At 29.1% G+C, this 92,292-nt stretch carries 89 protein-coding genes, 5 tRNA genes, 1 pseudogene and 1 riboswitch; of the genes and pseudogenes, 71 read left to right on the top strand and 24 right to left on the bottom strand.

Annotated elements, in window-relative coordinates:
* Positions 1 to 510: 510 nt before the first annotated feature.
* The 7 genes from gyrA to dnaA all read right to left on the bottom strand — a co-directional run bounded on the left by gyrA (position 511) and on the right by dnaA (position 9,450).
* Positions 511 to 3,054 carry a DNA gyrase subunit A gene (gyrA, locus tag QK892_RS08315; RefSeq protein WP_317273075.1) on the bottom strand — a complete coding sequence of 848 codons (2,544 nt, stop codon included), beginning with the start codon at positions 3,052 to 3,054 and terminating at the stop codon, positions 511 to 513.
* 21 nt (positions 3,055 to 3,075) lie between these two features.
* Entirely contained in the window at positions 3,076 to 4,989 is a 1,914-nt protein-coding gene (gyrB, locus tag QK892_RS08310; protein ID WP_317273074.1) for a DNA topoisomerase (ATP-hydrolyzing) subunit B, read from the bottom strand.
* Positions 4,990 to 5,044: 55 nt separating this feature from the next.
* Positions 5,045 to 5,305, bottom strand: coding sequence for an extracellular matrix regulator RemB (remB, locus tag QK892_RS08305; RefSeq protein WP_195266386.1), 261 nt, complete (start codon positions 5,303 to 5,305; stop codon positions 5,045 to 5,047).
* A 13-nt stretch (positions 5,306 to 5,318) separates the two neighbouring features.
* Positions 5,319 to 6,404 (bottom strand): DNA replication/repair protein RecF, encoded by a 1,086-nt coding sequence (gene recF, locus QK892_RS08300; RefSeq protein WP_317273073.1) that lies wholly within the window; start codon positions 6,402 to 6,404, stop codon positions 5,319 to 5,321.
* A gap of 63 nt (positions 6,405 to 6,467) precedes the next feature.
* A complete protein-coding gene (gene yaaA / locus QK892_RS08295) occupies positions 6,468 to 6,674 on the bottom strand; it encodes a S4 domain-containing protein YaaA (protein WP_317273078.1) in 207 nt (68 codons plus the stop codon).
* A gap of 47 nt (positions 6,675 to 6,721) precedes the next feature.
* Positions 6,722 to 7,822: a DNA polymerase III subunit beta gene (gene dnaN / locus QK892_RS08290; RefSeq protein WP_317273072.1), complete on the bottom strand. Its 1,101-nt coding sequence runs from the start codon at positions 7,820 to 7,822 to the stop codon at positions 6,722 to 6,724.
* 272 nt (positions 7,823 to 8,094) lie between these two features.
* Positions 8,095 to 9,450 carry a chromosomal replication initiator protein DnaA gene (gene dnaA, locus QK892_RS08285; protein ID WP_317273071.1) on the bottom strand — a complete coding sequence of 452 codons (1,356 nt, stop codon included), beginning with the start codon at positions 9,448 to 9,450 and terminating at the stop codon, positions 8,095 to 8,097.
* Between the two features lie 534 nt (positions 9,451 to 9,984).
* Here dnaA and rpmH point away from each other — a divergent pair.
* The 12 genes from rpmH (at position 9,985) to QK892_RS08220 (ending at position 19,749) form a co-directional block, all read left to right on the top strand.
* On the top strand, positions 9,985 to 10,119 hold the full coding sequence (gene rpmH, locus QK892_RS18420) for a 50S ribosomal protein L34 (RefSeq protein ID WP_035151755.1): 135 nt from the start codon (positions 9,985 to 9,987) through the stop codon (positions 10,117 to 10,119).
* 61 nt (positions 10,120 to 10,180) lie between these two features.
* Complete coding sequence (gene rnpA / locus QK892_RS08270; RefSeq protein WP_317273070.1) at positions 10,181 to 10,531, top strand: ribonuclease P protein component; 351 nt, start codon at positions 10,181 to 10,183, stop codon at positions 10,529 to 10,531.
* Complete coding sequence (yidD, locus tag QK892_RS08265) at positions 10,531 to 10,740, top strand: membrane protein insertion efficiency factor YidD (protein ID WP_317273069.1); 210 nt, start codon at positions 10,531 to 10,533, stop codon at positions 10,738 to 10,740. The genes rnpA and yidD overlap by 1 nt, the downstream gene beginning before the upstream one ends.
* Before the next feature lie 18 nt (positions 10,741 to 10,758).
* The gene (yidC, locus tag QK892_RS08260; RefSeq protein ID WP_317273068.1) at positions 10,759 to 11,526 is read left to right on the top strand and encodes a membrane protein insertase YidC; all 768 of its coding nucleotides are present in this window, start codon (positions 10,759 to 10,761) and stop codon (positions 11,524 to 11,526) included.
* A 32-nt stretch (positions 11,527 to 11,558) separates the two neighbouring features.
* The gene (jag, locus tag QK892_RS08255) at positions 11,559 to 12,182 is read left to right on the top strand and encodes an RNA-binding cell elongation regulator Jag/EloR (RefSeq protein ID WP_317273067.1); all 624 of its coding nucleotides are present in this window, start codon (positions 11,559 to 11,561) and stop codon (positions 12,180 to 12,182) included.
* 161 nt (positions 12,183 to 12,343) lie between these two features.
* Positions 12,344 to 13,723, top strand: coding sequence for a tRNA uridine-5-carboxymethylaminomethyl(34) synthesis GTPase MnmE (gene mnmE, locus QK892_RS08250; protein WP_317273066.1), 1,380 nt, complete (start codon positions 12,344 to 12,346; stop codon positions 13,721 to 13,723).
* Between the two features lie 13 nt (positions 13,724 to 13,736).
* Positions 13,737 to 15,611: a tRNA uridine-5-carboxymethylaminomethyl(34) synthesis enzyme MnmG gene (mnmG, locus tag QK892_RS08245; protein ID WP_317273065.1), complete on the top strand. Its 1,875-nt coding sequence runs from the start codon at positions 13,737 to 13,739 to the stop codon at positions 15,609 to 15,611.
* Positions 15,612 to 15,628: 17 nt separating this feature from the next.
* Entirely contained in the window at positions 15,629 to 16,348 is a 720-nt protein-coding gene (rsmG, locus tag QK892_RS08240) for a 16S rRNA (guanine(527)-N(7))-methyltransferase RsmG (protein ID WP_317273064.1), read from the top strand.
* A 207-nt stretch (positions 16,349 to 16,555) separates the two neighbouring features.
* Positions 16,556 to 17,332, top strand: a complete 777-nt coding sequence (noc, locus tag QK892_RS08235) for a nucleoid occlusion protein (RefSeq protein ID WP_317273063.1) — start codon at positions 16,556 to 16,558, stop codon at positions 17,330 to 17,332.
* Between the two features lie 197 nt (positions 17,333 to 17,529).
* Positions 17,530 to 18,291 (top strand): ParA family protein, encoded by a 762-nt coding sequence (locus QK892_RS08230; protein ID WP_317273062.1) that lies wholly within the window; start codon positions 17,530 to 17,532, stop codon positions 18,289 to 18,291.
* 12 nt (positions 18,292 to 18,303) lie between these two features.
* Positions 18,304 to 19,149 carry a ParB/RepB/Spo0J family partition protein gene (locus QK892_RS08225; RefSeq protein WP_317273061.1) on the top strand — a complete coding sequence of 282 codons (846 nt, stop codon included), beginning with the start codon at positions 18,304 to 18,306 and terminating at the stop codon, positions 19,147 to 19,149.
* A gap of 99 nt (positions 19,150 to 19,248) precedes the next feature.
* Entirely contained in the window at positions 19,249 to 19,749 is a 501-nt protein-coding gene (locus tag QK892_RS08220; RefSeq protein WP_317273060.1) for a DUF4446 family protein, read from the top strand.
* A gap of 47 nt (positions 19,750 to 19,796) precedes the next feature.
* Here the strand turns inward: QK892_RS08220 and yyaC are convergent, their stop codons facing one another.
* On the bottom strand, positions 19,797 to 20,384 hold the full coding sequence (gene yyaC, locus QK892_RS08215) for a spore protease YyaC (protein ID WP_317273059.1): 588 nt from the start codon (positions 20,382 to 20,384) through the stop codon (positions 19,797 to 19,799).
* 48 nt (positions 20,385 to 20,432) lie between these two features.
* The gene (locus tag QK892_RS08210) at positions 20,433 to 21,581 is read right to left on the bottom strand and encodes an aminotransferase class V-fold PLP-dependent enzyme (RefSeq protein ID WP_317273058.1); all 1,149 of its coding nucleotides are present in this window, start codon (positions 21,579 to 21,581) and stop codon (positions 20,433 to 20,435) included.
* Positions 21,582 to 21,699: 118 nt separating this feature from the next.
* On the opposite strand from QK892_RS08210, the gene QK892_RS08205 reads away from it, so the two are divergent.
* From QK892_RS08205 to QK892_RS08155, 11 genes are all read left to right on the top strand, one after another.
* Complete coding sequence (locus QK892_RS08205; RefSeq protein WP_317273057.1) at positions 21,700 to 21,939, top strand: DUF3343 domain-containing protein; 240 nt, start codon at positions 21,700 to 21,702, stop codon at positions 21,937 to 21,939.
* Positions 21,940 to 21,951: 12 nt separating this feature from the next.
* Positions 21,952 to 22,854 (top strand): mechanosensitive ion channel family protein, encoded by a 903-nt coding sequence (locus QK892_RS08200; protein WP_317273056.1) that lies wholly within the window; start codon positions 21,952 to 21,954, stop codon positions 22,852 to 22,854.
* A 16-nt stretch (positions 22,855 to 22,870) separates the two neighbouring features.
* On the top strand, positions 22,871 to 23,056 hold the full coding sequence (locus QK892_RS08195; protein WP_317273055.1) for a DUF951 domain-containing protein: 186 nt from the start codon (positions 22,871 to 22,873) through the stop codon (positions 23,054 to 23,056).
* A 108-nt stretch (positions 23,057 to 23,164) separates the two neighbouring features.
* Positions 23,165 to 23,452: a 30S ribosomal protein S6 gene (rpsF, locus tag QK892_RS08190; protein ID WP_317273076.1), complete on the top strand. Its 288-nt coding sequence runs from the start codon at positions 23,165 to 23,167 to the stop codon at positions 23,450 to 23,452.
* Between the two features lie 14 nt (positions 23,453 to 23,466).
* Positions 23,467 to 23,928, top strand: a complete 462-nt coding sequence (locus tag QK892_RS08185) for a single-stranded DNA-binding protein (protein ID WP_317273054.1) — start codon at positions 23,467 to 23,469, stop codon at positions 23,926 to 23,928.
* Positions 23,929 to 23,954: 26 nt separating this feature from the next.
* Complete coding sequence (gene rpsR, locus QK892_RS08180; protein WP_291628887.1) at positions 23,955 to 24,197, top strand: 30S ribosomal protein S18; 243 nt, start codon at positions 23,955 to 23,957, stop codon at positions 24,195 to 24,197.
* A 149-nt stretch (positions 24,198 to 24,346) separates the two neighbouring features.
* Complete coding sequence (locus QK892_RS08175; protein ID WP_317273053.1) at positions 24,347 to 24,664, top strand: MazG-like family protein; 318 nt, start codon at positions 24,347 to 24,349, stop codon at positions 24,662 to 24,664.
* Between the two features lie 4 nt (positions 24,665 to 24,668).
* On the top strand, positions 24,669 to 26,636 hold the full coding sequence (locus tag QK892_RS08170; protein WP_317273052.1) for a DHH family phosphoesterase: 1,968 nt from the start codon (positions 24,669 to 24,671) through the stop codon (positions 26,634 to 26,636).
* 1 nt (position 26,637) lies between these two features.
* Positions 26,638 to 27,081, top strand: a complete 444-nt coding sequence (gene rplI / locus QK892_RS08165; protein WP_317273051.1) for a 50S ribosomal protein L9 — start codon at positions 26,638 to 26,640, stop codon at positions 27,079 to 27,081.
* A gap of 12 nt (positions 27,082 to 27,093) precedes the next feature.
* Positions 27,094 to 28,983 carry a Lon family ATP-dependent protease gene (gene lonC, locus QK892_RS08160; RefSeq protein ID WP_317273050.1) on the top strand — a complete coding sequence of 630 codons (1,890 nt, stop codon included), beginning with the start codon at positions 27,094 to 27,096 and terminating at the stop codon, positions 28,981 to 28,983.
* A 145-nt stretch (positions 28,984 to 29,128) separates the two neighbouring features.
* Positions 29,129 to 30,466, top strand: coding sequence for a replicative DNA helicase (locus tag QK892_RS08155; RefSeq protein WP_317273049.1), 1,338 nt, complete (start codon positions 29,129 to 29,131; stop codon positions 30,464 to 30,466).
* A 47-nt stretch (positions 30,467 to 30,513) separates the two neighbouring features.
* On the opposite strand, the gene QK892_RS08150 is transcribed toward QK892_RS08155, so the two are convergent.
* Positions 30,514 to 30,807 carry a hypothetical protein gene (locus QK892_RS08150; RefSeq protein ID WP_317273048.1) on the bottom strand — a complete coding sequence of 98 codons (294 nt, stop codon included), beginning with the start codon at positions 30,805 to 30,807 and terminating at the stop codon, positions 30,514 to 30,516.
* Positions 30,808 to 30,937: 130 nt separating this feature from the next.
* Here QK892_RS08150 and proC point away from each other — a divergent pair, with 130 nt between their 5' ends.
* On the top strand, positions 30,938 to 31,738 hold the full coding sequence (gene proC, locus QK892_RS08145; RefSeq protein ID WP_317273047.1) for a pyrroline-5-carboxylate reductase: 801 nt from the start codon (positions 30,938 to 30,940) through the stop codon (positions 31,736 to 31,738).
* 175 nt (positions 31,739 to 31,913) lie between these two features.
* Here the strand turns inward: proC and QK892_RS08140 are convergent, their stop codons facing one another.
* Positions 31,914 to 33,086, bottom strand: a complete 1,173-nt coding sequence (locus QK892_RS08140; protein ID WP_317273046.1) for an NAD(P)-dependent malic enzyme — start codon at positions 33,084 to 33,086, stop codon at positions 31,914 to 31,916.
* Positions 33,087 to 33,269: 183 nt separating this feature from the next.
* Between QK892_RS08140 and QK892_RS08135 the strand changes: the two genes are divergently transcribed.
* From QK892_RS08135 to QK892_RS08115, 5 genes are all read left to right on the top strand, one after another.
* Positions 33,270 to 34,559, top strand: a complete 1,290-nt coding sequence (locus QK892_RS08135) for an adenylosuccinate synthase (RefSeq protein WP_317273045.1) — start codon at positions 33,270 to 33,272, stop codon at positions 34,557 to 34,559.
* Positions 34,560 to 34,760: 201 nt separating this feature from the next.
* Positions 34,761 to 34,994 carry a hypothetical protein gene (locus tag QK892_RS08130; protein WP_317273044.1) on the top strand — a complete coding sequence of 78 codons (234 nt, stop codon included), beginning with the start codon at positions 34,761 to 34,763 and terminating at the stop codon, positions 34,992 to 34,994.
* Positions 34,995 to 35,056: 62 nt separating this feature from the next.
* Positions 35,057 to 35,206: a lmo0937 family membrane protein gene (locus QK892_RS08125; protein ID WP_317273043.1), complete on the top strand. Its 150-nt coding sequence runs from the start codon at positions 35,057 to 35,059 to the stop codon at positions 35,204 to 35,206.
* Between the two features lie 188 nt (positions 35,207 to 35,394).
* On the top strand, positions 35,395 to 36,279 hold the full coding sequence (locus tag QK892_RS08120) for a hypothetical protein (protein WP_317273042.1): 885 nt from the start codon (positions 35,395 to 35,397) through the stop codon (positions 36,277 to 36,279).
* An 85-nt stretch (positions 36,280 to 36,364) separates the two neighbouring features.
* Positions 36,365 to 37,117 carry an acyl-[acyl-carrier-protein] thioesterase gene (locus tag QK892_RS08115; RefSeq protein WP_317273041.1) on the top strand — a complete coding sequence of 251 codons (753 nt, stop codon included), beginning with the start codon at positions 36,365 to 36,367 and terminating at the stop codon, positions 37,115 to 37,117.
* A gap of 86 nt (positions 37,118 to 37,203) precedes the next feature.
* Here the strand turns inward: QK892_RS08115 and QK892_RS08110 are convergent, their stop codons facing one another.
* The gene (locus QK892_RS08110; RefSeq protein ID WP_317273040.1) at positions 37,204 to 38,463 is read right to left on the bottom strand and encodes a BaiN/RdsA family NAD(P)/FAD-dependent oxidoreductase; all 1,260 of its coding nucleotides are present in this window, start codon (positions 38,461 to 38,463) and stop codon (positions 37,204 to 37,206) included.
* A gap of 254 nt (positions 38,464 to 38,717) precedes the next feature.
* Between QK892_RS08110 and QK892_RS08105 the strand changes: the two genes are divergently transcribed.
* The 4 genes from QK892_RS08105 to QK892_RS08090 all read left to right on the top strand — a co-directional run bounded on the left by QK892_RS08105 (position 38,718) and on the right by QK892_RS08090 (position 39,051).
* Positions 38,718 to 38,792: transfer RNA gene (locus tag QK892_RS08105), tRNA-Glu, on the top strand.
* 4 nt (positions 38,793 to 38,796) lie between these two features.
* Positions 38,797 to 38,872: transfer RNA gene (locus tag QK892_RS08100), tRNA-Val, on the top strand.
* Between the two features lie 7 nt (positions 38,873 to 38,879).
* Positions 38,880 to 38,956: transfer RNA gene (locus QK892_RS08095), tRNA-Asp, on the top strand.
* Positions 38,957 to 38,976: 20 nt separating this feature from the next.
* A tRNA-Thr gene (locus tag QK892_RS08090) sits at positions 38,977 to 39,051 on the top strand.
* A gap of 598 nt (positions 39,052 to 39,649) precedes the next feature.
* Here the strand turns inward: QK892_RS08090 and QK892_RS08085 are convergent.
* Complete coding sequence (locus tag QK892_RS08085; protein WP_317273039.1) at positions 39,650 to 40,627, bottom strand: ATP-binding protein; 978 nt, start codon at positions 40,625 to 40,627, stop codon at positions 39,650 to 39,652.
* Positions 40,620 to 41,615 carry a DnaD domain protein gene (locus QK892_RS08080; protein WP_317273038.1) on the bottom strand — a complete coding sequence of 332 codons (996 nt, stop codon included), beginning with the start codon at positions 41,613 to 41,615 and terminating at the stop codon, positions 40,620 to 40,622. Before QK892_RS08080 ends, QK892_RS08085 begins: the two co-directional genes overlap by 8 nt.
* Positions 41,616 to 41,768: 153 nt before the next feature.
* Between QK892_RS08080 and QK892_RS08075 the strand changes: the two genes are divergently transcribed.
* The gene (locus QK892_RS08075; protein ID WP_317273037.1) at positions 41,769 to 42,875 is read left to right on the top strand and encodes a M23 family metallopeptidase; all 1,107 of its coding nucleotides are present in this window, start codon (positions 41,769 to 41,771) and stop codon (positions 42,873 to 42,875) included.
* 45 nt (positions 42,876 to 42,920) lie between these two features.
* Here QK892_RS08075 and QK892_RS08070 read toward each other — a convergent pair whose 3' ends face one another.
* From QK892_RS08070 to QK892_RS08055, 4 genes are all read right to left on the bottom strand, one after another.
* Positions 42,921 to 44,117: a S8 family serine peptidase gene (locus QK892_RS08070; protein WP_317273036.1), complete on the bottom strand. Its 1,197-nt coding sequence runs from the start codon at positions 44,115 to 44,117 to the stop codon at positions 42,921 to 42,923.
* A 225-nt stretch (positions 44,118 to 44,342) separates the two neighbouring features.
* Positions 44,343 to 44,774, bottom strand: coding sequence for a DMT family transporter (locus QK892_RS08065; protein WP_317273035.1), 432 nt, complete (start codon positions 44,772 to 44,774; stop codon positions 44,343 to 44,345).
* 79 nt (positions 44,775 to 44,853) lie between these two features.
* Positions 44,854 to 45,309, bottom strand: coding sequence for a dUTP diphosphatase (locus QK892_RS08060; protein WP_317273034.1), 456 nt, complete (start codon positions 45,307 to 45,309; stop codon positions 44,854 to 44,856).
* Between the two features lie 179 nt (positions 45,310 to 45,488).
* Positions 45,489 to 46,031 (bottom strand): hypothetical protein, encoded by a 543-nt coding sequence (locus QK892_RS08055; protein ID WP_317273033.1) that lies wholly within the window; start codon positions 46,029 to 46,031, stop codon positions 45,489 to 45,491.
* Positions 46,032 to 46,327: 296 nt separating this feature from the next.
* Here QK892_RS08055 and QK892_RS08050 point away from each other — a divergent pair, with 296 nt between their 5' ends.
* The 10 genes from QK892_RS08050 to QK892_RS08005 all read left to right on the top strand — a co-directional run bounded on the left by QK892_RS08050 (position 46,328) and on the right by QK892_RS08005 (position 54,515).
* A complete protein-coding gene (locus QK892_RS08050; protein WP_317273032.1) occupies positions 46,328 to 47,590 on the top strand; it encodes a UDP-N-acetylglucosamine 1-carboxyvinyltransferase in 1,263 nt (420 codons plus the stop codon).
* 19 nt (positions 47,591 to 47,609) lie between these two features.
* Positions 47,610 to 48,401, top strand: a complete 792-nt coding sequence (locus QK892_RS08045; protein ID WP_317273031.1) for an MBL fold metallo-hydrolase — start codon at positions 47,610 to 47,612, stop codon at positions 48,399 to 48,401.
* Positions 48,402 to 48,440: 39 nt separating this feature from the next.
* Positions 48,441 to 48,938, top strand: a complete 498-nt coding sequence (locus QK892_RS08040; protein WP_317273030.1) for an SEC-C metal-binding domain-containing protein — start codon at positions 48,441 to 48,443, stop codon at positions 48,936 to 48,938.
* A 98-nt stretch (positions 48,939 to 49,036) separates the two neighbouring features.
* The gene (locus tag QK892_RS08035; protein ID WP_317273029.1) at positions 49,037 to 49,678 is read left to right on the top strand and encodes a lactate utilization protein; all 642 of its coding nucleotides are present in this window, start codon (positions 49,037 to 49,039) and stop codon (positions 49,676 to 49,678) included.
* Positions 49,679 to 50,063: 385 nt separating this feature from the next.
* On the top strand, positions 50,064 to 50,720 hold the full coding sequence (locus tag QK892_RS08030) for an Hsp20 family protein (protein WP_317273028.1): 657 nt from the start codon (positions 50,064 to 50,066) through the stop codon (positions 50,718 to 50,720).
* A gap of 44 nt (positions 50,721 to 50,764) precedes the next feature.
* Positions 50,765 to 51,244 carry a 23S rRNA (pseudouridine(1915)-N(3))-methyltransferase RlmH gene (gene rlmH / locus QK892_RS08025; RefSeq protein ID WP_317273027.1) on the top strand — a complete coding sequence of 160 codons (480 nt, stop codon included), beginning with the start codon at positions 50,765 to 50,767 and terminating at the stop codon, positions 51,242 to 51,244.
* Positions 51,245 to 51,705: 461 nt separating this feature from the next.
* Positions 51,706 to 51,951: a hypothetical protein gene (locus QK892_RS08020; protein ID WP_317273026.1), complete on the top strand. Its 246-nt coding sequence runs from the start codon at positions 51,706 to 51,708 to the stop codon at positions 51,949 to 51,951.
* Positions 51,952 to 52,233: 282 nt separating this feature from the next.
* The gene (locus QK892_RS08015; protein ID WP_317273025.1) at positions 52,234 to 52,701 is read left to right on the top strand and encodes a MarR family winged helix-turn-helix transcriptional regulator; all 468 of its coding nucleotides are present in this window, start codon (positions 52,234 to 52,236) and stop codon (positions 52,699 to 52,701) included.
* Positions 52,702 to 52,882: 181 nt separating this feature from the next.
* Positions 52,883 to 53,362, top strand: coding sequence for a GNAT family N-acetyltransferase (locus QK892_RS08010; RefSeq protein ID WP_317273024.1), 480 nt, complete (start codon positions 52,883 to 52,885; stop codon positions 53,360 to 53,362).
* A gap of 667 nt (positions 53,363 to 54,029) precedes the next feature.
* Positions 54,030 to 54,515: a DUF3795 domain-containing protein gene (locus QK892_RS08005; RefSeq protein ID WP_317273023.1), complete on the top strand. Its 486-nt coding sequence runs from the start codon at positions 54,030 to 54,032 to the stop codon at positions 54,513 to 54,515.
* 85 nt (positions 54,516 to 54,600) lie between these two features.
* Here the strand turns inward: QK892_RS08005 and QK892_RS08000 are convergent, their stop codons facing one another.
* A complete protein-coding gene (locus QK892_RS08000) occupies positions 54,601 to 55,326 on the bottom strand; it encodes a MerR family DNA-binding transcriptional regulator (RefSeq protein WP_317273022.1) in 726 nt (241 codons plus the stop codon).
* Positions 55,327 to 55,495: 169 nt separating this feature from the next.
* Between QK892_RS08000 and QK892_RS07995 the strand changes: the two genes are divergently transcribed.
* Positions 55,496 to 55,852 (top strand): hypothetical protein, encoded by a 357-nt coding sequence (locus QK892_RS07995; RefSeq protein ID WP_317273021.1) that lies wholly within the window; start codon positions 55,496 to 55,498, stop codon positions 55,850 to 55,852.
* 123 nt (positions 55,853 to 55,975) lie between these two features.
* Positions 55,976 to 56,539, top strand: coding sequence for an HD domain-containing protein (locus QK892_RS07990; RefSeq protein ID WP_317273020.1), 564 nt, complete (start codon positions 55,976 to 55,978; stop codon positions 56,537 to 56,539).
* A 166-nt stretch (positions 56,540 to 56,705) separates the two neighbouring features.
* Here QK892_RS07990 and QK892_RS07985 read toward each other — a convergent pair whose 3' ends face one another.
* Positions 56,706 to 57,059: a winged helix-turn-helix transcriptional regulator gene (locus tag QK892_RS07985; RefSeq protein WP_317273019.1), complete on the bottom strand. Its 354-nt coding sequence runs from the start codon at positions 57,057 to 57,059 to the stop codon at positions 56,706 to 56,708.
* A gap of 233 nt (positions 57,060 to 57,292) precedes the next feature.
* Here QK892_RS07985 and QK892_RS07980 point away from each other — a divergent pair, with 233 nt between their 5' ends.
* From QK892_RS07980 to QK892_RS07935, 10 genes and pseudogenes are all read left to right on the top strand, one after another.
* A complete protein-coding gene (locus QK892_RS07980) occupies positions 57,293 to 57,835 on the top strand; it encodes a nitroreductase family protein (RefSeq protein WP_317273018.1) in 543 nt (180 codons plus the stop codon).
* Positions 57,836 to 57,992: 157 nt separating this feature from the next.
* Positions 57,993 to 58,106, top strand: a riboswitch (SAM riboswitch).
* A gap of 145 nt (positions 58,107 to 58,251) precedes the next feature.
* Complete coding sequence (locus QK892_RS07975) at positions 58,252 to 59,538, top strand: O-acetylhomoserine aminocarboxypropyltransferase/cysteine synthase family protein (protein ID WP_317273017.1); 1,287 nt, start codon at positions 58,252 to 58,254, stop codon at positions 59,536 to 59,538.
* Between the two features lie 5 nt (positions 59,539 to 59,543).
* Positions 59,544 to 60,407: a homoserine O-acetyltransferase/O-succinyltransferase family protein gene (locus QK892_RS07970; protein WP_317273016.1), complete on the top strand. Its 864-nt coding sequence runs from the start codon at positions 59,544 to 59,546 to the stop codon at positions 60,405 to 60,407.
* A gap of 296 nt (positions 60,408 to 60,703) precedes the next feature.
* A complete protein-coding gene (locus QK892_RS07965; protein ID WP_317273015.1) occupies positions 60,704 to 61,255 on the top strand; it encodes a VanZ family protein in 552 nt (183 codons plus the stop codon).
* Between the two features lie 336 nt (positions 61,256 to 61,591).
* Positions 61,592 to 62,512: an AraC family transcriptional regulator gene (locus QK892_RS07960; RefSeq protein ID WP_317273014.1), complete on the top strand. Its 921-nt coding sequence runs from the start codon at positions 61,592 to 61,594 to the stop codon at positions 62,510 to 62,512.
* Between the two features lie 122 nt (positions 62,513 to 62,634).
* Positions 62,635 to 63,462, top strand: a complete 828-nt coding sequence (locus tag QK892_RS07955; RefSeq protein ID WP_317273013.1) for a transglutaminase domain-containing protein — start codon at positions 62,635 to 62,637, stop codon at positions 63,460 to 63,462.
* A gap of 275 nt (positions 63,463 to 63,737) precedes the next feature.
* Positions 63,738 to 63,812: transfer RNA gene (locus QK892_RS07950), tRNA-Glu, on the top strand.
* Positions 63,813 to 64,180: 368 nt separating this feature from the next.
* Positions 64,181 to 64,780 (top strand): annotated as a pseudogene (locus QK892_RS07945) (lysoplasmalogenase).
* Between the two features lie 121 nt (positions 64,781 to 64,901).
* Positions 64,902 to 65,135, top strand: coding sequence for a MarR family transcriptional regulator (locus QK892_RS07940; RefSeq protein WP_317273012.1), 234 nt, complete (start codon positions 64,902 to 64,904; stop codon positions 65,133 to 65,135).
* Positions 65,136 to 65,368: 233 nt separating this feature from the next.
* Entirely contained in the window at positions 65,369 to 66,748 is a 1,380-nt protein-coding gene (locus tag QK892_RS07935; protein WP_317273011.1) for an aldehyde dehydrogenase, read from the top strand.
* A 127-nt stretch (positions 66,749 to 66,875) separates the two neighbouring features.
* Here the strand turns inward: QK892_RS07935 and gltS are convergent, their stop codons facing one another.
* Entirely contained in the window at positions 66,876 to 68,099 is a 1,224-nt protein-coding gene (gene gltS, locus QK892_RS07930) for a sodium/glutamate symporter (RefSeq protein WP_317273010.1), read from the bottom strand.
* 350 nt (positions 68,100 to 68,449) lie between these two features.
* Positions 68,450 to 70,258, bottom strand: a complete 1,809-nt coding sequence (locus QK892_RS07925; protein ID WP_317273009.1) for a multicopper oxidase family protein — start codon at positions 70,256 to 70,258, stop codon at positions 68,450 to 68,452.
* Positions 70,259 to 70,584: 326 nt separating this feature from the next.
* Here QK892_RS07925 and QK892_RS07920 point away from each other — a divergent pair, with 326 nt between their 5' ends.
* The 6 genes from QK892_RS07920 to QK892_RS07895 all read left to right on the top strand — a co-directional run bounded on the left by QK892_RS07920 (position 70,585) and on the right by QK892_RS07895 (position 74,523).
* The gene (locus QK892_RS07920; protein WP_317273008.1) at positions 70,585 to 70,932 is read left to right on the top strand and encodes a winged helix-turn-helix transcriptional regulator; all 348 of its coding nucleotides are present in this window, start codon (positions 70,585 to 70,587) and stop codon (positions 70,930 to 70,932) included.
* Positions 70,933 to 71,100: 168 nt separating this feature from the next.
* Positions 71,101 to 71,607 carry an isochorismatase family protein gene (locus QK892_RS07915; RefSeq protein WP_317273007.1) on the top strand — a complete coding sequence of 169 codons (507 nt, stop codon included), beginning with the start codon at positions 71,101 to 71,103 and terminating at the stop codon, positions 71,605 to 71,607.
* Between the two features lie 101 nt (positions 71,608 to 71,708).
* The gene (locus QK892_RS07910) at positions 71,709 to 71,900 is read left to right on the top strand and encodes a hypothetical protein (RefSeq protein ID WP_317273006.1); all 192 of its coding nucleotides are present in this window, start codon (positions 71,709 to 71,711) and stop codon (positions 71,898 to 71,900) included.
* A 647-nt stretch (positions 71,901 to 72,547) separates the two neighbouring features.
* Positions 72,548 to 72,826, top strand: a complete 279-nt coding sequence (locus tag QK892_RS07905; RefSeq protein WP_394855012.1) for a CD3324 family protein — start codon at positions 72,548 to 72,550, stop codon at positions 72,824 to 72,826.
* A 147-nt stretch (positions 72,827 to 72,973) separates the two neighbouring features.
* Positions 72,974 to 73,705, top strand: coding sequence for a class I SAM-dependent methyltransferase (locus tag QK892_RS07900; RefSeq protein ID WP_317273004.1), 732 nt, complete (start codon positions 72,974 to 72,976; stop codon positions 73,703 to 73,705).
* Between the two features lie 104 nt (positions 73,706 to 73,809).
* On the top strand, positions 73,810 to 74,523 hold the full coding sequence (locus tag QK892_RS07895) for an aminoglycoside phosphotransferase family protein (protein ID WP_317273003.1): 714 nt from the start codon (positions 73,810 to 73,812) through the stop codon (positions 74,521 to 74,523).
* A 252-nt stretch (positions 74,524 to 74,775) separates the two neighbouring features.
* Here the strand turns inward: QK892_RS07895 and QK892_RS07890 are convergent, their stop codons facing one another.
* A complete protein-coding gene (locus QK892_RS07890) occupies positions 74,776 to 75,183 on the bottom strand; it encodes a VOC family protein (protein WP_317273002.1) in 408 nt (135 codons plus the stop codon).
* Between the two features lie 307 nt (positions 75,184 to 75,490).
* On the opposite strand from QK892_RS07890, the gene QK892_RS07885 reads away from it, so the two are divergent.
* The 5 genes from QK892_RS07885 to QK892_RS07865 all read left to right on the top strand — a co-directional run bounded on the left by QK892_RS07885 (position 75,491) and on the right by QK892_RS07865 (position 86,200).
* The gene (locus QK892_RS07885; RefSeq protein ID WP_317273001.1) at positions 75,491 to 78,475 is read left to right on the top strand and encodes an MFS transporter; all 2,985 of its coding nucleotides are present in this window, start codon (positions 75,491 to 75,493) and stop codon (positions 78,473 to 78,475) included.
* Positions 78,476 to 78,688: 213 nt separating this feature from the next.
* The gene (locus tag QK892_RS07880) at positions 78,689 to 79,357 is read left to right on the top strand and encodes a response regulator transcription factor (protein ID WP_317273000.1); all 669 of its coding nucleotides are present in this window, start codon (positions 78,689 to 78,691) and stop codon (positions 79,355 to 79,357) included.
* Positions 79,358 to 79,360: 3 nt separating this feature from the next.
* Positions 79,361 to 80,746 carry a sensor histidine kinase gene (locus QK892_RS07875; protein WP_317272999.1) on the top strand — a complete coding sequence of 462 codons (1,386 nt, stop codon included), beginning with the start codon at positions 79,361 to 79,363 and terminating at the stop codon, positions 80,744 to 80,746.
* Between the two features lie 36 nt (positions 80,747 to 80,782).
* Positions 80,783 to 81,430 carry a PepSY domain-containing protein gene (locus QK892_RS07870; protein ID WP_317272998.1) on the top strand — a complete coding sequence of 216 codons (648 nt, stop codon included), beginning with the start codon at positions 80,783 to 80,785 and terminating at the stop codon, positions 81,428 to 81,430.
* Between the two features lie 231 nt (positions 81,431 to 81,661).
* Complete coding sequence (locus tag QK892_RS07865; protein WP_317272997.1) at positions 81,662 to 86,200, top strand: right-handed parallel beta-helix repeat-containing protein; 4,539 nt, start codon at positions 81,662 to 81,664, stop codon at positions 86,198 to 86,200.
* Positions 86,201 to 86,358: 158 nt separating this feature from the next.
* Here QK892_RS07865 and QK892_RS07860 read toward each other — a convergent pair whose 3' ends face one another.
* Positions 86,359 to 87,240, bottom strand: coding sequence for a LysR family transcriptional regulator (locus tag QK892_RS07860; protein WP_317272996.1), 882 nt, complete (start codon positions 87,238 to 87,240; stop codon positions 86,359 to 86,361).
* A gap of 183 nt (positions 87,241 to 87,423) precedes the next feature.
* Here QK892_RS07860 and QK892_RS07855 point away from each other — a divergent pair, with 183 nt between their 5' ends.
* From QK892_RS07855 to QK892_RS07840, 4 genes are read left to right on the top strand one after another with little or no spacing between them, the layout of a single operon-like run.
* Positions 87,424 to 88,896, top strand: a complete 1,473-nt coding sequence (locus QK892_RS07855; protein ID WP_317272995.1) for an SLC13 family permease — start codon at positions 87,424 to 87,426, stop codon at positions 88,894 to 88,896.
* A gap of 33 nt (positions 88,897 to 88,929) precedes the next feature.
* Positions 88,930 to 89,655, top strand: a complete 726-nt coding sequence (locus QK892_RS07850; protein WP_317272994.1) for a hypothetical protein — start codon at positions 88,930 to 88,932, stop codon at positions 89,653 to 89,655.
* The gene (gene apgM / locus QK892_RS07845) at positions 89,655 to 90,899 is read left to right on the top strand and encodes a 2,3-bisphosphoglycerate-independent phosphoglycerate mutase (RefSeq protein WP_317272993.1); all 1,245 of its coding nucleotides are present in this window, start codon (positions 89,655 to 89,657) and stop codon (positions 90,897 to 90,899) included. The genes QK892_RS07850 and apgM overlap by 1 nt, the downstream gene beginning before the upstream one ends.
* A 21-nt stretch (positions 90,900 to 90,920) precedes the next feature.
* Entirely contained in the window at positions 90,921 to 92,174 is a 1,254-nt protein-coding gene (locus tag QK892_RS07840; protein WP_317272992.1) for an MBL fold metallo-hydrolase, read from the top strand.
* Positions 92,175 to 92,292: the final 118 nt, after the last annotated feature.

Here is a 92,292-nt window from a genome sequence, read left to right as displayed (position 1 = left end):
TAGGCACGCCGCCAGCGTTCGTCCTGAGCCAGGATCAAACTCTCAATAAAAAGTTTAATCTGTTGCTCAAATTACTTTGAGTCTTAATTTTAAGACTTAAAAGAATTGCTGGTTTACTTTATACTTAACTTATATTCTGTTCAATTTTCAAAGACCATTTTCTTCATCGCTCTCAAGCGACTTCCTTATATTATCATTTGTCTTACTGTTTGTCAACAACTTTTTTCATTCATTTTTAAGTTGTTTTAATTTCCTTGTCGCATCTCTCAGCGACGAGATTTATCTTACCATTTTAAATCCTAAGTGTTTAATATAAATCATATTGTTTATGTAATTTATCTTTTAATTTCTTTAATTTTCTATTATTATTTAACTTATTCTAATATTGATACGCCTGGATTAGATTATGTAGCATTTATAGATTTAAATCAAAAATAATAAAAAAATCGCAATTAAATCATACTCATATGTATTATTAATTGCGATTTATATTGTTTTATTTAATTATTATTATTCATCTATATTATCTGAATCTTCAACAATAGCTATTTCATCTTCTATATCAATACTTAAAGATTTATCATTTTCATCTTCGCTTCCCTCTTTTAAAGTTAGCTGTTCCTCTTTACTATCATTTCCTCCAGATATTTTTGCAATAGCAACAATTCTTTCATCATCTGATGTTCTCATTAATCTTACTCCCATTGCAGATCTACTTGTTACTGATATATCTGAAACATTAATTCTTATTGCCACTCCACTTGTATTTATTAGCATAAGTTCATCATCTACTTTACATACAGTTGCACCAACAACTTTACCTGTCTTTTCAGATATTTTATATGTTATTAGTCCTGTTCCACCTCTTCTTTGTAACTTGTACTTACTAACAGGAGTTCTCTTACCAAATCCATTTTCACTTATAACTAATAAATCTTCTCCTTCAACAGCTATATCCATGGAAACCGCAATATCATCATTCTTTAGATTTATAGATCTTACCCCTGAGGCAGTTCTTCCCATTGCTCTTACATCAGTTTCATTAAATCTAATAGCATTACCATCTTGAGTTGCAATTATTATATCTGAATCTCCATTAGTTACTTTAACTCTAAGTAATTCATCTCCATCTCTTAGGTTAATAGCTATTAATCCATGCTTTCTAAGATTTTTAAATTCAGATAAAGGAGTCTTCTTCACTATTCCCTGTTTAGTCGCCATAAATAAGAATCCTTCGTTAACATCATCACCTATTGTTAAAACTGTCTCTATTCTTTCATCCTGCTCTATTGCAATAAGATTTATTATGTTAGTACCTTTAGCAGTTCTTCCTGCATCAGGTATTTCGTATGCTCTTAATTTATATACTCTACCTCTATTTGTAAAGAATAATACATCTGAATGAGTTGAAGTTATTAATACATGCTCTACAAAATCATCTTCTTTAGTAGACATTGCTTGTATTCCTCTTCCCCCTCTTCTTTGAGATGAGTAAGTATCAGCTGATATTCTCTTTATATATCCTGAATGAGTTAACGTAATTACTACATCTTCCTCTTGGATTAGATCCTCTATATCAATTTCATTCATAACTTTTTCTATAGAAGTTCTTCTATCATCACTATATCTTCTCTTGATTTCAATTAACTCTTCTTTGATTACTGATAATAATTTTTCTTCACTTGCTAATATTGAATTTAAGTATTCTATTTGTTTCATAAGTTCAGCATATTCTTCTTCAATCTTATCTCTTTCTAATCCTGTTAATCTTCTTAGTCTCATCTCTAAGATTGCTTGTGCTTGTTTATCACTTAGATTGAATCTTTCAATTAATGTATTTCTAGCTATTTCTGAAGTTTTTGATGATCTAATAATATTTATTACTTCATCGATATTATCAAGAGCAATTCTTAACCCCTCAAGAATATGAGCTCTCGCCTCAGCCCTATTTAATTCAAATGCTGTTCTTCTAGTTAATACCTCTTTTTGGAATTCAATATAATGTCCTAGAACTTGTTTTAAGTTTAATACCTTTGGCTCATTATTTACTAAAGCTAACATTATAACTCCAAAAGTATCTTGCATTTTAGTATGCTTATATAATAGATTTAAAATAACATTTGGATTTGCATCCTTTTTCAATTCTATTACTATTCTCATACCATCTCTATCTGATTCGTCTCTTAAATCAGATATTCCAACGATTTTCTTATCTTTAACCAAATCTGCTATATTTTCGATAAGTTTAGCCTTATTTACTTGATATGGTATTTCAGTAACTATTATTTTATGCCTATTATTCTCCTCTTCAATTTCTGCTTTTGCTCTAACTATTATTCTACCCTTACCAGTTTCATATGCCGCTCTTATACCTGCTTTTCCCATAATTATGGCACCTGTTGGAAAATCTGGCCCCTTAACTGCAGTCATTAGTTCTAAGATAGTTGCTTCTGGATTATCTATAAGCATTATAGTAGCATCTATAACTTCTCCTAAGTTGTGAGGTGGAATATTAGTAGCCATCCCAACAGCTATACCTGATGATCCATTAACTAAAAGATTTGGATATCTTGATGGTAATACTACTGGTTCTTTTTCCTCTCCATCAAAGTTAGGGATAAAATCAACTGTATCTTTATTTATATCTCTTAACATTTCTGCAGCTATTTTATTCATTTTAGCTTCTGTGTACCTCATAGCGGCAGCACTATCTCCATCTACAGAACCAAAGTTACCATGACCATCTACAAGCATATATCTCATAGAAAAGTCTTGTGCCATTCTTACAAGTGCATCATATACAGAAGTATCACCATGTGGATGATACTTACCTAAAACTTCCCCTACAATTCTTGCACATTTTCTATAACCTCTGTCTGGAGCTAGCCCAAGATCATTCATAGAATGTAGTATTCTTCTATGAACTGGCTTTAGTCCATCTCTAACATCTGGAAGTGCACGACCAACTATTACACTCATAGCATAGTCGATATAGCACCTCTTCATCTCTTTATTAATATCTATATCTATAACTTTTCCTTCATTCAAGCTCATGTACCTCACCTCGCTTTAGTACTAAATATCTAAGTTACTTACCTTCTTAGCGTTTTTGTGTATAAATTCTCTTCTAGGCTCAACTTTATCTCCCATTAATATAGTGAATATTTCATCTGCTGCTATAGCATCATCAATACTAACTTTTAATAATATTCTCTTATCAGGATCCATAGTAGTATCCCATAATTGATTTGCATTCATTTCTCCTAGACCTTTATATCTTTGAATATTTGTTGAATTATCCTTACCACCAATTTGTTGAAGCATTGATTCAAGCTCTTGGTCTGAATATGCATAATACTCCTTTTTATTCTTCTTAACTTGATAAAGTGGTGGTTGAGCTATATAAACGTGCCCCCCATCTATTAAACCTCTCATATATCTATAAAAGAATGTCAGTAATAGAGTTCTAATATGAGCACCATCTACATCAGCATCTGTCATAATTATTATTCTATTATACCTTAATTTATTTTCATCAAAATCATCACCAATTCCTGCTCCAAAAGCAGTTATCATAGATTTTATTGTATCAGACGTTAATATTCTATCTAATCTTTGCTTTTCAACATTCAATATTTTACCTCTTAAAGGTAAAATTGCCTGGAATCTTCTATTTCTTCCTTGTTTAGCTGATCCACCCGCAGAATCTCCCTCAACTATATAAATTTCACACTCTAGCGGATCCTTAGATGAACAATCTGCTAACTTACCCGGAAGTGTTGATCTTTCTAAAACTGATTTTCTAGTAAGCTCTCTAGCTTTTCTTGCAGCATCTCTTGCTCTAGCTGCCATAAGTGCCTTCTCTATAATTATCTTACCTACATTAGGATTCTCCTCAAGGAATATAGAAACGCCCTCACCAACTATTGAATCGACAACACTTCTTACTTCCGAATTACCTAATTTAGTTTTTGTTTGACCTTCAAATTGTGGATCTGTTATTTTAACAGATACTACAGCAGTCAATCCTTCTCTTATATCATCTCCTGATAGATTCTTATCATTTTCTTTTAAATGATTGAACCTTTTAGCATAATCATTAATAACCCTGGTTAATGCTGTTTTAAATCCTACTAAGTGAGTTCCTCCCTCAATAGTATCTATATTATTCGCAAATGAATATAAATTCTCATTATATCCATCATTATACTGAAGTGATACTTCTGCAATTATTCCATCTCTTTCGCCTTCTACATATATAGCTTCTTCATGTAATACTTCTTTATTTCTATTTAAGTATGATACAAATTCTTTTATACCACCCTCATAGTAATATATATCTTGCTTATTTTCTTCTCTCTTATCTGATAGTATTATCTTTATGCCTTTATTTAAGAAAGCTAGTTCTCTTAGTCTATTTGATAATATTTCAAAATCATACTCAGTCTCTTCGAATATATCAGCATCAGGCTTAAATGAAACCTTAGTTCCATGTTCTTCTGTTTCACCAATTTTCAATAAATCAGATAGCACAGCCCCCCTAGAGTATTTTTGTTGCCATACTCCACCTTCTCTTGATACTGTAACTTCGCACCATTCAGATAAAGCATTAACTACTGAAGCACCAACTCCATGAAGACCTCCTGATACTTTATATCCACCACCTCCGAACTTACCACCGGCATGTAGAATAGTCATAATAACTTCAACAGTAGATTTTCCCATCTTAGGATGTATTCCTGTAGGCATACCTCTTCCGTTATCTATTACTGTTATGGAATTATCCTCATTTATTGAAACTGATATCTCATCACAAAACCCAGCTAATGCTTCATCTATACTGTTATCGACTATTTCATAAACAAGATGATGCAATCCCCTTGAACTAGTACTCCCTATATACATTCCTGGTCTCTTTCTGACCGCTTCTAAGCCTTCAAGAACCTGAATTTGACTTTCATCATAACTCTGTTTGTTATTTTCCAACATAATCTCCTCCTTCAATTAACTTTCATTTTAACTCCATGAAGATTTAAAATTGGAACTATGGATTATAATCTATATTAGTTCTCTTTGTTAAAGTTGAAGATGATATAGGAGATAAATAAACTTTACTCATTTTATTAACTTCAGCTATAACAAAAGATTTAGGTTTCTCTTTAGAAATCCTCTCTACAAACCCATCTTCCTCTGCCATTCTTAAAAACGCACTTGTATCTGAACTATACATGGTAGTCTGTAAATCAAAAATCCCAATTATATCCTTAATCGGAACAACGACATTTTCGCCTAAATGTAAAAACATAAGAATTCCTCCCTTAATTTAGGATTTCACCATCCTTAACCTTAAAGACCTTGGAACTATCATCTAAATAATTTGTAAGATCCTCTATTCCTGTGCATGTTATTATTGTTTGAATTTCACCTATAGTACTTAAAATATATCTTTTTCTATTAAAATCTAATTCTGATAAAACATCATCTAGCAATAATACTGGATACTCTGATGTCAACTCCTTTATAATTTTTAAAGATGAAAACTTCATAGTAAGGACAGCACTCCTTTGCTGCCCTTGTGATCCATAACTTTTAGTATCTATCTCGTTAATAAGTACAGTAAAATCATCTCTGTGAGGCCCAACACTAGTTGATCCCTTTTCAATATCTCTAGTTCTATTTTTTTTAAGTTGCTCATAAAAACTATCTTCTATATTTTCTAATTCTTTTATCGTACTTACATACCTAAACTCTATATCTTCCTTCCCTGAAGATATATCCCTATGTATATTATTTCCATAAAAATTTAACTTATTAATATAATTTAATCTTTCCGTAATTATGTTTTGACCAAAGTTTGCTAGCTGAATATCATATATATCTAAAATGTCCTTATCAACTTTTCTACTCTTTAAAATTATATTACGTTCATTCAAAACCTTATTATATTGTACCAAATTATAATAATACTTAGAATTTAATTGACACAATTCCATATCTATGAATTTTCTTCTTACACCAGGAGAATCTTTAATTATTCTTAAATCTTCAGGTGAAAACATAACAACATTAAAGTTTCCAAACAATTCTCCAATTTTTGAAACTTTAACCTTATTTATTCTTATAGCCTTTTTTCCATCCTTAAGTATATTAATATCAATAGTTTTATCTAATCTATCCCTACCAACCAAAATACTCACATAAGCACTTTCATTATTCCAATTAATTAGTTCCCTATCCTTTGAAGTTCTATGGGATCTAGCAAATGCACAATAATAAATAGCTTCAAGAATATTAGTTTTCCCTTGAGCATTATCCCCCATAAATACATTTACATTTTTCCCCAGTGTTATATTTAAAGATTTATAATTTCTATAATTTAATATTTGCATTTTCTTTATATACATTTACTTACACCTATTTATTATAACATATTAGAGGAATAAAAGTAATTATTAGGTTAATAGCACTTAGATTACTCTATACTTCTCTCCATTAAATTCTACCACATCTCCTGGTCTAATTTTCTTTCCTCTTTGAGTACATACTTCACCATTAACCTTCACCATCTCATCTAAGATATAAATTTTTGCTTCTGATCCCAATGAAGCAGCTCCACACCATTTTAAGAAAGAGTCTAATTTAATAAACTCAGTATTTATTTTAACTTCATTCATTTTCCAATTTAATGCATATAAATACAAATTTTATGCATTACTCCTTTCTATCTCAATAATCGTACTGGTAATACTAAGTACTTAGAATTATCAGTATTCTTGCATTTTATAATACAAGGACTAACACTTGAAGTCATTTCTAATATTACATCATCACTTTCTATATTTTTTAGAACATCTAATAAATATCTTGAATTAAATGCAATTTGAATAGACTCTCCTTGCAGATTTATGTTAACTTCTTCTCTTACTTTTCCCAATTGAGAATTGGATGTTATTATAAGCGTCTCTTCTTGAACATCTAATTTGATTAGATTGCTATTGCTATCTTTAGCCATTAAAGATGCTCTCTCTATACAATTTTGTAGTTGTTGTTTTTTAACCTCAATGGACATCTTGTGTTCTTGAGGAAGTAAAGATATATAGTTGACAAATTTTCCATCTAATAATCTTGAAATAACTTTAGTATCATTTAAATTAAATAAAATATGATTGTTTGTAAATGTTATTTTAACAATATCAGATGTATCTTCAAGTATTCTTGAAACTTCATTTAAAGTTTTTCCTGGTATTACAACTTCTATATTGCTATCGCTATCTAAGAATTCTGATCTTATTGCTAATCTATATCCATCAAGTGCAACTAGATTTAGACTTCTATTTTTCACTTCGAAGAAGATTCCTTGTAGTATTGGTCTAGTTTCATCTTGAGCAATAGCAAAAGATGTTCCTTTTATCATACTTTTTAATATATTTTGAGGAACTTCAGCTGATAAATTCTCATTTATTTTAGGAAGTTCTGGATAGTCCTCCCCGTTCATATAAACTAAGTTGAATACTGATTTTTCACAAGTTATTTGCATTATTTCATTTTCTAATGTTTCAATAATTACTTCAGAATTTGGAAGCTTTCTTATTATTTCTCCAAATATCCTAGAATCTATTACTAACATTCCTTCTTCTTGAACAGTAGCATCTACTTTTGTTTCAATAGATACGTCCATATCAGATCCTATTAAAGTAACTCCATCATTTTTAGCAGATATATATATTCCCTCTAGTATAGGCATTGTTGTTTTTCCAGTTATAGCCTTGCTAGCTATTGATATTCCTTCTTGTAGTTTTTGTTTTTCGCATATAAACTTCATATAAAAACCTCCTTAATTTATAAACATGTAATATTAACAGAAATAATATAAATATATAGATAAATATATAGATAATTTATAATAATAGTAGTAGTAGGGGCTGTTGATATGTTTATAAGTACCTGAACCCATTGAAAACACTAAAAATTTAATAAAAAAATATTGTGGATAAGTGAAGCAAAAAATACATATCTTATCCACAGTATTAACAAATAATATTGCTTTTAGTAGTTATCCACAAATAATTCAATATATTTATGTACAGTTGTTAGTTAATTTTGAGTTAGTTTCTTTGTTATATCATTTACTGTATGTTGTAAGCTTTCATCAGTCTTAAGGTTATCAGATATTTTTTCATACGCATGTATAACAGTTGTATGATCTCTTCCCCCAAACTCTTCACCTATTTTTGGTAATGACATATCTGTAAGCTTCCTACTTAAATACATAGCAATTTGCCTAGGATAGGCTACATTTCTTGTTCTTCTTTGTGATTTTAAGTCTTCTACCCTGAGATTAAAGTATGCTGAAACTACATCTTGTATAAGATCTATTGTTACATTTTTATTTTGCTTATTTGAAATTATATCCTTTAAAGCCTCACTAGCTAATTCTACAGTAATTGGTCTATTAGTAAGTGATGAATATGCAACAATTCTAATTAAGGCACCTTCTAATTCTCTTATATTAGACTTAATTTTGGTAGCGATATATACCATGACTTCATTAGCGACATTTAATTTCTCTACATCAGCTTTCTTTTTTAAAATTGCCATTCTCGTTTCAAAATCTGGTGGCTGAATGTCAGCTATTAATCCCCATTCAAATCTTGAACGAAGTCTATCTTCTAACGTTGGTATTTCCTTTGGTGGCCTATCTGATGATAGGATAATTTGCTTATTTGCATCATGTAATTCATTAAATGTATGGAAAAACTCCTCTTGAGTTCTTTCTTTCCCAGCAATAAATTGAACGTCATCTATTAGTAGTATATCTACATTTCTATATTTATTTCTAAATTCTTCATTTCGATCATCTCTAATGGCATTAATAAGTTCATTAGTAAACTTTTCAGAAGATACATATACTACTTTTGCGCTGGAGTTATTTTGAAGAGCATAATGCCCTATAGCATGCATTAAGTGAGTTTTACCAAGTCCTACTCCTCCATAAATAAATAAGGGATTATAGGCCTTAGCTGGAGCCTCTGCAACAGCCAAAGATGCAGCATGAGCAAATCTATTACTATTACCTATGACAAAGGAATCAAAGGTATATTTAGGATTTAATGTACTAGACATTTCATCATTTACATTTACAGATGATTTATCATCACCCTTTATATTTTTTTCTTCCTTTTCGGCAACTTCTTGAATATCAGATGCAACTATAAAATCTACGCTGTAAGCTTTAGAGCAAGCTGCCTCTATGGAGTTTACAACAAGGTCCTTATACCTTTTTTCTAATATATCTTGTGTAAAGGAATTTGGAACACTGATTTTTATAGTATTGGAAGATATAGAAATAGGTTCGCAGCTTTTAATCCATGTATTAAAGCTGACTTCACTCATTTCACCTTTAATAATATTTAATGTTTTTTCCCATAATGATTTAAGATCATTATTCATTTTATATCCTCCATAAAAAAATATTTGAAATAAAAAATATGTTAGTTAATAACAAGATATCAACACATTTATTAACATCTAAAATCATATGTTAATAAATTTAATATAAATATTCACATGTTAATAAATATGTTGATAAAACAATAAGCAAAAAATTATCCACAATATAATTATGTACACTTTTTAACATTATTAACATAGCATAAAATTAATATTTAAGCTAAAAATAGAATATATTATAGTAAGAACAAAGAAAAAGTAAACAAGTTATGCACAATTTAGTCCACAGGTGTGGATAACTTTACTTGAAAATAAAATTATTCACATTCATTATTTATAATAACATAAGTTAAATAGAGTATTCAATAAGTTATCCACAAAAACTGTGATAATATTTATGATATTTATCAACAGAACTTGAAAATTATAGTGTATTGACATAAAAACATGATATATATATAATGATAAGGTAAATCTAAAAATGGAATTATAGTTTTAACTATAGAAATTACAATTTAAAGGGGGTGTAATGAAATGTTCATGACATACCAACCAAAAAAGAGACAAAGAAAAAAAGAGCATGGTTTCAGAAAGAGAATGAAAACTTCATCAGGAAGAAACGTTCTTAAGAGAAGAAGACAAAAAGGTAGAAAAAGATTAACAGCATAAGGGCCGCAACTAGTGGCCTTTTTTCTGCAATAGCAGGAAAAAAAGGAGTTTAAAAATTCTAATGATGTACAGATTAAGAAAAAACAATGAATTTAAATTAGTTTATAGAAGAGGTAAATCTTTCGCTAATAATCTTTTAGTTATATATATATATAATAATAGAAGAAACAGAACCAAAAATGGAGATACTTATAATAAGGTAGGAATTTCAGTAAGTAAGAAAGTTGGAAATAGTGTTGTCAGGAGCAGAAGTAAACGATTGATAACAGAAAGCTATAGACTAAATGAAAAAAATCTTAAGACTGGTTATGACTTTGTTTTTATAGCAAGGAATTCTATAGAGGGAAAGAGTTTCTTTGAAGTAGAAGAATCGATGAAAAAACTTTTCTCAAAGGCAGGCTTATATAAGTAATGAAAAAAATAATGTTAAAATCTATACATTTATATAGAAGATATATTTCGCCCATGAGACCCCCAACATGCATATATGTTCCCACATGTTCAGAGTATGCTATTGAAGCGATAACAAAATATGGAGCCTTCAAGGGTGGTTTCTTAGCTATAAAGAGAATTTTAAGATGTCATCCATTTGCTAAGGGTGGCTATGATCCGTTAAAATAAGGAGGGTGCGCGTAAAATATGATGAAGTTCTTACAACCTATTACAAATTTTTTAACTGTTATATTTGAAGGGATGCATGGAATAATACTAAATCTGTTTAACTTGGAACCGAGTGGAGTATCTTATATACTAACAATTACATTATTTACATTAATAATAAGATTGTTAATACTTCCTTTAAATATAAAAGCAAATAGATCAAATGCAAGAATGCAAGAAATTCAACCAGAATTAAATGCTATTCAAAAGAAATATGCTAATGATCCTCAAAAGATGCAAGCTGAGTATTCAAAATGTATGAAGGATAATAATGTAAGCATGTTTGGAGGATGTCTTCCAACACTGTTACCATTACCAATACTTTTTGCACTTTACTATGTATTTATGAATATAAATGTAGATTCAGTAGTTAATCCAGCATTCTTATGGATACCAGATGTATTTCAAAAAGATCCATATTTCATATTACCTGTATTAGCCTTCTTAAGCACATACATCCCAAGTTTACTATTAACTAAGTCTATGCCTAAGAATGAAGATGGAAAACAAATGAACATGGGTAGTATGAACCTAATGATGGCAGGTATGATGGGAGTAATGGCTATTAATTTTAGTTCACTTCTTGTAATTTACTGGATAATAGGTGGAGTTATTCAATTAGCTCAAACATATTTCTTAAATTATTTACCAGCTATGAAGAAAAAAGCTGCTAAAGAAGATGATGAAAAAAATAAAATAATAGAAAATGCAAAGAAAGCAACACCAAAGACTAAGAAAAAAAAGTAATTTATTTAGTATTACTAGGTGGTGATTAGGGTATGAAAACATTAGAAATGACAGGTAAAACTGTAGCTGAAGCATTAAATAATGCTTTAAAGACTTTAAAACTTACAGAAGATAGGATTGAATATGAGGTTTTAGATGAAGGTTCTAAGGGCTTTTTAAATCTGATAGGTACAAAACCTGCTAAAATATTAGTTAAGGTAAAAAGAGATTATAATGAAGAGGTAAGATTATTCTTAAGAAATGTACTTGATAGTATGAAGGTACAAGCGGAAATTAAAATAAGAGAAGAGAATGACGTAATTAATATTAATTTAACTGGACCGAGAATGGGGATAATTATAGGGTATAGGGGAGAGACTTTAGATGCTCTTCAATATCTAGCTTCTTTGGTTGTAAATAAGAGTCACGATATTCCTTATAAGAAGATAGTCTTAGATACTGAGAATTATAGGAAAAAGAGAGAAGATACTTTAAATAGAGTTGCTGAAAAAACTGCATATAAAGTTACAAAAACGAGAAGACCTTATAAACTAGAGCCAATGAATCCTTATGAAAGAAGGATAATACATTCAGCTCTACAAGATAATGAATTTGTCTATACTTTTAGTGAGGGGGAGGAACCTCATAGGAGAGTAGTAGTAGATATTAAGAAATAAAGGTGGGAAGGCCGTTAGGCTTTCTGACCTTTTATTTTTTGGGAAATAACATTAATTTATTTATTTTGACTTACTATAAATTGTTTTGTAAAATGAATATTAGTTAAAAGGGATATACTATAAATACAGACTTAATTAAGTCAAGATAAGGAGGATAGAAGTTGAAAGAATTTGATACGATTTGTGCTATATCTACAGCTATAGGAGAAGGTGGAATAGCTATTATTAGAGTATCTGGTGATAAGGCTTTAGATATTGTATCTAAGATATTCAGACCTAAAAATGGTAAAGATATTAAAGATATGAAGACTTATACGATGAGATATGGCCACATAATTGATATAAATACCGAAGAATTAATAGATGAAGTAATTATAAGTTATATGAAAGGTCCTAGAAGCTTTACAGCTGAGGATACTGTTGAAATAAATTGCCATGGAGGCGTTACATCGACTAATAAGGTATTGGAAACTGTTATAAAAGCAGGTGCAAGACTAGCAGAGCCTGGTGAGTTTACCAAGAGAGCATTTTTGAACGGAAGAATAGATTTATCTCAAGCAGAAGCTGTTATGGATTTAATAACAGCAAAAACTGAGCTTGCCATGAAATCTGCATTAATGCAAAGCAATGGATCTTTATCACAAAGAATCAATAAGTTAAATGAATACTTATTAAATGTTCTAGCATTGATAGAGTATGCTGTTGATTTTACAGAAGATGATGAAGAAATAGATCCAACTATACCAATTAGAGTTAGACAAAGTTTAGAAAATGCTCATGAAGATATAGATAAATTACTTAAGAGCGCAGATGAAGGAAAAATAATAAGAGATGGTTTAAGCTTAGCTATTGTTGGTAAACCAAATGTTGGGAAATCATCTTTATTAAATGTATTATTAAAGGAAAAAAGAGCGATCGTTACTGATATAGCAGGAACTACTAGAGATGTAATAGAAGAGTATATTAATTTAGATGGAATACCTGTTAAAATTATAGATACTGCCGGTATAAGAGAAACAGAAGATATTGTTGAAAAAATTGGAGTTGAGAGATCTAGAGAAAAAATAAATGAAGCTGATTTAGTGTTATTAGTTCTGGATTCTTCAAGAGAGCTAGATAAAGAAGACAATGAAATAATTGAAGCAATTAAGAATAAAAAGGCTATAGTTTTATTAAATAAAATAGATTTAGATAATAAAATAGACAATTCAATATTAAACAATTTCGAAAATATAATAAAAATTTCAGCTAAAGAAGATATTGGAATAGATGGTTTGAAAAATGAGATTAAGAATATGTTCTTTAGTGGTAAAATAGATAGCGAAAGTTTAATAATATCAAATTCAAGACACAAACAAGCATTAATTAGAGCAGGCGAAAATTGCAATGAGGCTCTTATAAGATTAAATAATAATGAATATTTAGATTTGATTTCAATATTCGTTACAGCAGCATTAAAGGCTTTAGGTGAAATTACGGGATCAGAATTAGAAGAAGATTTAGTTAATAAGATATTTAAAGAATTTTGTTGTGGAAAGTAGGAGATAGATAAATATGAAATATAGAGCAGGAGAATATGATGTAGTAGTTGTTGGTGCTGGGCACGCAGGATGTGAAGCAGCACTAGCAACAGCAAGAATGGGATTAAAAACATTAATTTGCACTACAAATCTTGATTCTGTAGCTATGATGCCATGTAATCCAAATATAGGAGGAACTGCAAAGGGCCATTTGGTAAGAGAAATTGATGCATTAGGAGGCGAAATGGGAGTAAACATAGATAATACTTTCATTCAATCTAGAATGCTTAATACTTCAAAGGGGCCAGCGGTTCACTCATTAAGGGCACAAGCTGATAAAAAGAAATATCAATACAGAATGAAGAGTGTCTTAGAAGAACAAGAAAACTTATCTTTAAGACAGTTAGAAGTAGTAGAAGTAGATATAGAAGATGGTAAAGTAAAAGGAGTTCTTACTAAAAATGGTGGATACTTTGGTTGTAAGGCTATCATTTTAACAACAGGAACATACTTAAGAGCCAGAATTATTATTGGAGATGTAACATACAATAGTGGCCCAAATGGTTTATCAGCCGCTAACGAATTATCACAATCATTAATAGATTTAGGAATAGAGTTAAGAAGATTTAAGACAGGAACGCCAGCAAGAATTAATGCGAGAAGTGTAGACTTTTCTAAAATGATCGAACAGCCAGGAGATGAAAAAATAGTACCTTTCTCATTTATGAGTGGTGATATTTCAAGAGATCAGGTTTCTTGTTGGTTAACTTATACAAGTGAAGAAACACATAAAATTATTAAAGATAATATAGATAGATCACCTATGTATAATGGATTAATTGAGGGGGTAGGTCCTAGATATTGCCCATCAATAGAAGATAAAGTTATGAGATTTCCAGATAGGGAAAGACATCAACTATTTATAGAACCAGAAGGTGAAGATACTCAAGAAATGTATGTTGGAGGAATGTCATCATCTTTACCAGAAGATGTTCAATTACAGATGTTAAGATCTGTTCCAGGCCTTGAAAATGCTGAAATTATGAGGACAGCTTATGCAATTGAGTATGATTCAATCGACCCAACGCAATTAAAACCAACATTAGAATTTAAGAACTTTGAAGGTTTATATGGAGCAGGTCAATTAAATGGTAGCTCAGGTTATGAAGAGGCTGGAGGACAAGGCATAGTCGCAGGTATAAATGCTGCTTTAAAGATTAAAGGATTAGATCCTATGATATTAACTAGATCAGATGGATACATTGGTGTTTTAATTGACGATTTAGTTACAAAAGGAACAAATGAACCGTATAGAATGATGACGGCTAGGGCAGAATATAGATTACTATTGAGACAAGATAATGCTGACTTTAGGTTAACTGAAATAGGATATAAAGTAGGTCTTGTAACAGAAGATAGATATCAAAGATTTATAACTAGAAAAAATAATGTAGAAAATGAAGTTGCTAGATTAAAAGATCTTCAAATTACTAATAAAAAAGAAGTTAACGATATGCTAGTATCTAAAGGATCTGTTGAATTAAAGAAGCCAATTAGTTTTTATGAACTAATAAAGAGACCGGAGTTAGATTATTTCAATTTATACGAGTTGGACCCTGAAAGACCTGATTATGATGAGGATATTGGAGAACAAATTAACATAATTGCTAAATATGAGGGATATATAAGTAGCCAACTTGATCAAGTAAATCAATTTAAGAAATTCGAAAAGAAATTAATTCCTGAAGATATTGATTATAAGGAAGTTAAGGGATTAAGAACAGAAGCGATACAAAAGTTATCTAATATTAGACCTATAAGTATTGGGCAAGCATCTAGAATATCAGGAGTTTCTCCAGCAGATATATCAGTGTTATTAATTTACTTAGAACATCAATATAAAAAATAAGCTTTTATGGAGGAAATATGGAATATTTTCAATTAATGAAGGAAGCCTCATTAGAAGTAGGATTTGATTTAACTGAGAAACAGTATAATCAATTTATATTATATATGAGGCTTTTACAGGAATGGAATGAAAAAATAAATCTTACAGCAATAACAGAAGACGAAGAAGTAATAAAGAAACATTTTATAGATTGTATAAAAGCTTTCAAGTCTAATGCTGTAAAAAATGCTAAGACTGTGATAGATGTAGGTACGGGGGCTGGATTCCCTGGCCTACCTATAGCTATAATGAATCCTAATATCGAAGTTACATTATTAGATTCGCTAAACAAAAGAATAAATTTTTTAAATACAGTTATAGCAAAATTAGAGTTGAAAAATGTAGTTACAATTCATTCAAGAGCAGAAGATGGAGCAAGAAAGCCTGAATTTAGAGAAAAATTTGATGTAGCAACATCTAGAGCAGTTGCAAATATGGCTGTTTTATCAGAGTTTTGTTTGCCTTATGTAAAACAAGATGGATACTTTGTAGCACTTAAAGGACCTGCAGTTGATGATGAAATTAAAGATGGCAAGAATGCTATTAATACATTAGGTGGGGAATTAGAGAACATTATAGAAGTTAGTATTGAAGAATCAGATTTAAAACATAATATTGTAGAAGTTAAGAAGGTTAAAAAATGCCCTAAAACTTATCCTAGAAAAGCAGGGTCAATAAATAAAAAGCCAATTAAGTAAAATATTCTACAGGAAATACTAAAGAATGTAGTCGATATAATATATAATATATACACATTTTAAATGATTTGTATTTTTATATTATATATTATGTAAATTTGTCTTACAAAATTAGGAAATAAAAGAAGGAAATATATAAAATATATAGAATTTTTTAATTATTGAGTTTAGTGGAAATTTATTTTAATAAGGGATGGTTGGGTGCATATGAATAGAGAAATTAGTAATATAAGTGTAGATAGAATATTTCCAAATACTTATCAGCCGAGGAGAATTTTTAATGAAGAGGCATTAGAAGAATTATCTCAATCTATAAAGGAACATGGAATAATTCAACCTATTACTGTTAGAAAAATGGGCGAAAGCTTTGAATTAGTGGCTGGTGAAAGACGATGGAGGGCAGCAAGAATGGCTGATATTGGTTTTGTTCCTTGTAATATAATAGAGATAACGGATACTGAATCAGCAGAAATTGCCTTGCTTGAAAACCTTCAAAGGGAAGATTTAAACTTTATTGAAGAGGCTGAAGCTTATTTTAATTTAATTAATGATCATAGATTTACTCAAGATGAACTAGCAAAGAGAATGGGTAAGAAACAATCAACTATTGCTAATAAGTTAAGGATATTGAAACTTAGCTCTAATGTTAGAGAGGCTTGTTTGGAAAATAAACTTACAGAGAGACATGCAAGAGCTCTTTTATCTTTACCAAATGAAGAATTACAACTTAATGTAGTAGAAAAAATAGTTAAGAACTCTTTGAATGTTAAGGCTACGGAAGAGTTAATTAATAAGGAACTATTAAAAATAGCTGGAGAAGAATTAAATAATAAAGATAAGAAAAGAGTAAAAAGTGTTTTTCCAGCAAAACTATATGTTAACACTATTAGACAGGTTTTTGATAAATTTAATATACCAGCTGAGTATAAATTTAAAGATGATGAAGAATTCATTCAAATCACTGTGTCTATTCCTAAAAAGTAATTATTATATAAATTTATAGAGTATAAACTATTAAAAATGAAGAAATAATTATATTGTTTGATTTATATTTTCTTAAATTAACAAGCAATATGATATTTCTTCATTTTTTTATTATGTTAAGCTTTTAATATTAATTAAAAGTATATATAATATTAATATGGGAAGGGGGGTGAAGCTCTAAATTAGAGCTTTTTTAAATGAAGAAAGTTTGTATATTTAATCAAAAAGGCGGAGTTGGAAAAACGACAACAAATATTAATTTATGTGCATATTTAGCAATGGAAGGGTACAAGGTATTAACGATAGATATAGATCCTCAAGGAAATACGACCAGTGGATTGGGTTTAGATAAGAGAAATTTGGAAATGTCTATGTATGATGTTATTACTTCAGATGCTTCTTTAAAGGATATAATTATAAAAAGTGAATTAGTAAATAACTTATATATTGCACCTTCAACTATGGAATTAGCAGGAGCAGAGGTTGAAGTAATAGGAAAAGAAAATAGGGAAGTAATCTTAGCAAATAAGATTAAAGAAATAGAAGATGAATACGACTATATATTTATAGATTGTCCACCGTCATTAGGAGTGTTGACAATTAACGCTCTTACTTCAGTTGAGTCCGTATTAATTCCGATACAATGCGAGTTTTATGCATTAGAAGGAGTAGGACAATTAATAAACACTATAAAACTTGTTAAAAAGTCATTAAACGAAGGATTAGAAATAGAAGGTGTAGTAATGACTATGTATGACTACAGAACAAATTTAAGCAATGAAGTTTTTGCGGAAGTTAAGAACTTCTTTGACGAAAAAGTTTATAATACTACTATTTCTAGAAATATAAGACTAGCTGAGGCACCAAGCTTTGGGTTACCGATAATGTTATATGATGAAAAATGTAAAGGTGCAGAGTCTTATAGAGCATTAACTAAAGAATTTTTAAGTAGGCAGTAAGTAGGTGATTAAATGAATAAAAAGTCAGCATTAGGGAAGGGATTAGGAGCATTAATACCTAATGAAAATACTTCTAAGGATAAGAATAAACCTTCTCTTATTTCTATAAATCTAATTAAGAGTAATGATAAACAACCAAGAAAATCTTTTGATGATGAAAAAATTGCTGAATTAGCGCAATCAATAAAAGAGCATGGAATTATACAGCCAATTATACTTAATAAGCAAGATGATTACTATGTTATAGTAGCTGGTGAAAGAAGATGGAGAGCTTCAAAGCTTTTAGGATTAAAAGAAGTCCCTGCAATAGTAATGGAATTAAGTGATAAAGAAATCTTAGAAATATCTTTAATAGAAAATATTCAAAGACAGGACTTAAATCCTATTGAAGAAGCTTTAGCATATCAAAAGCTTTTATCTGATTTTGATTTAACTCAGGAAGAGTTAAGCAAAAGAGTAGGTAAATCGAGAGTAGCAATTAGTAATACTATAAGACTTACAGCACTTTGTGATACGGTAAAACAATATCTAATAGATGAAGTTATTACGGAGGGGCATGGGAGAGTGTTGCTAGCAATAGAAGATCCTAAACTTCAGTGCGAAATAGCACAAAAGGTAATAGATGAAAGATTATCTGTTAGAGAATTAGAAAGATTAGTTAAATCTATTAAGTCCGATAAGAAAACAAAAGAAAAGACTAGAGAAATAAGTCCATATTATAAAGATGTCACTGAAAAATTGCAAAATTATTTTGGGACAAAAGTTAATATTAGTAATAAGAATAATAAAGGTAAGATAGAAATTGAATATTATTCAAATGAAGATTTACAAAGAATATTAGAAATAATGGATTTATAAAAATGTTTCACGTGAAACATCTTTGAAAAAAGATTTAAGAAAATGTTTCACGTGAAACATTTATGTTAAACTGACATAAGTTTAGGAAGGAGTATATACGTGGAAAATATATTAAATATTATAAATGAAAACATAGCATTTATAGTAATAGGATTACTAGTTATAATTTTATTACTTTTTATCATAGTAATATCATTAATAAAATCTACTAAGAAGCTTGAAAAAAGATATAGACGCCTTATGAGAGGAGTTAATAATAAGAATTTAGAGGAAGTTATTATTTCTAAATTAGATGAGGTTGATAAAGCAGTAGCTAAAGCAGAAGATGCTATTAATCAATGTAAGGTTATTAAGGAAGAAATTAAAGGCTGTGTAAATAAAGTTGCTATTATGAGATATAAAGCATTCCCTGACGTTGGTAGTGATTTAAGTTTCTCAATAGCAATATTGGATTCATATAATGATGGAGTATTAATCACTGGAATATATTCTAGACAAGATAGCGTGACATACGCTAAACCGGTCGATAAAGGTATCTCTAGATATGAATTATCTGAAGAAGAGTCATATGTATTAAATGAGGCAATAAATAAAAAGTAAACAAGATAGATTAAGAGCTACTTCAATGGGATGATGTAGCTCTTTTTTTAATTTAAGACTATATTTTCTTTTATATCGAGAATTCTATTAATAAAATAAATTATACCATTAGATATACAATCAGCTAATGACATAACAGTAAAAAGTCTAGTATTTTGTAGTATTAGAAACTCATAGTTACCAGATATATTTACAATTCCAGTAATGCTTAAATTTCCTACAGGGGGTAATTCTTTATTTAATGCAAGACCAGGGAAGATTGGTTTTTCATCAATAAAAATTTTACCTATATTATTAATTTTACCAAGACAAGAATCAATAGCTATTATATAGGGATCTTTAAAATTAGATTTAATTTTATTAGTTATATCTACTATATTCTGAGAATGAATAGGTGACTCTAGAGAACCGTAAATAAATATATTGTATTTAGATAAAGCTTTGAAAAATTTCTTTAACTTATAACCAATTAATGGACCTAATGAGTCTCCTGTACATCTATCTGTACCAATACATATAAATATTATCTGTTTATTTGATTTATATATGTCAAATAAGTTTTCATATAAAAAATTTCCAACTTCAATATGTGAATTAGGAAACAAAGAATCTACTTTAAATTTATCTCTTTTCATTAGAAAACCTCCTTTATTGAAATTATTGACAATAAAGGAGGTTAGTATTCATTTTAATATTTTATTTAAGGAATCAATAGTATAATTTATATCTTCTATAGAATTAAGATAACTTAAACTTAATCTTACTGTCCCAGTAGGGAAGCTCCCTATAGTTTTATGAGCAAGTGGAGCGCAATGAAGCCCAGATCTATTCTTAATAGAAAAGTCACTATCAAGAGTAAAGGATAATTCTGCAGTATCAATATTCTTAGCATTAAAAGAGATGCAAGAAGTATAGTTATAATTATTATCCTCATACAAAATTATATTATCAATATTCATTAATCCATCTACTAATTTATTTCTTAGAAAGCTATTCTTTTCATAAATAAAATCTAAGCCCTCAGATTTTATAAATTTTATGCCTTCCATTAAACCAACGATTCCAGGCATGTTAAGAGTTCCTGATTCAAATTTATCTGGTAAAAAATCTGGTTGATTTAGGGAGTGAGACAAACTACCGGTACCACCTAAAATATATGGATTGCAAATCTCATTCAATTCATCGCTTATAATAAATCCCCCAATACCTTGAGGTCCAAAAAGACTTTTATGACCTGTGAAAGCTAAAGCACCTAAATTAAGTTCTTTAAAATCTAGATCTAATACTCCTGCTCCTTGAGCTGTATCCAGAATAAAGTGAATATTATTAGCTCTACATAATGAAGCAATTTGGCTAATTGGCTGGATACTTCCTGTTACATTAGAAGCTTGAGTCAATATTATAAATTTCGTAGAGGGCCTTATGGCATTTTTGAAATCTTCTACATTAATAAAGCCAAATTGATTTGCACTTATTATATCTAAATCTATAATACCATTTTCCTTTAAATTTATTAGTGGCCTAAGTACTGAATTATGTTCCATTGATGAAGTTATTATATGATCACCATTTCTAGCACAACCATTAATTAATATGTTAAGTGAAGTAGTGATATTATTTGTAAAAATTACATTCTCTATTTTATCAAAATTAAAGAAACTAGCTATAGTTTCTCTAGCTTCTAATAATAATCGATTTGATTGCATACCATTTTCGTGATTTGAACGACCTGGATTTCCACCTATTGTTGTTAAAAATTTATATATAGAATCGGTAACATTTTTAGGCTTTGGAAATGTAGTACTAGCATTATCTAAATATACGGTATTCATGTAAATAACTCCTTTATAAAAATTTCAAAGTATAATAAAATTATAGAATATATTATCTTCATTTACAAAAATATATATAATATAATTAAATATAAATAGTTTAAATAAGGAGAAAAAGATGAAATATTATATTATAGTTTTTAAAAACACATTAGATGCAATGAATGCAGAGAAAGTATTGAAAGAAGAAAATTTTATTTTTAAAATGATGCCAACGCCTACAGCAATAACACAAAGCTGTGGAATTTGTGTTAGGATAGAAGATAAAAAATACATAGATGAGATAATAGAAAGGAATATTATTAGTTATAAAGGCATTTATATTAAAGAAGAAAATGACTTTAAAGAAGTTATATAGGAGAGTATCAATATGAATTACTTAGTATGGGTTATTAAAAATGTAAATGAAGATGGCAAAGTTAATTATAGTTTTAATTGGGATAAGGCTATAGAGAGCGGATTTAACTTGATTGAAATAATACTTAGCAAAGGAATATCCCTAATTTTATTAGTAATAGCTATGTATGTAATTATTAAGATAGGAAATAAGACTATAGATAGATTTGTTACCAATCAGTCTAACAGCAAATTAAGTTTTTCAATGAATGAGCAGAAAGCAATTACAGTAGGTGCAATACTTAAAAGTACATTAAAGTATGGAGTTTATATTTCAGCAGCAGCTATAATAATTGGAAGTACTTTTAAAGTTTCAGCTGGAGTACTTAGTGCCATAGGCTTTGTAGTTGGTATAGGAGCTCAGAGTTTAGTCAAAGATGTTATAAATGGATTCTTCATTATTTTTGAAGATCAATATGGCGTTGGAGATTATGTCACTATAGAAGAATTTAGTGGAATAGTGGAAAATATTGGAATAAGGTCAACTGTATTAAGAGATTTTAGTGGAGATGTTCATAATTTGCCTAATGGATCTGTAGTGGAAATCACTAATCATTCTAGAGGGGACATGAGATTTATAGTAGATGTAGAAATTGCATATGAAGAAGATATAGATAATACAATTGAAATTATTAAGAAAGTATGTAAAAAATTTGAGAAAGATAACAAGGATGAAATTAGAAGTGAAATAGAAGTTTTAGGTGCTATATCATTAAATGCATCTGGAGTTACTATAAGAGCCGTTGGAAAAGCAAAACCTATGTCTCAATGGAAAATGGAAAGAGACTTAAGAAAAGATATTAAGATAGCGTTAGATGAAGCTGGAGTTGAAATTCCTTATCCAAAAACTCAATTAGTAAAAAAAGAAAATAAGTAATTATAGGAGGGGTATAATGATAGAGACTTTTGATTTAGGTGATATTGTAGAAATGAAAAAACAGCATCCATGTGGTAGCAAGGAGTTTGAAGTAATCAGATTAGGTGCAGATATAAAAATAAAATGTACTGGATGCGGAAGAATAGTAATGCTTCCAAGAAGTAAATTCCAAAAGGATGCCAAAAAAAAGATCAATCCATAATTGCCTTAAATTATAGCTTGCAAAGAAAATCAAAAAATGTTAAAATATTAAATTGTAATCCCTGCTGTGTAAAGCACAGCCAGAGTCCGAGGGGAGGAGGTGAAAATGATGAGAAAGTACGAAACTATATTTATACTACACCCATCATTAGACGAGGAAGCTTGCAAAGCTGCAATCGAAAAATTTAAAGGTGTAATAGAAAACGGTGGAGGAACTATAGAAAATGTTGACGTTTGGGGTAGAAGAAAGCTTGCTTACGAAATCGCAAAAGTTAACGAAGGTTTCTATACATTAATCAACTTCAATGCTGATTCAGAATTACCTAAAGAATTAGACAGAGTATTCAGAATTACTGATGGTGTTATAAGACACATCATAGTTAAACAAGAAGCGTAAGAGGTGATATTGTTATGAATAAGGTAATACTTATTGGAAGACTAACTAAAGATCCAGAGCTAAACTTTGCTGCTGGAAGTGGTACTGCAGTTACTAGATTTAGTTTAGCAGTAACAAGACCTTTCAAAAAGGATGAAACTGATTTTATCAATTGTATAGCTTTTGGTAAAACAGGTGAGACAATAGCACAATATCTTACAAAGGGCAGACAACTTGCTGTTACTGGAAGCATTAGAACTGGTAGTTATGATGCTAAGGATGGAACTAAGAGATATACAACTGATATAGTTGTAGATTCTTTTGAATTCATTGGATCAAGTAACAATAGTGGTGCTGGAAGAGATCAAGGTTCATATAATAATGGATTTGGTTCTTCAAATAATAGTTCTGATTATTCAACGCCATCAAATGATTTTGGTGGTATGAATTTCGAGGAAGACATGACTCCTGTAGATGATGGAGATATGCCTTTCTAAAAGTCTAAAAGAAGGAGGGAATTAGCATGAAAGACATGAAGAGATCTGGAAAAATGAGAAGATCTAAGAGAAAAGTATGTGCTTTTTGCGTAGATAAAGCTGAAACAATAGATTATAAAGATATTACTAAGCTAAGAAAATTCGTAACAGAAAGAGGTAAGATATTACCAAGAAGAATTTCTGGTACTTGCGCTAAGCACCAAAGAGAATTAACAAGTGCTATAAAGAGATCAAGAAACATAGCATTATTACCATTTACAACTGAGTAAGATAATTAACCCCTGGATGTCAGGGGTTTTTTGTTATGCTAATACAATATATTCTTACAAAATATGTAAATAAGTTTATAAGTTGTTGCATTAAATGTGAATTATCTTTAAAATATAAATACAAGGGTATTAGTATAGGGGTGAACAGGGTGAAGAGAGATGATTTAAATATAATGGCCAATATTAAAATGATAGAAAAGCTAAAGGCAAATCTTCTAAGTATAATAGCTGAATTTTATCATTTATTAACCAAAGGAAGTAATGTAGCTCAAGATGCAATTTTAAATTGTATATCAGGAGCTGTGGTTATTTTATATGTATTAGCCCAGAAACTAGGATATTCATGCAAGGATGTTGATGACGATATGAAAAAGAAATTACAAGTAGGCATTGCTGAAGGACATGAGTATGAAAGTGATGGAAGGAGCCTAAGTAAACTTCATTTACATTTAAAGGAGCGCCATTAATATTATGGAATGGAAAGAATTATTTAAGAAAAGATTTGAAATGATTAGACCTATAATTACGCCAATTATGTTTGTAGGAGCTTGTATAGGATTCTATTATAGAAAGAGTATCTTTTTAGGAACTTTGTTATTAGCTATATTTATAATATTTACTGTTAGTGAATATTTAAATAAGGAAGAGACACAAAGTAATATAGAAAAAGTGAAAGAAATAATTCTTAAAGATATAGACAATAATATTTTCAATCTTATATTCCCACTTGCAATAATAAAGGAAACAGGTGAAATTTTTTGGAGCAATAAAGAGTTTAATAAATTTATACCAGAAGAAGATCCTTTAGGGCTAAATGTAGTTAGTATTGCGAGAGGATTAAATTTATCTAGATTATTAACATGTGATAGAGAGTTACATCAAAAAATAAAAATATTAGATTCATTTTATAAAGTATATGCAAGTAAGATAGAAGCTTTTGATTTAGAAGAAAAATTGTATATAGTTTATTTTAATGATATTGGTGGTAAAAAAAATATAGAAAGTACCAAGGAAAGTATAATGATTATAGAAGTTGATAATTTATCTGAGGTGCTTGAAACCACTATGGAAACTGATAGACCTATGTTAGTTGCAGAAGTAGAGAAATCTATAAATGCATATGCACAAAGACTTAAGGCTATGATAACTAAGTATGATTCTAATAAGTATATATTATCGATACAGGATAAATATATAGATGAGGAAATAAATAATAAATTTTCAATTCTAGAAGAAGTATCTCAAATTGAAAGAGGAAATAAGTTTCAAGTGACATTGAGTATTGGTGTAGGTAGAGGTGGAACTTGCCCTTTGGAAAATAATAATTTTGCTAATACAGCAAAGGAATTAGCCTTGGGTAGAGGTGGAGATCAGGTAGTTATAAAAAACAATGAAAAAATCAAATTCTTTGGAGGAAATAAAAGAGAGATAGAAAAGAGAACAAGGGTTAGAGCTCGAATTATTTCACATACATTAAAAGAATTAATATATGAAAGTAGCAATGTATTTATTATTGGTCATAAAAATCCTGATATGGATTGTTTTGGTTCATCAGTAGGGTTATCTTCAGTTGTTAAACAATTAGGTAAACCTTGTAGCATAATTTTAGGAAATGAAACATCTGCAATAGATTATTTTTTATCAAAATTAAAAAAAGATTCAAGATATGATAATCTTTTTATATCAGTAGAAGATGTTTATGAGCAAATCAATGAAAAAACATTGTTAATAATAGTAGATGTCCATAATTCAGGATATATATTAGATAAATCAATATTAGAAAAAATTCAAAGAAAGATAATCATTGATCATCATAGAAGAAGTCCAGATATAGTTGAAGGTGCCATATTAAACTATATTGAAGTATATGCCTCATCAACATCAGAAATGGTAACAGAGGTAATTCAATATATGGTACAAAAGCCTAATTTAATGAAGTTAGAAGCAGAGGGTTTACTTGCAGGAATATTTATGGATACTAAGGGATTCTCATTTAAAACTGGAGTAAGGACATTTGATGCTGCATCCTTCTTAAGAGGGTTAGGGGCCGATACAATAGAAGTTAAAAAGATGTTTATGGATAATCTTGAAGACTATTTAGTAATAGCTGATACAATAAAATCGGCTCAGGTACAAGATAATGTAGCTATAGCTATAGCACCAAAAGAAGTGAAAAAATCATTTATGGCTGCAAGAGCGGCTGACGAATTACTAAACATATCTGGAATCAATGTATGCTTCGTATTAATTGAAATGAATAATAGTATAGTAATTAGTGGCAGATCTATAGGAGAGTATAACGTACAAGTAATACTTGAAGAATTAGGTGGCGGTGGCCATATGAATATGGCAGGAGCACAATTGAGTAACATTTCAGTAGAAGAAGCTAAAAAAATACTTAAAAAATCGATAGAAAAACATTTGAAGGTTGGTGAATAACATGAAGGTAATATTATTACAAGATGTTAAGAAATTAGGTAAAAAAGGTGATGTTATAGAAGCATCAGATGGATATGCAAGAAACTTTTTATTTCCTAGGAAATTAGCAGAGGAAGCAACTACTGCAAATATGCATGTATTAAATGCTAAAAAGGAAAATGAAAGAAAGAAAAAATTAGCTGAAATTGAAGCTGCTCAAAAATTAGCTTCTGAATTAAAAGGAAAAGAAGTTAAGATAGAAGCAAAAGGGAATAATGGGAGATTATTTGGTGCTATAACAAGTAAGGATGTAGCAGAATTAATTAATAAAGAATATAAGTTATCAGTAGATAAGAAGAAAATTGTTATGGATACAATAAAGGTTGCAGGTAGTTATGATATAGAAATTAAACTATATCCAGAGGTGTCTACTAAGATGAAAGTAACTATTGTAGAGCAATCATAAGGAGGACTAAGTTTGAAGACTTACGATGAAACAAACATAGAAAGTTTATTAGACAGTGAGTTATCTTTAGATGCACAAGCAAATGTGATAAATCAAATATTAAATAATGTATTAGATGAGGGAGCCGTAAGAGCTAGAATCGTAAGATTTAAACTACAAAAATATATAAACTCTACTAATATATGTGAAAGAATATATGCTTTAAACGTAATAGCATCAGATGGAAAAGGAGAAAAAGTAGTTCCAAGTCAAGATGAATTACGTGGTGTATTAGAAGATACAATTTACTATATATCAGAAAATATAGCAAGAAAGTATGTACAAAATAAAATTGAGACAAAAGTTGAGAAAGCCCTTCAAGAAAGACAAGATAAATTTATGGATGATATAAAATTATCTATAATAAGAAAGCAAAAGGGGCCTGAGAGTTCGAAGACTTCTAAGAAATTAGAAAGATTAGAAGAATTAGATGCAAAAAAGATAAATAAGAATGTTATGAGTCTTTTAAGACCAGAGACTTTTGAAGAAATTGTTGGTCAAGAAAGAGCAATAAAATCTTTAATTTCTAAGATGTCATCACCATATCCACAACATATAATTTTATATGGACCACCTGGGGTTGGTAAAACTTCAGCTGCAAGACTTGCTTTAGAAGAAGCAAAAAAATTAAGATTTACACCTTTTGATGAAGAATCAAAATTTGTTGAGGTAGATGGTACTACATTAAGATGGGATCCAAGAGAAATCACTAACCCATTATTAGGATCAGTTCATGATCCAATTTATCAAGGAAGTAAAAAAGATTTAGCAGAAGTTGGGGTTCCAGAGCCGAAGACAGGGCTAGTAACAGAAGCTCATGGTGGAGTTCTATTTATAGATGAAATAGGAGAATTAGATGATATTCTTCAAAATAAGTTGCTAAAGGTTTTAGAAGATAAGAGAGTTGAATATTCATCTTCATATTATGATCCAGATGATGAAAATACTCCAGGATATGTAAAGTATCTTTTTGAAAAGGGAGCTCCTGCAGATTTTGTATTAATTGGAGCAACTACTAAAGATCCAGGGAAAATAAATCCTGCTTTAAGATCTAGATGTACAGAGGTGTACTTCGAACCATTATCAGCATCAGATATTACTGGAATAATTGAAAATGCGGCTAAAAAACTAAATGTAAGTCTAGAAGATGGTGTTGCAGAACTTATTAGTAGATATACTATCGAGGGTAGAAAAGCTGTGAATATATTGGCTGATGCATATGGATATTCATTATATAATTCTAATGAAGAAAGCAATTTAATTACATTGAAAGATGTAGAAGAGGTTATATCCATAGGAAGATATGTTCCATTTGAAACAGTTCATGATGTAGAGAATTATGAAATAGGTCACACTTATGGATTAGGTGTAAGTGGATTCTTAGGATCAACTTTGGAAATCGAAGCTGTAGCTTTCGAGTCAAAGAAGCCAGGAATGGGTACTGTTAAATTCAATGATACTGCAGGAACTATGGCAAAGGATTCTGTATTTAACGCTGCATCAGTAATTAGAAGAATTACTGATAAGGATATTAAGGACTATGATATTCATGTAAATGTCGTTGGTGGAGGAAGAATTGATGGACCATCTGCTGGTGCAGCAATAACAATTTCAATAATTAGTGCATTATTAGAAAAGCCAATAAGACAAGATGTAGCAATAACTGGAGAAATATCTTTAAGAGGAAATATTAAAGCCGTAGGTGGAATCTTTGAAAAAATTTATGGAGCAAGAAGAAAAGGAATAAAACTTGTTGTTATTCCTAAAGAAAATGAAAAGGAAATTCCATTAAATTTAAATGATATAGAAGTTAAGGCTATAAGTAAAATTGAAGAGTTAATGGATATAGTATTTGAAAAATAAAGATATTTAAATTATATGCTGATAAATATTATTTTGAGTTTCCTAGAGTTGGGAAGAATAAGCAATCAATATAATACTTATCAGCTTTTTTCTATTAATAAATTTTGATATAATATATTTATTATGAAAGGAAGGAGGTTACAAATTGGATACACCAATTATGAGAAGTTTACCTCAAAGTTTAGAAGCTGAACAATCTGTTATTGGAGCAATGATAATAGATAAGAGTGCAATAGCAAAAGCTTTAGAAAAATTAAAAGAGGAAGATTTTTATAGGGATGGTCATAAGGTTATATTTAAGGCTATTAGAGAGATGTTCTCTAAAGATATGGCTGTTGATCTTGTAACCTTATTAGAATATTTAAAATCAACAGATGGTTTAGAAAAAGCAGGTGGAGTAACTTATATATCAGAAGTAAGTTCATCTGTAATTACGACAGCGAATCTAGAAGCATATATATCAATAGTAGAAGATAAGTCAACTTTAAGAAAATTGATTAGATCTGCAACCAGTATAATAGAAGAAAGTTATAATAAGCAAGATAAGGTAGAAGAGGTTTTAGATCTAGCTCAAAAAAAGATATTTGATTTAGCTGAAAAGCAAGGATCTAATGATTATGAACCTTTATCAAATGTATTAGAAAGAGGTTTCTTAGAAATTGAGAGGCTATTTAATAATAAAGGATCTATCACTGGAGTAGGATCTGGAATAAGAGATTTAGATGCAAAGACTTCAGGATTCCAAAAGGGTGATATGGTACTTATCGCAGCTAGACCTTCTATGGGAAAAACAACATTTTCGTTAAATATTGCAGAAAATGCTGCATTAAGAGAAGGAAAAAGCGTAGTTATTTTCTCTCTGGAAATGTCGAAGGAGCAGTTAGCATATAAATTACTTTGTTCAGAAGCAAATGTAGATATGTTAAAACTTAGAACAGGTAATTTAGATGATGATGACTGGGAGAGAATTGCAAGAGCTACTGGTCCTTTATCTAAGGCCAGGATATACATAGATGATACTGCAGGTCTTAGCGTAATGGAAATGAGATCAAAATGCAGAAAAATAAAGATGGAACATGGTATAGATATGATATTAATTGACTATCTTCAATTAATGAGTGGTAGCTCAGGCAGTGAAAGTAGACAACAAGAGGTTTCAGAAATATCTAGATCTATAAAAGCTTTAGCAAAAGAAATGGAATGCCCTGTTATAGCCTTATCACAGCTATCACGTGCCCCTGAGCAAAGAGCAGACCATAGACCTATGCTTTCTGACCTGAGAGAATCTGGGTCAATTGAGCAGGATGCTGACGTTGTTATGTTCTTATATAGAGATGAATACTATAATAAAGAAACTGAAGAAAAAAATATAGGTGAATGTATAATAGCAAAACAAAGAAACGGTCCAGTTGGAACAGTTAAGATGGCATGGATTGGTGCTCATAGTAAATTTGCTAATTTAGAACTAGTATATAAGGAATAATAAGAGGGTGCTGTATCAAATTAAAAATATTGATACAGCCCATTCTTTTAACTTTTAAGAATTTTAAGATATATATAGTTAGCTTGTACTGAATTTTGGAGAGTGTCTATATCCACTTTATTTAAGTATAAAATTCTTTTAAATTTAAATAAGTCATTATACTTATTTTTTAAGGAGAGGTTTAAAATAAGAAAGTTATTTATGTATTTTAAAATTATTTCTTCTTTAGTTAAGTCTTGAAGAAATATATATATATCATAAAAACTATTTTTATCTATGACTTTTATAATAGGGTCTTTATTTTTCTTAAATGATTTAAATTCTATTATATTATTATTCATAACTATCCCTCCTTATAATTAGTTTGCAATTTATTAATAAAGATATCCTATGAGTATAATGGTGGAGTTTATAAATTATAAATAATTAAGAAATTTATTTACAATAAATATTATTAAGGAAGTGAAGGTAATGAATAAAAAAATAGGTTTTATAGGCTGCGGAAACATGGGAAAAGCAATTCTTACAGGAATTTTATCTTCTAATAAAGTATCTAAAGAGAATATTTTTATTTCTACCAAAAGTGAAAATTCTAGAAAAAATATAGAAAATGAATTTAAAATAAAGGCAACATTAGATAGTAAAGAAGTGGCAAAATTTTCAGATATATTATTTTTAGCAATTAAGCCAAATATTTTTAAGGATGTATTATTAGATATTAAAGATAGTATTAGTAAGAATACTATAATTATATCTATTGCTGCTGGAGTATATATAGCTAATATGGAAGAATGGCTTGGAGAAAATTATAAGATAGTTAGAACTATGCCAAATACTCCAGCACTAGTTGGTGAGGCAATTTCAGCTATTTGTCCTAATAAAAACATAAGAGAAGATGAATTAGAGGAAGTTTGCGACATATTTAATATGTTTGGAAAGTGTGAAATATTAGAAGAAAAATACTTCCATGGATTTATTGCACTTTGTGGATCTTCACCAGCATATGTATTTATGTTTATTGAAGCAATGGCAGACGCAGCTGTAAAACTTGGAATCCCAAGAAATAAAGCTTATAAGATGGCAGAACAAGCTATTTTAGGATCTGCAAAACTTGCCTTAGAAACTGGAAAGCACCCAGGTGAATTAAAGGATATGGTGTGTTCACCAGCAGGTACAACAATAGAAGCGGTAATAGAACTTGAGAATTCTGGATTTAGAAGTTCTATAATTAGAGCACTAGAAAAGTGTGCTGATAAATCTAAAAACATGTAGTTTATGATAAATAGCAGAGTGCTTATTCCGTCGCTTCGCTCCAAGTCAACACACTCTGCTATTTATCATAATAGAACTGAAGGAAATAATACCTCAATGCTTCGGTATTATGAAATCTCTTATGACCTCGGATTGGCTCCAAGTCAACACACTCTGCTATCAGTATAGTGATATTTTAAAGTTTTGATACTCCTGTTTTAATGGCAGCCTCTTTAACTGCATTAGCAACTGCTTTTTGAACATTTAGATCAAAAGCTTTTGGAAGTATATAATCGTAATTTAGGTCTTCTTCTTTGACAGAACTTGCAATTGCATAAGCAGCTGCAATTTTCATCTCTTCGTTAATTTCTCTTGCTCTAACATCTAGAGCTCCTCTAAATATTCCTGGAAAAGCTAAAACGTTATTAACTTGATTTGGAAAATCTGATCTTCCTGTTCCGATAATTTTTATTCCAGCTTCTTTCGCAATGTCAGGGAAAATTTCAGGAGTTGGATTTGCCATAGCAAATACTATTGCATCCTTATTCATAGTAAGAGCCATCTCTTTAGTAACTAAATTTGGGGCTGATACACCTATGAATACATCTGAATTTATCAATGCATCTTTTAACTCGCCTTTAATATTATCCTTATTAGTAATCATGGATAATTCTTTCATAGCTGAATTAAGATTTTCTTTATCCTTATCTATTATTCCATCCTTATCACAGATAATTATGTTCTTTGCACCAAAAGAAATAAGTAATTTACATATTGCAGTTCCAGCAGAACCAGCACCATTTATAATAATTTTTATATCTTTAATATTTTTTTTCACAAGTTTTAAAGCATTTATTAATCCTGATAAAACAACTATAGCAGTGCCATGTTGATCATCATGAAAAACAGGTATATCTAATCTTTCTTTAAGTCTTTTTTCTATTTCAAAGCATCTAGGTGCAGATATATCTTCAAGGTTTATTCCGCCTAGTGATGGAGATATTCTTATAATTGTTTCAACTATCTCATCTACGTTTTTAGTATCTAAAACTAGTGGAAAAGCATCAACATCTGCAAACTCCTTAAATAGTATTGATTTTCCCTCCATAACTGGAAGTGAAGCTAATGGCCCAATATCTCCTAGACCTAAAACGGCAGTTCCATCTGAAATAACAGCTACAGTGTTCCATTTTCTAGTATAGGTATAAGCCTTTTCTGGATCTTTATGTATTTCTCTACATGGTTCGGCCACTCCAGGGGTATAGGCTAAGCTTAAGTCCTTTTCATTAGTAATACTACAGTTAGATTTAATTTGGTATTTACCTCTTAATTCTTTATGATATTTTAGAGATTCATCGTATATATTCATAAAAATACTCCTTTAAGTACATATTCACATACTAATTATACGAATTATATTAAAACATTGCAAAAAAATATTCGCAAATTAGTTGAAAGTTTAATTCTACTTTGTTAATATTGTATTTGATGATTAATTTATATTAATTTTAAAAATAAGGGCTTGCAAGTCCTTAGGTTGGGAGGCAATTTAATGTCAGCATTTGTTGTTTTAGGAGCACAATGGGGAGATGAAGGAAAAGGTAAGATGACTGATTACTTAGCTGAAGAGGCAGAAGTAATAGTTAGATTCCAAGGTGGAAATAATGCAGGTCATACTGTTGAAGTAGGTGACAAGCAATATAAACTTCACTTAATACCATCAGGAATATTATATGATAATAAGTTAAATATTATTGGTAATGGAGTTGTTGTTGATCCAAAAGCTTTATTTACTGAAATAGATTATTTAGAAGGCGAAGGAGTTAGTGTAACGCCAAATAAACTTATTGTTAGTGATAGAGCTCATGTTATAATGCCTTACCATAAGGTATTAGATAAACTAAAGGAAAAAGCAAGAGGAAAAAATGATATAGGAACAACAGGTAAAGGAATTGGACCTTGTTATACAGATAAGTTTGAAAGATCTGGAATTAGGATCTGTGATCTTATAGATGAAGAAGTATTTAAAGAAAAACTTAAAGAAAATATTCAAGCTAAGAATAAATACATAGTAAATGTCCTTGATGGAGAGCCATTAAACTATGATGAAATATTAAAGGAATATTTAGAACTTGCAGAAAGATTAAGACCATATGTTCAAGATACGTCTGTAAGACTATATAATGAAATAAAGGAAGATAAAACTGTGTTATTTGAAGGAGCACAAGGAATGCTTCTTGATATAGATTTTGGAACATATCCATATGTAACTTCATCAAATACAACTGCATGCGGAGTTGCTAGTGGATCTGGTATCGGTCCAACTATGATTACTAATGCTGTAGGGATAGCAAAGGCATATACAACAAGAGTAGGTAAAGGACCTTTCCCAACTGAGTTAGATAATGAGATAGGTGAGTGGATTAGAGAAAAAGGCCATGAATATGGAGTTACTACAGGTAGATCAAGAAGATGTGGATGGCTTGATACAGTTATATTAAAGACAACTGTAAGAGTATCTGGATTAACATCTTTATGTGTTACTAAAATAGATACATTAGCTGGTCTTGAAAAATTAAAAATTTGCGTTGGATATAAGTTTGATGGAAAAGTTATAGATTACTTCCCAGCAAGCTTAAGTGATTTAGCAAAATGTGAACCAGTATATGAAGAATTTGAAGGATGGGGTGATGAAGTAGCAGAAGCTAGAAGCTACGATGAATTACCTGAAAATGCAAAGAAATATCTAAATAGAATTGAAGAGCTTACTGGAACTAAAATCTCAATAGTTGGTGTAGGTCCTAGAAGAGATCAAACAATTAGAGTGACAAAAGAACTTTAAAAGAAATATTGAATTATATAAGTTGTATCAGATAGATTTTATCTAAACTGATGCAACTTTTTTATATTATATTGTGAAAATTAAGTATTAGAAGTAGTACTAATAACTAACAAAAAATATCACTTAATAAGAATTTTTGACTGAAAAGAGAAAATGTGGTAAAATATACTAAAAAATAATTGTAAATGAGGAGTGACAGTTATGGCTATATTTAAGAAAATTACAAATGATAATACATTAGAAAAGAAAAAATATAGAAATAAGGAGTTAACTTTAGCAATGGCGTTAGGTGCTACTGTTGGGTTATTGACTGGAATTGCTGTAAACTCTAAATCAGATAAAATAGACAAAATAATAAAAAAAATTAAAAATAAAAGTATTGAATATATAGATGATGGAAAAAACAAAATAGAAGATTTATTAAAAGAAAAATAGTGGAGACATAGTATATATAAAGTAAAAATAGTGGATTTAATAAAGAATAGGAGGTTACGTAAATGGGATTTTTAAGATGGTTAGGCGGATTTGTAGTAGCTTTTTGGTTAATAGGTCTACTATTTAAAATAGGTGGAGGTTTAATACACATATTACTATTTGTGGCAGCGATAGTTTTTATTGCAGATTTTATATCTAGAAAAGTTAATTAACAATAAATGTATAGTATATTACTAATAAAAGTGTTGTATATATTTTATAGATATATACAACACTTTTTTATGAAAAATAAAATTGATATTTTTTTAGTTAATGAATAGTATTGAAAAATAATTATAAAATAGTAAATTATTGTGATAAAATGTATATATATAGAAATATAATAGTTAGGGGTGATTATATGGAAGAGAGAAAAAGTAACTTATTAATAACTGAAATTATATCTAGATCTTTTAATTTATGTACGTCTAATTTTCTTGAAATTCTTAAGGTTATAGGAATTTTTATAGCACCAGCACTTATATTACCGATAATATTATTTTCCACATTAGTTGCAACAATTTTACTTGGTACATCTATGTATTATACAAATTCATTTTTAGATACTATGATTACAAGTATAGGAGTAGGAACAATAGTATTAATATTTTTAATATCTATTATCTCAGGGATTCTATCGGGATTTGGTTATTTAGTAATAACTAAGATATTAGATGATGCAAACAAAGGAAATGAAGTTAGTTGGAAATCAGCAACTAAATATGTATGGAATAAAAAGTGGAGTGCACTAGGCTTAAACATACTAGTGTGGCTTATGTTCGTTATAGGGATGATTGTATTAATGATTCTAATGGGAATACTATCAGTAGTAACATTAGGAATAGCAACTATTATTCTAATACCTTTATTTATAGCTATACTTATGGTAGCTGGGCCATTAGCATCTTTATTTAATTCAACATTCTTAGTAAATGAGTTAGACGCTATAGATTCAATAAGAGAAACTTTTCTTTTATTTAGAAAAGGCTACTTCTGGTCAACAATTGGGAGGTTAGCGGCTTTATCTGGTATTTTAATAGGAGTATGGCTATTACTACTATTACTTAGCTTTATCCCTTTAATAGGATTTATAGTAATCATTATTGCACAAATAGTAATTGCAATATATGTTTCTGCTTATTTAAACGTATTTGTTTTAGATAGAACTAAGCCAAGTATAGATAACTTTGGGGGAGATTATCTAAATGAGAATTCAGATGATAATTTTATAGATCCAATTAATTAGAATTTATTATGAAAATAGTTTGAATATTATATTAGGGCTCTGTAGTAATACAGAGTTTTAATGTTTATTTATTAGGAGGCATTTTATGGGAAAATCTTATGAAAAAGAATACGAATTACATTATTATGATGTAGACAAGAATCTAAAGGGGAATATGTCAACAATAATAAATATCTTATCTGATATAGGAACGAAACAATCTGAAGAGCTAGGGTCAGGTATGAATGAGCTAATTAAAAGAAATATGACTTGGGTCTTTTATAATTATCATATAAAGATATTTAGGGAGCCTATGTATGGAGAAAAGCTAAGTGTAAAAACAGAACCTGTGGGATTCAAAAAGTTTTATGCTTTAAGAGATTATGAGATTAAAGATAGTAATGGAAATATTATAGTAAATGCAAAGGCAATATTTTTATTAATTAATTTGGAAAAGCGAAGAATGATGAGAATTCCAGAGGATCAATATAAGGTATATGGTGCTCAAGGTGATATGAAAGAAGAATTTAGTCTTCCAAGGCTTGAATTACTTGATGAATTTAAGTATATGGATACATTTAAAGTCAGATATAGCGAAATAGATTCAAATCAACATGTCAACAATACTAAATATATTGATTGGGCAATTGAAACTCTACCAGAAGAGATAGTAAATAATTATTCCTTACATGAAGTAAAGGTAACATTTGAAAAAGAATGTAAATATGGCGAGACTGTTAATGTATATACTGATGTAAGAGAAGGTGAAGGTGGGTCATTAATAACTATACATAAGATAGAAAATTTAGATAAGAAAGTTATAACTAAGATAATAGGATGCTGGAAGAAAGAAAATTAATATATTAAAGCAAGGAGCTGCCTAGGCAGCTCCTTAATTAAAAATGTAGAATTATTGATTCTACATTGTGCGACAGCACCTTATTTTTATTTATTATTAATGATATTAGATGCAATATTTTTAGCAACCATATGTCCTGAACTCCATGCCCATTGAAGATTAAAGCCACCACAATCTCCATCAACATCTAAAATTTCACCACAGAAGTATAAGTCTTTTACTAACTTAGATTCTAGTGTAGAAGAGTTTACTTCCTTTGTATTGACCCCTCCTATAGTAACTTGAGCTTGATTAAATCCATTAGTGTCAATACACTTAAATTTCCAAGATTTCAATATGTTAATTATGTCTCTTTTATTATTCCATTCCAACTCATAGCAAGGCATATGAAGATTTGATATGTTTGCTGATTTTAGGACTGTCGGAATTAATTTTTTATTTATTACTCCTACAAGGGAATCTATAACTGGTCTATGTGAAAACATAGCAAAATGACCTTCAAGGAAATTTTCTACATCACTGATTTCTTCATTAGGCATCATATCTACTAAAATTTCAACTTTTTTATTATTAATTAAAGCTTTTGAAGCATGACCAGATATTTGAAGGATTGGAGGTCCTGATATACCGTAGTCTGTAAATAGTATTTCTCCAAATTCTTTTCTTATAGCTTCACCATTTATTAATAAGGTAGCATAACCATCAAACTTTACACCAGAGATAGATTTTAAATAAGGATTATCCAATTTTAGCTGAACTATTCCTGGAGCAGTTTTAATAACTGTATGACCTAAAGATTTTGCTAAATTATATCCTGATCCATCGGAACCAGTTTTAACAGCAGATTTTCCTCCACAGGCCAAAATTAATTTATCACATGTGAATAACTTTTTTTCTTCATTACTTGTGGATAATTTAAAAGTTTTTCCCTTGTGGATATCTTTTACCTTGCAATCTGTGTATAAAGGTATACCTCTATCTTCTATTGCGAATCTTAATATATCTACTACTGAAGAGGCTTGAAGAGATTTAGGATACATTTTTCCGTTGGATAGTTCTATAATAGGAAGTCCTAAAGATAAGAAAAAGTTTTCTGTATCTTCAACTCCAAAACCAGATAAAACTTTAGAAAAAAATCCTGAATTCTCACTATGGTACGAAAAGAATGGAAAAGAAATAGTTCTATTAGAAATATTGCAACGTCCATTTCCAGTAGTTAATATTTTTTTGCCAATTCTATCAGTACCTTCTAGTATTGCAACATCTAAACCAAAATCTTTTGCAGTAATTGCAGCTATTAATCCTGATGCTCCTCCACCTATTATAATTAGATCATGATGAATCATAATAAAACTCCTTAAAAATAATATTTGTATTTAAATCTTATAAATAAAATTATAATATATTTATTGAAAATAATTAAGAAATTTAATTTAGATAAAAAGCAATAAATTTCTAGGTTTTAAGCCATTTTATTAGTGTGAATTTAAAATTTAAAAAAAAGTTGTGAAAAAGTGTTGACACTATATTAAAATTTATGTATTATAGTTAATGTGCTCGCCGACAGAAAGGCAAGTACGGGCGACAAACAAAAAGATATGGCTCCTTGGTCAAGCGGTCAAGACACCACCCTTTCACGGTGGTAACAGGGGTTCGATTCCCCTAGGAGTCACCATTATGGAAGCATAGCTCAGCTGGGAGAGCATCTGCCTTACAAGCAGAGGGTCACAGGTTCGATCCCTGTTGTTTCCACCATTTATATGGCTCAGTAGCTCAGTTGGTTAGAGTGCCGGCCTGTCACGCCGGAGGTCGAGGGTTCGAGCCCCTTCTGAGTCGCCACTTAAACTTAAGATAAATACGCTGGCATGGCTCAACGGTAGAGCAGCTGACTTGTAATCAGCAGGTTGTAGGTTCGATTCCTATTGCCAGCTCCAAAAGCTTTAGATTATTCTAAAGCTTTTTGTTTTTTTATTAGGATTTGTTTTAAACTAAAGTGGATAAATAAATTTATCCACTTTTGATTTGCAATAGTTTAAGATTATTCTGCATTTCTTTTTTTCATATAGATAACCATCCCTAATACTATAATAATAACAACACCTACTCCAATAAATAGAGGTGATATTTTAATAGCAAATATCATGGCCACTTTTCCCATAGAACTATCTCCTTCACAAGAATGTATAGGCATACAACATATTACAATTGTGTACTAATAGACATTTTATTATACATTTATTTGGAATATAATTTTATTGTGGATAGAAATAATATAGCCTGTTGAAAAAATTAATAATTATCCAGACTAAAATAAAGAAGAGCCTTTTATTAAGTATTCATAATATTAAAATTAATTTATGCTTTAGAATTTTTGCATTTAATAAAAAAGCATCACCTCATATTAAGGCGATGCTTTTCATAATTCCTAAAATAGAGAGGAATTATTTCATTCAGTGTAAAAGAGAGAGAATCATTATATTACGGCGACTTGGAGCTTGCGACGGAGTCCGAAATGTAATACTTATCTCTTTGCTATCTTCTTTTTAAATTAAGTTGAATTCTTATATCTTCAGTGTAAAACTTATAAAGTTTGAAGTTCCCTAAAAGTCTTGAAGAAATTCTTTCAGTATAAGTTGTTCTTATATCAGGTAATGATAAGTTTGTTGATATAAGCATTTTCTTTTTTTTAAGAAGTTTTTTATTTAATAAATTAAAAAATTCAGTTGTTGTAAAATCTGTTATTTGTTCAGCACCTAAATCATCTATTATTAATAAATCACAGTTTATTAATATATTCTCTAAATCAGAATTATTTTCGAATTTGATTTCTTTTAAATTACTCATAAGTTCATCTACGGTTCTATAGATTACTAAGAAACCATCATCAAGAAGTTCCTTTGCAATACAGCAACTTAAAAATGTCTTTCCTGTTCCTGAGTCACCATAAAAAAGTAGATTATCAGTTGAAGCGCTAAATTTAGGTATATAATCTTCTCTAACAAATCTAAGTATGTTTTCAATATTTTTTCTAGGAGAGAATCTATCAGCTTCATTTAATTTATGACTAGAAAATAAGGATAGATTAAAGTTATTAAAATTATTAACTAATAGAGTATCCCTTAAATCTGAGTTCTTATAATAAAGGTGAACTAATTTTTTCCTATAACAAGGGCACCTATGTACACCTATATAGCCTTCATCTTTACACTTTTGGCATCTATAATGTAAGTTTAAATAATCAGCATCATAACCATTCTCTACTAATGATTCAGTCTTTTTAACCCTTAAGTCAGTTATCTCATCCTTATATTTTTGAAGTGTTTTTTCATCAATCCCTTTTAGTATAGATAATGAGATACCTACGGATTTTTTTTGAATCAAGCTGTCTAATTCCAATATTTCTGGGTGATGCTCTTCTATTTCTTTACGTCTTTTTATTAAATTATTTTCTTCTTCGGCTCTAATATTTTCATATATTAAGGCTAATTCTTTTTCATACTTTTTAATCATCAGTATCCCATCCTAACAATTTCTTTTCTAAATCATCATAATCATAATCTCTACCTTTAAAGTTATCAAACCTTAATTTTGGTTTATTAGTATTCTTAGGATTATTATAAACTTTTTTAGAAGAATTTTTATAACTAGCGTCTTTTTTCTCTATATCTTGTAATGTTCTTAAATTATCTTTATTCCAGCTTGATAAAATACCATCAATATATTTGAAGTCTGCTCTATTTAATCTTTGGAAACAAATATCACAAGCTTTCTTTATTATATCGAGAGAATAATTATAGGTTGTGGTCCACTTTTCGAGCATATCTTCTTGTGGCTTCATAATATCTGAATTTCGAATGCCTAAGAATTTAAGAATTTCTCTATAAGTTCCCCATTTATCTTCAGTTTTTCTTATGTAGTTTTGAGCGTCATCTATAGTTTTGATATTCATTTCATTCCAAGCTATTGCAACTTTTTCTATATATCTAAAATTAGTTTTACCTTTAGATGCACAATATTCAATTAATATTAGTATTAATTCATAAGAAAAATTAAAATCTTTTTTCCAACTAATATAAGTTTCGACCTCACTAGGGGATAGGGTTCTACCTAATAATTTACCTATATCCTTTAACATAGAGCTATTTGATGTATTAGTTAATTCCTCAACTAAGTTAAATTTTTCAACATTAGTAGTGGATTCATTAGATATATCTACAAATTCTATATGAAAATTCCCCATATTATCTATTGGTATTAATTTTATGATGCCTTCATCATTCCAATAGTTAAGAGCATTTACTATATCTGATTCTAAAAGATTTAAGGATGTAGCTAAAACCGTGGCATTAACTCCGGGTTCACCAGTAAAATTGTATTTAAGCATTAAAAGATAGACCTTAACAAATTCACCTCTAGCCTTTGCCATATATCTTTCAATAAATATATTGCTAACAGGAGTAAATTTTAAAGGCTTTGACTTAAACATAAAAGTGCTCATATTTTCCTTTACCTTTCTAAAAGTATAGTTACATAAGTTCATTATATCAAAGTGAAGAAATAGCCTCAACAAAAGTAAATAATATAAATAGGAATATTATTTGAATAAATGGAAAAAATATTATATGTGTTGAATAAATAGAAAGGAGAATTTATGGATATAAAAGGTAGATCGGTAAGGCTAAATTTGGTATTCACTAAAGTTGCCTTACTAATAATCATAATAATTATTATAGTAAACATTAATTATTCTAAAGTTAGCGCAAAGATTAATGACAATTTAAATATTAACTTAAATAATAAAATTTATTCGGTATCTGATGAAATGTCTGATAATATTTTAGATAATCTGATGGTAGCACTAACAGGGAAAATAAATGCTTATGAAGTAATATTAGATAAAGATGTAATTGGATATACTGTCATAGAAAATGATTTGAATAATATAAAAAATATAGTTCTGAATAAATATATAGAAGAAAACAGTATAAGAGAGGATATGGTTAAGACATTTGATATTAAAGGCAACATTTCATTAAAAGAAGAAAGACTTGATGTAGGATTGCTTCAAACCAATGAAGAGTTAGCAGATGATATATATGAGTTATCTAAGAGAGATCCAGATAAGATTAAAATAAATATAAAATACTTAAAAGAAGAAGTAAACACTATAAAGCCATCAACTATAATAATTCCAACAGAAACATTATATTTAGGTGAATCTAAAATAGAAGAAGGCGTATATGGGACTAAAATAGATACTAAGGAAATTACAGTTGAGTCTGGCAAAATAACAGCTTCAAAAATTATAAAAGAAGATATAATAAGAGATCAAGTGAGTAAAAAAATTTATAGAGGAACCAAAAATCCATATGAATATGGGGTAGCCTTTTTAAGTCATCCTACTAGGGGGGGCTACATGACCTCTGGATATGGAGAAAGATGGAATTCGTTTCATAAGGGAATAGATATTGCTGGGGATATAGGTGATAATGTATTTGCGGCAATGGATGGAGAAGTTATTTATGCTGAATATAATGATGGTGGATATGGAAATTTGATTATTATTGAGCATGAAGATGATATGAATACATATTATGGTCATTTAAGTGAATATAACGTGAAATTAGGAGATAGAGTGAAAAAAGGTGATATAATTGGAAAGGTAGGAAATACTGGTTTTAGTACAGGGCCACATTTACACTTTGAGTTAAGAGTAGAAGATGAAGCAGTTGATCCTACAGAGTATATCGTTCAATAAATCATACATAATCAAAAGAACTCAAGCGGTATAAAGCTTGAGTTCTTATTTTAATATTAATTTAATGTTGATTTTCCCATCACCTTGGTAGTTATGAGGAATATCATCTAATTGCTCACAAGCCACTTTTAATATTGATGAAATATCCTTCGGCGTTAGATTTTTATCATTTTCATAAATTAATGCACAAATTCCAGCTATATAAGCAGCTGCTATTGATGTACCAGTAAAACTTTTATAAGATAAATCTAATTTTGATGGATATAATTTATTTCCGTCTCTTTCAGATATATAATTCACATCAGAGTTTAGTGAAATAATATCAACACAAGCTGCACATAGATTAGGCTTATTATCCTTTCTCGTAGAGCCTGTAGAAGAGTAGGTATAAGGTTTTATATTAGCTGTAGAATCATATCCTGAAACTGTTATACAACCATTGCAGAGAGCAAGGCCAGTAATAGATCCATCTAAGTTTCTATTACTACCACTTGGTATTATGCAGGTAATATTTTTGCTATTAATTAAAGAAACCATTGAATCAAATAATTTCTGTAAGAATATATTATAACCTAATAATTCAAAAGGGAGACATAGTACCTTAACAATGCCTTTTTCACCTTCAGTAGCAACTAACTGCATTGCATATAAAACATCTGAAAAGTATCCTTTACCTGTTTTATCAAAAGCTTTAAAGCAATATATTGTACTTTCAGGGGCTATGCCGTTATACATACCATTAGATCTTTTGCCATTACCAGCAATAATACCTGCTGTACAAGTTCCATGTCCATTATCGTCATATGGATAATGTAAATTATTAATTAAATCTATAAATAGGGATATTCTATTATATGGAGTTATTAAATCTTGGTGGGGGTAAACTCCAGAGTCTATTATTGCAACTCCAATTCCCTTACCTTTATTTCTATTTTTATTGGGTAGCCTAACTTTATTTGCAGTATTCACACTAATACCACATAAAAATAAGTATTCATCAAAACAAATATATTCAATTTCAGGATACTCTAAGAGCCGTTGTATGCCCTTAGCGTTTAATCTTGCTGATATTATCTTACAAGATTCTATGTGATTTATTAACTCACCCTTGTATGAAGATATTTTTTTTATTATACTATCTTGAAATCTCTTATATTTAATTAATATTCTATAGTTATTATATGGGTTTGACATTAAACATGCCTTTAAGTTTGCCTCTAATCTTCTACTTGAAGAAAACATATTATTCTCCTAAAATTGATCACAATATATATTATATTAAAAGGTATATTTTTGTTAATGTAATAAAATAAAAAGGATATAGATATTATATTCTTTGCGACCTCGCAGGCTCCAAGTCGCTAGAATATAATATCTATATCCTCATATACAGAAGGAAAGGAATTTATAAAAAATTAATCACAGGGTAATATTTTTATAAATTCCTAAAAAATAAAAAGAGAAGCTTTAGCCTCTCCATTTAAAGATTATTATTCCAATTATCATAATACCAATTCCAAGAAATTCTCTAAATCCAAATGTAACTCTCTCAGTTCCGAATAATCCAAAAGCATCTATTATTCCAGCAGAAGCTAATTGAGCTATTAATATTATACCGATACCTAGGGTAGCCCCCATGGAACCTATACTTTTCATTACAGTAAAAATTATTATAACTCCTAAAATTCCGCCTAATAAATAAAGTTTATTAACTTCTTTTACAGCTTTAAAATTTCCATTACCAAAAAAGATTAATATTATTAATGTAAAAATTAATGCCGAGCCTTGAACTATTACATTTGTTTCCCAAGTTCCAATCTTTTCTTCGAGTCTTGTGTTAAATATCCCCTGTAGTGTCATGGAAATTCCAGAAATAATAGCATATAGAATCGCTAACATTATATCACCTCGAAGATATTATTCCCTCTAGATAAAATAAATATTAAAAAACCTTCTATTAAACATAGAAGGCTTTCTTTTAATTCTTTAAAAAGGATTCTTTAATTTGAACTTCAGAATATCCTAATGTTACTCCTAAGCTTATGAAATCTTCAATAAGTGTTATATAATGGTCTTCAGAAGGGGATATTATTAAATCATTTAAATCTATAAATAAATTTAAAAATTGATCACTTAAGCAATAATCATTTGGCTTTATTGGAACTTCTTCCACTGAATCATATTTTTTATCTATTCCAATAGAAGTAATTGTAATAAAACAATCCAAATATTTTTCAAATAAAGCTTCTTTATTTATTTGTGTATCTTCTCCAATCCAATATTTATAACATTTTGTTTCATCAGCTAGATGACTTATTTTTGTATGTAACTCTAGATATTTTCTAGCCCAAACTTTATATTCGCTTAAATTGCTGTCAATAATAAGTTGTTTATTTCTTTCTCTTTGAGCCTCAAAAAAAGACTTAATTTCCATAAACATCCTCCTGGCTTTTTAATTTACCATATACTATTTTACAGAAATAATATAGAAATGAAAAGAACAGAAAACGAATACAAAAAAATAAATTTTAAATATTTCAAAAAAATAAAAAAATAAGAGAACTAAACTCTCTAATTTATCATAAAATAGAAAATTTTATTCTCTTTTTTAATTTATAAATATAAATTCTTTTTTAATGGATAACTTTTTATTAAAGTTTCTCTCTTACTATTTGAAAATCTCCATAATTCTATTCTATCTACCTTTAAAGTCTCGCAATTTGACTTAAAATTAACTTCACCATCAATTTTCTTCATATCTCTTGGAATAAAATTAAGATTAGCGAGTGAGATATGCATTGATGGGGTACTAGAGTTATCTTGAACATTAAATCCATGTAGTCTTAATGTATCATTCATTAATCTATTCATTCTTTTAATATAGCCAATATCTTGAATTTTGACATTTAAGGTTTTACTAGTTTCTGAAACAGAAACTTCTTTTAATAATTGAACCTTAAAGTTCTTATATGGTTTAACTATTTTATCTATTACAACATCTAACTTATCTATATTAGGATTTTCTATTACTTCTAAAGGTATATAAGGGGCTGGAGAATTTCTATTTGCCCTAAACTTTTTAGAAAGATTCTTTTGTATAGGATTTAAATTTTTATATGATTCATCATCAAATAATGCAACTAAGTAATATTTCATAGCTTCAGCCTCTCATAACAAATTTATTTATATACAATTAAATAGTATACAAACTTTGTTATAAATTATAACATATTACAGAAAATTAAAAAAGATGATATAATTTAAAAATTTTATGTATGTTTTATTCCGAAGTTAGTAAAAAAGCCTTTTTGGAAGAAAAAACTCTATTTAATTAAATTATTTTTATGATATAATGTAAAATGTAAGTTTTTAAGAAAGTTACATGGAATGGATAATAATTGAAATAATAGGAAAGATTAATATATATATAATTTATGATAAGGGTGAAACGGATGGAAAAGTTAGTTATAAATGGAGGAAAAGCTTTAAGAGGCTCAGTTGACATAAATGGTGCAAAAAATGCAGCTGTTGCTATATTACCAGCTGCAATAATGGCTAGTGAAGGAAAATGCATTATTGATAATGTACCAGATATAGAAGATGTACATTGTCTTGAAAGAATATTAGCTAGTCTTGGATGTACTGTTAATAAAATAGATAATAATACTATAGAAATAGATTCTACAGATGTAAGAAGTGTAGATGCATGTACTGATGATGTAAGAAGGATGAGAGCTTCATATTATTTTATAGGAGCTTTATTATCAAGATTTAAAAAAGCAAAAGTAGAACTTCCAGGGGGATGCCCTATTGGGGTGAGACCAATAGATCAGCATATTAAAGGATTTGAGGCTTTAGGTGCAAAGGTTACTATTGAACATGGAGCTGTTACAGTTGATGCTGAGAATCTTCATGGAGCAAATATATTTTTTGATGTAGTCACTGTTGGTGCAACTATTAATGTTATGATTGCAGCAACATTAGCAGAAGGTACTACTATACTTGAAAATGTTGCAAAGGAACCGCATGTTGTTGATGTAGCAAACTTCTTAAATTCTATGGGTGCAGATATTAAGGGTGCTGGAACAGATGTAATTAGAATAAAAGGTGTTGAAAAGTTAGTTGGATGTAACTATAGCGTTATTCCAGATCAAATAGAAGCAGGAACATTTATGATAGCAGCTGCAGCAACAAAAGGAGACGTAACTATAAATAATGTAATCCCAAAACACTTAGAATCAATTGCAGCTAAGCTTATAGAAATGGGTGCCATAGTAGAAGAGGGAGACGATAGCGTTAGAGTATATGTAGAGGGTGATTTAAAGGGAGTTAATGTTAAGACAGCTCCTTATCCAGGATTCCCAACAGATGTACAACAACCTATGTCAGCTTTATTAAGTACGGTACCAGGAAAAAGTTTAATTGCAGAAACTATTTGGGAAAGTAGACATAAACATATAGATGAGCTTAAAAAAATGGGAGCTACTATTAAAGTTGAAGGAAGAACGGCAATAATAGAAGGTCAAAAAAAATTAGTTGGGGCTAAAGTAATAGCAACTGACTTAAGAGCTGGAGCCGCTATGGTTATAGCTGGGTTAGTGGCTGATGGTATTACTGAAATATACGAAATTGAACATATAGATAGAGGATATCCTCATATTGAAAATAAGTTCGCAGCCCTAGGTGCAGATATTACAAGAGTCGTAGAAGAGTAAAATCTATGGGGGAAGTAGAATGAAATTTTGTTCATTATATAGCGGGAGTAGTGGAAATAGTATTTTTATTGCTTCCGAAAATGCAAGGATTTTAATAGATGCAGGATTACCAGGAAAGAAAATAGATGAGGCTTTAAAGACTATTGGAGAAGACCCAAAAACTTTAGATGGAATTTTTGTAACTCATGAGCATTCAGACCATATTAAAGGAATTGGAGTTTTATCACGTAAATATGATATTCCAATTTATGCAAATGCAGATACCTGGAATGTGATGGAAAGCTTAATAGGAAAGATAAAAGAGCATAATATAAAAATAATGGATAGAAGATCTACTATGTTTATAAAAGACTTGGATATAATTTCATTTAATATACCTCATGATGCTGTAGCTCCAGTTGGATATACAGTGCATTGTAAAGGGAAGAAGGCAAGTGTAACTACAGACTTTGGAATATATACTGAGGAAATAAGAGACAATATAAAAGATTCAGAAGTTATCTTGTTAGAAAGTAACCATGATGTTAATATGTTAAAGTTCGGACCATATCCATATACTTTGAAGCGAAGAATATTAAGTGAAGTTGGACATTTATCTAATGAGGATTGTGGTAAGGCAATAGTAGACTTAATAAGATATAAGTCAAACAAGCGAATAATTTTAGGTCATTTAAGTGGAACTAATAACCACCCAGATTTAGCATTCGAAACTGTTAGTGGAGTTCTAAGAGAAAACAACATTATACAAAAAGAAGATATTGATTTAACTATGGCTAACAGACATAATCCTAGTGACATAATAGTAGTTTAGTCAAATTAAATAAAATACTTACAAGAAGGAGAATAAAGTATGAGTTTATATAAACAATGGACTGATATGGTAGTTGAATATGTTAAGGCAAAAGGAGAACAAGCTTTTTGGAATGAGTATATGGAAATAGAAAAATCTATATACAAAGAAATATTATCAAAGCATACAGAAAACTATACTTTTACAATTAAGGAATTAGCTGAAAAGAAAAATACATCAGCAGAATTTATTATGGGATTTGTTGATGGAGTTAATGATAGTTTAAAAACTCAATTAGACTTAGAAAGTTTAACATCTGAGACAGAAGTAAAACTTGAAGTTGATTTAGAAAAGTTATACTTCAATATGTTAGATGCAAAAGCAGAATATTTATATGAGTTACCACAATGGGATGGAATTTTCTCACCAGAAAAAAGAAAAGAAATTCAAAAAAAATATAGAGAATCTGTTATGGTAAGAAATGAAAACAAAATAGGAAGAAATGATCCTTGCACATGTGGAAGTGGAAAGAAATATAAAAAATGTTGCGGAAAATAATTCCTTAATAAAGAGAGCTATGATTTATAGGTCTCTTTATTTTATTTTAAAGATATATTTATTATAATAAAGATAAAGTAAATATCTGGGGAGGTATAATGGATAATAATTTAAAATGGGTAAATGAGCAAAAAATATTAAGAACAATACAATCTCTTAATAAAAATAATATGAATGGATATCTAGTAAATAATAATGAAGAGCTAATAGAAAAAATAAAAGAATTAGTAAAAGAGAATTCCACTGTTGCCTGTGGAGGTTCAATGTCATTATTCGAGACAGGAGTTATAGGTCATCTAAGAAGTGGAAGATATAAGTTCCTAGATAGATATGAGGAAGGATTAACTAAAGAAGAAGTAACAAAAGTATTTAAAGAAAGCTTCTTTGCTGATGCTTATTTTGCTAGCAGTAATGCTGTAACAGAAGATGGCAAGCTTTACAATGTAGATGGCAATGGAAATAGAGTAGCGGCCATGCTTTTTGGACCAGAGAAGGTAATACTTATAGTTGGAGTTAACAAGATAGTTAAAAATATAGATGAAGCAGTTATAAGAAATAGGGAGATAGCAGCTCCTGCTAATGCAAAAAGACTTAATAAGATGACACCTTGCACTAAGGTGGGATATTGTATGGATTGTAAAGGCAATGATAAGATATGTAGAGAGTTCACAGTTATATCAAGCCAAGGGGATAAGGACAGGATTCATGTAATATTTATGAATGAGGAAATGGGATACTAGAATAATGCATAATGCGTAATTAATAATGCATAATAATGAGAGAAATTCCGCTAAAAAGCGGAATTTTTTTAATTTATTCAAAGCTATTTTCTTATAAATCGAAGAAACTACTAATTTTTATGCATTGTTTTATAGTATTTTTATATTCAGTTTTTTTCTTGCTAACTGTTCTTCAATTGCTTTAAATCCGTCTGCATAATCAATTATAGTTTGAGCAAGTTTTTCTTCATTTAATCACCTCAATATCACTAATTAAATTAATAGATAATTTCTTAAAGATATATTTCTAGAGAAATAATAATAACAAATGACGATTTTTGTTGTGTCAAAAGTGCTGTTATTAAATAATTATATTATATAGGAATTAATAAGTTAGGAGATTATAATGTTTGAGATGTTTCCTTTTCTGTTTAATAATATAATGGGAACTGAATCTAATAATAATAGAGCAAATAATAATATGACTAATAAAAATAATTATAACGGAAATTTATATAGTGGAAACACTGAGAATAGCAATTATAAATATGGAAGTTTTACTAATGGAAATGATATAATTAATGTATTTAGTGGTAGTTTTGCAGGTACTTTTAATAATATATTTAATGATGTTTTCAATACGTTAATTAATAATGAGGGATTAATTAATAGTATAGTTGACTCTGTAATAAATAGTGATGCTATCAGCTCTTTTATAGAAGAAGAAGATAAAGAAGAAATAAAACTAGACTTTAGAGATTATGGAGATAGGTATCTTATAGAAGGAAAGCTTGAAGATGTAAGCAAAAAAGATATAGACATAGATTATGAAAATGATCATATAAGCATAAGGGTAAAAAGGCACGCATTAAAAGATAATTCACATACGATAGCTATGATCCAAGAGAAAGATTATGCTGAAAGAACCTTTTATGTACCAAGAGTGGATTCATCGAGAATTCAAGCAGTATTTAATGCAGATGTATTAAGGATATATCTAAAAAAGCTACCAGAAGTAGATGAAGGAACTACAGTAATAGATGTAGATGAATATAGTAGTTAAATTAATCATTTAAAAATAATTAATACTTAAGAGGAGAAAATGGGATGAATATAACTATAATTTCAGTTGGAAAGCTAAAAGAAAAATATTTAAAACAAGCAATAGATGAGTACTCAAAAAGATTATCTAGGTATTGTAGATTAGATATAATAGAATTACCAGATGAAAAAACTCCAGATAATGCATCTGAAAAGGAAGAACAACAAATAAAAGATAAAGAAGGAGAGTTAATTCTTTCAAAAATAAAGGATAATATGCATGTTGTTGCTATGGATTTAAAAGGTGAAAACCTAACCTCAGAACAATTTGCATCATACATAGAAAACTGTGGAGTTATGGGAAACTCAAATATAGCATTTATAATAGGTGGAAGCTTAGGATTATCACAAAAGGTAATTAAAAGAGCAAATTATAAGTTATGCTTTTCCAAGATGACCTTCCCACATCAATTATTTAGAGTAATGCTTCTAGAACAAATATATAGAGGTTTTAGAATAATGAAAAATGAACCGTATCACAAATGACGTAGACTTTTTTGTAATGATAAAAAATATAAATATATATTATAATATCGAAAACTCTTACCTTAGCAATACTGGTAAGAGTATTTTTATTTTGAGGAGGTAGTAAAGATGATAGAATTAAGCTATTTAAAGGAGACTGAAAGGGTAGGATTCTTGCCAAAGGAGGTATAAGAAACTATTCAAGGCATATTGCAGGTATTAGACACCAAATATGGAGCTGATAGAAATAAATGTGAAGATGATGGAGGCTATGTCATAGCTATAGAGGAATAGAAAGACTTTGAAGAAATAAAGGACAAGACATATATTGATTGCACTGATGGTATTGCTGAATATGTTGATAAAATAGTATGTAGTAATGGTGAAACTTATACAAATTTCTTAATAATTTATAATAATGACTATGCTATATCACTAATAATTCCAATGGAGTTAGAGCTGACTATGCAGAAGAATATGTGATGACGAGGATTAAAGAAGTAGTATTTAATGAAAAGATACTAAAGGATATGTTTAGAAATCTAAACAGAGAAAGAACTGATGTAATAAAGCCATTGGAAAACGAGCAAGAACAGCTAATAAGGAATCTAAAAGACCTAGAAAACAGGAAGAGCAGAGTATTTGAACTATATGAGGAAGGAACAATAGATAAGTCAACGTTGGCACAAAGAATGGAAGCTATAATTGCTCAAATAGATGTTCAATAAAAACGTAGAATACAGATACAAAAGGAATTAGATAGCAATGATTCAGTAATCATACCGTACGAGGTGGTAAAGAAGACACTGAGTAACTTTAACAAGTTACTAGAAATCACAGTTGTAGAAGATAAGAAAACTTTACTACAATTAATTATAAATAAGGTAACCATAAAGAACAAGAAAGATATAGAAAGTATAGTGCTTCATAATTTTCTTGACAATGCAATAGGAAATGGTATTATATATCGTATAACGAAATAATCGCTATACGATACAAAGGTGGTCAGTATGAATAAAGAAGAAAAAATAGAAATGATAGTACAATATAAAAATGATATAGATACTATTATACATAAAAAGTATCATGAATTGGCTCAGAAATATGATTTGAGTTTAGAGCAGTTTCATTTATTAATAGAATTAGATGATCTTATGCTACATGTTAATGATGAGGAAAAAGCTCCTACTATTGGTGAAATAGCAAGGAATGTTGATAATTCGCAAAATACAATGTCTGAAAAAATAACTAGACTTGAAAACAAGGGACTTGTAAAGAGAATAAAGGATAGGAATGATAAGCGAATAAGTAGAGTTTGTCTAACAGAGAAAGGAAGAAGTTTAATCGATTCAATAGATAAACAGGCAAGCAGTAAATTTTTATTTAATTCCATATTAAATATGGAAGATAGAGATATAGATGACTTTTTAAGATGTTTAGAAAAGCTTAAGAAACATATGAATGATAGCTATTCTTAATTATGTAAAGGTTAGATATAGTATAAAATTAAATTTAAACAATGAGTTATAGAGGGTAGGAGCTTAAATGAAAGACATAAGGAGGTGTTATTTAGTAAGAAACAACTTTTCCCATGACTTAATAGAACAGATAAATTTTGTAATAATATTTACAAATATTATTATAATACTGTAAGAAGAGGTGATTGTTATAGTAAAATTAGAAAAAATGACCAAGTCTGATTTTGACCACTATATCTCAATTGCAGTTAATGCATATGCAATTGAAAAAGTTAGAGCAGGTACTTGGACAGAAGACGAAGCATATAAACTATCGGAAGAATCATTTGAAAAATTACTTCCAAATGATATTGAGACAGAAAAACAGTATCTTTATTCAATTTTTGATAATGCTAAAAATATCAAGGTAGGTTACTTATGGCTTGAGTTTAGTGAAAACCTAATCGGTAAGACTGCCTTTATATTTGATTTTGTAATTCTTGAAGAGTTTCGTGGTAAAGGATATGGCACTCAATCGATGATAGCACTTGAAGATGAAGCAAAGAAACATAAAATAAGTAAAGTATCATTACATGTATTTGCACATAACAAGAGAGCTATTGGCTTATATGAGAAGGTTGGTTTTAAGAATACTGATATACACATGTCTAAGTATATTTAATATTTTATAATCACAGTTATCTTTAACAATGAATTTGCAATAAAGTATGTAACATGGATTACCTCAATTAGTGTAAGCTTATATTTATATCTTATTTTTCAAGCAATAAATAAAAAAAGCCTACGTTGTACATGCTACTGTGAACCGTATCATAAGTGACACCCAAAAACTTGTTTTAGTAGGTTGAAGTTACACAGAGTACAATTCTTCGAGCGAATGTTAGAAAGGGCTTCTTCTAAATAAGATTTTTAGTCTTAACTATTGATTTATCTTTGCTAAGACTATTTTTATAAGTATAAATAGTGTATTTACAATAATACAGAGTCTTAAAAATATGAATTGATAATCGAGGTAATAAATGGTAAAATATAACAAAATAGAATTTTGTTATACTATAAATTTTTTAATTCTATTTTTAGAATTATGAATGAAAGGGGGATGTGTTATGAGAGCAAGTGAATTAAGGGAGGTCCTAATTAACTAATTTCATATCGTATCTGTCAAAGCTTAAACTCTTGCTTTATCTAAAGAGATTACTTTGATACTCTCATAACTAATCTCTTTGTGATATAAAATTTAAAGCACACTAGATATTAGTGTGCTTTTTCGCATGTAAAATATGAAATTAGCGCTGAAAAATAGAAATTAAATTGAGAGGGCGATTCATTTGTGTAATAGAGAAAAAGAGAATATAAAAAGTTCAAAGCTTGATTACTCCAAAATAAAAGAAGAGTTTAGTAAAGATAACAAGCAGTTTGTCTTAAAAGATGAAGAATGTATAGGATTATCAGAAGAAGAAAAATTAATCATTAATCCATGTGGAACTTATTGTGGAAATTGTGAAGACTATGGAGTAGTCTGTGACGGCTGCCGTAATAGAAATGGTAAACCTATTTGGTATGAGATTTATTCAAAGGATAATACTTGTGCTTATTTTAAATGCTCAGCAGAAAAGGGGTATCATAACTGTTCACAATGTAGTGAATTACCATGCAGTAAATTCTTCGAATATCCTGATCCTAATATGGATGATGATTTTAAACAGTATTGGTTTAAGCTACGTATGGAGAATTTTAATAAAATTAACTGCAATAATAAGATAGAGATAAAGGATAACTATAAGGACAACGAAGATAGATATAAAAATAAATAAATTATTTATTACTATTTTTAAGGGTTCACAAATATTAATTTTGTGAACCCTTAAATAAACATAAATTTTCTATATATTATAAAAGCTATGATATAATAAGTCCTTTTTTTAGTAGCTCTTGAAATGCTACTATTGCCTGTATCATTTCTGAATTAACCTTATCTAAATAAAGGTTAATGCTTTCCACTAAGTTATTAATATTTGACTCATTACATATAAAATTTTCATATTCCTTTTTAAGAAGTTTCATATGATAAAAATTGTATTTTAGTTTTAAGGAGTATTTCAAAGCATGTATGACTAGTGCTTTTTTAACTTCACCTTCACTAAAGAATCTGTAATTATTATTAATACCTCTAGTTGAACTAAGTAGTCCAATATCTTCCCAATACCGGATTGTGTTACTACTTATATTTGTAATTTCACTCATTTCTTTTATTGTAATTAGCTTTTTTAAATTTACTTTCTTATGAATATTTTCAGTATTTATATATTTTTTTAGGAGTATTGAAACTTTTTCTAATCTTATTTTCTCGCTGTATAAGTCAGCTTGTGATTTAGTAATCATCCATAATGATTTATCAATATTACCTCTCATATATTCTGTTAATAATTCTTTAATAAAAGACAAAGTATATCCATTTATCATTTTTCGAATACATATAAAATATTGTAAATGGACTTCAGTATATACTCTATATCCAGAATCAGTTCTATTCACTGGAGGTATTATTTCCATATCCTCATAGACTCTAAGAGTTGAGGTACTTATATTTAACTTTTTAGCTATATCTATTGGTCTATATTCCATTTTAGCTCCTTGATAAATTTAAAGTTTAAATACATATATAATGTATATATAGTATAAACCTTAATAATTAGTAGTTTTTTTATAAAAAGTTTATAAGTGCATTAATGTTATATAATTATATTGTAATTATAAGTTTAATAAGTAAAAAAGTAAATAAGGAGGAATATATATGAACAAATTTACTAATAAACAAATAGAAGATACTCTAAATATGATTAACTCTTCAATTATTAATTGTGAAAAAATACAACCTAAATTAAAAGAAGGTTCACCACAGTTATCACTTAATAAAAATCGTATAAAAGCATTATATATATCAAAAGCATTAATAACAAATGAAAGACATGATTATAAAAAAGAAGAATTAATAAAATCAGTAGCTCAGATTACTTCTATTATTAATAAAAGTAAAAGTGGCATTAGTAATGCAAAAGAAGGAAGTGGAACATATACAAGATTTAAAAAAATAATAGATTCAATGACAATTGCATTATTATACATTGAAGAGGCCATTAAAGAAAGTTAATTGGAAGGATAATATTTGCTATTCTAACTAAAGATAATTCATCACAAGAAATGTGAGGGATAACAGTAACGTATATTAAACTAATTCTATAATGTGATAATTATGAAAAGGAGATAATAAAAAATGGAAGTAAGAAAATTATTAGACACCTTATTAGTTGCTGAAAGATTAAAAGATACGATTAGACATTGTTATACAGCAAAGGGGAGACATGAGAGCGTAGCAGAACATAGCTGGATGATGATTCTGATGGCTTTCTTTATGAGAGATGAGTTTCAAGAAGTAGATATGGATAAGGTTATTAGAATGTGTATAATTCACGATTTAGGTGAATGCTTCACTGGAGATATTCCGACTTTTGATAAAAATCAAATTCATGAAAAAACAGAGGAAGAATTATTGTATAGCTGGGTTAATTCACTTCCAGAAAGCTACGCAATAGAAATGAGAGAACTTTACAAAGAAATGGCAGAACGTGAAACTATAGAAGCAAAGATCTATAAGGCTATTGATTCTCTTGAAGCATTAATTCAACATAATATTTCTGACTTGTCTACATGGATTCCAAAAGAATTTGACCTTAATCTAACATATGCTGATGATAAGGTAGCTTTTTCTGATTATCTTAGACTATTAAGACAAGCCATTCGTGAAGATACTATCAAGAAGATTGATGCAGAAAAATAAGATTAAATTGGTACTGATACAAATAAGAGATAGGGATTTTATGACAATTTTATATTGTGTAGGCTATTTCTCTATATTTTTTGAGGGAGAAATAGCCTTTTTATTTTACTTAAAATTACAAATTGTATAAAAGGACCTAATATAAAAAATATTAAATATGGGTAAATTAAAGAGAGACATTTGAATTAGTAGAATTGTTGTTTTCCAAATAAGATTCTCCCCAAATACACAATGCATTAAGAATAGGAATAAGGCTTTTTCCAAATTCAGTTAATGAGTATTCTGTTTTAGGAGGTACAACAGGATAAACAATTCTATTAATTATCTTGTCTTTTTCTAAGTCTCGTAACTGTTGTGTAAGCATTTTGTCAGTTGCTTTTGGCATTAATTTATGCAATTCGCTATATCTTAAAGTTTTGCCCATTAAGTGCCAAAGTATAATGGCTTTGTATTTTCCACCAATAAGATAAATTGGCGCTTCTATTGGGCAAGTAAATGTAATATTACAATTTGAATCCATTTTATTACTCCTTACTATCTTTTAAGGTAGTATATACCTAAAAAGTGCATTCTTGCATTATAGTTTGTTATGTTTATAATTATAGTATAGATTAATCTACATAACAAGGCTTGTAAATATATATTTTAAACCTAATATGGTAAAAATAGATATAAAGATATGCGTATATAAATGAGTAAATTATTATATTATGAAAATATGAATTAATAAATTTAAGGAAAGAGGTATTTAGAATGGATGCAATAACAATGATAAAAGAGAGAAGAAGTGTAAGAAAATTTAAAAATGAAAAAGTAGATAGAGAAGTTATGAAAGAAATAGTAGATATAGCTAGATGGGCTCCATCATGGGTAAATTTTCAAATAGCTAGATATACGTTAATTGACAATGAAGAGATTATTCAAAAGTTTGCAAATGATGCAGTTAAAGGATTTGTTTATAATATGGATACTTTAAAAAATGCAAAAGGTGTTGCAGTACTAAGCTTTGTAAAAGGAAAAAGTGGGAAATCAGAGCAATATGGTATTGAAAGCTCAAATGAGAATACTTGGGAAGTATTTGATGCAGGTATAGCATGTCAAACATTCTGTTTAGCAGCACATGCTAAAGGGATTGGAACCTGTATAATGGGAGTAATAAATGAAGATTCAATTGCTAAAATTATAAATTTACCTGAGGAAGAAACAGTAGCAGCTCTTATCGTTTATGGATATCCAGATGGCGAAGCAGTTCCAACTAATAGAAAGAGTGCTGAAGAAATAATGCGTTTTATATAAACATAATATAAAAACTTTATTTAACTTGAATAATGGAACCCCCTACTCACTAAAAAAGTAAAATTAGATTATAACTTAATAATAAATTTATTTGCATATTGAACTAATAATGGAAATAAGTGTATAATATATTAAAAGTGAATAATCGGATATAAGTCTTTTATCAAGAATGGCGGAGGGACCGGCCCTGTGAAGCCTAGCAACAGCTGATTATTATAAATCAGAATTGTGCTAAATCCTGCATAAAAATTTATTTTATGAGAGATAAGAGAGAGTTTTTTATGCCAATTTTATATTGTGTGTATAGGCTATTTCTCTATATTTTTGATGGAGAAATAGCCTTTTTATTTTACTTAAAATTACAAATTGTATAAAAGGACCTAATATAAAAAAATAATAATTAAGGGGGATTTTTTATGAGCAATAAAAAATGGAGTAAAGAAACAATATGTATAAAAGGGGGATACAATCCAACACCAGGAAATCCAATAGCCGCACCACTATTCCAAAGTACATCATACAATTTTGAAAATGCAGACCAAGTAGCAAATTTATTTGATTTAAAAGAAAGTGGTCATTTATATTCCAGAATAAGTAATCCAACAGTAAGTTATTTAGAAGAAAAGTTCACTAAATTAGAAGGTGGGGTAGGAGCAGTTGCCGTTTCTTCTGGACAAGCAGCATCAGTATTAGCAGTATTAAATATATGTGAAGCTGGAGATCATATAATATCTACTTCAACTATATATGGGGGAACCTTCAATCTTTTTTCAACAACTTTAAAAAGATTAGGAATCGAAACAACATTTATTAGTCCAGATATAAGTAAAGAAGAAATATTAAGTAAGGTTAAACCAAATACAAGATTATTATTTGGAGAAACCATAGGAAATCCAGGATTAAATGTTTTAGATTTAAAAAAATTTGCAAGTGCAGCTAAAGAAGCACAAATACCATTGATTGTTGATAATACAGTAGCAACTTCATATCTATTAAACCCATTTGAATATGGAGCTAATGTAGTAATTCATTCTACAAGTAAATATGCAGATGGACATTCAGTAGCTTTAGGTGGAATTATAGTAGATGGTGGTAATTTTAATTGGAATAATGGAAGGTTTGATTGCTTAGTTGAACCAGATGAGAGCTATCATGGGTTGCAATATGTAGATACATTTGGTGAATCTGCTTATATAGTTAAGTTAAGAGTTACTTTGTTAAGAGATTTTGGAAGTACAATGAGTCCATTTAATGCATTTTTAACTAACTTAGGATTAGAAACTCTTCATTTAAGAATGGAAAGACATAGTAGTAATGCTTTAGCTTTAGCTAAGTACTTACAACAGCATCCAAAGGTTAATTGGGTAAGCTATCCTTTACTAGAAACTCAAAAAGATTATGAAGTAGCACGTGAATATCTACCAAAAGGAGCATCAGGAATATTAACTTTTGGAATTAAAGGAGGAGTAGAAGCTGCTAAAAAACTTATTGATGAATTAAATTTAGCTAAATTGGTAGTACATTTAGGTGATGTTAGAACAACTTTATTACATCCAGCAAGTACAACTCATAGGCAGCTATCAGAAGAAGATATGATTTCAACAGGAGTAACTAAAGACTTAATAAGAGTTTCTGTAGGAATTGAAAATATAGATGATATTATAAATGATTTTGAACAAGCATTGAATAAGGTAGGCGAATAGATCAAATGGCAATTTATACTTCAAATCATTTAAATGGAATAGACATATTAAAAGATGAAGGTATATTAATAGATTCAAGTAAATATAAAAAATTAGCAAAAACTATTGGCATAATAAATTTAATGCCCAATAAGAGTGAAACTGAAGTACAAATATTAAGGTTATTAGGAAATTGTAATGAAGATTTAAATATTGAATTTATTAGATTAGAAAGCTATAAAAGTACCACATCAGATTATGAATATATGATAAATAATTATGCTACTTTTGATGAAATTAAGGGAAAGTTACATGGAGTAATTATAACAGGAGCTCCTCTAGAAAAATTAGATTTTGATGAAGTTTTATATATTGATGAATTAAGGGATATTTTAGATTATGTCAGAAAAAATATAAGGGCTTCCCTATATATATGTTGGGGGGCACAAGTAGCATTAAACTATTTTTACAATGTGAGAAAGGAATTAAAAGAAGATAAAATATTTGGAGTGTTTTCACACGAAGTTTTAAAATCAGATGATATATTAAATGGAATTAAAAATGGATTTAAAGCTCCTCATTCAAGACATACATGTTTAAATAGACAAGATATAAAGTCCTGTAAAGAATTAAGTCTAATATGTGTTACAGATGAGGACGAAGAACACATTATTAAGGGTAGCTTTAATGATTACTATATATTAGGACATTGTGAATATGATGAAAATACCTTAAAGGGAGAATATTTAAGAGACTTAGACAGAGGATTAATGATAAGTGTACCTAAGCATTATTTTGAAAATAATGATATAAACTCTAGTATTAAATTTAGCTGGCGAGATGATGGTATAAAAATATATAAGAACTGGATAGATAGCATAAAGGTCTAGTGATTAAAATTTAATAATAAAGTATCCAGTTTTATTAGAGTTGAAGATTTTTAAGAAATGTAAAAGCCAGCATTGCTGGTCTTTTTTTATTATATTTAGAATACCACAGGTTCTACATAAGGTTTCGCAAAGCTTCTATCTATGAGTAGAAATAGAAAAACTTCTTAATAAAATTAATGTAAGAAATCTTAAGAAATAAGTATGATTTTTTTTATAATTTTATGAAATAATAAGCAAGTGGTAGTGAATAAAAAGTGAAAAATATAATTAGTAAATTAAAGAGGGAGATAATATTAATGAGTAGAAGAGAAGGAATAAAAAAAGTTTTTTTTTATGGTGTTGTAACTTGTTATGTAATTTTTTTAATTAAGTTATTTTTTCTATCAAGGGTTTCAATATTTGAATTATTTGATAGTGGAAGGATGGCAACAAGGTCAGTAAATCTTATTCCTTTTAATACTATAATAGAATATATATCTGGGAAAACTACAAATTTAAAAGATTTTGCTTTTATCAATTTAGTCGGTAATATATTTGTATTTATTCCGCTTGGAGTATATTTACCATTGATTAAAAAAGATAAAAGTTTGAAAAGTAATTTTTTGTTCATATTTATAGCATGTTTATTTGTTGAAATTATTCAGTGGGTTCTTTGCATTGGAGCAGCAGATATTGATGATATAATCTTAAATTGCTTAGGTGGATTCATTGGTATTTTAGGGTACAAGCTACTAAGATTATTTATATCAGATGAGAAAAAAGTAAGAACTATAATTACAGTATTATCATCTATTGTAGGGCTACCTGTTCTACTGTATTTATTATTCTTTATTAGTTTAAGACTATAAGTAGGATAAAAGAGATAATGAAAAATTAAATACATACTATATTTAAAAGTAAAATTATTACTTATTGAAAGACTTCTATGTGTAATCAGATTGCATATAGAAGTTTTTATATTTTAGTTGAAATTGATGCTATTGAATGTAGGCGTTGAGAATGGAATACACTTATTATTGATAATAGAATTAAATAATACTTATTAAATTTTTCTATATTAAATAATAGTGTTTTATTTATAAATACTTTATAGTGGAATTATGATCAGTAAATTATGAAAATTCTTGATTTTTTTAAGGCTGAAATTATCAAGATTTACTATATTAAGGAGGGTATAATAACTTATGAGCAGGAGAGGTAGAACGGATTATTTAGAATGTATGAACAAAGCAATGAATTATATTGAGGAAAATCTAGCTGGGGAAATTGATTTTCAAAGATTGGCACAATTGTCAGGAAGCTCAAATGTTAACTTTCAGAGACTATTTTCATTTATCACTAACATTTCACTTTCGGAGTATATACGAAGAAGAAAGCTAACTCTTGCGGCTTATGATTTGCAGAATACGAATCTCAAGGTTATTGAAATTGCACTTAAGTATGGATATGACTCTCATGAGGCATTTACAAGAGCATTTGTTAAAATGCATGGAGTTCCACCTTCTTCAGCAAGAATAAATGGGGTACAGGTTAAAGCCTACCCTAAAATGAAATTCCATATTTCAATAGAAGGAGATGAAGAAGTGAATTATAGAATTGAGAAAAAGAAAAGTTTCAAGATGATTGGTGTAGAAAAGATTATCAGTATGTCAAATGGAGAGAACTTTAAGGAAGTTCCGAGTTTTTGGCAGGAAAGTTTTCAAAATGGCACTATAGATAAATTGGATAAGTTAGGTAAGAATGCACCTCATCCAGGGGGGAAGGGATTATTTCCTGTGAATGCTATTATGTGCTATGAAGAATTAGAAAAAGACACTTTCCCATATCTTATAGGTACTTTTATGTCAGAAAAAGATATTCCAGAAGAATACAAAGTAGTGGAAGTATCTGAACATCTATGGGCAATATTTACCACAGAAAAGTATCTGCAACCAAATACAACAGATTTGGTTCAGGATGTATGGAAACGTATTTATTCAGAATGGTTTCCATCAACAAATTATATACATGCAGAAGGACCTGAATTAGAGCTATACTATGATGATGACGATGGTTTTGAGCATTGTGAAATTTGGATCCCAATAAAAGAAAGTTCAAGTTTCTAAGATTTTACTATGCTTGGTTTAGCCATAAAGCCATGGATGATTACATGATTTAGTTTTTAATAAAATGATTGGAGTGGTTATTAATGGAAGATACACTTAGACTTTATCTGGAGCGCGATAGTATGACAGAGATTAAAACAATGAAGCATATGGTTGCCGGCATAGAAAAAGATATAAAAACTATTGTTAAGTATGTTCAAAATATATTGATGCATCAACATTGGAGTGAGGCCTATGAAGTGAAACTTACAGGGAAAAGAAAGACAGAGCCATTCATAAGAAGCTTTGAAGACAAACTGATTTTCTTAAGCAAACTAGGATATACTCATATATCTGATGAGAAGGCAAATGAGAATAAAATGATAGGAATATGCCGTGACTTTTCTGTAGTTGCAGCTGCACTTTGTAGGGAAGCGGGAATTCCTGCAAGAGCAAGATGTGGGTTTGCAAATTATTTTGAAAAAGGAAAATATATAGATCATTGGGTTCTTGAATATTGGAATGAGAATAAGAAACAGTGGGTAATGGTGGATGCACAATTGGATAGTCTTCAACAAGAAGCACTAAAGCTACCTTTTAATCCTTTAAATGTAAGTGAGGAATATTTTATAGCAGGGCCAAAGGCTTGGTTGATGTGCCGAGAAGGGGGAGTTGATCCTTCGCTATTTGGAATTTTTAAATGGTGGGGATATGACTATTTAAGATGTAATCTAATTCTAGATGTTAATTCATTATTGAAGCAGCCAATGCAACCATGGGACATGTGGGAGGGCTATAAGAGTAAAGCAATTGAAGAATGGATTGAAAGGGATTATGAGATAATGGATAATCTAGCGAGGCTTGCTCTCAATGTTGATAATGACTTTGATGCCTTATATGAATATGTGCAGGTAAATAGTAAAATAAAAGTACCTGAGGATTTAAGTAAGGTTATTAATAGTTTAGAATAATGAAATGAACCTTATTTTAAATAAGGTTTATTTTTGTTTATTCTACTTCCAACTATCTCATTAAAATTATGAAGATAACTATCTGATATAAAAAGGAGTTGATTATATGTATATGATAAAAATAGGAAAATTTATAATTGACGCTAGAAAGAATAAAAATCTTACTCAAGCTTAGTATATCTTATAAAAATGTGGTATAACGAATGAAGTAAAAGTAAAATTATCAGAAATAAAATTGTATATTTATTTAAAATTTGGTATAATATTCTCAATATGGTTCCTTGGTCAAGTGGTCAAGACGCCACCCTCTCACGGTGGAATCAGGGGTTCAATTCCCCTAGGGACTACCATTTTATATATTGAAAGGCTTGATTGTTAGCATTTAAGTCTTTCTTCTATTTATATATAACATAAGTGAGAATCAATTTATTATCAGTTATTTGAATAATAGTAGCTTCGAATTAAAAGAATGGCTACTATTTTTTTTGCCTTTTAAGCGATAAAAGCTATAAATTTTAATAATTTAATTAAGAATATAGCTGATGTAAATAGCCACATTAGATTATTAGCGTAGAGATATCAGAATGGAAAATTATATAAATTATTATATGATATACCATGGGTTAATAATTATGAAAAATATATAACAAATGGAGGTGATTTATAAATTGTTAACAAGTCAACAATTATGTGTTAGTTTATTTTTGATGTCTTATATATGGCCAAAGGTGGATTATTTATAAAAGCTATTGCTAGTAGTATGTTTGTAATAACAGGAATTATTAATATTATATATTGTATTAAGAATAAAGCTAATTTGAAATTTCCAATATGGATGATTGTTGCTTTAGTAAGTGCTATGCTTGGAGATATACTACTAAATATTAATTTCTATATTGGAACAATAATATTTGCTGTAGCACATATATTTTACTTTGTATATTATTGTATGTTACATAAATTGAATGGTAGAGACATTTTATGCGGGATTATAATTTCGGTAATTGCATTGTCTGTTATATTATTCACTCCATTTTTTGATTTTGGATGAGCTTTAATGCAAGGTATATGCTGTATTTATGCTCTTATTATTTCATTTATGGTAGGAAAGGCAATTTCAAATCTATTGAAAGAAAAGAGCTTTATAAATATAATAATTGTAATAGGAAGTATTTTATTTTTCATATCGGATCTTATGCTAGTGTTAAATAAATTCGGGGATATTTCAGTGGCGAGTTATCTGTGCATTGGAACATATTATCCAGCGCAATTTTTACTTGCATTTTCGTTGTTTGCCTATGCTTTAGATATTTCCTAAAACTATAGAATGGTAGAGTATAATTATGATTTAACTTATAGAACGTTTCGAGGCATTTACTACTTCTGTAACAAAGGCATATAAATGTATTCAAAAGATTAAACTTACTGAAACAGAGCTTATGGGATTGAAAGCAAACCATGTGATGTATCTTTACTATCTAGGTAAGAATCCTAGAGGACTTACTGCAGGGGAACTATGTAAACTATGTATAGAAGATAAAGCAGCGGTATCTAGGACAATACTTGATCTTACGGAAAAGGGATTTGTAAAGGTCTCTGAAGTAGACTATGGGCGTAAATATCGAACAAAAATTATACTAACTCCAGAAGGTAATGAGAGGAATAAGCAATAAAACGAGGCTATAGCTATAGCCGTAAGTAAAGCTTCTAGTAGTTTAAGTGAGAATGATAGAGAAAATTTTTATCGTGTATTCGCCCACATTACTGAGAATCTAGAAGGAATTTGTGACTCATACGGAAAAGAAAAAGAAAATTAATATATTGAAAAAGATAAGGTGTACTAAAGTATTTATATAATTAAGAAAAATAACTGATTTGTGCTATGGGAGTAGGAGGAGTTATATTTATGAAAGAAACTGAAATACAGTTACTTGTTGAAAAACAGAGAGAATTTTTTTTAAGTGGTAAAACCTTACCATTGGAATATAGAATAAATGCACTTAAGTTGCTAAAGAAGGCGATTATTGAAAATGAAAATAAAATATCAGAAGCTATCAGAAAGGACATTGGTAAAAGTAATATTGAAGGTTTTATGTGTGAAATTGGATTAGTGTTAAGTGAAATTAGCTATATGCTAAGTCATATCCGTCGCTTTGCAAAGGATAAAACTGTTTATACAAATTTGGCACAGTTTGCTTCTCGTAGCTATGTAAAATCTGTTCCATATGGGGTAACATTGATTATTAGCCCTTGGAATTATCCCTTTTTACTGTCAATAGAACCTTTGGTGGATGCTTTGGCAGCAGGGAATACTGCTATTATCAAGCCAAGCGAGTATTCTTCAGCGACGAGTGAAGTAATAGCGGAATTGATTTCAAACATATTTCCTCGTGAATATGTAGCAGTAGTAACTGGTGGCAGAGAAGAGAATATATATTTGTTAGATCAAAAATTTGATTATATATTTTTTACTGGAAGTCAGGCTGTTGGCAAATATGTTATGAGTAAGGCGGCTGATAATCTTACACCTGTTACTTTAGAGTTAGGTGGTAAAAGCCCTTGTATAGTAGATGAGTCGGCAAAAATATCTCTTGCTGCAAAACGAATTGTATTTGGGAAATTTCTTAATTGCGGACAGACATGCGTAGCACCTGATTATATACTTTGTCATAGCAGTATTAAAGATGAACTTATTTCGTGCATCAGGGAGGAAATAAAAAAACAGTTTGGAGAAAAGCCTCTTGAAAATCAGAATTACGGCAAGATTATTAATACTAAACATTTTAAGCGTATTATAAGGCTGATTGATACACAAAAAATCGCTTGGGGTGGAAGATATGAAGAAAAGTCACTCCGCATTGAGCCTACTGTACTGGATAATATAACTTTTTCGGATGCAGTTATGAAGGAGGAAATTTTCGGCCCTATTCTTCCTGTACTTACTTATGAAAGTTTAGATGATGTTATATCTATTGTTAATAAACGTGAAAAACCATTGGCACTTTACATTTTTTCGGAGAATAAAAAGAATATCAAAAAGATTACAACAAACTGCTACTATGGTGGTGGATGTATAAACGATGTTGTGATTCACCTTGCAACAAGTAGTATGGGGTTTGGTGGTGTAGGTGAAAGTGGCATGGGTGCTTACCATGGAAAAACTGGATTTGATACATTCTCTCATAAGAAGAGTATTGTTGATAAAAAGACATTTATAGATTTACCTATGCGTTATCAACCGTATAAATCATTAAGTGAAAAGCTGATAAGGATGTTTTTAAAATAGAAAAGATAATCGATTTTGAACTTAAGCCCTGTAATTTTTTAAATTACAGGGCTTAATATTTTTAGAATATGTTTTTATGTTAGAAAATAAAATTACTAAAGTGCTGATATATATTTTATGTATATATTTAAGAAAGAAAACTGATAAATCCATAGATTATTCCAATATTTATAAAGTCTATGAATAAGGAGCCTACTATGGGTACAATAAAGAATGCAGTTTTAGAATATAAATATTTATCAGTAACTGAATGCATATTTGCCATTGCATTTGATGTAGAGCCCATTGCAAATCCAGTTAATCCAGCGACCATTACAGCTGAATCATAATTTTTACCCATTAAAGGATATGATATAAACATTCCATAAAGATACATCATTATGCATTGAGCTATAAGTAAGATTAACATTGGAAGAGCTAAATCTACTAAATGCCAAAGCTTTAATGTTATAAGTGCCATTCCTAGGAATAGGCTTAATGATACCTCTCCAACTACTTCGATTTCCTCTAAAGGAGTTTTAAAAATATTTGAATTATCAGAAATATTTCTTAGGATAGCCGCTACAAGCATTGCTCCTATATATATTGGGAAATTTACTCCACTAAACCATTTGCCAACAAAATTATTTAAAGCATCAGTCAAATAAGTTCCAAGAGCCATAGCTATTAGTATTTGGAAAAAAGCCATGCTAATTTTATTAGTATTAAGAGTAGTCTTCTTGTTTTTTATAATAGATAAATCAAAATCAGTGTCATTAGATTGTTCATTAATTTTCTTATTCACGAGATTATTTTTAATAATTAATCTATTTGCCATAGGACCACCAAGTAAGGAACCAGCAATAATTCCAAATGTTGCAGCTGTTAAAGCTACTGTCAGAGCCTCTGGATATCCAAGAGCTTCAATACTAGGTGCTACAGCAGCTGATGTACCATGTCCACCAGTTAGAGCTGGAGAAGCCGTAAGAAGCGCTAAAAATGGGCTTATACCTACTAAGTTTGCCAGACCAACAGCTAATATATTTTGGAGAAAAGCAAAAACAACAGAGATAAGTAGAAATATAAGTATTTTCCTACCACCTATCTTTAGCATTTTGAAACTTGCATTAAAGCCAACAGTACAGAAAAACATAGTTTGAAAAAAAGTTTGAAGAGTTGTATCAAACTCAAATAAAACAATGTTACTATATCTGAGAAACATATGAATAATGGAAAACATAAGACCACCAATAACTGGTGAAGGTATTGCATACTTTGAAAATATAGGAAAATTATTCTTGATTGATTTTCCTACTAAAAGGAAAATAACAGCTAATCCTATTGATTGAATCATGTTAAGTTCAATTGTCATTTAAAGCCCCCTTAAAATTATAAAATATTTTAAATCTATCATTAGTTGTATTGGTTTTTAATCTTATATAGAAAACTGAGCAGGGATTAAATTTAATAATTATAAGAAAAATACAAATGATATGATTCAATTAAAGTATTTAAATTATACTTATATTGTTAATCTAAAAAATATATATTATGTATGGGTATTTTTTGTATAGAGTTAATTAGGTATTTGTATTATACATTAAATATGACTATTAATGCAATAAACAATGTTAATTAATAGCTAAGTAGGAGGATTAACTTATAAGTAGAGATAGAATAAATATTTAAAATTTAGTCTATCTCTTATTTTATAAAAAAACATTACTTATTAAAAATACAATTATTGCATACGACGAATAATGGACGCATCATTTCGTTATCTTCATGTTCAACTATATGACAATGCCATAGATATCCTGGTCCTTCACTTGGATCAAAGGAGTAAGAATTTACACCAGGAGTTACTTCGCAATTTTCTAAATTATCAGGGGCAAATCTTGCTAAAATTCTTGTAACATACCCTGGTTTAGCTTTAACCGTATCTTTTAAGCCTATATCTGTTGGGTCTGGTGGAATTATTGGACCAGTAAGATAATTTGTTATATCTAATTCTTTAGTTGGCCCATTAAAAGGCGGTGTTCCATTTAATGCAAGCCAGTCAGTTCTATATGCATCAACATCAAATGGCTGATAACCTACAACTTGAAATTGTATTAAGTGTAGATGCATAGGATGAATATCTGGAGTAAGATTAATAAAATTAAAAGGAATAGTAGCTCCAACTTGTACAAATTCTGATGGAGGATTGCAAAAAGGTTGTCCATCTAAATATAAAGCAATTGGACGACCTAAGGAATCGCCTAATTCAAATAGAGTTCTATTTATAGGTTTTGAATCCGCTACAAATTTAGGAATATTATTTAATGTTTGAGGAATAGAAAACTTTTTGGAACTATTTTTAGTAACTGTGAACTGCATTACTTCATTAGTGCTTGGAAGAGCAGAAGGATCAGTATTTAATAAAAGGATTTTAGTTCCAATAGGAATTTTAGAAAAATCAACAATAATATCTGCTCTTTCAGCTGGTGCCAATGAAATTTCATTAATTGTCAAAGGGTGTTCTCTATAACCACCATCAGTTGTAATTTGAACAAAACTTTGATTGTTTGAAAGCTTAAAGGTAAATTGAGTACCATTTGACATATTAAGAAGTTTAAATCTATATTTCTGTGCATCTACATTTAAGTTAGGCCACACCTTACCATTTACTAGCATTGTATCTCCCATATACATTTCATTCCAATATGGATGGTTTTCAGGGGAACTTCCTACAGTAGGATAAAAAATAGATCCATCAGTATAAAATGTTCTATCAGCAATAAGAAGAGGGATTTCATATTTACCAGATGGAAGAGGTGTATTTATTATCTCATCAAAATTCTTTATTATATATGCACCAGCAAGGCCAGAGAAAACGTTAAGTCTTGTAAGACCAATAGTATGATCATGATACCAAAGCATAGTTGATTGTTGTTTATTATTGTATATATACTCTGATGTAGTATATAGAGGTCCCCTAAGACCATTATGAGTTATCCAAGCATAAGGGTGTCCATCAAATTTTGATGGATTTGCTCCACCATGTAAATGAATTACTATAGGCACAGGCCATTGACCTTGATAATACCCTGGTGGAAATGGCTGAAAATCATTAGGCAACATAGCATTGTTTAGGTTAAGTGGGTTTGCCCACATTATAGTTGGGTCAACAGGAACATTATAATTTCTAACAATATTGTTATTCCAAGTAACATGGACAGGTATATTTTGTACAGTTTCAAAAATTGGTCCAGGAAAGCTTCTTATATATTTGGGATTACTAGATGGAGTTTCTTTGCAAATACCACCAAATCCCCAGACTAAAGTAGATTTAAAGGGTGGAGGTAATAATTGTTGAAAAAATTCACATGCATCTACTGAATACTTGTAATATACTTTATTACCTTCTTTACAATCTTCTATTATTTTAGGATAGAATACAGGCAGTATTGTTAATTGATTAACATATTTTGGTATGGCGTTAGGGTCTAGAAGTTCTTTTTGTGGATATATAGGTGAATTATTAATCATAATTTTTCTCCTTATAATTTACATTTTATAAAATATAATATGCTATATAATTAATAAATGTGAGAATTTAGAATATATAAAGGTGTATTTTAGGAATTATTATGTCTAAGAATAAAAGTTTAATTAGAGAATAAATAATTTTTATATACAATATAATATAATAAATTACACCAATGTATAGGACAGCTCCTTAAGCTAGTTAAAAAAATAATGAACTATGAAGATGTGATGTGATAAATAATATATTAAACATGACTTAAAAGTTAAGGTTTTCAAGGGGGTAATATTAATTCACAAATTGATTTAATTAGTAAGGGGAGATTCATGTGAAGCTTCGAAAAGAATATACATTTCCGTTGGAAATTATACACGATATAATAAAGGGGAAATGGAAAACAGTTATTCTTTGGCAATTGAGAGATAATGATAAAATGTCATTATCTCAATTAAAAAAGGGGATAAAGGGAATAAGTCAAAAAATGTTATTACAGCAATTAAATGAATTAAGAGAGTTTGGATTTATAGATAAGATACAGTATCAAGGTTATCCCCTTAGAGTAGAGTATTTCTTGACGGCAGATAGGGGACATAAAATAATAAAGGCATTAGAAGTTATGCAGGAAGCGGGAATTGAATATTTAAGTGATCAAGTAAAAAACATTAAAGCAGATTAAGGCTTTAATGTTTTTTGATTTTTAGATAAATAATTTATATAGAATACACACAAAAAAGTAAGTAATTTTATAATGAAATTCATTATGCTATTATTAAGACGATAAATATGTGGTAATTTGTGGGAGATAATTAAGAATAAGTTAAGTTGAATATGGGAGGTAATAAATATGAAAAAGGCTCTTTTGGTTATTGATATACAAAAGGAGTACTTTAAAAATGGTAAATTTGCATTATGGAATACAGACAATACGTTAAATAATATAGAAAATGCTATCAAAAAGGCAAATATAAGTAATATCCCAGTAATTTTAATTCAACATGTTTCAGATGCAGATTCTACTCTTTTTAAGGAAGGAACAGAAGGAGTTGACATTCACCCAAGGATATTAAAAGTTGCTCCAAATGCAAAGAGAGTTATAAAGAAATTTGCAGATAGTTTTTATGAGACAAACTTAGAAGAAGTATTATTGCAGCTTAAAGTGGAAGAAATTCTTGTGTGTGGTATGATGACGCAAAACTGTGTTGTTTTCACTGCTATTTCAAAACAGGCAGAAAAGCATAGTGTAAAGATACTAGCTGATTGTTGTACAACTATAAATGAGACAATTCACTTAATTGCACTTAGAGGGGTGTCAACAAGAGTAGAGCTACTAAATTATAATGAGGCCTTATAAAAATTTTGGAAGTTATAGGTAGTATAAAATAAGATGAAAATAATAAAGATTTAATCTTATATAATGCTAGTTATAGATAAATTGAATAAGGAGGTGAGGATTTGAAAGGTTTAAAAATAATGAGGGCTGTATGTATAGATCTAGTAGTGGTTTTATTAGTTACTATTATAGTGAGTATAGTACTAGAAAAGCCTGCTATAGTATATATTATAGAAGGCGTATTATGCGTTCTTTCTTTTATTGGAGCTTACATTCTTAATAAAATTATAACAAAAAAGCCTCCTAATATATAAATTAGCAAATTAGATAAATGAATTGTTGAACAAATAGTGTAAGAAAATCAATCGATTTATAATGCTTAGGAGTTTCTGGCCATAGGAATTATATAAGTGAAAACCGTACAAATTATTAGTGCGGTTTTATTATTTATAGCTTATTAATACTAAGACTTCTTATATCAATAGAAATTTTAAATGTTTGGCAATGGTTAACAGATATAAGTGCAACAAGAGGGTTAGATGCGCTAGATGATGGATTTGAGGAAGCATTTGATGAGTACTATATTGTTGGTAGTAAAATGGCTAATGCATATATTAAAGATGGCACAACCAATATAGAAAAAGTATTCATAGAAAGTTCATATGAAAAGAACAATTAGATTTTTTAAAGAAAAAATGCTATTATGGAAAATGAAGCACTTTAAATAAGTTATATGATAAAGTTTAATTCTTTGAAAAATATATGAGTATATAGTTAAAGGGGAATGTAATATGAATATTTACAAAACAGATTATCTGGACATTGAAATAAGCTTCTAGCAAGAGCTACATTGATACTATTTTGTTAGAAGCATGATTTGAAATTATAAAATTTGAAAAGGTAGTTTTATGTGGTTTTTGCTGAAATATTTACTATTTTTAAAGTAGATAGGAGCAGAATCATGAAATATAAAAATGCACAAAGTATGTTACCACAGTATTTATTAAGAGAAATTCAACAATTTATGGATGGTGGTTATTTATATATTCCTAAAAGAATAGAAACTAAAAGGTCTTGGGGAGATAATACAGGAATAAAAAAAGAGTTAAATAAAAGAAATGAAAATATTTATGAAGATTTTAAAAGTGGAATGAGTGTATATGAACTCTCAAATAAATATTACTTAGTTGAAAATAGTATAAGAAGAATATTAAGAGAGTATAAAAAAATAAATAAATAAATAGATAAAAGGAGGTATTTGTTTAAATATCTCCTTAAATATTTAAACATAAATTAGGTAGAATTATTTATGAACTTTTCATAGTAGCAATATGTAAGATAAAATTTATATATAAAAAATAAATTATAAATGAAAGGTGATATTATTATGAGAGAAAATAAATATGATGATAATATATTTTTTGATAAGTACAGCAAAATGAAAAGATCAATTTATGGGCTTCAAGGGGCAGGAGAGTGGGAAACATTTAAAAGTATGCTTCCTAACTTTGAAAATAAAAGAGTATTAGATTTAGGGTGTGGATTTGGATGGCATTGTAAGTATGCTATTGAAAACAACGCTATAGAAGCAATTGGAGTAGATTTATCAGAAAAAATGCTTGAAAGAGCTAAAGAAATCAATGGAGATAAGGCTATAAAATATATAAATTTAAGTATAGAAGAAGTAAAGTTTGATAGTGAATATTTTGATACTGTAATAAGTTCACTTGCATTTCACTATGTTAAAAATTTTGATAAGGTATGCCAAAACGTATATGATATGTTAAAAGATGATGGAGATTTTATATTTTCAGTAGAGCATCCTATATTTACAGCTTATGGGAACCAAGAATGGTATTATAATGAAGAAGGTAATAAACTACATTGGCCTATAGATAATTATTTCTATGAGGGGATAAGAGAAACCAATTTTTTAGGCGAATGTGTTAGGAAATATCATAAAACTCTAACAACGTATATTAATAGTTTATTAAAGTGTGGATTTACAATAAGAGAAGTTATTGAACCTACTCCAACAAAGGAAATGTTAGATAAATTTGAAGATATGACAGAAGAGTTACGTAGACCTATGATGCTGTTAATTTCAGCAAAAAAATAAATACTATAATATTAAGTACAATTCAGTATCTATTGAATATAATCACCATTTAGTGGTTGGTATAAAGAAAAACTAAAATTTTGATATATTGATGAGGGAAAGTGATGAAGAGTATAGGAAGAGGCAATACAGCAGAAATTTTTGAATATGAGAAGGAAAAGATATGTAAGTTATTCTTTGATGGATATTCTGAGTTAGCTATTAAGAGAGAGTATGAAAATGCACTATGCATGGCGAATAATAAATTACCAGTACCAAAAGCATATAGAATTATTAATATTGAAAATAGAATAGGAATTATTTATGAAAGATTATATGGAAGTTCAATACTGGACAAGATAATTATTGGAGAAGATACAAATCAATTATTAAATAAAATGTGTAATTTACACAAATGTATTTTGAACTGTCATTCACAAGAAGTGGTATCATATAAAGAATTTCTACGATGGGCAGCTGAAAAAGATAGAAATGCTTCGAAGGTTTTAAAATTAATTGATGAATTGCCAGAAGGAGATAATTTATGCCATGGAGATTTTCATCCCAATAATATATGGATTAATTTAGATGGTAGTTGTACGGTAATTGATTTTATGAATGTTTGTCATGGACCATGGCAATATGATGTTGCACGAACATATTTTTTAATATCAGAAGGGGAGATTCCTAATGATACTCCAGATAGCGATAAGATACTAAAAATGCAGCAATTATTAGCGGATATGTATTTAGATAAAATGAATATTGGATATGAGGAAATTGAAAAATATATATTAGTAATTAAGGCTTGTAGAAATAGCGAATTAAATCTTAATTAAAATAATAAGAAAACTTTTTATTAGGTTCTGCTGCAATGGGATATGGAGCATGTTATATGACGGGGCCAGCACAACCACCACGTAGGCCATTAGAAGAAGTAGTTACATTTATATAAATAGTATTGCCCAGGAAATAAATTCAATAGTCTTAGGTGCTTGAATCACCTAAGACTATTTTTTATGATTTATATTTTTATTTATATAATGCTTAGAAGTATTACTTCACTTATTACACAAACTTTAAATTAAATTTTATTCATTTCCTCCTTGAGGCATATAAGATAATTCCCATATGTGACCATCAAGGTCTTGGAAATTAGCCTGATACATAAATCCATAATCCTTTGGTTCCTGTGCACGACTACCACCAGCTTTAAGTGCTTTTTCTACAATTATATCAACTTGTTCCCTGCTTTCTACAGCGAAAGAAACTAAGCATTCTACTTGTTTAGTTGCATCTATAATCTCTTTATTAGTAAAATTCCTAAAGTGCGCTTCAGTTAAAAGCATCGCAAAAGTATTATCATTTATTATCATTGATGCAGCATTATCATCTGTAAATTGAGGATTAAAAGTAAATCCGATTTCTTTAAAAAAATCCATTGATTTTTTCAAATCTTTAACGGGAAGATTAATAAATGTCATAAATGGTTTAAACATAATTTTGTATCACCTCGCTTAAAATTATAACTTAACTAACGTTAAATTGTGTAGATTATATACCTTTATAAAATTTATGTAAAGTAATATTAAATGGAAGTTCAAATAAACTTTTGTATAAATACCATGCATTAAACTTATCCATAAACTTTTAAATATAGAAACAGCATATTATCTTAAAATAATTAGTACGTATGACTTTCATAAAACTCAAGAAATATATAATATATGGAAGAATTAACCTAATATGATATAATGAAAGTAACGCTATGGAATAATATGTGAATTTTACTATGGGGGATTATAAATGAAAAATAAACTCGGAAAGAAATTTTGGATAACTCTTATAATCTTTGGACTTATGGGGCAGATTGCATGGGTTGTTGAGAATATGTATTTAAATGTGTTTATTTATAAAATGTTTAATGCATCAGCAGCTGATATTTCTTTGATGGTTGGGTCTAGTTCAGTAGCCGCAACTTTAACAACTTTATTAATTGGTGCATTATCTGATAAGTTTGGAAAGAGAAAAATATTTATTTGTATAGGATATATTTTATGGGGAATTTCGATACTTTCATTCTCCCTTATCAGAATGGATATTTTAATACCTATTGTTGGAAATGCTGCAGAGGCTGCATCTCTTGGTATATCTTTAGTTATAATATTAGATTGTATTATGACTTTCTTTGGTTCAGCAGCAAATGATGCTTGTTTTAATGCTTGGATGACTGATTGTGGAAGTGAGAGCAATAGAGGAAGCATAGAAGGAATAAATTCAATGATGCCACTAGCATCTATATTAATAGTATTTGGTGGATTTATGGCCTTTGATTTGGATTTGGCATCTAGCTGGACTTCTATTTTTTTTATAATAGGTATAAGTGTAATTGTTATAGGTATACTAGGATTCATATTAATAGAGGATACTAGAATATCCTCAAATGAAACAAAAAAATATTGGACAAATGTTCTTTATAGTTTTCGTATATCTGTTATAAAAGAAAATAAGCTTTTATATACAGTAGTTGGTGCATTTTCGATTTTTGGTATTTCTATTAATATCTTTATGCCATATCTTATTCTGTATTATGAGAAAACTTTAGGTATAACAAATTATGTAATGATTATGGCACCTGCAATTATAGTCGCAGCTATAATTACAGTCTTCTATGGAAAACTATATGATATGATAGGTTTTAAAAAGTCTGTTATACCATCAATTATAATTCTTATGATGGGATATATTATTTTATTTTTTACAACAAGTACATTTTCAGTGTTTACAGGCTCATTACTTATGATGATAGGATATTTAACAGGAATGGCTTGTTTCGGGGCAATGATAAGAGATAATATTCCAAAAAATAAGGCTGGTTTATTTCAAGGATTACGTATTTTAGGACAAGTACTTATACCAGGAGTAATTGGGCCAGCTATAGGGGCATTAGTACTACATAATGCTGAAACAATTTTAAATAGCGATGGTACAACATCCTTTATTCCAGATAGAAGAATATATTTTGCAGCATTTATTGTGGCTATGGTCTTACTTTTAGCACTATATTTAATCTTTAAAATGATAAGAGAAGCTCATTGGGAGCTTAGTAGTAATGAAGAAATTGATTGGACAGAATATCCAAGACCGCAAATGAAAAGAAATTCTTATTTTAGTTTAAATGGAATATGGAAGTTAAATGGTGATGATATACAAGTTCCGTTTCCACCACAATCAACTTTATCTGGATATAAAAAATCAATAAAAAGTCATTTAACGTATATAAAAAATTTCACTCTACCAGAAGACTTTATAAAGGAGAGAGTTCTACTTCACTTTGGTGCTGTAGACCAAATTGCAGAGATATGGGTAAATAATAGAAAATTAATGGTACATGAAGGAGGTTATCTGCCTTTTTCAGTTGATATTACTGATGTTTTATTAAGAGATAAAGAAAATGAGTTAATGGTTAAGGTTACTGATACTTTATCCCAAAAGTATCCTTATGGGAAGCAATGTAAAAATCGTGGGGGTATGTGGTACACTCCAGTAAGTGGTATATGGCAGACTGTATGGATTGAAAGTATTCCAAAGATATCTATAAATAATATTAAAGTCATTCCTGATATGACAGGGATAACACTTGAAGTAGATACAAATGCAGAGGAATATAAAATAGAGATGGATCTTGGTGAATACACCTATACAAGCTATGAAAAAGAGAAAAAAATCAGAATAAATTTAGATGAAATTAACTTATCAGATGGAACAAAACATAAACCTATTTTATGGACAATGGAAAATCCATATCTATATAAAATGAATATTAGTACATCTGAAGATAAAATAGAAACTTATTTTGCTTTACGTACAGTTTCTATTAACAAAGTAAATGGAGTAGAGAGAATATGCCTTAATGGTAAGCCTGTCTTCTTACATGGAGTACTTGATCAAGGATATTTCTGTGAAGGAATCTTCCTACCACCAATGGAAAAGGAATTTGAGAGAGATATTTTAAGAATGAAGGAGTTAGGCTTTAATATGATTCGTAAACATATTAAAGTAGAACCAGATTGTTTTTACTATTATTGTGATAAGCATGGTATGTTGGTTATTCAAGATATGGTGAATAACGGCTCATATTCTTTTATAAGAGATACAGCACTTCCTAACATAGGTATGCTTAAACTCAATGATAAAAGAAGAGGTAGTAAAGTTCAAAGAGAAATTTTTATAAAGCATACAGAGGATACGATAAATCATCTTTATAATCACCCTTGTATTGTTGGATATACTATATTTAATGAGGGCTGGGGTCAGTTTCAAAGTGATAATCTTTATGAATTTGTTAAGAAAATTGATAGCACTCGTTTTATAGATTCTACTTCAGGTTGGTTTATTAATGAAAAGAGCGACGTAGATAGCTTGCATATTTATTTTAAAACTATTGAGTTACCAAAAACAGAAAGACCTCTTATAGTATCAGAATGTGGTGGATATTCTTATCTTGTTCCTGGACATATCTATAGTAAATATAATAGTTATGGATATGGAGGCTTTGAGAATTCTGATAAACTAACAGATAATATAGTAAAGATGTATGAAGAAATGATTATACCAGCAATAGAAAATGGATTAAGTGGATGTGTCTATACACAATTAAGTGATGTAGAGGATGAAATTAACGGATTATATACTTATGATAGAAAGGTATGTAAAGTAGATAAAGAAAAGATGGCAGCAATTAGTTACAAAATTAAAAAAAGAATTAATAAAATAGAAGAAAATATTTAAAAATATTGAATTTGTACAGACAATGAGAGTTAGATTAAAAATTTTTAATCTAACTCTCATTTTTATTTCATGATAAGTAAAAGCTGATTTAATATAATTTAATCATGAAAGGGGAATAAAAACTTTAATTTAGTTAGTATATTGCTATATAAGTATAAAATAGACAATATTAAGAGAAATTATATTAAAAGTTTAAACAAAGAGGTGCTTATAGTGAAGAACGTACTAATAGTAGAAGATGAAGCCAATATTTCTGATTTTATAAAATTAGAATTAGAATATGAAGGTTACAGTGTCTGTGTTAAAAGTGATGGTAGAGAAGGTTTAAAAGAAGCTATAAGAGATAACTATGATTTAATAATTCTAGATATTATGCTTCCATCAATGAATGGATTTGAAATATGTAGAAGATTAAAAAGAGAAAAAAATACCCCTGTAATAATGCTTAGTGCAAAGGATAGTGTAATGGACAAAGTTAATGGTCTTCAGATTGGAGCGGACGATTATATTGCTAAGCCTTTTGCAATAGAAGAATTACTTGCTCGTATTGAAGTTGTTATGAGAAGGCAAGAGAATTTCAATAATTATATAGTAAAATTTAAGGATATTATAATTGATAGAAATTCTAGAGTTGTTAAGAAAAATAATGAAGAAATAAATTTAACTAATAAAGAGTATGAGCTCTTAATGCTCCTTATAGATAATAAGGATAAAGTAGTTACAAGAGATGAAATACTACAAGAAATATGGGGATATGATTTTGAACCAGAAACCAATGTTACAGATGTGTATATTAGATATTTAAGAACAAAGCTTAATCAAAGTAATAAAGAAGAATATATTCAGACTGTAAGATCAGTTGGTTATATTATGAGGTCATAGTATATGAGGAAAAGAAAACTACCAATATTTTTAGAGTTAACAAGAGGTTCCCTTTTAATAATAGTTTCAATACTTGCAATATATACAATTATACAAATAGTTACATTCGGATCATTTAGTGATGAATATGAAAGAGAATATTTAATAGATAAGTATAATGAAATAACTAGTCTTTCAAAAAATATAAATATAGAAATTTCAGAAACAGGATTTAATGAATATTTGAAAGCTATAATTGGAGGGGAAAATGATGAGCATATTAGAATTTATTCACGAGATAAATTATATTATGAAGATAAATCTGAAGTTTGGAATAAAATAGATTATTTTTATGATGCTAATAGCTTAGAGATAAAAGTTAAGATTATTGATTTTGATACATATAGAATATTAAGCGGGCCAGTAAATATAAATGGGAATAAATATAATCTGCAAATAATTCAAGAAAGTGATATATTTGGTGAATTTATAGAAAGCTATTTTCCTACTTTAGTATTTATTCTAGTTTTAGGGATAATTTTAAGCGTAATTGGAGCTATGTATGTTTCAAGAAATTTTATAAAAAGACTTACAGGTTTAACAGAAACTATGAATGAAATAAAAGAAAAAGGAATTAATAAAAGAGCAGAAATCTCAGAGTTAAATGATGAAGTAGATAAAGTAAAAGTTGTTTTCAATTCAATGATGGATGAATTAGAAGGAGCATTTGATGAACAAAGTAGATTTGTATCTGACGCTTCTCATGAATTAAAAACACCATTAACAGCTCTTCATGGGCATTTAAGCATGCTTAAAAGATGGGGAAAGAATGATAAAGAGCGTTTAGAAAAATCATTAGACATATGCTTAAATGAAGTTGAAAGGTTAAAGAAAATAGTAAATGATATGCTAATACTATCTAAAGCAGAAAAAACAGAAATAAATTTAAGTGATTTAGAAGAAATAGACCCTAAAATAGTAGTAAATGAAGTAATAGAACAGTATAGAGTTTTAAATCCAGATGTAAAATATATCATTAATATTGAAGAGAATATTAAAATAAAAATTGATCCAAATGATTTAAAGCAATTGTTAATTATATTTATTGATAATTCAATTAAGTATAATAATAAGGAAAATATAGAAATTCAAATAATGTTAAGAAAAGTAGATAATCAAATTAAGTTAGAAGTTAAAGATAATGGTATTGGAATACCTAGGAATGAGATAAGAAATGTTATGAAAAGATTTTATAAGGTTGATAAATCTAGAGTTAATAACAATTCTTTTGGAATTGGATTATCTATTGCAAATAGAATAGTAAATAATTATAATTCTAAAATTAACATAGAGAGTGAATTAAATAAATATACAAAAATAACAGTAGATTTTCTGAATTTAGATAAGTAATTTTATATAAAAAATGTTATAAGTATGGAGGTTAAAATGAAGAAGTTAGCAGTAGCAACAATGATAATTAGTATTAGTATGAGTTTAGCAGGATGTGGCAACTCAGCAGTAACTTATAATAATAAAAATATAACAGTAGAAGAGGCAAAAGAAATAGCATTAAAACATGCAAATTTAGCAAGTGATCAAGTTTCATTTATAAGAACAGAAACTGATATGGAGAATGGAGTACAAAAATATGATATAGAGTTTTATTATGAAAATAAAGAATATGATTATGAAGTAAATGCCACTAATGGACAAATAATAGGATATGATTACGATGTAGAAAACTATAATATACCGACTAAAGAGGAATCAAATAATGTAGTTAATAATCAACCATCAAACAGTGAAGAGAGTACTCAGACATCAAATAATACAAATGAAAATCAGCAATCAAACAATACAGCTGGAAATCAACAATCAAATTCAGGAGCAACTTTAATAACAGTAGAAGAAGCGAAACAAATAGCATTGAATCATGCAGGCCTATCGAGTAGCCAAGTTACATTGGTAAAAAGTGAATTAGATTTTGATGATGGAATACAAAAATATGAATTAGAATTTTACTTTAACAACAAGGAATATAACTACGAAATAGATGCTAATACTGGAAATATACTAAAATATGAGATAGATTAATAATATATATAAAGAAGGTGCTGTTGTATTGCGACAGCTCCTTTTTCTTTGTGTATAGCAGTATCAAATTAAAAATTCTAAAAAATATTAAATTATATGTGTTATATATTGTATAAAAATGTAATAATGCAGTTAAAATTATGTTTATTTTTGGAATAATATGTGATAAAATGAAGTCCTGTATAAACTATACTAAAATAGTTAGTGTTATTTAAGGGGGAAGGAATACGGATGAAGAAATTAATTTCAAGTATATTATTATTTACTATGTTATTAACTAATGTTGTTCATTCTATGCCAAATAATGGACAATTATCTGATGTAAATATAACACAAAGCATAGCGAGCGATATAGTAACTACGCAAGTGGTTACAGATAGTAATTTTAGTGATTTGAAACAATATAAGGATACTTCAGATGTAACAATAAATATTAATGCTAATACTACAGTAGATGAAAAAATTGAAATCACAGGTAGTGAGGAAAGGGAAAGTGCAGTAGTAAATACCTTAGATGAATTTAAAGCTGCAATAAAAATATCTAATTCAACTATTACTCTTAATGATAATATAGCTTTAGATGAAGATATAGAAATAAATGAAAAAAATATTATTATAAATGGTAACGGCAAGGAAATAAGCTTAAGCAACCAATTTAATTTACGTGTGAAGTCAACAAGTGATGTTGAAATAGGCAATATTATAATAAAGGATTATAAGTCTACAGGCCTTACAATATATTCTTCTAACAATATTAAACTTAGTAATATACATCTTATAGGTAAGGATATAACTGTTCCTAAAGAGGAAAGAAGTACAGTGGGGTTAGATGTTTATGCTTCTAAAGTACAGTTAAGTAACATACAAACTGAAAATCATCTATATAGAGGAATTCAAGTAAGAAATGGATCAACTGTAGATATATTAACTGCTAATATTCACAATAAAGATTCTGTACATATGCAAAGTATAGTAGGATTAAATCAAAGTGAAAACACTATAAACTATGCAAGTGGTACATATTTACCTGGTAATAAGTATTCAGAAGGTGATAATGAAAAACTAGATTATTATTCTCAAAAAAATATATATATAAATTCAGTTGATGATTTAAAGAATAATATACAAAACAGTGGTAACGTTCTTACTCTAAATAGTGATCTTAAAATTGAACAAAGTGATTTGGATCCAGGAAGTGATACTTTAGAACTTCGAGTGGCAGCATGTGTTGTAATAAATGGTAATGGAAAAACTATTGATTTTAACAATCTTGGGAATATTACTTTAAAAGGTAGGGATATTAGATTAGTAAATGTTACAGTAAAAAACTCCAATAACCATGCAATTCACATATATAATTCTAAGAATGCTTTACTAGATTCTGTAAAGATAGAAACTTCAGCTAGAGCAGGAATTTTTGTTAATGGTAGTTCTGTTAAATTACAAAATTGTACAACTATGAATAATACTGAAGGTGGAATTGCTATAACAAGATCTAGAACACTTTTAGGCTCAGGTTATTCAGATTCATATGTAGAAGTTGTTGGGACTATAACACAGGAAGAATCAAATATAAATGTTAATGTAAAAAATCTAGAAATGACTGATGGTTATATCCAAGATAATAAATTTATTGCTCCTAATAATACATATGATAAATATGTTAATGATAAGGCGTATAAAGCTTTAAGTGATTACTATCTGGACCACTTTAATATACAAGGTGAAGATAGAAAGAAAAAATATCAAGAACAAGATATTGACTATATGATTATTAAACAGGTCATAGATGTTACCAAAAATACTGAGGTTTTAGATGAAAACGGAAACCCTATTAGACTGATTGGAGATGGAGTTACTGATGAAACTGAAAAAATAGAAAAGTTAATTGAATATGCTGCATCCCATGGCAGAGAATTATATTTCCCTGAAGGAACATATAAAATAACAAGAGATATTGATTTATCTAAAATACAACTACCTGCTTTATCTAACTTTAAGATAAGTGGAGATAAAGATGGACTTTCTATTTTTGATGCTACTTCTAGTACTGAAAAAATGCTGAAATTAATGCATGCTGAATATAAAGGTCCAATGAACTATGTTGAAATAGAAAATATAGTATTTAATAATATTGGAATTGAAATAAACGGTCCATATAAAAAAGGAATTACAATAAAAAATAATACATTCATAAATGGTAAGTACACTAGAGAAAAAAGAGAAGATGGAAGCATATTAAAAGCTACAATGGAACCATACGTTATAGCTAAAAATACTAAATATACAATAAAAAATAATATTTTCTTAAGAGGAGAAAATTATCCAGGTAGAGGTATAGCAACATATAGAACTAAAAATACTAGTATAAGTAACAACTTCTTTGGAGATTTAGATGGTGCTGATGATGCTGCTAAAATGTTACCGACAGAAGTAGTTAATAGGTTATCAATAATAAAGAGCTCAAATTTAGTTGAAGGACATCAAGGTAATTTCTTTACAGCTATAAATAATGAAAGATATGATACTAATGTTCTAATAGCTAACAATTATTTCAATATGATGAAAACAAGAAATATAGTTAGTGATTTTGAAGAAGATGTATTGGTATCTGGTATAAATGTTGCAAAAGAGGGACAAAGAAGAGACCATATAATTTACTCTAAGAGTTATGATACTTTAAATATAGTTGGTAACTATTTTAAAGGAATGGAAAATGGAGCTGCTGGCGGTGTCAAGATAAGAAACGGAAGTAATGTTTATGTAGGTTCTAATTATTTTGATGATGTTCCATTATTAACATATATATATGGTGATTTATCAAGAGAAGATACTTTACTCTATGATACAGTGATATACAACAACCTATTCCATGCAAAAACTAATTTTGGTGGAGAAGGAACAGGAATATTATATTATCAGAGCTTTAGAGATGGAGATACTCTTTCATTTAATGTGAAAAATAATGATGGAACTGTTACAAAGGATGTATGGGAAAATGCATATGGTGATGTTAAAAACTTTATAATTTACAAAAATTCATTTTTAAGTGATGAAAGAGATCAAATTACTATAAGTGGTAGAGCACAGACAGCATATAAAAATAATGAGTTTTTAGCATATGGAAATACATATATGGAAAGCTCTAATCCTGTAAATTATAATACTAAAGGTAACTTGGGAATAGCTGAAGCAAGTGAACAACTCATACTTTCTAAGGTAAATAGCGGATATAATGCATACAAGGATATGAAAATTCCATTAACACCAGCGGAGGTTGATTATACTTACCTTAAAGAGGCTATAGATGAAGCTAATAGCTTCTATGAAAATATTTTTAACAATAGTTTGATAGGAAGTCTAGGTGGACAGTATCCTGAAGAAATTTCAAATGAATTAAAAGAGGTTTTAGCAGAAATAAATAATCTGCTTAATTCAGGTAATTTAAATCAAGCTGAAACAAATAAAGCACTTACATCAATTACAGAGACACTTGAAAAACTAAAGAACGCTATTAATCCAAAAGGAGATGCACCAGTTGTTTCAAATATAACTGATATCGAAATTAGCAAAGGCGATACAGTTGATTTTATGCAAGGAATTACTATTACAGATGATAGAGATACTATGGAACAGTTGGATATTAAAATTGATTTAGGAGATTTTAATAACTTAGTTCCAGGCACATATACTATAGAATATACAGTAACAGATAGAGATGGAAATGTTATAACATTTACACGTGATATAAAAGTACTAAAACACCTAGAATCAGTAATACCTGGCCCAGATGATGACTCTAGTGGAGATAATGACTCAGATGAGGACAACAATCTAGGTGGAGATAATGATTCAGACGAAGATAACAATCTAGGTGGAGATAATGATTCAGATGAGGATAACAATCTAGGTGGAGATAATGATTCAGACGAAGATAACAATCTGGGTGGAGATAATGACTCAGATGAAGACAACAATCTAGGTGGAGATAATGACTCAGATGAGGACAACAATCTGGGGGGAGATAATGATTCAGATGAAGATAACAATCTAGGTGGAGATAATGACTCAGATGAAGACAACAATCTAGGTGGAGATAATGACTCAGATGAAGATAACAATCTAGGTGGAGATAATGACTCAGATGAAGATAACAACATAGGTGAAGATAATGACTCAGATGAAGATAACAACATAGGTGAAGATAATGACTCAGATGAAGATAACAATCTAGGTGGAGATAATGACTCAGATGAAGATAACAACATAGGTGAAGATAATGACTCAGATGAGGACAACAATCTAGGTGAAGATAATGACTCAGATGAAGATAACAATCTAGGTGAAGATAATGACTCAGATGAAGACAACAATCTAGGTGGAGATAATGAATCAGATGAAGACAACAATCTAGGTGGAGATAATGACTCAGATGAGGACAACAATCTAGGTGGAGATAATGATTCAAATGAGGATAGCAATCTAGGTGGAGATAATGCTCAGAAAGGGGACAATAATTTAGGCGGAAATAATAATTCAAGTACTACTACATCCGATGGTACTGCATCAAATACTACAACAGCGGTCGATAATACTATTATTGAGGAAAATTCAGATGATAAATCAACGGATGAAGCAAAGAGTGGAAATGGATTTTTAAGAATATTTACAGGTTTCATAAAGAGTCCATTTAGTTGGTTGTTCTTACTACTTCTACTAATACTGCTATTTAAAAGAAAAAATGAAGATATAGAAGAGTTAGATATTTAAATATCTAAGTACATAAATTAGTTTTATGTATTTATTGGTATTAAAACTAGAATAATAGTTAACAACATAAAAAATGAACCTATAAGATGGAAAGGAATATAAATTTCTATCTTATAGGTTTTTTATTAAATTTATAGAAAAAATATATATAATGAATTTTATATTAATGAATTGATAAAATCTTTTTCTAGAGTAGTAAATTGCTTATTTTTTTTATATGCAATAAATAATTTTCTTTTTAAAGGTAAATTATTAATAGGTACTTCTATTAATAATTTATGTTTAAGTTCAGTAGAAATTGCTTTTTTAGGTAATATTGATATACCTTGCCCACTTAAGATAGATTGTTTTATTCCTTCAATATTATATAAATTATGTATATTATTTATAACTATTCTATTTGTATGTAATGTATCCTCAATAAATTTACGAATAGCAGAATTGGGTTGAGATACTAGAAATGTTTGATCCTTCAATTCTTCTATATCAATAGAATTTCTAGAAGTCCAAGGATGATTTGGAGAAACAACAAGAACTAGTTCATCATCTCTAAAAAAATCTGTTTTTATATCTTGGTATTGTTTTAATAAATCAGACTCTGCTACAAAAGCAAAAGAAAACTTATTTAAATTTAGCATCTTTAAAATATTCTGATTGAAATCTATTGTAAAAGAAACAGATGCTTCAGGGAAGTTATCCTTAAATCTACCAATATTTGGAGTTATTATATGAACTCCAATAAAGTTAGTTGCTCCAAAGGATATTATAGGTGGTAGATAATTATTAGATTCTAGTAATTTTTGATTCATTTCAGAAATCTCATCTAATATTTTTTTTGCATATGCATATACTATTCTACCATTAGAGTTTAGGTTTACTTTCTTTCCTTCACGATCAAATAAAGAGAATCCTAAATTTCTTTCAAGAGATTTTATTTGCTTTGATATAGCTGGTTGACTACAAAATAGTACTTCTGAGGCTTTTAAAAAACTACCATATTCAATTACTGCACAAAAAGTTTTAAGTTGTTCTATATTCATAAACATTCTCCCTACTACATTGCATTGTTATTATTATAACAAAAAGTTATATGAAAAGTAAATAAAGTAATTAGACTCGGTATACGGTTTCAAGATATAATTCATTGTGAAGAAAAAAGTTGGATTTTGTCTTAAATCCAATATATAACTGTAAAGTTATAAGTATATATTTAGGAGGAAATTATGAATACGTCAAATTCATCAAAAACATCTAGCGCTAAAAAACGTGACTGGATGAAAATTTTAGGTATTCCAGTAGCACTAATAGTATTTGGACTACTTATGTCAATGAATACACCTGTTGGAATGTCATTCCAAGGTAAAACTGCATTAGCTACTTTCGCTATGGCATTAGTACTTTGGGTATCTCAAGCTATACCTACATATGCATCAGCATTATTAGTTATAGTTGTTCTTACAATAACTGGAGGATGGGACCAAAGCTCTGTATTTAGTGTTTTAGGTTATGATGTTATCTGGCTTATGCTTTCTGCTTTTGTTATTACATCTGGTATGGAAAAGTCAGGATTTGCAAATAGATTAGCATTATTTATTGTTTCTAAGTTTGGTAAAACTGCAAAGGGAGCACTTCTTTCATTACTTATAGTAAACTTCCTACTTGCATTTGTTATTCCATCAACTACTGCACGTGCAGCTTTATTATTACCAATCACATTAATGATTTGTAAAATTTACAATGCTGTACCTGGCGAAAGTAACTTCGGTCGTCAATTAATGCTTCAAGAAATTCATGTTAACAATATAGCTACATCTGGTATATTAACAGCAACTGCAGCACAAATAATGGCTGTTGGTTATATAAAAGATTTAGCAGGAATTGATGTTACATGGGGAAAATGGTTCATGGTTGGTATGCCAATAGCTATTTTAACTATGGTTGCATCATTCGTTATTGCACAATTCTTATATCCATTAGAGGTTAAAAAACCTGTTAAGAAAGAAAACGATGGATCAGAAAAATCACTTGCTGAACAATATAAAGACTTAGGTAAAATGTCAGCTAATGAAATTAAAGCTCTAGTTATATTCTGTATAACAGTATTCTTATGGTGTACAGATGGATACCATGCACAAATATTTGGTTTCCAAATAAGCTTAGCAATGGTAGCAGTTGTTTCAGCAGTATTATTCTATATGCCTTATATAGGATTCCTTAACTGGAAAGAAACTAAGATTCCTTGGGAACTTATGATCTTCTCATGTGGAGCTTATGCTGGTGGATTAGCATTAGATAAATCAGGAGTTGCTGCATTCTTATTAAATAAAGTATTTGGTTCATTTGACCTAGCTGCTATGAATCCATTCATATTATTTATGATTGTAATGTTTATAGCTAGTTTCAGTCATATGGTATTTACAAGTAAAACAGTTCGTACTGTTATATTAATACCAACAACTATTACATTAGCAACAGCAGCAGGAGTTAATCCATTATTATTTGCGCTTCCTGCATCAATAACAATTTGTGATAGTATTACATTACCACCACACTGTAAACCAAACTTAATATTCTATAGCTCAAACTACTTCACAATAAGTAATCAATTAGTATATGGATTATTAGTTTTATTAGCTAAGTGGTTAATTATGGGCGTATGTTACTTCACATGGTTCCGTATTGTAGGTCTTTTCTAATAAGATCATAGAATTTAAATAAGGAGAACAGTTATGAAGAAAAAAATTAGCAAAATTTTGGCAACACTTTGTATAGCTGGTATAGCTATGGCATATCCAACAGTTGCTCATGCAGCTCAGGATTCTTTTGTTATTAATGAATATAGTGAATCTTTTGTTCCAGCAGGAGATAATAATGCCACTTTATATATAGAAATGACTGCAACATCTTCAGATGAAGGATTAGTTTATATCCCTGCAAATGTTGATGATTCAGAAATAGTTACTGCATCTATGAACGGTGAAGAAGTTTCTGTAGAATTAGAAAAGGTTGGCGGTGTTAAATACTTCGTTTTAGATGCTGAAACACCAGCTACTGAAGTAAAGGTAGAAGCAGAAATAAGCTGTCAAGGATTCTACGCTGTAGAAAATGATGAACCTGACACAGGAATCCCTAATCCATTAATGGATTATCAATTCGTTAATAAGCTTCAAAATAAAATTGAAACTTATAAGCTTTCAATAGCTCTTCCAGAAGGAATGGAGCCAATGATGGTAACTACACCTAAAGATGTTACTAAATATACTTTAGGAATGAATGAAGAAGGACAACGTACACTTTCTTTAAAGAGTAGTGTTAAAGTTTCAGGAAACGCAGCATTCAAATTTACTTTTGGTAAGCCATTCGTAGGAAGTACTATGAGTAAAGTTGTATTATGGGTAGCTGTAATAGGAATATCTGCATTTGTACTTAATAAGAGATTGAAGGAGGAAGTGTAATGGGAAAAGCTAAAGGGATCTTACTTATTTCTGACGGTTTAGGTGATCGTCCTATAGCTGAACTTAATCACTTAACTCCATTAGAGTATGCAAAAACACCAACTATGGACCAATTATGTAAAGAAGGATCAACAGGATTAGTTCATCCATACCGTCCAGGTTGTAGAGTAGGTACAGACTGGGGACACATTTGTTTATTTGGATATAACCCAGACGAATATTATACAGGACGTGGTGCTGTAGAAGCATTTAGTGCTGGACTTGATATGAAAAAAGGTGATGTTGCTTTCCGTGGAAATCTTGGAACAGTAGATAATGATTTAGTTGTTCTAGATAGAAGAGCAGGACGTATCAATGATAAAGAAGAAATTAAGAGCCTTATTGAAGCAGTAGATGGATATGAGGTAGATGGATGTAAATTTAAAATACTTTCATTAACAGAGCATAGAGTTGCTGTTGTTATGAGTGGGGAAGGATTAGATTGGCATATAGTTGATACTGATCCAGGAACTGCTTGTGAAGGTAGTAAAATAGTATGTCCTATAGATGAAAGCAATGTGCAAAAGAGTGCACAAGCTTTATGGAAATTCCAACTTTATGTTAAAGAAGTATGGGATAAGCATCCTGTAAACATAGCTAGAGTTGAAAGAGGTGAGCTTCCAGCAAACTTTATTATAACAAGAGGAGCTGCAGCTGCTATGGTGTTACCACCAATAGAAAGTCTTTTCCCAAAAGTTAAAGTAAGTGTAATTGCTGGTGATGAAACAATAACTGGAATAGGTAAGATGTGTAACTTTGATTATGTTACAGATGAAAGCTATACAGGTGGATTTGAAACAAATTACCTTGGAAAAGCTCAAAAGGCTTTAGAAGAGCTTGAAAATCATGATTTAGTTATCGTACATATTAAAGGAACAGACCTTTGTGGACATGATAATGAGCCATTAAAGAAGGCAGCAATAGTTGAAAAGATTGATGAAATGTATAGATATTGGATGTCAAAAATAGATAAAGATAATACTTATCTAGGATTAGTGGCAGACCACTCTACACCTTGTCATGTAAGAGACCATAGTGCAGATCCAGTTCCTGCATTCTTATGGGGACCAAATGTAAGAATAGATGAATGTAATCAATGTGGAGAAAGAGCTGTATCAAAAGGTATATTAAATGATTATACTGGTAATCAGTTCATGGCTACTATTATGGATTACTTAGGTCATACAAAGAAATATGGTGCTTAATGTAATTGAATGGAGGAAATAATGGTTAAGTTATATGCAATAGGCGGCAGCGGAGAAAATGGAAGAAACTGCTATGCTGTTGAATGGTCAGATGGAGCGATCTTATTAGACTGTGGAGTTAAAAGAGAAATCAGTGATAATAAGATAGGAGATTATCCACTTTTAACTAAGGAATTTGTTTCTAAGATTAAATTTGCGTTATTATCTCATGCTCATGAAGATCATAGTGCAGCATTACCATTACTATATAATATGGGATATGAAGGTAAGGTTTATACTTCAGCCCCAACAGCAGCATCTACATTAAAGTTTGTTAATAAGTGGAGAAATTTTGTTAAGGATAATAATGGAATTACTCCATTTAATGATGAAGATGTTGAAAAAATTAGCTTTGGAACTCTTAATATAGGATCAAATAATATTGATGGTATTGATATACTTGTTGGTCGTAGTGGACATGTTGTAGGTGGAATTTGGTTTGAAATAAGTGTTGAAGGAAAGAAGATATTCTATTCAGGAGACATAGTAAAAGAAGCAATGCTGCTTAAGAATGATATGCCAGGAAAATGTGATGCAGCTATACTTAATTGTGCTTATGCAGGAAAAATATTAAACCAAGAAGAGCAATACAATTTATTATTTGAAGCTGTTAATTCTACTGTATCAAAAGGTGGAAAAGCTATATTACCATTACCTCCAAATGGTCGTGGATGTGATATCTATAAGTTTTTATCAGAAAAATTCACTAATGTTTCATTATATGTAGATAAGGAAATAATCGAGAATTATAAAAAACTATCTTCTATGACTGAATGGGTTAAGGAATTTGATAATACAGTAGAGTTAAAAAATGTAGTAGAAATAAGTACTATGGAAGAACGTAAAGAAGTATGTAAAAAGGATGAACCAGCTGTTATACTTACACAAGATGGTATGCTTACAGCTGTTCAAGGAAAATACTATTTTGAGCGTTTAAAAAGTGATAGTAGAAATAAAGTTATTATCACAGGACATGCGGCAAAAGGAACAATAGGAAATGCAATATTTAATGAAGAATATTGTAAGGAGAATTCAGTAAACTTACAAAAGGATCATATAATTTTCAAGGTACATTTAGATGATGAAGATGTAATGTTATTTAATACATATCTTGAAGCAAAAACTATAGTTCTTTTCCATGCGATTAAAGGAAGAACAGTTAATGTTATATCCAATTTAGCTAAATCAGGTACTAATGCAATGTGTCTTGCACCTGGTGAAGGTTATGAAATATAAAGAATAAGTATAAAGATAAAGACTCTCTAGTAAGTGATTTCTAAAATGTACCCTATAGAGTAGACACGATAAAAAAAGTCTACTCTATAGGTTTTTTCTGTTTATAATAGAGTTATAT

This window comes from Clostridium lamae (genome assembly GCF_033043255.1).
GTDB lineage: Bacteria > Bacillota > Clostridia > Clostridiales > Clostridiaceae > Clostridium > Clostridium lamae.
The sequence above is the reverse complement of the archived record's forward strand: the minus strand, read 5'-3'. Positions and strand labels throughout refer to the sequence as shown.

What these genes read in the sequence shown, in the direction of transcription:
- gyrA (WP_317273075.1), bottom strand. Translation starts at nt 3,054, where the DNA reads ATGAGCTTGAATGAAGGAAAAGTTATAGATATAGATATTAATAAAGAG.
- gyrB (WP_317273074.1), bottom strand. Translation starts at nt 4,989, where the DNA reads ATGTTGGAAAATAACAAACAGAGTTATGATGAAAGTCAAATTCAGGTT.
- remB (WP_195266386.1), bottom strand. Translation starts at nt 5,305, where the DNA reads ATGTTTTTACATTTAGGCGAAAATGTCGTTGTTCCGATTAAGGATATA.
- recF (WP_317273073.1), bottom strand. Translation starts at nt 6,404, where the DNA reads ATGTATATAAAGAAAATGCAAATATTAAATTATAGAAATTATAAATCT.
- yaaA (WP_317273078.1), bottom strand. Translation starts at nt 6,674, where the DNA reads ATGAATGAAGTTAAAATAAATACTGAGTTTATTAAATTAGACTCTTTC.
- dnaN (WP_317273072.1), bottom strand. Translation starts at nt 7,822, where the DNA reads ATGAAGTTTATATGCGAAAAACAAAAACTACAAGAAGGAATATCAATA.
- dnaA (WP_317273071.1), bottom strand. Translation starts at nt 9,450, where the DNA reads ATGAATAATGATCTTAAATCATTATGGGAAAAAACATTAAATATTATT.
- rpmH (WP_035151755.1), top strand. Translation starts at nt 9,985, where the DNA reads ATGTTCATGACATACCAACCAAAAAAGAGACAAAGAAAAAAAGAGCAT.
- rnpA (WP_317273070.1), top strand. Translation starts at nt 10,181, where the DNA reads ATGATGTACAGATTAAGAAAAAACAATGAATTTAAATTAGTTTATAGA.
- yidD (WP_317273069.1), top strand. Translation starts at nt 10,531, where the DNA reads ATGAAAAAAATAATGTTAAAATCTATACATTTATATAGAAGATATATT.
- yidC (WP_317273068.1), top strand. Translation starts at nt 10,759, where the DNA reads ATGATGAAGTTCTTACAACCTATTACAAATTTTTTAACTGTTATATTT.
- jag (WP_317273067.1), top strand. Translation starts at nt 11,559, where the DNA reads ATGAAAACATTAGAAATGACAGGTAAAACTGTAGCTGAAGCATTAAAT.
- mnmG (WP_317273065.1), top strand. Translation starts at nt 13,737, where the DNA reads ATGAAATATAGAGCAGGAGAATATGATGTAGTAGTTGTTGGTGCTGGG.
- rsmG (WP_317273064.1), top strand. Translation starts at nt 15,629, where the DNA reads ATGGAATATTTTCAATTAATGAAGGAAGCCTCATTAGAAGTAGGATTT.
- noc (WP_317273063.1), top strand. Translation starts at nt 16,556, where the DNA reads ATGAATAGAGAAATTAGTAATATAAGTGTAGATAGAATATTTCCAAAT.
- QK892_RS08230 (WP_317273062.1), top strand. Translation starts at nt 17,530, where the DNA reads ATGAAGAAAGTTTGTATATTTAATCAAAAAGGCGGAGTTGGAAAAACG.
- QK892_RS08225 (WP_317273061.1), top strand. Translation starts at nt 18,304, where the DNA reads ATGAATAAAAAGTCAGCATTAGGGAAGGGATTAGGAGCATTAATACCT.
- yyaC (WP_317273059.1), bottom strand. Translation starts at nt 20,384, where the DNA reads ATGAAAAGAGATAAATTTAAAGTAGATTCTTTGTTTCCTAATTCACAT.
- QK892_RS08210 (WP_317273058.1), bottom strand. Translation starts at nt 21,581, where the DNA reads ATGAATACCGTATATTTAGATAATGCTAGTACTACATTTCCAAAGCCT.
- QK892_RS08205 (WP_317273057.1), top strand. Translation starts at nt 21,700, where the DNA reads ATGAAATATTATATTATAGTTTTTAAAAACACATTAGATGCAATGAAT.
- QK892_RS08200 (WP_317273056.1), top strand. Translation starts at nt 21,952, where the DNA reads ATGAATTACTTAGTATGGGTTATTAAAAATGTAAATGAAGATGGCAAA.
- QK892_RS08195 (WP_317273055.1), top strand. Translation starts at nt 22,871, where the DNA reads ATGATAGAGACTTTTGATTTAGGTGATATTGTAGAAATGAAAAAACAG.
- rpsF (WP_317273076.1), top strand. Translation starts at nt 23,165, where the DNA reads ATGAGAAAGTACGAAACTATATTTATACTACACCCATCATTAGACGAG.
- QK892_RS08185 (WP_317273054.1), top strand. Translation starts at nt 23,467, where the DNA reads ATGAATAAGGTAATACTTATTGGAAGACTAACTAAAGATCCAGAGCTA.
- rpsR (WP_291628887.1), top strand. Translation starts at nt 23,955, where the DNA reads ATGAAAGACATGAAGAGATCTGGAAAAATGAGAAGATCTAAGAGAAAA.
- QK892_RS08170 (WP_317273052.1), top strand. Translation starts at nt 24,669, where the DNA reads ATGGAATGGAAAGAATTATTTAAGAAAAGATTTGAAATGATTAGACCT.
- rplI (WP_317273051.1), top strand. Translation starts at nt 26,638, where the DNA reads ATGAAGGTAATATTATTACAAGATGTTAAGAAATTAGGTAAAAAAGGT.
- QK892_RS08150 (WP_317273048.1), bottom strand. Translation starts at nt 30,807, where the DNA reads ATGAATAATAATATAATAGAATTTAAATCATTTAAGAAAAATAAAGAC.
- proC (WP_317273047.1), top strand. Translation starts at nt 30,938, where the DNA reads ATGAATAAAAAAATAGGTTTTATAGGCTGCGGAAACATGGGAAAAGCA.
- QK892_RS08140 (WP_317273046.1), bottom strand. Translation starts at nt 33,086, where the DNA reads ATGAATATATACGATGAATCTCTAAAATATCATAAAGAATTAAGAGGT.
- QK892_RS08135 (WP_317273045.1), top strand. Translation starts at nt 33,270, where the DNA reads ATGTCAGCATTTGTTGTTTTAGGAGCACAATGGGGAGATGAAGGAAAA.
- QK892_RS08130 (WP_317273044.1), top strand. Translation starts at nt 34,761, where the DNA reads ATGGCTATATTTAAGAAAATTACAAATGATAATACATTAGAAAAGAAA.
- QK892_RS08125 (WP_317273043.1), top strand. Translation starts at nt 35,057, where the DNA reads ATGGGATTTTTAAGATGGTTAGGCGGATTTGTAGTAGCTTTTTGGTTA.
- QK892_RS08120 (WP_317273042.1), top strand. Translation starts at nt 35,395, where the DNA reads ATGGAAGAGAGAAAAAGTAACTTATTAATAACTGAAATTATATCTAGA.
- QK892_RS08115 (WP_317273041.1), top strand. Translation starts at nt 36,365, where the DNA reads ATGGGAAAATCTTATGAAAAAGAATACGAATTACATTATTATGATGTA.
- QK892_RS08110 (WP_317273040.1), bottom strand. Translation starts at nt 38,463, where the DNA reads ATGATTCATCATGATCTAATTATAATAGGTGGAGGAGCATCAGGATTA.
- QK892_RS08085 (WP_317273039.1), bottom strand. Translation starts at nt 40,627, where the DNA reads ATGATTAAAAAGTATGAAAAAGAATTAGCCTTAATATATGAAAATATT.
- QK892_RS08080 (WP_317273038.1), bottom strand. Translation starts at nt 41,615, where the DNA reads ATGAGCACTTTTATGTTTAAGTCAAAGCCTTTAAAATTTACTCCTGTT.
- QK892_RS08075 (WP_317273037.1), top strand. Translation starts at nt 41,769, where the DNA reads ATGGATATAAAAGGTAGATCGGTAAGGCTAAATTTGGTATTCACTAAA.
- QK892_RS08070 (WP_317273036.1), bottom strand. Translation starts at nt 44,117, where the DNA reads ATGTTTTCTTCAAGTAGAAGATTAGAGGCAAACTTAAAGGCATGTTTA.
- QK892_RS08065 (WP_317273035.1), bottom strand. Translation starts at nt 44,774, where the DNA reads ATGTTAGCGATTCTATATGCTATTATTTCTGGAATTTCCATGACACTA.
- QK892_RS08060 (WP_317273034.1), bottom strand. Translation starts at nt 45,309, where the DNA reads ATGGAAATTAAGTCTTTTTTTGAGGCTCAAAGAGAAAGAAATAAACAA.
- QK892_RS08055 (WP_317273033.1), bottom strand. Translation starts at nt 46,031, where the DNA reads ATGAAATATTACTTAGTTGCATTATTTGATGATGAATCATATAAAAAT.
- QK892_RS08050 (WP_317273032.1), top strand. Translation starts at nt 46,328, where the DNA reads ATGGAAAAGTTAGTTATAAATGGAGGAAAAGCTTTAAGAGGCTCAGTT.
- QK892_RS08045 (WP_317273031.1), top strand. Translation starts at nt 47,610, where the DNA reads ATGAAATTTTGTTCATTATATAGCGGGAGTAGTGGAAATAGTATTTTT.
- QK892_RS08040 (WP_317273030.1), top strand. Translation starts at nt 48,441, where the DNA reads ATGAGTTTATATAAACAATGGACTGATATGGTAGTTGAATATGTTAAG.
- QK892_RS08035 (WP_317273029.1), top strand. Translation starts at nt 49,037, where the DNA reads ATGGATAATAATTTAAAATGGGTAAATGAGCAAAAAATATTAAGAACA.
- QK892_RS08030 (WP_317273028.1), top strand. Translation starts at nt 50,064, where the DNA reads ATGTTTGAGATGTTTCCTTTTCTGTTTAATAATATAATGGGAACTGAA.
- rlmH (WP_317273027.1), top strand. Translation starts at nt 50,765, where the DNA reads ATGAATATAACTATAATTTCAGTTGGAAAGCTAAAAGAAAAATATTTA.
- QK892_RS08020 (WP_317273026.1), top strand. Translation starts at nt 51,706, where the DNA reads ATGACGAGGATTAAAGAAGTAGTATTTAATGAAAAGATACTAAAGGAT.
- QK892_RS08015 (WP_317273025.1), top strand. Translation starts at nt 52,234, where the DNA reads ATGAATAAAGAAGAAAAAATAGAAATGATAGTACAATATAAAAATGAT.
- QK892_RS08000 (WP_317273022.1), bottom strand. Translation starts at nt 55,326, where the DNA reads ATGGAATATAGACCAATAGATATAGCTAAAAAGTTAAATATAAGTACC.
- QK892_RS07995 (WP_317273021.1), top strand. Translation starts at nt 55,496, where the DNA reads ATGAACAAATTTACTAATAAACAAATAGAAGATACTCTAAATATGATT.
- QK892_RS07990 (WP_317273020.1), top strand. Translation starts at nt 55,976, where the DNA reads ATGGAAGTAAGAAAATTATTAGACACCTTATTAGTTGCTGAAAGATTA.
- QK892_RS07985 (WP_317273019.1), bottom strand. Translation starts at nt 57,059, where the DNA reads ATGGATTCAAATTGTAATATTACATTTACTTGCCCAATAGAAGCGCCA.
- QK892_RS07980 (WP_317273018.1), top strand. Translation starts at nt 57,293, where the DNA reads ATGGATGCAATAACAATGATAAAAGAGAGAAGAAGTGTAAGAAAATTT.
- QK892_RS07975 (WP_317273017.1), top strand. Translation starts at nt 58,252, where the DNA reads ATGAGCAATAAAAAATGGAGTAAAGAAACAATATGTATAAAAGGGGGA.
- QK892_RS07970 (WP_317273016.1), top strand. Translation starts at nt 59,544, where the DNA reads ATGGCAATTTATACTTCAAATCATTTAAATGGAATAGACATATTAAAA.
- QK892_RS07965 (WP_317273015.1), top strand. Translation starts at nt 60,704, where the DNA reads ATGAGTAGAAGAGAAGGAATAAAAAAAGTTTTTTTTTATGGTGTTGTA.
- QK892_RS07960 (WP_317273014.1), top strand. Translation starts at nt 61,592, where the DNA reads ATGAGCAGGAGAGGTAGAACGGATTATTTAGAATGTATGAACAAAGCA.
- QK892_RS07955 (WP_317273013.1), top strand. Translation starts at nt 62,635, where the DNA reads ATGACAGAGATTAAAACAATGAAGCATATGGTTGCCGGCATAGAAAAA.
- QK892_RS07940 (WP_317273012.1), top strand. Translation starts at nt 64,902, where the DNA reads ATGGGATTGAAAGCAAACCATGTGATGTATCTTTACTATCTAGGTAAG.
- QK892_RS07935 (WP_317273011.1), top strand. Translation starts at nt 65,369, where the DNA reads ATGAAAGAAACTGAAATACAGTTACTTGTTGAAAAACAGAGAGAATTT.
- gltS (WP_317273010.1), bottom strand. Translation starts at nt 68,099, where the DNA reads ATGACAATTGAACTTAACATGATTCAATCAATAGGATTAGCTGTTATT.
- QK892_RS07925 (WP_317273009.1), bottom strand. Translation starts at nt 70,258, where the DNA reads ATGATTAATAATTCACCTATATATCCACAAAAAGAACTTCTAGACCCT.
- QK892_RS07915 (WP_317273007.1), top strand. Translation starts at nt 71,101, where the DNA reads ATGAAAAAGGCTCTTTTGGTTATTGATATACAAAAGGAGTACTTTAAA.
- QK892_RS07905 (WP_394855012.1), top strand. Translation starts at nt 72,548, where the DNA reads ATGAAATATAAAAATGCACAAAGTATGTTACCACAGTATTTATTAAGA.
- QK892_RS07900 (WP_317273004.1), top strand. Translation starts at nt 72,974, where the DNA reads ATGAGAGAAAATAAATATGATGATAATATATTTTTTGATAAGTACAGC.
- QK892_RS07895 (WP_317273003.1), top strand. Translation starts at nt 73,810, where the DNA reads ATGAAGAGTATAGGAAGAGGCAATACAGCAGAAATTTTTGAATATGAG.
- QK892_RS07890 (WP_317273002.1), bottom strand. Translation starts at nt 75,183, where the DNA reads ATGTTTAAACCATTTATGACATTTATTAATCTTCCCGTTAAAGATTTG.
- QK892_RS07885 (WP_317273001.1), top strand. Translation starts at nt 75,491, where the DNA reads ATGAAAAATAAACTCGGAAAGAAATTTTGGATAACTCTTATAATCTTT.
- QK892_RS07875 (WP_317272999.1), top strand. Translation starts at nt 79,361, where the DNA reads ATGAGGAAAAGAAAACTACCAATATTTTTAGAGTTAACAAGAGGTTCC.
- QK892_RS07870 (WP_317272998.1), top strand. Translation starts at nt 80,783, where the DNA reads ATGAAGAAGTTAGCAGTAGCAACAATGATAATTAGTATTAGTATGAGT.
- QK892_RS07865 (WP_317272997.1), top strand. Translation starts at nt 81,662, where the DNA reads ATGAAGAAATTAATTTCAAGTATATTATTATTTACTATGTTATTAACT.
- QK892_RS07860 (WP_317272996.1), bottom strand. Translation starts at nt 87,240, where the DNA reads ATGAATATAGAACAACTTAAAACTTTTTGTGCAGTAATTGAATATGGT.
- QK892_RS07855 (WP_317272995.1), top strand. Translation starts at nt 87,424, where the DNA reads ATGAATACGTCAAATTCATCAAAAACATCTAGCGCTAAAAAACGTGAC.
- QK892_RS07850 (WP_317272994.1), top strand. Translation starts at nt 88,930, where the DNA reads ATGAAGAAAAAAATTAGCAAAATTTTGGCAACACTTTGTATAGCTGGT.
- apgM (WP_317272993.1), top strand. Translation starts at nt 89,655, where the DNA reads ATGGGAAAAGCTAAAGGGATCTTACTTATTTCTGACGGTTTAGGTGAT.
- QK892_RS07840 (WP_317272992.1), top strand. Translation starts at nt 90,921, where the DNA reads ATGGTTAAGTTATATGCAATAGGCGGCAGCGGAGAAAATGGAAGAAAC.